Consider the following 115,343-nt stretch of genomic DNA (forward strand, 5'->3'; position numbering starts at 1 on the left):
ACAGCGTGCCCACCTCCATGGGGCAGGAAGACCATGTGTCCATGGGCAGTATCTCTGGCCGTAAACTCAACCAGATTTTGGGTAACCTGGAGAAAATCTTTGCCATTGAGCTGATGTATGCCGCCCAAGCCATTGATTTTCGCCGTCCCAACCGCTGCTCGGATATTATTGAGCAAAACCATGCTCTTATCCGCGAAAAAGTGGCCAAGCTGGAAGAGGACCGCCTGCTCAAGCCCGATATTGATGCCATTATTGCGCTGGTCAAGGCTCAGGCCTTTACCGTGAAGTAAGGGGGAGGATGACAAGCATGGAAACCAATATGACTTTTGCTGAACAAATCAAACAAGGGATCCCAGCCGAGCTGCCTTCGCCAAAGCCCTATCCGGCCGATGCCAACCGCGCTCCCAAGCGTAAAGACATTCTCACCGCCGCTGAAAAGCAGCTGGCGGTACGTAATGCATTGCGTTATTTCCCGGCCGAGTGGCATCAGGAACTGGCTGCGGAGTTTGCCAAAGAATTGAACGATTTTGGCCGCATTTACATGTACCGCTTCAAGCCGGAATACGCGATGAAGGCCCGCGCAATCTCTGAGTACCCTGCCAAATGCGAGCAGGCCGCCGCCATTATGCTGATGGTCGATAACAACCTCGACCCGGCCGTGGCTCAGCATCCAGAAGAGCTTATCACCTACGGTGGCAATGGCGCTGTGTTCCAGAACTGGGCGCAGTATCGCCTCACCATGAAGTACTTAAGCGAAATGGAAGCGGACCAGACCCTGCACCTCTACTCGGGCCACCCCATGGGATTGTTCCCATCGTCAGTGGATGCACCAAGGGTGGTGGTAACCAACGGCATGATGATCCCCAATTATTCCAAGCCCGATGACTGGGAGCGCTTCAACGCCCTTGGCGTAACCCAATACGGCCAGATGACGGCCGGCTCCTTTATGTACATCGGCCCCCAGGGCATAGTGCACGGCACTACCATCACCGTGATGAACGGTTTCCGTAAGGTGCTGGAAAAAGGCGATAGCCCTAAAGGCAAGATTTTCCTCACAGCCGGTCTTGGCGGCATGAGTGGTGCCCAGCCCAAGGCCGGTAACATCGCCGGATGTATTACCGTGTGCGCCGAGGTCAACCCCAAGGCCGCCACCAAGCGCCACGCTCAGGGTTGGGTGGATGAGCTTATCGATAACATGGATGCGCTGGTTGCCCGGGTTAAACAGGCCCAGGCCAATGAAGAAGTGGTGTCCATCGCCTTTATCGGTAACGTGGTCAACGTATGGGAAGCGTTCGATGAGCATGATATTTTTGTGCATCTGGGCTCGGATCAAACATCCCTGCACAACCCATGGTCCGGCGGCTACTACCCGGTGGATATCAGCTACGATGAGTCAAACCGCCTCATTCGTGAGGAGCCTGAGCTGTTTAAAACCAAGGTTCAGGCCACCCTCAAGCGCCATGCTGACGCCATTAATCGCCATACCGCCAAGGGCACTTACTTTTTTGACTACGGCAATGCCTTCCTGCTGGAAGCCTCCCGTGCCGGCGGCGATGTAATGGCCGAGAACGGCATCGACTTCAAGTACCCATCCTACGTGCAGGATATTCTGGGCCCTATGTGTTTCGATTACGGTTTTGGTCCGTTCCGCTGGGTGTGCACTTCAGGTAACAGCGCCGATCTTGACCGCACCGACGCCATTGCCGCCGAGGTGCTTGCACGGATTATGGCCGAGGCGCCAGCTGAAATTCAGCAGCAAATGCAGGACAACATTACCTGGATTAAAGACGCCAAACAAAACAAGCTGGTGGTGGGTTCACAGGCCCGTATCCTCTATGCCGACGCCGAAGGCCGCATGGAAATTGCCAAGGCCTTTAACGATGCCATTAGCCGGGGCGAAATCGGCCCGGTGGTCCTTGGCCGCGACCACCACGATGTGAGCGGTACCGACTCGCCATTCCGTGAAACCTCCAACATCTATGATGGCAGCCGCTTTACCGCCGATATGGCCATTCATAACGTGATTGGCGATAGCTTCCGCGGCGCCACCTGGGTATCCATCCACAATGGTGGTGGGGTAGGTTGGGGCGAAGTAATCAACGGTGGCTTTGGTATGCTGCTGGATGGAACAGAAGCTGCCGAGCGGCGCCTTAAGTCCATGCTGCTGTTTGATGTGAACAACGGCATTGCCCGTCGCAGCTGGGCCCGCAACGAAGAAGCCAACTTCGCCATCAAACGCGAAATGGCCCGCACGCCCAAGCTTAAGGTGACCCTGGCCAACAGTGTCGATGACGACATCATTAACGGACTTGAGTTCTAAGGCATCCGTTACGATAAAAACGCCCCTTGAGGGCGTTTTTTTATGTCACCAGACCGAGGTCTCAGATCTGATGGAAACAGGGTAATTGGCTATCATATTAATCAGTGCAACGAACTCAACATTAACGCTTGCGTAACGGCACACTTATTTGCAAAGATGTTGTAATTAATATGGAAATCACAGGTTATGGACGACGCAAACCCAGTCTCGGCCCTGCGGTAGCCATGCCAATTACCCAGCTACTGTTGTCAATTTATGCACTTACGCCAACCTATCAAGCGGGCTCACTGTTCCGGCATAGTGTTGTCCCAGCACGTGGGTGTATATTTGAGTTGTCTTGACGTCATTGTGGCCAAGCAATTCCTGCACAGTGCGAATGTCATAACCGGCCTGAAGTAAATGGGTGGCACAAATTCAGCCGGACTGAATTTGAACAGCTCCGCTGGCCCAAAGGTGAAAATACAGGGAAGTATTTTATAAAGGAGTGACGGAAAGTGTGACAAGTCACCCGCTTGTTGACCCCTGATTTAGCAACAGCAACCGCCAGTGCTTTACGCACAACACTCTGATGAAGATGATGCCGACATAACACCCCGGTAATGGGATGATGGCAGATTGCATGTGATGGGAAGATAAACATCCAGATAGATTTTCTAAACGCGTTGGGATATTTGCGCCCAAGTGCATAGGGCAGCGATGGCCCAAGGCCTTGTAGGTTATCTTTCTGTTGAAGGGCTGTGGCGCAGGTTATGTAAGATTGCAATGCCGTCGCACAATGTTGGCTGAGCAGTGTTTTGCGATCTTTACGGCCTTTACCGTCCCGCACTGTTAAAGACAGATGTTCCAGATCGACGTCCTGGACCCTGAGTCTGAGACATTCGGAGATCCGCAAGCCACTACCGTAAAGTATTTCGACAATCAGACGGCTACGTCCTTCCAGACAATTCAGGATACGCTTTACTTCATCAGCGGTCAGTACCACAGGCTGGAATCGCTGTTTGCTGGAGTAATGAAAACCAAGGCTGCCAAGTTCCTGATGCAAGTGCTTATGATAAAGGTAGACCAGCGCGTTTAACGCCGTCTTTTGGGTGTTTATTGCCACATTGCGTTGATTGGCGATAAAGGTCAAAAACTGTGCGACCTCTGCTTGTCCCATCTCAACTGGGTGCCTTTTGTGATGAAAGCGGATAAAGGCCTTTATCCAATACAGATAGGTCTTTCCTGTACTGATACTGTAACCACGCATCCGCATCTCTTCGCGAATGCCCTGCAGAAACGGACTTTGATAGGCCATGTCAAAAACCTGAAAACTGTATGTACGTACAGTGTTATTTCAAAACAGACGAATTCGACACTCCAAATGGTAAAAAATGTGCGCACTATTTCTGAAGCACTTTTTATAACATTAACAAATTCAGAAAGTTAAAAGCAGTGCGCGAAACAAATCGATTGCAAATCATGCGCATGCGCACTTTCCAACCAAGATGATTTTTGCTAAGTTAAAAATCGAATTTAAAAACAGCGTGTTGCGTGAGTTCTTGCCAAGTGGTCGGAGGGCGTTAGCGGCCGCGTAAGTGGCAAAAATGCAAACTATTTTGCATTTTTAGCGAGAGCCGAAGCGTTCTGCGCGCCACGCGGGGAGATTATGCGCAAGCGCACTATACAAATGTTAGTTGGGCAAGTGGAGTTCTAGTCATTGAACATCGCGATACTTAGGGTCTGTGGAAAATGTGAAGACTTGGAAAGGTTAAGGAAAAACTACAAGTTTGAAGTGTATAGCCAGTGGAAAAAGGGTGACCCAATATCTAAGACTAAAACCTTCGCTGAATCGGGTTTTAAGGTGTCGATTCCTGATGGTAGCTCGCCAGGTGACATGATAGAAATTTTGTCATCTCAACTATTGGATTTATCCGCTCAGAGAATTGATTTTAGAGATTATGACGTGACTGCTGAGATAGATATTGGGTTTGGTATTGGCGAAGAAAAGCAGTTTGTTGCTACATATGATTTGTCATTGGTGTTCCTTGAGTTGGCGGTTAAATGTGGAGTTTCGATTAGTCTATCTGGTTATCCCGTCGATGAAGAAGATGAAACCAACTAACAAGGCCAGCCAGCATCGCTCCCGTTGGTCGCTGGACCTCGTTACACTCGGCCGCTGCTGGCGGCGTTATGCTCTACGAGGAGTGATCCCTGAAAAACTATAATTATGATCCAGTGGTCACAGGTATTTTCGTTGGTATTGGTTCGCTCGTGATCTGGTATTTCTCATGCCTAGCGATTGATAAACAGCTTGTTCCTGGTAACTACGATTTTCTAGCCCGCTTTTTATCAACACTAACAGCAACATTTGTTGGTGCTTTCCTTGCGTTTAAATTTAATTCAAAACTTGATCAAAAGAAGCTGGAGCGAGAAAAAGTAGAATTTCTATATAACAAGATTCACGCATACTCTAGGGCCGCGAAACGATACCTTTGGAGTATCAAGAGAGAATCAGGCAAAACGATTAGGGATAACTCCCTAGCAGAAGAGGCAAGAGAGCTTATATATGAATGTGAATTATATAAGCATATGTATTTTGAGGATGTTCCTTTAAATCCTTCCTATCAATACGCCGAATTAGAACGCCTCGCTGGAGAGTGTGATAAGCATTGGAGCAAGGTAGATGAAGAGGATATTCAGTCAAAGCTAGATGCATGTAAATTGGTAGGTAATGAGGTTCAAAAATTCGAACAATCAATATCTCCAATCAATAAATGGTGCTTAGATGCAGCAAAGCACATCAATGAAAAATAGCATAACAAAGTAATCAAAGTCGCCTTCGGCTGGACGCGCTAACGCGCGCCCTTTATTGCGGCGTTATACCTAATAAACATGGAGTAAGTTGCTTTGAGAAGAATTCTAGCTACCGATCTCGGTATCTGGCCTGTGCTTCAAAATATGGAGAAGGTCTCAGACTCTATGCTCCAATCACAAGCATTTAGGAGCAACCTGGCAAACTATATTCTTCTTTATGACCAAATAGTTATTCCAACTGGAAATCTGCAGATTCTTCCTGTACTCAGAAATATTTTTGGAGAGTCAATTTTTGATGAGTTGATAAAGTCGAATATTATTGTGCTAGCAAGGTACAATAAATGGTTCTCGTATATTGGGAACGGGGGTGGTTTAAGATTTTTCGAGAGTTTTAGTGATCCTAATTCTGGAAAAACACCAAACCTATTTCACTCATACTTCGCCCCTCTTGATGAAGCAATTGATACAGCCATCAAAACTACAACTCCTCCGTCTTCATCAGACAGGGCATCTGTGCTCAAAAATTTGTTGATCGACAAAATATTACCCGTAGGTAATAAAATAGAAATGGATTCTTTTAGAGATGAAACCTATAAAGATATATTAGGAAGTCCATACCTAAGGAACTTTTTATCAATCAGAAATGAAGGAAGAAGTCTTGACGCATTAAAAGGAATAAATGCAAATCAAGTAAGAATATATTCACCTCATGCAATACCAGAAAAGGGAGAATCTCCAGAAATATGGTCTGTACTTCACGCTGCATTTGAGAATTTTGTCCTGGGGCTTAGTACTGATATAGATGTCGAGGAAATTGCAGGAGATGGAAATACTCTTGCTTTGATTAAGGCCAAAGGGCAGCGCGTTGGTCTTGACTTAGAAGGAAAAAATGCGTTCTCTAAAATACAAGAAATAAGTGGTATTCCTGACATTGGTGAGTTGTTTTCAAAAAACGAATTCACTCCAGAGCAGTTGTTGGACTTAAGAGAGTCGAAGCATAGTCAGGTATTTAGAGATTGGTTTAGTTCGGAAAATCCAAATGAGACATCGCAGCAAATTGTAGAGCGCTATGTGAGCTCTATTGGAAAACCAAGTATTATTGAAAAATTACCCATAAAGACATTACGTTTTGGTGTTACAACCGGCGCTGGCTTGTTAGACCCATTAACTGGAGCTATTAGTTCGGCTGTTGATAGCTTCTTACTTAGTAAGTGGTTTCCGGGAAAATCACCAAAATTATTTATAAAACACGCCAAGGCAGTCGCAATTAGATCAACGGCTAAATCTCCACGCATTCAAAAGCCTAAAATGACAGGTAGAGATAGAAATAGACCATGTTCATGCGGGAGCGGAAAAAAGTATAAAAAATGTTGTGGTCGTTAAACATAAGCCGGTATAACAATACGCTCGTGCGGGACGGCTTGCTTCGCTGCGCCGCCCCACAGCTTCGACGTTAGCGCATCCCAGAGTGTATTTGTTTCTCGCAGTGTTAAGTATCAATTTGTCAGAGGTGTTTGTGGTCTTCATGCTCTATTTTGCATCGGGTTTGCTGGTTGTTTTGGCATTGGCACACTCATACCTGGGTGAGCGATACATCCTGATCCGCTTATTTAAACGGGTTAATTTACACATGCTCTTTGGCAGTGATGATTTTACAAAAAGGACGCTGAGGTTTGCCTGGCACCTGACTTCAATCGCTTGATTGGGATTGGCCGGTATAGTGCTGGTGATGGCACAACCCGGGGTTGACAGGGCGCTTATTGGCCAGATCATCGCGGTTACCTTTGGGATCCATTACGTGATTGCCTTGATTGGGTCCAAGGGTAAGCACTTCTCCTGGATAGTGTTTGCGCTAATCACCCTGCTATTACTGTTACACTGACATGGACGCCTGCGAAGCCGCGCAAAAATCGGGTATTGAGCGAATATTCAACGCCGAATGAGAAACCGGCATCCAAGAGGATTGGCGCAGCGCCATTGGCAAAAATGACAATTGAAGAAAAGAGTTGAGATGCAGGTGATGGACGGTGTAACCCTGATGACCACAGCGCCGACCCCGGCGTCCCTGATAGCATTAAGACAACGGGTTGGCTGGACCAGTCCCGCAGTGAATGTGGTAGAGCAGAGTCTGGCAAATTCATTATTCATCGTTTGCGCCTATGATGGCGCCAGACTGGTGGGTACCGGCCGTATTGTGGGTGATGGCGCCATGTATTTTTATCTTCAGGACCTGCTGGTTGATCCTGAATATCAGCGACAGGGAATAGGTCGGCTGCTGATGGAAGAGATTGAGTCATTCCTGCGCCAAAGGGCGCAGCCCGGTGCCACCATTGGGTTGTTTGCTGCCCATGGCAAAGAGGATTTTTACCAAGCATTTGGGTATCAACGCAGGACAGGGCAAGTTCTGGGAATGGGCATGTGCAAATTTGTGTGATGAATCATGGTGCGTTCAAGGCAGAGATCGGCACTGTCCATTCAGGACCAAACAACAGTTGAATCTCAGCCATATCACCACTACCAGAGGTCGTTGCTGGACAAAGAAAAACGCCCCTGAAATGGGGCGTTTTTTTATTGGCATGGCAATATCCGGTTAGCCTTGTTTGGTGTCTGTCGGTGCAGGGCTATCGGCCTTTGGGGTGTCGGCGTCAGATACATCTGCGGGCTTATTGCTGGTCCCAGCTGTTGCTTCTTCGTCGCTTTTCACCTTGGGTGTGTTATCTGGCTTTTTGGGATCGCCAAACTGAGGCATTTTAAACTTGGCGCTGTACTTGAGTACGGCGATGTTTGAAAAAATGACCCCAATCACCAGCAATATGATGAGCCAGACTTCCAGATTTGACATGCCGGAGGCGTTCATCAGTCTACCTTCAGACGATTTTCACAGCGGCGGATATCCTCCGGTGTGTCCACTTCCGGTGAGTCGAAGGCGCTGATGGCGACTTTAATCCTGTGACCGTATTCCAGGGCACGCAGCTGCTCGAGCTTTTCCAGATCTTCCAGGCGTCCCAGCGGCAGGCTGTTGAAGGTGTGCACAAAACGGCGGGTGTAGGCATATACACCCAAATGTTTGTACACAGGGTATTCGCTCACGTCACGGCCAAAAGGAATGCAGGCGCGGGAGAAGTAGAGCGCATACATGTCGTTGTCGAACACCATCTTTACGTGCTTGGGATCGTCAAGCTCGGCCTTGTCGCTTATCTGGTAACCCAGGGTAGCCATTTCAAACTCGCCGGGATGGCGACGGAACAGCTCGACAATCTGCTCGATGGAGATAGGGTCAATCAGGGGTTGGTCGCCCTGGAGGTTAATCACCAAATCATCGTCGGCCAGCCCCAGCTGGGTGATGGCGTCTTCGATACGGTCGGTACCCGATGCAGCATCGGCACCTGTCATTACCACTTTGCCGCCAAAGGATTCAACGGCATCTTTAATACGTTCATCGTCCGTGGCCACGTAGATGGCATTTAATCCCTTCGCCAGTGCAGCACGTTCATAGACGTGCTGGATCATGGGTTTACCATTGATGGGAGCCAATGGCTTGCCGGGAAAACGGCTGGAGCCGTAGCGGGCAGGGATCAACAGGGTCACGTTCATCAAAAAATTCCTGGACTCTAACAAAGCGGGCTCCCGAAGGAGCCCGGAAACAAGACTAGATGCGACGGTACAGTTTGGTCAGCATCTCGTCGGTCACTTTTTCTTCCCAACCGTCGCCGTACACGTTGTGCCACAGTGGGCCGAGGCTCTTGGCCACTTTAACCATACGAGCAATGGTTTCATCTGGCAAATCTTTGCAGATGTCTTTTGGCAGGGTGATATTGTGTTTTTCCATCATGGTGCGGAATTCGGCCACACCCTCTGGGTAGAACTCTTCCAGCACGTTAAAGGCGATACAGTTGCCGATACCGTGGTGGTAGCCCAGCACGTAACCCAGGCCATAAGACAGGGCGTGACAGGCACCCACCTGGCTGTACGCGATGGACATGCCGCCCATGTATGAGGCCATCATCAGCTTGTCGTCTTTTTCTGGGTGGTCATCCAGGTACACTTGACGGCACAGCTCCAGTGATTTTTCACCGAAGGCCTTGGAATATTCGTTCAGGTAAGTGCCTTCCAGCGACTCGATGCAGTGGATGTAGCAATCCATCCCTGTGTAGAACCACTGATCAACAGGTACACCGGCAATCAGCTCGGGATCCATGATGATCTGGTCGAATACGGTGAAGTCTGAGTTAAGACCCAGCTTGCGCTCAGGGCCGCACAGTACCGCAGTACGTGAGGCTTCGGCACCGGTACCGGAAATGGTAGGAATACCAATGTGATGAACGGCAGCCACCTTAATCAGATCCCAGCCCTGGTACATGGCAGAGCCACCTGGGTTGGTCAGCATCAGGGATACGGCCTTGGCCAAATCCATGGTAGAACCGCCACCCAGACCCACTACGCTGACGGGCAGCTTGCTGTTGAAGGCCTGTACTTCCTCGGTGAGGGCATCAACCTGTTCGGTTGAAGGCTCATCGTCCACGTTTACCCAAATCAGCTTGTCTTGTGGCTTGACCGGAATACGGCTTTCCAGTGGTTTGCCCTGGTGCACGTCGTCCACCAGAAATACCACGAAATCGTCATCGTTCTTGCGCTCGGCGGCCAGTACTTCGTCGAGCTGGTTGAATGCGCCGCGACCGAAGATCATCTTAGGTACAGCTTTGAAATTTCTGAACTTCATTGCAAAAGACTCCCGTCTATTATTGGGCAAAGGCCTTCTTGATGTTGGCAATACGTTCCTGGATCTGTTCTTCAGTCCAGCTGAGCTTGATGAGCATGGAAATAGTACGGCTCATGATAGCGTCAGATTTGGGTACAGAAATCTGGGTGTAGTCAGGCTTGTCGGCCACCAGAGTGATGGGCAGGGCAGCCGGGGCACTCAGGTTGTGGATGTGGTCCCAGTTCTTCAGGTAGTGCCAGTTGTTCACATACCAGTAGAAGCAGCCATCAACACCGTTGGCCGCGAGGGCCTTGCTGATTTCCTGGGCGCGTGCTTCGGTGGGCAGCATAAATGACAGGAAGCCTGCGTTGTCGCCCTCTGGGTCTGGAATCACGCGGAAGCTGACTTCGGCAATCTCGGCCATGGCATCTTTAATCAGCTTTTTGTTTTTACGCTGAATGTCGAGGATGGTGTCGAGTTTGCGCAGCTGTGCCAGGCCCAGTGCGGCATTCATTTCGCTGATGCGGAAGTTCATGCCCATGATGGGGTGCTTCTCGGCGCCGCGGTCGTTACCGATATGGTCGTGGCCGTGATCAGAGAACATGTGGCTGTGGTTGTAGATGGTTTCGTCGTTGGTCACTACGGCGCCACCTTCACCACAGGAAATGGTTTTCACTGAGTCGAAAGAATAACAACCTACCTGACCAATGGTACCCAGTGCCTGGCCCTGATAGCTGCCGCCGATGGCCTGACAGGCATCTTCCATCAGAATAATGCCATGCTCATCACAGATGGCTTTGATTTCAGCCATGTGGCCCATGGAGCCACACATGTGCACAAAGTTAACGGCCTTGGTACGTGGGGTGATGGCAGCACGAATGCCTTCCGGTGACAGACACAGGGTCTCGTCGATTTCGGCAAATACAGGCACCGCACCCGCCATCATAATGGCTTCAACCGAGGCCACGAAGGTAAAGGGGGGCACAATCACTTCATCACCGGCACCAATGCCGGCTGCCATCAGCGCGGTAGTGAGGGCACTGGTACCGCTGGAGAGCAGGTGAGCGTGTTTGACATTCAGCTTCTCACATAAGAGCGCTTCAAAGTCGCGGCTTTTCCAACGGTCATTGCGCATGCCATCGAAGTTGTAACGGAAGGTAAAGCCGTGCTCCATAACATCTGCGACTTCCTGCTTTTCTTCAGGACCAAAAATTTCAAAACCGGGCATGGAAGTGATTCTCCTAAATTCTACACATGGCGCCTTTGGCGCAATGAAAAAACCTGAAGATTATACCTGTGTTGGCAAGGTGATAGCGATGGGGAGGGCGAAAAAAAACAAAAAAGGCAGCGCGCTGGCTGCCTGTGGATTTACTCAGCCTTATTGGCCAAGAAAGGTCTCCCGGTCGACGGTAACATCCAGGTCGGTGAGCAGTCCGTTGGTGATGCCATATATCCAACCGTGGATGGCGACTTCCTGACCGCGGGCCCAGGCTTCCTGGACTATGTTTGATTCGCTGACATTGGCCACCTGCTCAATCACATTGAGCTCGCACAGGCGGTCAAAGCGTGCCTGATCGTCAAGGTTTGTCAGCTCATCGTTGTGCAGGCGATGTATATCACGAAGATGACCCAGCCAGTTGTCGATAAGGCCAAGGCGAGCGCTGCCCATGGCGGCACGGACGCCGCCGCAGCCGTAATGGCCCACCACCATGATGTGTTTCACCTGCAGCACGTCCACTGCGTACTGAAGCACCGACAGACAGTTGAGGTCGGTGTGGATCACCATGTTGGCGATATTACGGTGAACAAAGACCTCTCCGGGCAGCAAGTCAATGATTTGATTGGAGGGAACTCGGCTATCGGAGCAACCAATCCACAGGTATTCGGGGTTTTGCTGCTTGGCCAGGGTTTCGAAAAAGCCCGGGTTTTCCTGCAGGATGCGCTGTGCCCATCGACGGTTATTGTCGAACAAGGGTTTGAGTAGTTTCATCTTGTCGTCGTAATTTGGCGAAATTCGGCGCTAGTGTATCAGGAAATTTTCCCGTGGCTGGTCAATCCATCTTAAAAAGCTGTGATCCAAACGAAAATACTGATAATCCAACAAAAACAGGCCCCATTTGGCGCCTGTTTTTCAGTCACTTAATTGCCTCAGAAGCGGGCGATTACCTTCACCGTGTCGTTCACGTTGGCGGCATCCACGAAGCCAATCATGTTGGGATTGGACGCCACCAGACTCAGCATTTCGGCATCATCGACCGATTTTGGCGGCTGGCCCTGACCGGAAAACACCAGTTTGGACCAATAGGCTTTGAGCTGGCTTTCTGATTTGCCAAGCACCTTGTCCACAAAGGCGGCTCTGGTGCTGCTGCCTTCCTTTAAATCCAGAGGGACAACGGGACCGCCGCCGGGAAAGGATTTGAGCTTACCAAGATAAATGCGGGAAATATCCCCAGAATCCATGGTCACGCCGTTGCTGGGATGCACCACAACCACGACCTCAGCCATGGCACTAACGGACAACATCAGGCTGGCACAGGCGCATAATGCAGAGAGTATTTTCATGATAGAGCCTCCTTAAAAGACCAGGTCTACGCCCATTAACAGTACCTGCCCATCGGTGGCCGGGCCTTTATCATTGGTAAAGTCGGTGTATTCCACCTTGAATGCCGCTGAGCTGTGAAAATCCCATCGCATGCCGAGGGTGTAGTAGTAGCTATCCTGCTGCTGGGTTTCCAGCGCCATTTGGGTCAGACCAATCAGAGGGGCTACTTGGGGCTGCGCCGCAGGCGGCAGGGCGTTATACACGGGCAGCATGGCATCCAGCGCTTCGTACTGGGGTTTGTTTTCATCCCAGCCGTAGGTGGCGTGCAGCGTAACGGCACCAAAGCGAATGCCACCGGACACAAAGGCGGAATCCTGCAGGGCGAAGGCGCTGGGGTCCAGGTCGAGGCGGGTGTACTCGGCGAGAATAAACCAGTTTCCGGGATCGTACTTACCATGAACGCCAATGATGGTGGCGGAGTCATCGATGGGCAATATGTCGTTTACGGTCTGCTCCGGGAACAGGCCGGTTGATTCCACTGCCGCAGCCAAGGCAAGTAAATCGGGGTACTCGTAGGTGAGATCTGACACATACCCCAGATTCAGGCCGTATTCGAAGTCTCCGGTGGTGAAATTGAGGTTAAGTATGTGCCCCTTGGCAGAAAAGGGGGCCGGAGTGATGTCGGTTCCGGACGGCACAAAATCCTCTTTGGAGGACGTGATGTACTTATAGGTAACACCTACGTCTGTGTCACCCCAGAGGGTAGAGTACACAAGGCCGATGCCTTCACCGCTGCTGAAAGGCAGCGAGTACACCCCCTGCGGCGGCATTATCCAGTGGTAGGCAAAGCCCACATCGATGTAGTCCGAATATTTGTAAAGGTTAAAGCGTTGTCTGCCTGCCATTAACATCAAGTTGTCTGTGATGTCGTAGGACAGGTAGGCCCATTCAAATTCGACATCATAGTCATCCCGGCCCCGGGACAACAACTGCGCCGTGGCGCGCAGGCCGCCACCCAGGTCGGCCGCCACCTGAACGGCAAACTTGGTATTTTGGTTGAAGTCGATTTCACTGTCATAGCCGAAGAGGGATTCGTCATCGTCCAGGCTGCTGCCGGCAACGATGGAGGCAAATCCATTGATTTGAATCTCTGCCCATGCGGCCGGGGTCGCCATCAGGGCAGCAATGGTCGCTGCGACTGTACTTATTCTCATGACTTAGGGTCCTTATGAGGGAAAGACAGTATTAAAGCTAGTAGAAAAGTTTGGGAATTCACGAATTTGTAACAAAAAAGGGCCCCGAAGGCCCTGATTTATCAGCAGGTTTGCTGAAGATCAATCCAAAGAGAAAATCACTTCAGCTGAGCCGTTAAAAAGCTCAGCAGTTTTTCATTAACAAACTGAGGATTTTCAAGGCAGGAAATGTGCCCGGCAGCCGGAATATGCACCAGGGTGCTGCCATCAATGGCTTCATGCATCAGGTAGCTTTCCAGTACACTGCGGGCCTTGTCTTCAACGCCCACCATCACCAGTACAGGAAGGGTCAACTGCTCAACATCATCCAGGGTATCGCGGCGACCAAACACCAGGCGGCCCATGCGTTCGATGTCGGCGATACACTCACCTTTGAGAGTGGCAAGGTGCGCGGCAAAATCGGCGGTATGGCGCGCATCCGGATTGTTTGAGAAAAACAACGGCACTATGGCATCTATCATGGGCGCCGGAATGCTGCCGGTGGCCTTGATGACATCCAGCATGCCAAAGTACTTGGCTCGGGTGATTTCAGGTTCAAAGCCGATAAAGCTGTCCATCATGACAAACGCCTGAACACGCGATGGGGCAAGCAGCACCAATTCGGCCCCCCACATGGCGCCTACACTGAGGCCAACAATGGAGAAGGTGTCGACATTGATGCTGTCCATCAGCGCCAGCATGTCTTGGGCAACCCCGGTGAGGCTATTAAGCCTTGCCGGCACAGGACCCGATTGACCGTGGCCATGCAGGTCTACCGCGATAACCCTGAAATCTTTGGCCAGCAGCGCCAGCTGCTCCTGCCACATCATACTGTCCCACAGATAGCTGTGACCGAGCAGCAGAACAGGCCCTGTGCCCATGTCGAGATAACTTAAGACAGTGTCCGGCAGAGTGAAGGTTTTGCGATATTGTTCAAAATCATTCATGACGTAAATCCAACTCGTCAAAGGTAAAAGAGGGCGCGGCAAAGTGTCTCACATAACGCTCTACCAAGGTGTCCAGTCGCAACAGCACTGTATCTTTAAGCGCCATATCACTGGCAGCAATCACGGACCTAAGCAGATTGGTATCAAACTGATTGATGGCAAATTGGGCAGCCGGGGCAAAGCTGATATGCCAGGGTTCGGGGCTGACGCCACTTTTGCCGGCCTGATAGGGCAGGAAGAAGCCAAACGCTTCACCACTCTCAATGAGCCAGTTCGCGAGGGCGTGGCAGGGGCCATCTTTGGCATATTCCCAGGCCTCCAGTTTGAGCGCATCCTTTTCTATCCGGGCGGCGTCAAACACATCCAGATCTGTTCCCCAGTGGTGACGTGAGCACCCCGGCAGCGCTGACCACAGCAGTATGGTGTCTATTAGCTTATCAGCATCCAGCGAGCTCCCATCAAGGGGCTGGCCTTTTGCATCCAGCAGCGGGCGTTTGCCCGTAGCCTTGGCATTCCAGATAGCCAGTTGGCGCTCGAAGGAGCGATAACCTGAGGTCACGGCAAGCTTAATGCCCGCCTTGGCAGCCTGATGCTGCATGGCCGCAAAGGCCTTTGCGGCGGCGGGGTGCATCATCACCCCGTCATGGCTCACGAGCGGTGGCTCGGCGGCACCGTAAATCCAGCTCAGTTGCACAGCAGCTTTTCCAGAATGCGCTGGTAGCAGCCGGTGAGCAGCTCAAGATCGCTTGCCTTCACGCACTCGTTCACCTTGTGAATGGTGGCATTGACCGGACCGAGCTCAATCACCTGAGCACCGGTGGGCGCGATAAAGCGGCCATCGGAGGTGCCGCCGGTGGTTTGCGGGTCGGTGTGGGTACCTGTTACCTCGAAAATTGCTTCCCGGGTGGCATCCAGCAGTGGGCCTTCTCCGGTGAGGAAAGGCAGGCCGTTAAACACCCAGTCGATGTCGTAATCGAGCCCATGGGCATCGAGAATACCCAGTACGCGGGCAATCAGGGTCTCAGCGGTCACTTCGGTGGAGTAACGGAAGTTGAACATCACCTTGAGTTCACCCGGGATCACATTGGATGCGCCCGTGCCGCCGTTGATGTTGGCAATCTGAAAACTGGTGGGCGGGAAGAATTCATTGCCCTTGTCCCACTCGATACGGGATAACTCTGCCAGGGCCGGTGCCGCCCTGTGGATTGGGTTATCGGCCAAATGGGGGTAGGCCACATGGCCCTGAATACCTTTGACTGTGAGGTTGCCAGTAAGGCTGCCCCGACGGCCGTTTTTCACCACATCCCCGAGAAGATGGGTGCTGGAAGGCTCGCCCACCAAGGCCCAGGTTATCTTTTCATGGCGTGCTTCAAGCGTTTCAACAACACGCACAGTGCCATTAATAAAGGGGCCTTCTTCATCGGAGGTGATAAGAAAGGCGATGGAGCCCTGATGGTCCGGGTGCTCGGCCACAAATCGCTCAGCGGCCACCACCATGGCGGCGAGTGAGCCTTTCATGTCGGCGGCGCCGCGGCCGTGGATATAACCGTCAATCACCACAGGATCGAATGGCGGGGTGTGCCACCGATTCAGATCGCCAACCGGCACCACATCAGTGTGGCCTGCAAAACAGAATACCGGACCCTCAGTGCCACGGCGGGCCCAGAGGTTGGTGGTGTCTTCAAATACCATGGGCTCGATGGTAAAGCCAATGGCGGCGAGACGTTTGGCCATCAGGTCCTGACAGCCTTCATCAAGCGGGGTGACAGACGGGCGTGAAATGAGCTCGCGCGTCAGTTCAATCACATCACTGTGGGTTTCTGGGCTACTCATTGGCCAAATACCTCGCTGTACAGCTTGTCGTTAAAGCCTGTGTACACGGTGTCGCCTTTTACCAGCACCGGCCTCTTGATGAGTGTGGGGTACTCCAGCATCAGCGCAATGGCCTTGGCTGTGTCTATGTCCTGCTTTTGCTCGTCAGTCAGTGCGCGAAAACTGGTGGATTTTTTATTGAGCAGCGGCTCAAATCCAATGCGTGCAACCCAGTCATTCAGCTGCTCGGCCGGTAGACCGTCAACACGAAAATCATGGAAAGGGACGTTATGGCCATTGGCTTCCAGCCACTTGCGGGCCTTTTTCACGGTGTCGCAATTTTTAATGCCAAAGAGTGTCACTGGGGCGCTCCATCTGCAAAAGGAAAGGGCCGCATTGTGGCATGGGGGATTACGCCCCTCAAGTGCCTCGCGACCCCTGTGAATGAATTTCAGATTTCGACGGTAAATATCACGTCTTTGCCGGCTTCGACCCGGCCCTGGGATTTCTCCAGGTACTTGATGTCTTCCATGTTCGCCAGCACCACGGGGGTAAGCAGGCTATCGGCGTGTTCGCGAAGGTATTCCAAATCGAACGCCAGTATGGGATCGCCAGCCTTCACCTGCTGGCCTTCTTCGGCGAGACGTTTAAAGCCGTTGCCCCTGAGTTCCACCGTGCCCACACCAAAGTGTACAAACAACTCCAGCCCCTGGGGGGACTCGATACTGAAGGCATGGTTGGTCTCGAAAATTTTGCCTATGGTGCCGTCAATGGGGGCGTAGATGGTGTCTCCCTCTGGGGCAATGGCTATGCCGTCACCGACGATTTTCTCGGCAAACACCACGTCGGGCACCTTCTCTATGGGATAAATCTCGCCGGAAACCGGCGCGAGTATGGCAATGCCACCTTCAATGGTTGGCGCCCCGGAAATCAGTCGCCGAATTCGGCTGAAAAATCCCATGACTGCGTACCCCTTGGTTTATAGGCTGATCTTGGCGTCAGCGAAAAATACATCATACTGAAACATTTAGCTTATTTATAGCTACTTATACAGGCATCGAGCTCGGATAATCTGTCAGCCATCAGGGCGCGTCCGGCAAGCTGGGTGCAGCGGTCAAACTCCTGACGGCAAATCGCGGCTTTGACTTCGAGCATGGCTCCCACATTGACGCTGAGCTCATCAAAGCCAAGGCCAATTAACAGCGGTACGAGGCGCGGATCGCTGCCCATTTCACCGCACAGCGATACCTTCACATCCTGACTGCGGGCACTTTGCAGCGTCATGCTGATTAGTCTGAGCACGGCGGGCGAGAGCGCCGGATAGTCCCTGGCAAGGCAAGGGTTGCCCCTGTCGGCAGCCATGGCATATTGGGTGAGGTCGTTGGTGCCTATGCTGACAAAGTCCAGCATGGGTAACATGGCTGGCAGATTGAGCACGGCTGCCGGGGTTTCCACCACTATGCCGAGGCTGATATCGCCAAACCCTTTTTCTTCATCGTCCAGTTCACGGCGACAGGTTTCCAGCAGAGCCAGCACGGCGTCCAGCTCTTCCACCTGATTAACCATGGGAAACATCAATCGCACATGGCCGTGATTGGCGGCTCTCAGCACGGCCCTTAACTGGGTTTTGAGGAGTTGCGGATTGGCGAGTGTATAGCGAATCCCCCTGAGACCCAGCGCAGGATTTTCTTCTTTAACCTGACACAGGCAGGGCAACTCTTTGTCTGCACCAATATCCAGGGTACGTATGGTCAATACCCGTCCTTCCAGCGCATGAATGGCATCAGAGTAGAGCTGGTACTGGGCACGCTCATCGGGGAGGGTGGCCGAGTGCATCAACATAAACTCGGTGCGAAGCAGCCCTATGCCGTCGGCGCCAAGGCCTGACACCTTGAGTACATCATTCAGGTTGCCGACGTTGGCGAGCAGACTTATCTCATGGCCATCCTGGGTCATGGCGGGTTTGTCGCGATACTGGTCGAGCTGCTCCCGCGCTAATCGGGCAGATGCTTCATGCTGGCGCAGCAGTTCGAGTGTTCCACCTTCAGGGTTACGATAGAGCGCGCCGGCATCACCGTCGATAGCCAGCTGGTCACCGTTGTTTATTCCCAGCTCGCTGTATGGGCAGCTTAGCAGTGCCGGAATGCCCGCGGCCCTTGCCAGAATGGCCGTGTGGCTGGTTAAACCGCCGGACTTGAGCACGATACCGGCGACGTTTTCCAGCGGCAGTACGGCAAACTCAGCCGGGCTGATATCGTCCGCCAGCAGTATGGTGGGCACCTTGAGCTTGCCGGGCTCTTGCCCGGGGTGCCCGAATACGGCCTGAATGAGGCGTTTGCCCAGGCTTCGGACATCTTCTGCACGCTGGGCCAGGTAAGGGTCGTCCAGTGCTTCCAGTTCACTCGCCTGATGCGCAAAAACACGTTCGATAGAGACGCAGGCCGAAAATTGCAGTTGGGTGATGGTGTCGGCAATGTGAGCGCGAAGATCCGGGTCGTCCAGATACAGGAGGTCGGCTTCCACCAGTGCATAGGCATCGCTCTGGCTATCCAGCGCCTGCAGGCTGGCGCTCAGCTGTTGCTTCAGTCTGGCCAATCCACCATCGAGGCGACTGAGCTGCTGGGGAATGCGCTTGATGGGCAGGATGCGGTAGTCAAGCGGCTTGTGTCCGGTATTGAAGTGGAGCGCTTCACCGAAGGTGACACCGGGTTTGATGGCTATTCCGTTAACCTGCATCATGCCTCCGGCTATCAGCTTAAAGTAACCAGGAGCGCCGAGACTCTTTCAACGGCGTCTTCGGCTTGGGGGCCCTGGGCAAATACCCGGACGTTTACCCCTTGATAAAGCCCAAGGGTCTGCAACTTAAACAGGCTCTTGGCGCTGGCTTGCTTGCCATTACATTCGACTATCACGTCACATTCAAAGGATTTGGCCTCTTTGACCAAGAGGGCGGCAGGGCGGGTATGGATCCCATGGGGTGCAGTGATGGTGACAGTTTTTTCGTACATGGCTTCGATTGTCTTACAAAGAATGGCGCTATTGTCCAACAAGGTGGCGAAAGGAGCAAGGCACTCAGTCGGCAGATTGGGGATGGTCGATAATCTGATAGCCGTTTTTCTTCAGCGCCGCGATCGCCAGCTCCCGTTTCTCTTTTTTGACCAGAATATAGTCGGTGTCAAAGGTGGATATGGCAAAAATGCTGATGTGGTTTTCAGCCAGAATACCCGATATGCGTGACAGAATACCTGTCATGGAAAACCCCAGCGGGCCCAGCACTTCGAGGCATATCCAATTGGTTTCGGCTTCCAGGCTGTCCAATTCGAGCTCTGAGGGCACTACCACAGAGAGCTCTTCCCGGGTTTTACCGATGAAAAACATCTCCTGCGCAAAAACAACCGCAGGCACCTGTGTATCCGGGCTGAAGCTGTGAATGCTGTAAAGTCTGGCGTGCAAGGCAAGGGTCAATCGCACCTGGGGTTCTCCGGATAGAGCCTGAAACGGCAGAATTTGTGCACGCTTGTGTGCATGGGTTAAGGCCTAGCCTAGCACAATTCGCCCGCATAAAAAGGGGGACCCTGTGGTCCCCCTTTTTATGTTTTCATTAACTGAATGCCACTATACCTTGAAATGCCCAAGGGCCTTGGCCAGTGCCCGGCTGATGGATTGCAGCGAGCCTGCGGCATGTCGATTACCTTCGTTGGACTCAACCGCCAGCTGCATTTGCTCTGAAATATTGCTGATGTTGCGATTGATTTCTTCGGTCACCAGCGACTGCTCTTCAGTCGCACTGGCAAGCTGAGTGTTGATGTCGTTAATGTGGGCGACCAGCGACAAGATGGCGTCCATGGAGGCGCCTGCCTGACGGGCCTGGCTCTGCAGCGATTCAGACAGTGTCTGATTGGCACTGTTGGAGGCGGTTACATCGCCGATACCGGCCTGAATTTCGCTGATAATTTTTTGAATTTCATTGGTGGACTGCTGGGTGCGGTTGGCGAGGGCACGCACTTCATCGGCCACAACCGCAAAACCGCGACCGTGGGCGCCGGCACGGGCCGCTTCAATAGCGGCATTGAGGGCGAGCAGGTTGGTCTGTTCGGCAATGGCGCGGATAACATCGAGAATGCTGCCAATCTGACCTGAGGCGGCGCCAAGTCGGGCCGTAGTCAGCTCTGCCGCCTTCAGCTTGTCTACCAGGGATTCAGTTTGCTTCAGCGTGCTGGTCATCAGCGACTGGCTCTCCTGAGCCTGTCCCTTTACCTTGGAAGCCGAATCGGCAGCCTGCTGGGTGTTGTGGGCCATTTCCTGGCTCGTGGCCAGCATTTGATGAATGGCGGCGGCAACGCTTTCAGTCTCCCGATGGATTTGTTCACTGCTGCGATTGGCGGTTTCAACCGCCTGACTCAGGGCCTGGGCATCATCGGTCAGTTCATCGCCCATGGGTTTGATGTCTTTAATTAACTTACCGATTTTTTCGGCGAAGCGATTAAAGGCCTTGGCAAGGTGAGCTACCTCATCTTTGCCTGCGGTGCTCAGTCTCGCTCCCAGATCCCCTTCGCCGTCGGCGATGTCTTCCAGCGCCTCAATGGCACGGTTAAGGGGCGAGGTAATAGAATGATTGAGCGCCATAAAGAGGGCAAACAGTGGTGTGGAAATCAACATCATAATGATGAGGGTATTCCAGATGGCGGTTTCCATGGCGGCATTGACATCGGCCACAAAGGCACCGGTGATGACAATCCACTGCCAGGGGGCAAATTGACGTGCTTCAGCCAACTGGGTGTCGGTTTTGCCTGTGTCCGGGTTAAGGGTCTCTACTGTGGCAACCGCTTTGCCCTTGGTGCGGGCTTCATTGACCAGATTCAGGATAGACTTGTCGCTGACACGGCTACCGATTTTCTGCGACTGGCCACCGGCAGCGAGGATCTGACCCTCAGCATCCACCACCATAAAGTAGCCACCATTGCCGTAATGAGCTGCATTGATAAGACTCGCCACTTCTGCCTTGGCATCTGCTTCGCTGATTTGACCCTGCTGCACCTGTTGCCTGTGCACCTCTACCAGCGACAGCACAGTATCCAACTGGCCATCATTTTGCAGCCATTTTTGCTGCTCAAGGTTGTTGTACTGTTCCTGGATATTAAAGGCCGCAAAGCAAAAGGTGCCAAGGGCTGCCAGCGCCAGCATCATGATAAGACGCTGTAAGATGGTGAATTTTCTGAGGAAGGCAATCATGGCCGTCTCCGTAATCTGTAGGGCAGGCAAGAGTCTATCAGATAGCTATGGTCAATCTGTGCGACCTTGGTGTAAATCCCGGGGTAAAAGTGTAAATCCGTGATCCTTGCCCGACTCTGTTACTGCCCTGTTTCAAAGACACCGGGCATCATCGCAGGACTAAGGTGTATAGTGGGAGATAAACCGCGCACGCGCCCGTTGCCGATAAAATAGACGCTTATCAGGTTAATCGTTTGTTTTGACTTTGATTTCAAGTGATTTTATGCGCAAGATTAACTAATTCAATCAAAAGGCGGATAAAGATGAGTGTTACTCAGATAGTTACCTCAGAAGACATATTGCTGAAACTCTGTCATTCGGTGTCCCATGTGTTGTCCCACACCAGTGGCAGCAGGGTCACACACGCGGCCATGGTGCAGAATATTTCCAGCACCCGTTTAAAGCCTGATCTGGGCTGCTTCTCCATTTTCGATGGTGGGTTTTCGGGATTGGTGGTGATCAATTTCTCGGCCGCTTCTGCCGTGGAAATCTATCGCCGTTATATGCTCAACATGGGCATGCCTGAAAGCGATTTGGCGTTCTCCCACAACTCCGATGAAGTCGGTAACGTGATGGGGGAACTTATGAACCAGATCCTGGGAGACTTTATCGGTAAGGTGTCCAAGGAGCTGCAAACCTCCATCAGTCAAAGTCAGCCGAAGATGCTGACCATCAACAAGGAAATCACCATCTCCATTGATGCCAATCTGGATGAACCAGTGATCCGCCGGGTGTCTTTTATGACCGAAAGCAACCACATCTTTTATCTTGAATTTGCCATGGACAAGACAGAGTTTGTCAAAACCCGGGAGTTTGAGCTGGACGAGGAGTTCGATCCGGATTTCCTGATTGAGCAGCACGGCAATACCAGGTCACCCTGGTCACAGATGGCTGGCAAGGGCATAGTGGCCGATGATGCTGATGATTTGCTCGATGAGCTGGGGATCTAAAGTCGCTTGCTATACAAGGAATTGCACTTGATTTACCATGAGCTTGCCGCTCTGTGTCGGGGCGGTGGCCAGTGGCCCGAGCAAATATAACAAGAGTCCTGTTATGGCGAGTAAAGCGACCTCTATCGATATTGCCTATCGGGCGGGTGTGTCCCAGTCCACTGTGTCCCGCGCCCTGAGGGACAGCCCCTTGGTGAGTCCGGAAACCAAGGAAAAAATCCGTGCCATTGCCCGCGAGCTTAACTACAAGGTAGATAAAAACGCCAGTAATCTGCGTACCCAAAACAGCCATACCCTGGCATTGCTGCTGTGTGAAGATCCCACCAACGACGACTCCCTGATTAATCCTTTCTTTTTGTCGATGCTGGGCTCTATTACCCGGGCTACTGCAAAACAGGGCTACGATTTGTTGGTGTCTTTTCAGCAGCTTTCCAGCGATTGGCACGCCGACTATGAAGACAGCAACAAAGCAGACGGTATTATTCTGCTTGGCTACGGTGACTTTGTGGACTATGAGCACAAGCTGGAGCGCTTGCTGGCCCAAAATACTCACTTTGTGATTTGGGGTGCTGAGCACAACAAGTCGACGGTGGCTTCTGTGGGCTGTGATAATCAGCAGGGCGGCTTAATAGCCACCGAACACCTACTTTCCCTTGGTCGCAAATCCGTGGCATTTTTGGGGGATGCCTCAAGCCACAGCCCTGAGTTTCGCGACCGCTACCTTGGCCATGTCAGGGCGCTTAAAGATGCGGGCCTTGTGGCCGATAAGCGCTGCCAGGTGGATGCCATCAGCACTGAAAGTGCCGGCTTTGATGCGGCCAACAAGCTTATTCGCAAGGGTGCCCAGTTTGATGCCATCTTTGCCGCCAGTGATTTGATTGCCATCGGGGCCATCAGGGCCCTGAAAGAAGCCGGGCTCAGGGTGCCCGAAGACGTGGCTGTGGTGGGCTACGATGATATTCCGGTGGCGAGCTTTGCCAATCCGCCACTGACTACCATCAAGCAAAACACCCAACTTGCCGGTGAAATGTTGGTGGAAAGCCTGCTCAAACTCATTCACGGCGAGGCTGTGCCACCACGGTTAATCCCGACCAGCCTGGTGGTGAGGAAATCCTGTGGCATTGACCTTGGCGATTAACGGCGCTGAATTATCGGCGCCAATACGCACGTCTGCTGCCGATAAACCCGTATTCTGAAAGTTTATCGAATAAGTTATCGCAATAAAAAAGGAGCCCGGAGGCTCCTTTTTTACTCTCAGCGGCAAGTGTCAGCCGTCTTTATTTTGTCTCAGATAACACTTTGTCTCAGGGGCTACTTTGTTTCAGGGGCTGGCTGCTTGGCGAAGGGGTAGTTATCCCAGACCTTGGCATCATGGACGGAGCGCACCAGTTTTACGTATTCGGCGTGGGTCCAGGCAAGGGGGGTCGCCGAGTTGGTACCATCACCCAAACGATAGCCAAAGCGGGTGGCGTCGCCCACACCGTCCCACACCTGTTCAGGCAGCATACCGCCGCCGTTGGCAAGGCTTTCCATTCCTGCCACGTAGGTATTAATCAGGCGGCGCTTATCGGCCTCACTGAGTGGTTGGCCACCCACTGTGGCTTTGGCAAGCTCATAATGACCGCGCTCGCCGGTAAAGAAGGGCCATACCCGTCCACGCTGATTGGCACTGTTGCTGCCGTTCTCGGCATAGTTGGCGCCTGTGACAGTATCTTCGCCGTAGCCGTCGTTACCGTAACGCCTGAAGCCGGGAAATGCCTGTCCCTGGGCCGTGGTGAAGTCATAACGGATGCGCAGATTGTCTTCCAGGGTCGTGTCGTCCACCAGAGCAAGGGTATTGAGGACGAGTGGATTGTCAGCGGTGCGCACGCCATAACGCACCAACTCCAGGAAGCCACCATCGAGGATCTGACGCTGATCCAGCCCCGGACGACCATTATTGTCGGCGAGCTTGGCGTCGGTATCCGGTGTGCCCTCGGGGGAAATCCGCAGAATATAGGGTTTGTCCGACAGCAGCCCTTTGTTTGTTACGGTACGAGCTTCGAGCTGCTCACTGTAGCGCGTGGCAGCAGCGAGGTATTTCTGCGCCCCTTCGCTGTCGCCTGCATGCTCGGCAAGGGCTGCTGCTGCCTGCAAACCGGTAATCACAGCCGCTATGGTAGAAGGTGAAAACCCGGCCTGTTCTTCCCAGCGTTCCTGTTGGGTACTGGGTGGGGTGATGGTACGCTCATTCCAGTCGAGTTTAATGTGACCGCCGCTGACCAAAAAGTCGGCCGCGCTCTTGAGCATCTCCTGATACCAGTGACGTGCCTCATCATCACTGAGCTCACCGGCTTGCCACAGCTTCCAGCCAAGCATAATCGGCATGGCAGTTTGGTCCAGCTGCACCGCAACCCATTCTATTTGCCCATCCACATGGGTCTTTTGCAGGAACCAACCGGGCGCACCTTCGTAGCCTTTGAGACCCGGGCCTGCCTGGATCTGTTTGAGGTACTCAAATGCGACCTTGGGGGTTTGGGTATCACCCAGGGCTAAAAACGCCATGGCGCACTGATAAAAATCCCTTGGCCAAACGGCCTTGTAACCAGTGCTTGGCGTGACCGCAGGTATGGTATCGCCCCAAGGGTTGGAGAGGGAGGCAATCAGCGCGCCTGCATGGGTTTTGTCTTCCTGTGCCTTGAGCACCATGGCACTCAGGTTAAGGAGGCGGCCATTGTCTGCCGTGGCATTACCCATGGCGCTGAGGGCTGGCAAGGACGCCAAATACTGGCGCCAGCCGGGGGTTGTGTCGTTGCCTCTGAAGTCCTGTGCCAGCGAATCAAAGCCGGCGGTAAGGGACGCCCTGGCGTTGGCCGTTGCTGCATCCGCACCCTGACCAAAGCCCAGTACTACATCAAACGTGAGGGTTTCACCCCTGGCCAGTGTTTTAAGCTCGCCGGTGAGGGCCACGTTCCCCACCTGGGGAGCCGCGGCATCGGCAAAGGTTTGGCTGTAGCCGGGTAGGGGATGCCCGGCCTTAATGGCCTCGACGCCACTGGATACCCCTTCAAAGCCCACCTGACGGCGCACGAAATCGATACTGATCTCCAGACTCAAGGCGCTGGAAGCGTCTGCCTTATCGGTAACAACAAAACCGGTGTCAGACAGATACGCCAGGTCATCGGCGCCACCATTATCGATGTGCGGATCGGCATACAGGAAGGGGGTAATGCCATCTTCGAGGGCTTCAATGCTGACCCTCATGATAAGAGAATCCCGATGGGGATCTGTGACTATCTTTTTCTCGATGCGGTATTTTTGCTCTTTATCGGTACTGGTGAGCAGCAGTGCCAGGGACTCCGGAAGCCCTTTATCATCCAGGTGCAGATAGTCCTGGTGATGGTTGGCATCTTTGGCTTCAAAATCAATAAAATCCTCGCCCTTAATGATAAAGGACAGCTCACGAAGCTGAGCATTGTGAATCAGACCATACATGGTTTCGGTCAGCACGCCGTTGGCCACCGAATACCACACCCGGCTCACCGGATTCTCGACGGTACTCACATAAGCACCGTCCACATAGGGTTCGTAACTGGTACCTATTCCGGTTTTGCCTGCGAAGGCCCACAAGGGCGTGTTGCCGGGCGCGCCCGGGGCAATTTTCACCATCGCCTTATCCGGAGTGGTTTCCTGGGGTGCAGGGGCCTTTTGGCAGGCAGACACACCAAGCGCGGCTGCTATGGCAAGGCTGAGGGCACGAAGCGAAGAAGAATGGGTCACTGGCACGAAAGCGTCTCCCTGATAATTAGACCTGGGCAGCGGCATTGCTGCGCCCGGGTTCCTGCTCTCTGGCAGGGACGAATAGTACTGACAGGGCGGCCAATATCATGGCGCTGCCACCGAGGATCAAAGCGTATATGGGTTCATTGCCAAACAGGCTCTTGAGAATAAAACCAAGCACTGTGGCGGCCACCAGCTGGGGGATCACAATGAAAAAGTTGAAGATCCCCATGTATACACCGAGCTTGTTGCCCGGCAGGCTGGTGGAGAGTATGGCATAGGGCACAGACAGGATAGAGGCCCATGCAAAACCAACCCCTATCATGGGTATCCACAGCAGAGCAGGATCGGCAATCAGGTAAAAGCTCATCAGCCCAATCCCGCCAAGGCACAAATTCATGATGTGAGCGCCCTTAAGGCCCAGTAGCATACACTGCAGCGGGATCACCATGGCAGCCAGTGCCGCAAAGCCGTTGTATGAGGCAAAGAGCACACCAACCCAGTCGGCGCCGTCATTGTAGGCTTTGGAGAGCACATCACTGCTGTGATAGTGATACGAGGTCACCGCCGCCGTGGTGTAAATCCACATGGCAAAGAGCGCAAACCAGGAGAAAAACTGCACCAGCGCCAGACGCTTCATGGCATGGGGCATGTGGAAGAGGTCGTCTACCACTTCAAATACCATTCCAAGCTTGCCGCTGCGCTTGCCCGCCGCGCTTAAACGCTGGGCGCAGTACCATTGCAGCGGGCCAAAGGCGAATACACCAAGACCAAGCAGATACAGTTGTTTATCCAGATCGGCGGCAAAGGTTGCTGCTGTGATGGCAAGGCCCAGAGTGCTCCATACCAGAGCGCCTTTGCGGTAAGCCTCTGGCGTACGACCATGGTGGCGTTCAAACCCGGATTGCTCGTGCCCCTTAAAGCGGCTGAGTTCTTCCGGGCTGTATTCGCGGCTGCTGATAATGGTCCAGCCAACGGCTGCAAGCAGCACAACACCGCCAAGATAAAAGGAGTAACGCACGGTGTCGGCAATTTGTCCTTCAGGCGCGATATTGGAGACACCGGCAAAATTAGACAGCAGATAAGGCAGCGCGGAGGCCACCACGGCGCCTATGCCGATAAAAAAGCTCTGCATGGCAAAACCTTTTGCCCGCTGTGACTCCGGCAATTTATCGCCTACGAAGGCGCGAAATGGCTCCATGGCGATATTGATAGAGGCATCCATTATCCACAGCATACCCGCTGCCACCCACAGATAGGGCGAGTGGGGCATGATAAACAGCGCCAGTGTGGTCAGCACAGCGCCAATCAGAAAGTAGGGGCGACGACGGCCAAAACGATTCCAGGTGTTGTCGGACAGATAGCCCACGATGGGCTGTACCAGGAGACCGGTGAGGGGGCCCGCTATCCACAGGATGGGGATATCATCGATGCTGGCGCCCAGGGTCTGAAAAATACGGCTGACGTTGGCATTTTGCAGTGCAAAGCCAAACTGGATACCGAGGAAGCCGAAACACATGTTGAAAATCTGCCAGAATGACAGTGGCGGCTTATCTTTGAGTGGGGATGTGTGGGAAGTCATAGGTGTCCTGTCGTGGGTGCTTTGACCGCAATGAACTCGCGGCAGCCCTTTTATTATCGGATACAAAAAATCAGCGGCGAGAGCCTCCCTCAGACGCTCGCCGCCCAAGACCTGTTCCCACTTCGTGGAAGCGAAGCCGGGCGAGGTACTCCAAAGCCGGAAGGTCCATTCTTCCGTAACGACCCAGCCCCCGAAGGGGCTCATAATCAGCGCATTCATCCTAAACGGCGTACAGGATAAGTGACAACTACTTACATACGTATTCATCCCCGCTGAATAACCTGCGCGCAACATGCTTTAGCCCTGGTGGCTCTGTGTTACCGACTGAAATAGTTGCCATTTTTGTTATTGGGCTTGTGTGTGAATCTCTGGGTGTTAAGCTGCTGTTAGCATTAACAAACGGAGCCCAAATTGTACATTCCCGCGCCCATGAGTCTCACCGATGCTGAGGCTGTGAGTTTAATCGATAGCCATCCCTTTGCCTTGCTTATCTCCAATCAGCAGAGGCTGGTGGCAAGCCATTTGCCACTGGTGTTTGACAGTGACAGACGCAGGATTATTGGGCATATGGCGAGGGCCAACGGCCAATGGCGTGCCCTGGATGGCCAATCTGTGCTGGCGGTGTTTTCTGGCCCTCATGCCTACATAAGCCCCCGTTGGTATCAGGCAAAACCCGCTGTACCGACCTGGAACTACAGTGCGGCCCATGTGTATGGCACCTTTAACTTGCTTGACGAAAAAGAGGATGATGGTGGCGTTGAGGCCGTACTCAAGCACACCATCGCCCGATTTGAACCTGAGTTATGGGATGACGAGACCCTGATGCCCAAAGACTATGTTGGCAAACTGAGCAAGGCGATAGTCGCGTTTGAGATTGTGGTCGAACGCATCGAGGCCAAGGCCAAACTGGGCCAGCATCGCAAGATGGGCGATCAAGAGGGTGTTTCGGCGGCGCTCAAGTCTTCCGAACGGCTCGATGACATGGCCCTTTACCGTGAAATGCAGCGGATGGGACTGGGGCTGGGCACGGATAGCCAGACTGAACAAGTGGACCAAAGCAGAGAAAAGTAGCCCACAGAGCGGCTGAGCGGTAGAAGCAGAGTAGAGCGGGGATGGCTGAGCAAATCATTGAAAGCTCCGCCGAGTCAGCTTAAGTCTGGGCCCGGGAACGTTACGCTCCCGGGCCCAGACGTTTTTGGCGTCATTATAATGGCAAAATTAAATGGGTTTTCATTACCAAATGGAACCCTTATTCCACCAGACTGACGCGCACTCCCCAGGGGGCAAGCTCGGTGTGCTGATTTGCCGGAATACTGAGGATTGGCTCCAGCGCTTTCCCGTTCACTGCCTCAAGGGCTACCGCTATATCGGCGAAGTTTGCCGTGACCAGATACTGCCCCCGGCGAAACGTGAATACGGGCCCTGTGGATGGCAAAATCTTAAGCTCACCGGCCGACTTGATGGTGCCGGCCAGAGCCAGCATGGCACTGTAGGCCTGCCTGAGTTCGCGCTCGTTGGGCAAACTGGCAACACCCAGTTGTGCATCCTGCTGCGCCGCTCCGGCAGCTTCCTCGCTGCCCTCTTTCGTGTCTGGCCTTTTCAGATAACGGGCCATGGCCGGTGCACTGACGTAATCGAATATGCTGGTGCGGCTGGGTTTGCCAAAACCGCCGGTTTCGCTGCCGTCCTCACCCAGGCTTTGGCCGAAATAGAGCAGAAAAGGCCCTTCGGTGGCATACAGGGAGACCGCCAGTGACGGCAAGGCCCGCTCAGCCCTGCCCAAAAACTCCGGGCTGGCGATACGCTGTTCGTCGTGGTTTTCCAAAAAGTGCAGCATATGGGGCGCGATATCGCGGATTTCGGTTAATCGCTCACCGATTTGGGCCGTATCCACGGCATCTGGATTGGCTATGCCTTGCTGGCTGACGGCCTTGAGACTGTCGTACAGGCCAACTTTGTCGTAGAGCAAGTCCAGTTTTCCCAGGCCGATAAAGTCCCGGTAACGGCCGGGCTCGTACACCTCGGCAATGAGCAGCGCGTCAGGATTAACGACCTTGATATCGCTGGCAAGAAAACTCCAGAAGGACAAAGGCACCATTTCCGCCATATCAAAGCGGAATCCATCGACGCCCAGGCTCAACCAAAATCGGCTGATTTCCCGAATTTTGTACCAGGTATCGGGCAGGTTGTGCTGCGTGGACCAAAAGGCCTGATGATGCTCTATAGGGGCAAAGGCCAGCGCCGCAGGCACCTCAGGGAACTCATGTTTGCCATCCGGTGTCACCCCGTAATTGAGCTTAACCGTTTCATACCAGTCAGACGCATCGGGTTTGGGGCTGGTGGCACCATTGCCGGTCCATTTGGCGGGAGACTCCTGAAAATGGCCATCCTGTGCGGCATTCACCTTATCAAGACTTGCCGAAGGAGGTCGGTTTGTCTCGTCGGGCACCTTAAAGTCGGCCCCCGGCACATAGTAGAAGTGATTGCTTTTGGCGTAGGCCTTTTGGGTGTCGTCCCCGGCACCCAGATTTTGAATGCCCGCAGGCGCCGACAGGGATTGGTAATGACGCGCCACATGGTTGGGCACTATGTCGATTATGACCTTAAGCCCCGCCTTGTGGGTGCGTGCTATCAGCTGTTTAAATTCCTCCAGTCGTTTTTCGGGGTTGAGTGCCAGGTCGGGATTCACATTGTAATAATCTCGGATGGCGTAGGGGGAGCCCGCCAGCCCCTTGACCACATCGGCATCATCCCGGGGAATGCCATAGGTACTGTAGTCAGTCACGGAGGCATGATGCAAGACACCCGTGTACCACACATGACTTACCCCCAGGTGTTTAAGGTCAGCCAGCACCACCTCATCGATATCGGCAAATTTACCGCTGCCATTTTCCTCTATGCTGCCCCAGGGGGTGTTGGTGAGGTTTTGATTGCCAAAGACCCGGGGCAAGAGCTGATACACCAGAGGCGAGGGTGTGGACGCCTGCTGTTTCATCGTTACCGCGTCAGCGGATGTTATCTGGGTTGTTGACATATCCGTGTTGCTATTGTGTGGCACGTTGCAGCCGAGCAGGGCTGTCAGGCTGGTCAGGGCCAGCAGGGAAATGCGGCGAGAAGAAACAAATGCCATGGGGATTAAAACTCCAGCAGGGTAACGGGGGATGACACAGTGAGTGTGGCCGGTAATGAAAAATGCCTGTTATCGAGCACACTCTTTACGTCCGTGTTCAGGGGCAGGAAATCGGTGAAGTGCCCCATATCCAGACTCACAGAATCTTTGTTTTTATTAAAGATAACCATCAGATTTTTGGCGTCAGGGTTATCATCTGGTGCTTGTCTCAGCTGCACATAAAGGCCACTTTGTGGCACAAAATGAACCAGTTTGCCCCTGTGCACCGCATCACTGGTTTTACGAAAATGCAGCAATGCACGGATAAACTCAAAGGCCGTTTTTGAGTCGCCCGCCATGGCATCTATGTCTGACTTACTGAATCCGGCCTTGCCGAAGCCGGGCATATCCGCCCGCACGGCGCCGTCGTTGCGCCCCTCAACAGGACTTTGCATGGCAAATTCAGTGCCATAGAAAATCTGCGGCACCCGGTTTGACAAGAGCACGTAGGCAAGCGCGAGCTTGAACTTGTTCATATCGCGCCCAAGCAGGCTGTAGAGGCGGTTGGTGTCGTGGTTGCCTTCAAACAGCACCAGATTTTGGGCATGGGGATAGAGCATATCGTTGGCAAGGGCCTCATAGAGGCGGATAAGGCCTGTGCCCCAGCGCTCTTCCTCATTGACTGCCTGCAATAAGACTTCATAGAGGGGAAAGTCCATCAGTCCCGGCAGAGACGTTTGATATCCATCGGGATTTTGCTTTGCCCGCTGCCAATACGACACTACCGCAGGATTGCCGCTCCATTCTTCCCCCACCATGTTGAAATGGGGATATTCCGCCATGATGGCCTCGGAAAACGCCTTGAGGAAGTGCTTATCTGAGTAAGACCAGGTGTCGATTCTCAGACCCGACAGCCCCGCGTATTCAATCCACCAAAGGTTATTTTGAATCAGGTAAGTGGCAAGGTGGGGATTACGCTGATTGAGGTCCGGCATGCTGTCCACAAACCAGCCGTCGGTAAAGGCGGCCGCATCTTTGGGCGCGGCGTAAGGGTCCTGAACCGCCGTGCGTCTGTGGCTGGTGTGCATTGACCGGGGATTGACCCAGTCATTAAACGGCAGATCCTGCATCCAGGGATGTCCCGAACCCATGTGATTGAGTACTACATCCATGATGACGCCAAGGCCTCTATCGGCTGCTTTTCTGACCAATGCCTGATATTGCGCATTGCTGCCGAAGCGGGCATCGATTTGATAAAAATCTGTGATGGCGTAGCCATGATAGGAATAGGCCGGCTGACGATTTTCCAGCAGTGGATTTAGCCAAAGCTGGGTCACTCCAAGGTCGTTAAGATAATCGAGCCTGTGCTCAATACCGGCCAGATCGCCACCGTGGCGGGCGTTGTCGCGACTGTTGCCAGGTTCGCTGTAGACCGGGTTACTGGGCTTGTCGTCAAAACCGGGCAGATTGTCATTCGCTTTATCGCCATTGGCAAAACGGTCGGGGGTGATGAGATACATCACGTCCCTGTTGCCGTACCCCTGACGTTCCTTGCTACCGGGGGCTCTTGCTTTAAGCTCGTATGGGATTGTCAGGTCAGTTGCCGGATTGATTGTGCTTGCGGGGCGGCTTAGCACCAGAGTGAGGATGCCGGTACTGGCGGTCGAGAGGTCGAGCTTCACAAACAGGTAGTTGGGGCTGTCGCCGGGAATGATCTCCAGCAGTTTTGCGCCAAGGGCATTTTCAAGCCTCAGGGTACTGTGTGCGACTCCTTCACCTGTGATCATCAATTCAAGCTGAGGGTTTTCCATCCCAACCCACCAGTTCAGGGGCTCGACCTTCACTTGCTCGACTTTCACTGAGCTTGACGTAACCCCATGGCCGGAATGCGGCGCCTGACTGAGGCTGAGGGGATTGAGTGTATTGCTGTTTAAGGCGTTTTCGTGCCCCTGCATGGGCACACAGAGGGCGGCAGTGGATGTGGCCGCACTTAAGCCGATAAACACCGTCAGGCACAGGCGCCGGGCGACGCGACTGTGGATGGCAGCGCCCTGCGCGCTTAATGTGAGTTGCTCCATTGCAACCTCCTGTTGACCGGAAAACAAATAAAAAGACCTGCCCTGGGGCAGGTCTTTTCAGGGTGCCGCTTTCAAAAAGCTGCTTACATTGAGTAGCTCATACCCAGGAAGTACTGGCGACCAAAGGACTGGATGGTCCCTGTCTGATACTCCTCACCGAAGTAAGTCTTGTTGGGCTCGTCGGTCAGGTTATTGATCTGGAACAGGAACTTAAGGCCGTTATCCAGAGCGTAAGACGCCTGATAGTCGAAGATGGTTTCGGCATCGAAGAAGGCCAGCTGGGTTTCAACCGCAACCTGCTCAGACACATAACCACTGCGATAACGCATGCTCAAACGGGTATCGAAACCGTCCAGGGTGTAGAAGAGTGTGGTGTTAACCACGTGCTCAGACAAACCTGGCAGCGGAATATCCAGAGATGAGCCGCTCAAATCGGTGGTGAACTGCACTTCACTGTCAGAGTAAGAGTAGCTGCCGGTGAAGCCCAGACCACTCAAAGGATCGGGCAGGAAGTCAAATACCTGGGTGTAAGCCAGCTCAACGCCGCGGATGTAGCCACCCTTGTCGTTGTTGATGGCGGTTTGGTATTGGCCTTCGTCTTTCACCACCGGGAACTCAACACCATTGTCGATAATGGTATCGGGCACCAGGAAACCGGCTGCTTCGAAATCGAATGGCTGTATGGTGAAGTTGTTAATGAAAGACTTGATGTCTTTGTAGAACAGGGCTACGACCACGGCGCCTTCGCTGTCTTCAAAGTAGTGCTCGTAAGACAGGTCAAACTGATCGGCGTAGAAGGGATCCAGCAGTGGGCTGGTGTTGCCCCATGCGTTGTACTTCTTGTAGCCGGGAGTGGCGGCATCGTCATACCAGCTGCCCATGCCTGACTTCAGCTTATCGATAGGCGGGCGTGCCATCACGGAGGCGGCGGCAAAACGCAGCTGATCGTTATCGGTCAGGTGGAAGTTCAGGTTCAATGAGGGCAGGTAGTCGGTGTAAGTCTTACCCACTTCGTTGCGGATATAATCTGTGCTCACCACGCCTTTTTCGTCGGTGATGGCTTCACCCAGACCAAAGCCCACCTGCTGCAGACCGGTACTGGACTGATCGGTATGCACTACGCGAAGGCCCAGATTACCAGTCACTTTCACGTCGGCCAGATCAAACTCCAGATTGGCCTGCACATAACCGGCGAGTACATCTTCGTTTACCGCACCGCTTTGGATCATGGTCCAGTTATTGGACCAGTTGGCGGTAGGGGCAAAAGGATCCTGACCTGTGGCAGCAAGCTGTGCATTCACCAGATCAACGGCCTTGTCGAAGTCGATGGCAAGGAAGCTTGGGTAACCGGCGAGTTCACCGCCAAAGTTAACCACGCTGGTCATGTCGTCGGTCAGACGCAGTACGGGTTGGTTGGCCGGATTGTGGCCAAACTCGAAACCGTAACCTGCCTGTGAACGTTGGGCGTTGAATTCGCGCTCAGAGTAACGCACACCAAACTCAACTGAAGAGACAAAAGCGGTATCCAGCTGATAGTTGAAGTCCAGCTTGTACGCAATCAGATCGTTTTGCTGGTTGTAGGGCCACATGCCCACTTCTTTCAGGCCCAGGGTACTCAGGTCGGTGTAGTCGTTGGTGACCGAGATGGAGGCTGGGTTCAGATCGTTCAGCTGATAGCTGATGGACTCGGCGGCGCGGATTTCATTGTCGATATCCTGATACACAACGGCACGGGTACCACCGTTCACAAACTCGCCATCGGCCTTGGAGTAACTGATATCGGCTGAAACGGTCAGGGCATCGCCGTTGTTCCACTCTACGTTGAAAGAGCCAGAGGTCAGCTCTGAATACTTGGAGTCGTTATCGTTCACCACAAACAGGGCAAAGTTATCTGTGCCATCGGTGCTCACGGTGCCGCCAATCATGGAGCCATTTTTAATGTTGGCGTTGGTGATGGTGCCGTTTTGCAGTGACTTCACCCGGAAACCGCGGGCAAAGTTTTCTGAATCGAACTGTGAGTGGAACAAATCACCTTTGAAAGACCAGTTATCATTGGGGCGCCAGTGAATGGCAGCCATGTAACCGTCGCGGGTGTCTTCGCCACCTTTTTGCTGCATTTCAAAGCCTTCGCTGATGGACTCAACCACGCCATCACCGTTGACATCTTTCTTGGCATCGTTGAAGCGCAAACCGATAAACTGGCTGGCAACAAAAGGCTGGTACAGGTGCGCGTAACCCAGGGCAACACCCAGGGTTTCTTCCAGGAACTTGCCCTGATAAGAGAAGCTTAAGCGATTGCCGTACTCGTTGGCATCGGCAACTTCATCGGCGCGATCGTTAAAGGCACCGCGGGCATTAAAGGTAAAGTTTTGCTCTTTTGCAGCGCGCAGTGGATCGGCTGTTTTCAGCTCAACGGTACCGGCCACGCCACCTTCAATCAGGGATGCCTTGGGTGACTTGTAAACAGCGGCCTGGCTGATGAGCTCAGAAGGATACTGGTCAAATTCGATAGCACGCTTGCTGCCGGTGGTGACCTGCTCGCGGCCATTCAGGGTGGCAAACACAAAGTCACCATCCAAACCACGAATGTTCAGGCCGCTGGCCTGGCCGCCGGTACGCACGGCAGTGATGCCGGGCAAGCGGGTGAGGGCGTCGGCGATGGACTGATCGGGCAGGGCGCCCAAATCGTCGGCAGAGATGGATTCAGAGACTGTATCGCCAAAACGTTTTTCGTTGAGCGACTTGATCACGCTGGTGCGAAAGCCCTTTACGGTGATCACTTCGATATTGGCAGCGTCTTCTTTGTTTACATCTTTTTCTTCAGAAGGTTCGGCTGCCAGTACCTGCATACTGAAACCGGCAGCGAGCAACGCCACGGTCAGCAGGTTTGGTTTAAATTGCATCATTCATCTTTCCCCTTTGGTCGCGGCCCATGTCGTGCCCGCGAGCTTGCTTGGATGTTGGGACAACAGTCATTGCTTATTAATGTTATTGGGCATTCATGCACTTAAATTACTGCATAAGGCTGCTTTTATGACCAACATGTTGCACAACGGTGACGATACTACTCCCGCCCTTTCTTCCTGCTCAACCGAGTGCATACGTATTCAAAGCCGTGTCAGAGGCGAAAATGACCCCGGATGAGGGAAGCAGTACGGCAATTGTCAGTCAGTTTTTGATGCTTAAGTGTATGAAAAAATATAAGTATATGGATAAGGCTCACGCAACAGGTGGTGCTTCATTTTGTGCATACGTATGCAGCTCTATTGAAGGCCCTTTTGCTTGTCACGTATCCTCCATGCAACATCCAGCATCTTGGCTGTACTTACGCATTGGCAACAAAACGCCAACAGCCAGGGGCGTTACAAAGCCGGAAAACACGGCCTAAATGACCTGAATTGAGGGACAACAATGAGCATTCATCCCTGGTGGCGCGGCGCTGCCATCTATCAGATTTACCCGCGCAGTCTTAAGGACAGTAACGGCGATGGTATTGGCGATCTGCAAGGGATCATCGAGCGTCTGGACTATATTGCCAGCCTCAATGTGGATGCGATTTGGATCTCGCCCTTCTTCCGCTCTCCCATGAAGGACTTTGGTTACGATATCAGTGACTATCTTGATGTGGACCCCATGTTTGGCACCATGGACGACTTTGATGAGCTTATTGCCAAGGCCCATTCTCTGGGGTTGAAGGTGGTTATCGATCAGGTACTCAGCCACACTTCCGACGAACATGCCTGGTTTGCCGAGAGCCGCCAGAGCCGCGACAATCCAAAGGCCGACTGGTATGTGTGGGCCGATCCCCGAGAAGACGGTACCCCTCCCAACAATTGGCTGGCGATATTCGGTGGCTGCGCCTGGGAATGGGAGCCAAGACGCCAGCAGTATTACCTGCACAATTTTTTGAAGAGCCAGCCGGATCTTAACTTTCACTGTGAAGCCGTTCGTCAGGCGGTGCTCAATAACGTAGAGTTCTGGCTCAAAAAGGGCGTGGATGGTTTCCGGCTCGATGCCATTACTTTTTGTTTCCACGATAAGGCGCTTCGTGACAACCCGGCGAAACCGGCCGATAAGCGCCAGGGCCGAGGTTTTTCTGAAGACAACCCCTACGCCTATCAGTATCACTGGTACAACAACGAACGTCCCGAAACCCTTGGTTTTATCGAAGATTTAAGAGCGCTGATTGATCGCTACCCGGGTGCCGTGACCCTCGGTGAAGTCTCAAGCGAAGACTCCCTTGCCACCATGGCCGAATACACCCGGGGCGATAACCGCCTGCACATGGCCTACAGCTTTGAGCTTTTAACCAAGGACTACAGCGCTGGGTATATCCGCAGCACAGTTGAAGCACTCGAAGGTGCCATCGGTGACGGCTGGCCGTGCTGGGCCATAGGCAACCACGATGTGGAGCGGGTCATCAGTCGATGGGGGCAGGGTAAGGGCACACCTCAAATGGCCAAGATGCTGTCGGCCATGCTGGGATGCCTGCGGGGCAGCCTGTGCGTGTATCAGGGCGAAGAGTTGGGGCTTACCGAAGCCGACATCCCCTTTGATGCGCTGCAGGACCCCTTTGGTATCGCATTCTGGCCTAACTTTAAAGGCCGCGATGGCTGTCGTACCCCCATGCCCTGGCAAGCCGAAGGCGAATACATGGGATTCGGTGCGACAGCCTCTGGTGCCATGCCCTGGTTACCGCTGCCAGAAGAACATCGTGCACTGAACGTTGCCGCCCAGAGTGCGAACCCGGACTCGGTGCTCAATCAGTTCAGCCGCTTTATGGCATGGCGCCGCACTCAGCCGGCTTTGGTAACTGGTGAAATTAAATTTATTGATAGCAAAGAGCCCGTTCTGGCGTTTGAACGTGTGAGCTCTGATAAAAAAGTGCTTTGTGTGTTCAATTTATCTGATAAGCCGCAAACGATGACTGTTCCTGGCAGTGAGCCATGGAAGCTCCTTGAAGGCCATGGGCTTGAAGGTGGTAGTCTGGACGGCGCTGGCACTGTTCGCCTTGCACCCCACGGGGCTCTGTTACTGGGCAACTAAATCCGAGAGAGTGGGATTGGCCTGTAAGACATTGGGTTCGGTGTCATTTGTGGAAGTTTGGTTTAGCTTTGTGTGCAACCGATTAGAGTACAGTTGGGCGCACCAAAGCTGATAATCTGGGTCACCATTGCCCAGGTCACCATTGCCGGCGTTAAGCAAGTGCCGCCCGCCCATACCAGGGGGAAAAGCCAGCAGCGCCTTGCATATGGGCCCGACGTGAAATACATGGGGTAAGCTTAGCTGTAGACCTCGACCATAAAATATTGAAATAACGATAATAATCAAGGAGAAAACTATGGCTTCCGGCGTACCTGTCACTGCCCGGCATGAAGGCGCATCCGAGGGGGGACGTTACGGCTTTGCGCTGACCTCACTCACCACATTGTTTTTTATGTGGGGTTTTATTACCTGTCTTAACGACATCCTTATTCCGCATCTGAAAGCCGTCTTCAGCCTGAACTATGCCCAGGCGATGTTAATTCAGTTTTGTTTCTTTGGTGCCTATTTTCTGGTGTCGGTACCGGCCGGTGTCCTGGTAAAACGCCTCGGCTACCAAAAGGGCATAGTGGTTGGCTTGTTAACTGCGGCGCTGGGCTGTGGTCTCTTTTATCCGGCGGCGGTATCGGCCACGTACGGCGTGTTTTTGGGGGCACTCTTTGTGCTTGCCAGCGGCATTACCGTGCTGCAGGTGGCGGCCAATCCCTATGTGACGGCGCTGGGACCGGTGCAAACAGCCTCAAGCCGTCTGACCCTGACCCAGGCGTTTAACTCCCTGGGTACCACCATAGCCCCGGCCTTTGGCTCTGTGCTTATCCTGTCGGTGGCCGTTGGCGCCTCTGCCGAGGCCGAAGCCGATGCGGTCAAGCTGCCCTATCTGCTGCTGTGTGGCATGTTGATTGTGCTGGCGGTGGTGTTTGCACTGCTGAAATTGCCCCATATCCATGACCAGGAAGATGAGGTGGCCGCGACTGGCCAGAGCGCGCTTGCCCATCGCCATCTGGTGCTCGGCGCCATAGGCATATTCGTTTATGTGGGCGGTGAAGTGGCCATTGGCAGCTTTTTGGTGAACTTTTTGGGTGAATCCCATGTGGCGGGCATGGCCGAGGCCGATGCAGCCCATTACATCGCCTTTTACTGGGGCGGTGCCATGGTGGGGCGTTTTATCGGTGCGGCCGTGATGCAAAAAGTGGATGCCGGCAAGGTGCTGGGCTTCAATGCCACCATGGCGGCCCTGCTGGTACTGGTTGCCATGAACAGCAGCGGCGCCCTGGCCATGTGGGCGATTCTGGCGGTGGGGCTGTTCAACTCCATTATGTTTCCGACCATCTTCAGTCTGGCGCTGAAAAACCTGGGCCCGGCGACAGCCCAGGGCTCGGGTATTCTGTGTCTGGCGATTGTGGGCGGCGCCCTGGTGCCGCTGTTGCAGGGGCTTCTGGCTGATTCTGTCGGCTTGTCTGCCTCATTCATTCTGCCGGTGCTCTGCTATGGCTACATCCTCTTTTATGGCCTGAAAGGCTGTAAGCCTGTAGCCGCCAAGGCTTGAATACCAGCACCTGTCGCCAGACATGAATGGCGACAGCGACAATAATGTCTGATAAAAGGCGCCGTCAGGGCGCTTTTTTATTGGCTGAATACACAGGGGGTTCTCTGAAAATAGCGATGAGGCGTGATTCTGGGCCGATAGACAATTAACGCCATGCTTTATCGCACGGGTGCTTAAACCGCCTGAATAGATCCCCTGGATGAACAACAGACATCCCCAATAGGCTATCGATAAGACAGCCATCCTGACAATCGGCTATCTTATTCCACCATTGCCCGGCGTTCTTCCTTGCGAAGGGGCGCAATACCTCCTATGATCCCGCAGTTTTTTCAATGCCGGATAGCCACCATGCTCGCATCGCCTTTGTCACCGTCTTCTGCCGAATTGGTTCTTGGGATCCTCAATCAGGTTCTTATGGAAGGCTCGCCCCTGGACAGGGCCTACTCACGTCATTTTTCGGGTCTGAAACTCGAAAGTGAAGAGCAGGCCAGAATCGCGACGGTGACCGGTGAGCTTATCCGGCGTTTGAATCTTTTCTGTTTCCTTGCTGACACCACCCCGGAGCGCATCGAGCGCGAAGGGAGCCGGGTACTGAATGCCTGGCACAGATTCCATGGTTTGCCCATTCCGCGTCTCAGATACACCCTGGATATTGAAGAGGCGGTCTTTGCTGAGCGCCTCGAGCGGGCCAAGGCAGAGCCACTGTTGTGGGACGGTTGCCCCGACTGGCTGGATAAACTCGGACAGGCAGAGCTGGGTGATACCTGGGCGGCAGAGCGAGCAGCTCTTTCTTTGGCCCCCAAGCGCTACTTGCGCACCAATGGCCTTAAGTGTACGCGCGATGAACTGGCAACGCGCCTGGCCGCCGAAGGGGTGCAGACGGTCCCCGTTGACGGTGTAGAGTCTGCACTGGAGGTGACGTCCAACGCCGCGCTCTTTCGTACCAAGGCCTTTGCCGATGGCTGGTTTGAGCAGCAGGATGCAGGATCACAGCTGGTTGCCGCAGCGCTGGATGTGAAACCCGGGATGCGGGTGATTGATGCCTGTGCCGGCGCCGGTGGTAAAACACTGCATCTGGCCGCTGCCATGACAGGTAAGGGCAGGCTGCTTGCCATGGACGTTGAGCAGTGGAAGCTGGATAACCTCAAAGAGCGGGCCCGCCGCGCAGGCGCGCACAATGTCGAGACCCGTCTGATTGCAGGCAGCAAAACCATCAAACGTTTGAAGCTGTCTGCTGACAGACTGCTGCTGGACGTGCCCTGCTCCGGTCTTGGGGTGCTCAAGCGTAATCCCGATGCCAAGTGGCGTGATACCGAAGAGCGTTTGCCGGTGCTGATGGAGCTGCAGGCCCATATTCTTGGCAGTTACAGCCGCATGGTGAAGGTGGGAGGCATTTTGGTGTATGCAACCTGCTCGATAATGCCCTGTGAAAACCGCGGTCAGGTTGATGCATTTTTGGCGGCCAACCCCAACTTCCGCTTGCTGGAAGATGAGAATATTACCCCGGCCACGTCAGGATTCGATGGTTTCTATCTGGCCAAATTGGAACGCATCGCCGAATAAACGGCACTGAGCGGCGTATGCGCATTCTGCCTGTGTCCACCGTGACACCAAGGAGGGCAGAATGCCTACGCAGATGTTACTGACGCCTGTGTTGGTTGCGTTGTTATTCCCCCGCGCCGTTATTCTCGCTTCGCTGCTATTCTCGCTGCGCTGCTATTCCCCCTGCAGGGTGGCCATAATGCGCCGCTCACCGCCACAGTTACGGTGCTCGCCAAGGTAGATGCCCTGCCAGGTGCCGAGGGCCAGTCGTCCTTTGCTGATAGGCAGCATCAGACTGGTTCCCAGCAAACTGGATTTAATGTGCGCCGGCATATCGTCAGGCCCTTCATAGTCGTGGCGATACCAGGGCTCATTCTCCCTTACTGTCCGATTGAAGAAGCTTTCAAAGTCCTGTCTTACCGTGGGGTCGGCATTTTCATTGAGGCTCAGTGATGCAGAGGTATGCAACAGCTGCAGATGCAGTAATCCCACACTGACATCGGCAAGCTCTGGCAGCTGGGCGGTTATTTCTTCTGTGACCAAATGAAATCCGCGGCTCTTGGGGCCAAGGCTGAAGCTTTTTTGAAACCACATAAGACATCTCCTTTTTTGAACCCGCAGTGTATGAAAGCGCTCTGAGCCATGCAAGCGCTGCCTTGGGATGAGCTTTGGGGTAGAATAGACACATTGCAAGATTGAGGAGAATCCCATGGCCAGAGCCTGTGCCAGACATATTTTGGTTAAAACCCGAGAAGAAGCCGAAAAGCTTAAAGCCCGTATCGACAAGGGAGAGGACTTTGGCAAACTGGCCAAGCAGTATTCCCTTTGCCCATCCAAGCGTCGCAGTGGTGACCTGGGCGAGTTTGGCCCGGGGCAGATGGTTAAAGCCTTTGACGATGTGGTATTCAAAAAGCCGATACTGGAAGTCCATGGCCCGGTAAAAACCCGCTTTGGTTTCCACCTTATCCAAACCATCTACCGCAACTGAAGTTGGCTAACACCCTCGACGATCCCGATTATTACCTCAGACACTTCAGCGTTTTGCTGAATGGTCTTGGTCGCTATCGGGATCTGTTGTCTGAGAATGAACTCAAGCTTCAAGATTGTCCAAATACGCTGCCTTCAGGCGCTCTGAGGCTGCTGGTGCGGTTACTGAGCCGTCGCGGCGGTTATTTTCGTATCAGCAAGCTGAGTTACCCAGACATCCCAGAATTGGCCCAGGCCTGTGCTGAGCTTGAGCAGCAGGGGTTTATCACCCTTGGCGAGTCACCCGAGCCGGGCATACTATCATCCCTTATTACCCGTAATGAGCTTGCAGCGGCTATTTCAAAGCTGCAACCTGTCGGTATAGAAGAGGATGTGGATACCAGGGCGAGCGCTAAGCACCCTCATGATTCACCGCCGCTCAAAACCGCAACCAAACAGCAACTCATTGCCCATGCTGACACCACGTTACTGGCAGATGGCACCACACTTTGGACAGGCATAGCGAGGCAGTTCAGAGATGATGTACTCCGGCTCGATGCTACAGCTGCCTACGACACCTTAAGGCTGTTGTATTTTGGTAACGCCTGGCAGCAATCGGACGAGTTTGTTGTTACTGAGCTCGGTTATCGCCGCTACGAGGACTATCGGCTGGATGAAGCCAACCGACGATTTGATACCCGCCATGAAGTCGAGCTCGCCTTGTTGTGTGCCGATGTAGCCCAAGCGTTGGAAGACACAAGACAGCTGCCTTTGGCCACACTGGAAGACCTGGTTGAGGTGCTCAAAAGCCAGCTGTCTTCATGTGTGAGCCTGGAATTTTCAGCTGAACCCAAGCCTCAATTTTTGTGTGATACCGGCAGGCAAGGGCGCAAACTGGGTCATCTGCTCAGCCGTATCGCCAGAGAGTATGAACGCAGGGACTTAACCGAGCAGGCGCTGTTCCTGTATCAAGGCCTTGAGCTTGTCCCCGCCCGTGAGCGGCGGGTGCGCTGTCTGGAGGCCCTCGGCCGTTACCAGGAGGCCTTTCATGGGGCGAAGGCACTCTTTGAATCGCCTCTGGCCGACGAGGAGTACCACGCCAGCCTGCGCATGTTGCCAAGACTCGCCAAAAAAGCGGGGTTACGTTGGCATAATCTTGCCCCCTTGAGCCTGTCTGAACAAAAACTGGAATTGGCCGCTAAGCCTGGGGTTGAGTATGCCGCTCTCAAACACTTTGATGCTCAGGGCATAGCGGGTTGGCACCTCGAAAACGCGTTCAGCTGTGGCCTTTTCGGTTTGGCGTTGTGGGATATCCTGTTTGCGCCGGTAAAAGGGGCGTTTGATCATCCCTTTCAGACCGCGCCATCGGACATGTATCAGCCGGAGTTCAGTCAGCGGCGCCAGGCCATGCTGGATGAGCGCTTGTTTGCGCTTAATCAGGGTGATCTTTCCATGCTTAGCCGTCATTTTCACCGTAAGCACGGCATTGCCAATGACTGGGTGAATTGGACGTTGTGGAGCGAAACCCTGTTAACCTCTTTGCTGCCGTATCTCACAGGCCCCTTTGTGGCGTCCTTGGTAGAGAGGTTATTGCAGGACCTGCGTGCCAGACGCAGTGGTTTTCCTGATTTGGTATTGATTCGGGATGGACAACTTGCCTTTGTCGAAGTTAAAGGACCCGGAGATCGCCTTGCCGATCATCAAAAGGATTGGCTGAGCTGGCTTGGCAACAAAGAGATGGCAAGTGAGGTTCTCTGGGTTACGTGGCGTACTGAGCAAGCGACCGATGAGGAAGCGAAAGATGTCATTGGAGCAACACGTCCCTAGTGGACTTTTTGGAAGGCTTGGATCGCGCCAGGAATAAAGCTTGTCCTATACAATGGCATGCTCAACTATTTGTTACCCAGCCCGGTATCCAAGGCATCTATCGCCGTATCTGAGTCGGTTACTGTGTCTTTTATGGGGATGTCTTCGGCGTCAAAAGTCTCTTCGAATACACACACCTGATCTCGTCCTGAACGCTTGGCGCGATACAGGGCAGCATCTGCCCGGTCAAACCAGGGCGGAATATGTTCGCCCGCGATCCGCTGGGCGATACCGATGGAACAGGTAATGGTGCTGCCGGGCACCACATCGACACAGCGCAATGCCGCCTGAAACCGCCCGGCGGTTGTCTTGGCAAGATTGAGCGCAGTCTCATTGAATGCAGAGGGTTCTGTCAGGTTAAACAGCACCAGAAACTCTTCACCACCAAAGCGGTAGGCGGTCGCCACATCCGGCAGCAGGGCATCCAATAGCTTTCCCAACGATGTCAGCACCTTATCACCCATCTGATGACCATGTACATCGTTGATCCTTTTAAAATGGTCTACATCCAGCAGCATGAGTATGGCCTGAGTTGCCGGGGCGAGCGCAGCCAGATCCAACTCCAGTTTGCTTCGATTAAACAAACCCGTAAGAGGATCGCGCTGGGCGATTTGCACCAAAGAGTCGTGCTGTTTCGCAAGGATGAAAGCGAAAACTGCGCCAAAAATGATGCAATTGACCGAGGCGACGGCGAAGCGGGCTATCACATCGTTAGCCTCGACCTGCGCGCCGCAGATGAGGCACAGCGCGGTAAATGCACTCGAGAGCATCAGCGCTGCCCGGATATTAAACAGAAAAAAATAAATGAAGATGGCGGGAAAGATAAAAATCATCCCGGCGTAGCCAATTTCAAGGCAGGTGGCTGCGATACCAATGGACACCAACAGCAGGGTTACCATACGGTTCACCGGGCTTGCCTGACCACGGAGTTCTTTTACAAATGACAGGGTGAGTGGGATGAGTGACAGGCCGTAAATAAACACCATGGGCCAGTGTCCGAGGGACACACGATAGGCGCAGTAAAGCACCAGGGTTGCCATGGCCACGAGATGAAACAGCAGCGCTGCGCGTTTGGGAACCTGCCAGACCAGTTGCACCCTGAGTTACCCGATTGACGTCTTGATTGAGGTTACTATACGAAAGGATGACCTGAATTGCTTCTGATTTTTGCGGGATGGTAGAGTAACGAACTGGTAAAGCTTCGTAAGAAAGCGAAATATATTGAATTATTGTGGTGCGATGGCTTTAGTGTGGAGGCGGAACAACCGAGGTGCGCCGATAAAGGGGCGACTGTCGCCCCACGCAGCAGACCCATTCACACGTGAATGTCAGTAAGCTTCTGTCCGGTCGGTTCCAGTGAGTTCAAGCTGTAAAAGCAACATATCTTCACCACCGATTACCCGGGTGAAGGGACTCTGACACTTTGGACACAACACCCTGTGGCCATCTGCCTCGCCCTGGTAACCGCATTCATTGCAATCGAGCCTCAGGGGTTCTATTTCCATGTCCAGACTGGCGTTGGCGCAGCGACCATCCAGCTTAAAGGTATCAAAAGCCGTGGCAAGCAGGGCGGGCTCGACACCACTCAGGGCGCCAATGCGAATACTGACCCGACTTATCCCAGTTGCCCCGACGCTGCGGGCATGTTGCTCGCAGCTGTCGAGCAGCGCCTGGACGATGGAAAATTCATGCATCAGCAAATCCTTGGCAGTAATTCACCGGCGGGCAGGTCGAGGTACCTGTTACTGCCCCATGGGGTGTGCAGTATCACTCGCCCGGCCGGGCTTTCACCGACGCGGCCTATGATGACCGCATTCTCGCAATGGCCAAAGCGCTTGAGGACCTCCAGTGCACCGTCAGCCTGCGCGGCAGGCAGCGCCATGACGAAGGTGCCTTCATTGGCGAGATCTGTGGCCTCAAAGCCGTAGAGTTCACACAGGCCTTTTACTTCATCGCTCACAGGAACGGCAGCCTCGTCGACTTCAATCATCACATCAGAGGCAGCGGCCCACTCATTCAGTACGGCGGAAAGTCCGCCCCGGGTAGCGTCGCGCATGGCATGGATATCGAACGGATGCACCAAGAGCTGCTCAACTGCGCCCCAGAGGGTGGCACAGTCGCTCACAAGGCCGGACTCCAGCTCCAGTCCTTCCCGCGCCATCAGGATGGCCGCCCCGTGGCGTCCTATGTCGCCGGACACCAGAATCGCATCACCGGGCATCAGGCGTTTGGCTGACAAGCCCGGTTTCACAATACGGCCCACCCCTGTGGTGTTTAAAAAGAGACCATCGGCACAGCCTTTGGGAACCACCTTGGTATCGCCGCAGACGATTTTAGCACCGCACTTTTTCAGCTCGCTGGCCATGGAGGCCACTATGGTTTCGAGTGATGCCATGGGGAAGCCTTCTTCAATGATTACCCCAAGGCTTAAATACTGGGGCTCGGCGCCCATCATGGCCAAATCATTGACCGTACCGGCAATGGCCAGCTTGCCTATGTCGCCCCCGGCAAAAAACAGCGGTGATACGGTGAAAGAGTCTGTGGTAAAGGCGGTGGGGCCCTGCAGGTTCAGCAGCGCGGCATCTTCTTCATTTCTCAGGATGCAATTATCAAAGGCCTTGAAAAACAGGTTACGAATGAGTTTATTCATTTCCAGGCCGCCGCCACCGTGGGCAAGCTGAATACTGTTAGTCGACATGCTGGACTCCATGGTAGCGGTAATAGGCATTGCAGGCGCCTTCTGAGCTGACCATGCAACTGCCAAGGGGCGTTTGGGGCGTGCAGCCACGGCCAAAGACTTTGCAGTCCATGGGGTTGGCAAGACCACGCAGAATGTCACCACACTGGCAGGCCTTGTGATCGTCGATTTCCTGAACGGGTAAACGCCCGCCAAAATGGATTTCGGCATCCCTGTGGGCGTACTTGCCTTTGAGTTTCAGGGCTGACTGGGGAATGGGCCCCAGACCGCGCCAGCGGAAGCTGTCACGCACTTCAAAGTACTCGTCCACCAACGCCTGGGCGGTCAGGTTACCTTCCTCAGACACCGCGCGGCTGTACTGCACGTCAACCACGGATTCGGTGAGATTTTTAAGCTCCACCAATCGCAAAATGGATTCCATCACATCCACGGGTTCAAAACCGCTGACCACCACAGGGGTATGGTGCACGTCTGCCGCCCGGCGATAGATTTTGGCGCCACTTATCACGCTCACATGGGCAGGGCCGATAAAGGCATTCACCTTGGTGGCAGGCTCGGCCATCACCGCATCGATGGCAGGGGGCACCAGCACATGATTGATATGAAACAGCAGGTTGGGCAGGGCGGCGTGCTCGGCTTGCTGAAGCAGCACTGCGGTCATGGGAGTGGAGGTTTCAAAACCAATGGCGAAAAACACCACTGTCTTGTCGGGATTGTCTCTGGCGATGGCAAGCGCATCCAGGGGATCGTACAGGGGGCGCACATCAGCGCCACTGGCTCTGGCCTGTGCCAGGCTGCCTTTTGAGCCGGGGACTCTGATCATGTCGCCCAGGGTCAGCAGTATGACATCGTCCATCTTAGCCAGGGCGATGGCCTGATCGATGCGTTCTTTGGGCATCACACAAACAGGGCAGCCGGGACCATGGATAAATTTCACATTGTCCGGTATCAGGCCGAGCAGGCCGTATTTCATGATGGTGTGGGTATGGCCACCGCACACCTCCATGATGTACAGCGGCTCAGAGAGATTTTGGGCCGCGCTGTTTATCCGTGCGGCCAGCGCCCGAATGGTCCCTGCATCACGAAACCCTTCATAAAGGGACTTCAGTTTTAGTGATGAATCAGGTTCATTGATGGCTTGATTGGGCATGGTTTTCTGCCTCCAGCTTTTCTACAATTTCCTTATAAAGCTTAAGACTCTCCAGAGCATCTTCTTTGTCAATTTTATTCATCGCAAAGCCGATGTGGATCAACACATAGTCACCGATTTGGATTTCATCGCTGAGTAAATGACGACTGACTTTTCGCCGTACCCCCAGGGTATCGACGGTAATGGCCTGCTCATCGTCATGCAGTGCCACCACTTCAGAAGGGACAGAAAGGCACATAACTCAATTTCCCCCAACGTCGGCATGATAGCGGCTGCTGTGGTCCTGCTTTAACCAGGTTGCGAGCCTGTCCATGCCGCGACCATCCTTGACAGACAATTCAATCACTTCACACTGGGGATTGAGCGCTCTGAGGCTCTCTTTGGCGCTCTCAATACTGAAGTCAAAGTAGGGCGTGAGATCGGACTTGGTAATAAGAACCAGATCCGCGCGGCGGAACATCACCGGGTATTTTGCAATTTTGTCGTCACCCTCAGGCACGGATAAGAGCACGATATTGCGATGGGTACCCACATCATAGCTAGCCGGGCACACCAGATTGCCCACGTTTTCGATAAAGGCGATGGAGCCTTCATCCAGAGTAAGACGGTGCAGGGCACCATGGACCATAAAGGCGTCCAAATGGCAGGCGCTGCCGGTTTGAATTTGCACCGCCTGGATACCTTTCGCCAGCAGGCGATCGGCATCTTTTGAGGTCTCAAGATCGCCCTCAATCACGCCGTAGGTCAGTCCCAGATATTCATGCAAGCACTCCAGCAAGGTGGTTTTACCGCTGCCGGGACTGCTCATCAGGTTATAGGCGCTTATCTGATGGGCTTCGAAATGACCGCGGTTGTGAGCCGCTTCCACGTCATTCTTATCCAGAATCTTATGGATAACTGACAGCGTTTTGGCGTCGTTCAGTTGGGGATTGGTGGTGAGCTCATGATGTTCATGAGCGTGCTGATGGGTATCTTGCATCCCGAATCGCGGTAATGAGCAGCCACAGTCCTGGCACATGTAGGGAGTCTCCTTGAGCTATTTGGCACAATTCTGATACAGCTGATTAACGAAAGGTTTGATGTGGGTCAGCATTTCGGAATGACGGGACAATCTGGCGCACTTATTGACCAAAACTGTGAACTGCGTACCAAAGTTGGCCGAGGGCGATACCACCATCATTTACCGGGACCTGCCCCCATGGCAGCAGCTTAAGCCCTTGTTGTGAAAGCCTCTGGGCAGTGGCATTGGCGAGAGTGCGGCTTTGGAACACGCCGCCGCTCAGTGCCACGGGCAAATTGGGATAATGACGCGCTTTCTCGGCGATGGCATCGGCGATGGCATTGATAAAAGCGTTCGCCAGGCATTCTGGGGAGGTATCCAACGTGTCCATCTGCTCCAGCATAGACACCAGCAGCGCTGCACCGTCCCACTGGCCCTGTTTATCTTCCAGAACCAGAGTGGGGATGGGGCCGGTTGCCCGGGCGGCAAAGGCTTCCAGTAACATGCCTGCCTGGCCTTCAAACTCGACTCGTTGGCAGATACCCAGCAAGGCGGCGGCCGCATCAAAGAGCCTTCCCATGGATGAGCTTTGCAAGGTGCCGGGACGCCCTATGACTTTGAGGTGGTTGTTCAGCATGGGCTGACTTAAATGGGCAAAACAGGGAAGTCCCTGAAGCTGTGAGGCCGAAAGATGACCCGCGAGCAGGCTTAACAGCACCCGCCAGGGTTCGCTGCTGGCCTTGTCCCCGCCGGGCAGGGCAAAGGGCATCAGTCCTCCGAGACGCTCGAAGTGGGTTGCGCTGCACAGCAGCACTTCGCCGCCCCACAGGCTCATATCGTCACCGAGACCCGTGCCATCAAAACTGAATCCCAGAACGGGTTCGCTGCGGGAATTGGCCGCCATCACCGACAATATGTGGGCAAAATGGTGCTGCACAGTGAGCAGTTCAATGGCGCGATCGCCACTTTGGGCATAGCGCCGGGCAAAGCGGCTCGGGGCATAATCCGGGTGATGGTCGGCTACCACGCAGCCAGGCTCTACCTGATAGAGGCGCTTAAAACTCTCCAGTGTTCGAATAAAATAATCTTCGGCCTCAATACTGAAGAGATCGCCGATATGGGGGCTTAAGAAGAGGTTATGGCCAAGGCCAAATCCCAGGGTATTTTTTTGCTGAGGCCCCACCGCCATCAGATGGGACTTGCTGGGTTTAGGGCTGAGCATTGCCAGCGGCGCATAGCCTCTGGCGAGACGGATAACCTGGAGCTGTCCGGCACACCATTGGACCACGCTGTCATCACACCCCGATACGATGGGGCGATCGTGGTCGAGAATAAAGTCCACCACGCCTGCGAGTTTTTGGTGGATATCTACAGCCGCTATGATGATTGGCTCACCACTGCGGTTGGCGCTGGTGGCGACCAGCGGGCGGTCAACACTGTCCAGCAGCAAGGCATGCAGTGGTGTGTAGGGTAAAAAAAGTCCAATCCGGTCGATGCCGGGTGCCACCGAGGCGGCAAGTTCGCGGTGCTGGGTATCTTTTGGCACTGCGCGATGCTGCTCAGCCGCTTTTTTCATAATGACGATGGGGCGCTCCCGGGAAGAGAGCAGTTGCCATTCCTCCTGTGCGCCATCGGCGAAGCTTCTGGCCATGGCAATATCTTTGACCATGACTGCGAGGGGCTTAGCCGGGCGAACTTTACGCGTTCGCAGGCTGCTTACGGCCTCCTCATGGGTGGCATCACACACCAGATGAAAGCCGCCAAGCCCTTTGATAGCGAATATGGCGCCCTGTTTTAACAGTCGCGCACACTCATCCAGACAGAACTCTGCATCGCTGCTGATAAGGCTGCCGTCCGGACCGGTGAGACTGAGCTTGGGCCCGCAGTTTGGACAACTCACCGGCTGGGCGTGATAGCGTCGGTCCAGCGGATTTTTATACTCGGCTTCACACTGAGCGCACATGGCAAAGTGCGCCATCGAGGTGTGTTTTCTGTCGTAGGGCAAGGCTTTTATCAGGGTGTAGCGGGGGCCGCAGTTGGTGCAGTTGGTAAAGGGGTAGCGGTAGTGCCTGTCGCTTGGGTTGCGGATATCAGCCAGGCAGTCCGGACACATGCTTTTATCCGGTGATACCACAACCTGAGCCTCGCCGCCGGCCTGGCTTTCTTCAATCACGAAGCGCGTTTCGTCAAGATCAGAACCGTCATCGGCTATCAGGGTGAAACCGTCTATCCGCGCCAGTGGCGGCGGGGCACTGCGCAGCTTTTCAATGAAGTCATCGACTTTATGCTGGGCACCCATCAAACGAATAAAGACGCCTTCAGCATCGTTACGGATACTGCCGCCAAGCCCGAGCTCGTGGGCGAGGCGAAATACATGGGGCCGAAACCCAACCCCCTGAACTATGCCGGTGATGTGAAGGCTTATCTTTACACTCATGGGTTACCGTATTGCCTTATTTTTCGATGTCAGTCTTTAAGCGAATGCGTTTCCCGTCCAAGGGCGCCAAAACGTCTGGGAGTTTCAGTATACAGGCTGCCAAGGGCAAAAAGACTGCCATCCAGGTCCAGCTCCGGTGCGGTAAGCAAGGGAAAGTTTTTCCCCAGTCTTAACCAAACACGTTTGGCGAGCACAGGATTGGCAAGCTCACTGCCACTGAGATACACCTGCTTTACTCCTACATTCAAGTCCAGATGTTCAATCCAATTGGCCAGATAGTCGGCAAGGGAGTCCATCATGGCAAACGCAAGTTTGGGGGCATCCGTATCGCCGGCAAGACGGAAGCTCATCAGGGTACCCAGGGTTTTACACCAGTTGAAGGAACGCACGGCCTCACCCCGGATCAGCGGGTAATCGATGCGGGGCGCACTTTGACCACGAAACTTTTGTGCTTCAGCCACCAGGGCATCGGCAAGGTATTCTACAGAAGGTTTTTCTTTATTGAGTCCCAGCCCCAGAATGCAGGCACCCAATGCCCAGACCCCCTGCAAGTTACCGCGCTCTGCAGTGGGCGACAGGATAAGGTCAAGCATACAGAGGCACTCCTGAGGATAGAGGCTCTTGAATTTTTCCAGCACCTGTCGCTGAGGGCTTTCCATCAGCAGACGGTAAATCTCATAGCCGTTTTCTGGCAACGGCGTTTGGGTAAAGAAGATTTCCTCTTTCCCGTTACCGTCGACAGTGGCAATCTCCAACGGACCTTTTCCCCCCAGATACAAGCTGGCGTGATGGGCGAGGCTCTTGTTAGTGGCTTGCAGCTGACCTCGTAAGGCGAGCAGAGCCGGCGACTTCACACTGGCAAAACCCGTGGGAGTAATGCGAATTGTACCCTTATGGGTATGGGCCAGATAGCCAGCTGCACTGGCTTGATTTTGCAGCGGCATACCGGATAAACCGAGACTTCTTGGCCCTGGTTCACAAATAACCTGCCAGCGGCCATCGACGGCGCAGATATCCGTGGGATTGTCTTTGTTTACATAAAGCCAATCGATGCCTTTTACCCGTAAAAGTTCACACAGCACCAGTTCGATTCGACTCTGTGCAAAGCGCACTCTATAACTTGGTGCTTTAAGGCGTGGATGCTCACTGGTGGGCAGTAGCCGTAGGCGGGGTTTTTCGATGCTGGACAGTGCCAGAACGTCAGCGTCGGAAACCGCCAGGTGGCTGCTCAGGGTATTGGGATTGGTAAATAACACACTGCTGCCAGCGGTATAGCCCGACAGCTGATAGGTTTTGCCGTCAAGGGCCAGACTGCCATCGGCTATCAGGCTGGCTGCAAGCTGTTTGAGTTCATCCAGCGTTGGCGCCGCCGCTGGCAGTTGCTGCTCTCCGTGACAATGGGGACAGCTCAGGGAAACCAGTCCGAACTCGGGGCTTTGGTTGTCGCCGAGTCTTGGAAAACAGTGGCCACAAAACGGCAGACTGTATTCATAGTCAGCTGTGCCAAAACGCGCTTCATTTCCCAATGGATCGGGCTCTGATAGTGATTCAATTGCTTCTTGTGTCAAGGCTTTCACCCTGGCGTCCAACAAAAAGCATGACAGGGGAAACTTGGTGGCGAGTTCGTCGGCAAAGGCTTCGAGGTGGGACTGCTGGCCGCTTGCCAACAACTGATAGCACCAGTGGTCGGCCTCAGCTTTGTCGACAGTCGACTCTGGCTCCTTGATCCGGGCGCTAAGCTCAACATTGGGCGCGCCTTGGTTTACCAGTGCAGCCAGAGTTTGATGATAAAAGGGCACGGCCCGGGATGTGACAAATTCAAAACTAATGGTTTTCATCCACTGATACCTCGCGGGTGATCCCGTCTTGGTAAAAACTGGTAATGGGTTTATTGGCGATGCGTTCAGACTGGAAACCCAATTGCTTCAGGTGGTTAATCAGCGCCTGTTCCATTACCGGAATAGCGCTGCCAAGTGCCTCGGTAAGTCCCAGATGCATGGGTTCCAGCACGGTAGGGGTGACACCCAGTACAAAGGTTTTCGGCCGGTCGCCCAGCATCTCCATCATGGTGAGTGTTTGCAGCATTTCGACTTCGTGGGCGCTGCCTTGCCAGTCAATTTCAGCGGGCGCTGCATCAAAATCAAAAAAATAGACTTCGCCGGGTGAAACCCCGGGAGCGTTGACCGTATCACACACAATCAAATGGTCGTATTTGGCAATAATGGGAGTCAGGCCCTGGGCCAGAGTACCGCCATCGAGAATATCAAGGGAGTGGAGCGGGTGGGTAAAGCGATAATTTTCAGATATATAATTGACAAAGTGTACGCCTACGCCTTCGTCGGCGAAGAGTATATTGCCAATGCCGAGTAGCAGGACTTTCATCCTTTGTCCTCCAATTGCCTCGCAACGAGGGCTGCACCGAAATTGTTACAAAGGCGCCGGGTAATAGTCGGGATAGCAATGCCTGCGGGGGTAAGGTGCGCCATACCGCCGGTTTCCCTTGTGGTATGGCGCAAAGTCATCATTACGCGGATTAATGCTTGTGGTAGTCATATCCGGAGACGATGGAGTCTACCGAGTTGTGCTTAAAGCGAATGCCAGTCCACACAGCCATGTAAACGTGGATGACCACGAATACAATAAATACCCAGGTAAAGTAATGATGCCACAGCCGCACTTCGGCAAGGCCACCCATCCAGGCGGTCAGGGTGCTCGCCATGCCCCAGAGCATGCCACCCATGCCTTCATGATAAACATTGGCATACAGTATCAGCCCTGTGACACAGATTGCGCCGGCAATCACCGAAATCGCAAAGTAGGTCACAAATTGCAGTGGTCCATACACCCCCGCCTTGTTCAGCTTACCCATCCAGAGGTAGGACTTAAGTTGGGTAATCCAGCTGTTGATGCTGAGCACGTCGCGGATGGATCGCCGCTCAATATCGTGCTTACTGAAAAAGAACAGATAAGCGCGGGCCAGGGTCACGGCGCACAGCACAAAGCCGAACACCAGGTGACCAAACCGTACCCAGCCCTGAACCAGTACATCGCTGGAGTCAGGTGCCACCAAAAATGGCCAGGCAAGGTAGAAACCTGTGATAACCAGGATCAAAATCGCCAGCGCCCTTAGCCAGTGGAAGAGTCGGATAGCGGCAGTGAAGATAAACTCCCGCTGGTACCCTCCGGTATGCACCTCGTGCTTCGTGTCATGCTTGCCGCCCGCAGGCGGCGTATTAACTTGGGTGTTCATACTGCCTCCTTAGAGCCCGTTTGGTGACACCTTGAACTCTGACAGGCTTGCACCCTTGAAGTCCATTACGTGTACCGAGCAAGCCATGCAGGGGTCGAAGGAGTGGATGATGCGGATGACCTCCAGCGGTTTGGTGGGGTCCTCAAGCTTTAAGCCAATCAGCGATGCCTCATAAGGGCCTATCTTGCCGTTGGCATCCTTGGGACCCGCATTCCAGGTGGTGGGCACCACAGCCTGATAGTTTTCGACTTTACCGCCCTTGATGCGGATCCAGTGACTCAGCATACCGCGAGGCGCTTCAATCATGGCGTGACCAACGTACTCTTTGTTGGCATCGATTTCAGGCTTCACATAGGTGGCTTCGTCTGACTGAATGTTGGTCAGCAGAGCATCGAAGGTACGCAGACCTTCATCGGCCACTATCACGGTTTGCAGCATGCGCGCCGCAGTGCGGCCAAGAGTGGTGAACAACGCTTCCACAGGCAGGCCAGTGCGGGCGAGAAGACCGTTAACGGCATCCACGACCACCTTGTTGCCACGGGCGTAACTGACCAGCAGGCTGGAGAGTGGACCCACTTCCACAGGCTCGCCGTTATAGCGTGGCGACTTCACCCAGGAGTACTTGCCGTCACCATCGAGGGTAGGCAGTTTGCCGTACACGGTGTCACGCTCCACAAAGCCCGTATAGTTAGGCACTGTAGTGCCATCATAGGGGTGCTGGGCGTTGTCGGCACTGTACCAGGCGTGGGTGACGTCTTCGGCAATCAAATCCGGGTTGATGTCGCTGACACCGGCCAGGTCACCGTTCATTATCACGCCGCCGTTAAACATGTACTCGCCATCGGCTAGGACGAAGTCATCTGTGGCCAGGAAGTTTTTCACGTTCACGCCGCCAAGCACTGAAGGCTCAGTACCGAAGGCTTCAGCAGCCATGACAATATCGGCCTGATAAGCACGTTTGATAAAGTCGGTCACATAGGCATGTTTTTGCTTCCATTCCTGCAGACGGGCAGGGCTTAACATGTCACGTACTGAGGTCACGCCGCCCACCACCAGAGATTGTGGGTGAGGCTGCTTACCACCAAAGATGGCGAGCATTTCAGCCGCCACGCGCTGCACTTCCAGCGCTTTGAGGTAGTGGGACAGGGCAATCAGGTTTTGCTCGGGGGTAAACTTATAGGTGCCATTGCCCCAGTAGGCATTGGCGAAGGGGCCAAGCTGGCCTTTTTCCACAAAGCCTTTCACCCGCTCCTGCACGGCGCGAAGCTCACCTTCACCGGCCGCGATAGGCTTATCGGTGTACTTGAGCGCCACCTGAGCGGCCTTGGCTGGGTCGGCACTGAGTGCAGACACCACATCCACCCAATCGAGACCATGGAGGTGATAGAAGTGCACTATATGGTCGTGCATATAGAGCGACGTTTGCATCAGTGAACGCAGGTACTTGGCGTTGAGTGGAATTTTTACCCCGAGGGCGTTTTCCACCGCTTCTGTACCACAGCGATAGTGGGAATAGGTACACACACCGCAAATACGCTGCACAATCAGGCCCACGTCCATGGGCGTACGGCCCTTAAGGATAACCTCAATGCCGCGCCACAGGGTGGAAGAGGACCAGGCGTTCTGAATCACATTGTTCTCATCTACCTCGACCTCGACGCGCAAATGGCCCTCGATACGGGTGATGGGATCGATAACAACACGTTGGCTCATGATTTAGTCCTCTTTGGCTTGCGCAAATACACTGGCAACGGCATGGGCGCCGATACCGACAACAGTGGCACCGAGAATGACGGCGCCTATGGTGTCGGCCGTGGCATCAAGCCCGTGCAGCAGTTGCCGGCCAAGTGGCTTCTCAAAGTCGGCCATGTCGTCCCAGAAGTTTGGCTCAGAGCAGCCCATACAGCCGTGGCCCGCGAGTACCGGCCAGCTGGTATGATGATTGAAGCGTTCTGTGGGGCAGTTGTTGTAGGTGTAAGGGCCTTTACAGCCAACCTTGTAGAGGCAGTAGCCTTCTTTGGCGCCGTGATCGCCAAACTCTTCAACAAACTCACCGGCATCAAAGCGGCCACGACGTTCACAGTTATCGTGTACCCGGGCGCCATAGGCCCACTTGGGACGATTAAACATATCCAGTGCCGGCAGCTTGCCGAACATGATGAAATACATCAGGGTGCCAACAATATTTTTCTCACTCGGTGGACAGCCGCCCAGGTTAATCACAGGCTTGCTGACAACTTCGTGTACCCCTTTGGCCCCGGTGGGGTTGGGGTAGGCAGCCTGAACGCCGCCGAAGGAGGCGCAGGTACCCACGGATACAATGGCTGCCGCGCCATCGGCCGCATGCTTGATGATTTCAAGCCCGGTGTGACCTTTACAACCCACGGTCAGGAAAGCACCGTTATTGGCGGTGGGGACGGCGCCTTCCACTGCCAGCAGATAATTGCCTTTGTAGGTTTCCAGGGCGTGTTCGAGGTTTTCCTCGGCTTGCCAACCGGCAGCGGCCATCAGAGTCTCGTGGTATTCGAGGCTGATATGGTCGAAGATTAGGGAGTCGAGATTTGGCGTGTCGGCGCGTACCAGCGACTCAGAGCAGCCGGTACATTCGGCCATGTGCAGCCAAATCAGTGGCACGCGGTCTGCCAGTTCGGCCGCTTCGGCCACCAGGGTAGAGAAGGGCAACGGCAGCGCCAGCATGGCGGTAACCGAGGCGCTCCACTTCATAAAATCACGACGGGTAATGCCATGTTGAGCCATCTTGTCAAAGATGGTCTCCTCATGGCGCCTTGGCAGGGAACGCAGCGTTTCAAGTCGCTGCTTTCCTTGCTCGTAGAGGGCTGCATGTGTATCCATGGTGACGACCTTTTTTTGTTTTTAAGTTGTAAACATGCTTTTGGCATGCACGACATTTCAGGAAAAGTGTAGGAAGGGGGCTTCGTCATCATATTGATACACGTCAAGCTTTTACCTAACGTGTGCTGATACAGAGCTTTGACATCTTGGTAACATGAGGTGTGTCATGCTTTTGATTTTTGAGTGAGTCAAAATGTCGCACTTTGGCGGCATTTTGCCGCGCCATATCTCGGGATTTCGTGAGCAACCGGGGGGCTTCCCGGATGCTCACGAAATCCTTAAGCTAATGAAAACACAATAACCTACCCTCGTAGTCTACAGTAGAGCCGCTTATGAACCTTGTTATGCCTGCCAACCGATTGCCAACGACGCTGAGTCTATTTCTCTGTGCCGCCCTGTTATTTCTTGGCTTGCCGTTCAGCAGCTATGCCACGCCGAGTCTTGAACACAGTATTGTGGATGAGAGTGGCACGGCATTTAGCCTGAGTGACTATCGCGGCAAGGTCGTGTATGTGGATTTTTGGGCGTCCTGGTGTGGGCCATGCCGAAAGTCCTTCCCCTGGATGAATGAGATGCACCGCCGCTATCAGGAAAAGGGGCTTGCGGTGATAGCCATCAACCTGGATACCGACAGTCAGGATGCCAAACCGTTTCTGGATGACCTTAAACCTCAGTTCATCATTGGCTATGACAGCCAAGGCGAGGTAGCAAGGCGCTTTGACTTGCTGGGGATGCCTTCGAGTTTTGTATTTGACCGTTCGGGTAAACTCGTCGCGACCCACGTGGGCTTTTTCACCGAGAAGGCGGCTGAATATGAAGCCGAACTTGTGACTTTATTGGAGCAGCCAGAATGAAGCGTCAAACCATGGCACGCATGCTTGCTGCCTTAACCCTGATGCTGCTGGCAGGTTGCACGGCGCTGCAGCCATGGGAAAAGGGCGAGTTTGCCCGGGAAGATATGCAGCTTGGCGCCGAGGCATTGGATTTGTCGTTGGATGACCATGTGTATTTCAGTAAAGAAGGTGCCAGCGGTGGCAGGAGCTTTGGCGGAGGCGGCTGCGGATGCAATTAGTGTCGACATCGCCAGATGACGGGTGTGTGGCTGAGCCAGCAGGGCAAACGCGTCTTTGCCAATCCGGTATTGCGGCGGCGGTCTGCCTCTCAAGCCTTGCCATGATAGGCTTTGATGCGGCTGCCACCGAAACGCCAGCGATTAACTCGGCTGAAGCGGTAAAGCAGGCGTCTCATAGCGAAGATGACAGTCTGCTCACCCGGTTAATCGACGGCTGGGAAATCGATGCGGCGCTGTTGTGGTACCGCGAAGATGCCCGGGTGCAGGCCATAGAGGGGGTGGTGTCCGGCGTGAAGGCACTCTCCGACAGCGAATCGATTAACGCCAAAATTGTGCTCGACAGTTTATCAGGTGCTTCTGCGTCAGGCGCAGTCGCGCAGCAGTGGGCTCAAACCTTTACAAGGCCTTCCGGCAAGGGCGAATATCAGGTAGCAGCAGGCGAAACCCCGCTGGATGACACCTTTCAGGATACCCGGCTATCTCTCTCCGGTGGCTGGCAGAAGACGCTGGATAGCGCCACTAAGGTTAATGCCGCCGTCTATGGCTCCAAAGAGTTCGACTATTTATCACTTGGTATAAATGGCGGCATAGATTGGGGCTTTTTTAAGGACAACACTACCTTAAGCCTCTCCGGCGCGCTTGGTTACGACTTGTTTGATGCCGTCGGCGGCAGGCCTGTGCCCTTAAGTACGATGGCCATCCGTAAAGACTTTGCCAATGACGAGGCTTTCTGGCAGGCATTTGATTTAAGCCGTCAGCAGGGCGTGGGCGATAAGCGTATTGCTGAAATGATGCTTGGTGTGACCCAAATACTGACCAAATCCACCTTGGTGCAATTTAACTATGGCCTTGGTTATTCCAGTGGCTATTTGAATGACCCCTATAAGCTGGTGTCTGTGTTGGATACCGACGGCAACGCCAGCCATTACCTCTATGAATCCCGGCCTGACAGCCGATTAAAGCAAAGCGCATTTGTGCTCGGTAAAACAGCATTCAAGCGCGGCGTGGCAGAGTACTCTTACCGCTATACCCACGATGATTGGGGCCTGGACTCCCACACCGTAGAAGGTCGCTATCGCCACTATTTCAGCACCAAAACGGGGCCTTATCTGCAGTTTCATTTGCGGGGCTATCGCCAGCAGGGCGTGGATTTCTTTACGCCTTATCTTTTGCAGGGCGAGGTTGTCTCACCGCATATCAGCGCCGATTACCGCATCGGTGACATGGACACCTGGACGATAGGGCTAAAAACCGGCTGGCGCCTTAAAGATGGCGATGAGATTGCGCTTCGCCTCGAGTATTATCGCCAGCTCCCAAGTGGTGAGGTATCCAGCCTTGAAGGACTGCAGGGGCTTGATGTGTACCCTGAGCTTAATGCCGCCATGTTGCAGCTTAACTACTCGTGGCGTTAAGTATTATGTCGTGGAATTAAGTCTTATGGCAGGCAGCAAAGCGATTACTAGGCGGATACACTTCAGCGCCATGGCGAGTGACTGTGAACTGCTGTTTATCGGCGCCAGTGACGCACAGGCCAACACCTTTGCCGAACTTGCCATCGCCGAAGTGCGGCGCATCGAAGCCAAGTTCAGCCGCTATAGACCCGAGAGCGAGCTTAGTCGCATCAACGGTCTCGCTGGCAGCCACATCCCCATTGATCCCGAGACTGATGGGCTGCTTAAATTCGCTGCCGACTGCTTCAGGCTTTCAGGCGGGCTTTTTGATGTCACCACAGCACCACTGCAACAGCTGTGGCGGTTTGGCTTTAAACATCATGGCCTTAACAATGAGTGTTTCCCGCAAGAGGCGCAGATAAAGGCGGCACTCGACCACATTGGCTTTGAACGGTTGGGGATCGAAAACAATTCCCTCTGGCTTCCCGCTGGCATGAGCCTCGATTTTGGGGGGATTGCCAAAGAGTATGCTGCCGACAGAGCGCTGCTTTTGATAGAACGCCAGGCCCGGGACCGCGGACTTGATGTTGCTGTGCTGGTAAACCTTGGCGGTGATATAGCCGCAAGCCGATACCCCTGGCAGATTGGGGTTGAAGGGGTCCATGCCAAATGTGACTCTGATCTGCTCAAGGCAGAAGCTTCGGGTCTTATCGCGTTCCCCGGTGGCGGCCTTGCAACCAGCGGTGATACCAAGCGCTTTGTGCTGGTGGACGGTAAGCGTGTTGGCCATATCCTGTCACCCAAAACCGGTTATCCGGTGCCGGATTCGCCGCGTTCTGTCACGGTACTGGCGCCCAGTGCGTCGGCCGCGGGAATGTTGTCTACCATGGCCATGCTAAAGGGCGAGGGTGCTGAGGATTTTTTAAGGGGCGAAGGCCTTGTTTATCTGGTGCAGCGCTGAGTGTGATTGTTGGGGAGCAGGAAACATAAATAGAAAAGCCGCCCATAAGGCGGCTTTATCATTTTTTCGCTAATTGCTTGTACGCTATTAGAAGTTAGCGCTGCGTGGTGCACGTGGGAATGGGATCACATCACGGATGTTACCCACACCGGTCACGTAAGAGACCAGACGCTCGAAGCCCAGACCGAAACCGGCATGTGGCACTGTGCCATAACGGCGCAGATCACGGTACCACCAGTAGTCTTCTTTCGACAGGTTCATCTCTTCGAGGCGGGCATCCAGTACGTCCAGTCGCTCTTCACGCTGGGAGCCACCGATGATTTCACCGATGCCGGGTGCCAGTACATCCATGGCCGCGACTGTCTTGCCATCTTCGTTGAGGCGCATGTAGAAGGCTTTGATGTCTTTTGGATAGTTCTTCACTACCACAGGGGCTTTGAAGTGCTCTTCGGCCAGATAACGCTCGTGCTCAGACTGCAGATCGATACCCCACTCAACGGGATATTCGAAGGTCTTACCGCAGTTTTGCAGGATTTCAACGGCGTCGGTGTAATCAACCTGGGCAAAGTCGCTGCTCACAAAACTTTGCAGACGATCGATAACACTGCCATCTACACGCTCGGCGAAGAACTTCATATCGTCCATGCGCTCTTGCAGTACGGCATTGAAGCAGTACTTGAGCATGGATTCCGCCAGACCGGCGATATCGTTCAGATCGGCAAAGGCCACTTCCGGCTCCACCATCCAGAATTCCGCCAGGTGACGGCTGGTGTTGGAGTTTTCGGCGCGGAAGGTTGGGCCGAAGGTGTAGATTTTTGACAGGGCACAGGCGTAAGTTTCGCCGTTCAGCTGACCCGATACGGTCAGGAAGGCTTCTTTACCGAAAAAGTCCTGGTCGTAATCTACTTTGCCAGCGTCGGTACGTGGCAGGTTTTCCATGTCCAGAGTGGAGACGCGGAACATCTCACCGGCGCCTTCACAGTCGGAGGCGGTGATGATGGGAGTGGATACCCAAATAAAACCATTCTCGTGGTAGAAGCGGTGAATGGCCTGAGACAGACAGTTACGCACACGGGCCACGGCACCAATGATGTTGGTACGTGGACGCAGGTGAGCCACGTCGCGCAGGTGCTCGATTGAGTGGCGCTTGGCAGCCATGGGGTAAGTGTCCGGATCGTCTACCCAGCCGGTCACTTTCACGGCAGTGGCCTGAAGTTCGAATGCCTGGCCTGAGCCGGGAGACTCCACCAGATTACCGGTCATTTCCACAGAGCAGCCAGCGGTCAGCTTCAGCACTTCGTCATTATAATTGGACAGAGCATTGGGCACTACGCCCTGAATGGCATCGAAACAGGAGCCGTCATAGACGGCGAGGAAGGAGATCCCTGCCTTGGAATCCCGACGGGTACGAACCCAACCGCGTACCGTGATCTCGGTACCGGGGGCGAAATCACCCTTAAATACGGATGCGATAGATGCAATGCTCATTGCTGCGCTTATCTCCAACGAAACATGTAATATAAAATCAAAAAGGAGGTTTATATTACCTTTCCGGTGGCTTTTCTCAAGCTGAAAAAGGTATGCTGCGGAATATATTCACAATCTTGTGGAGCCGGGTTGCACAAATGGAGGTGAGCCATGAGTAAACTGCGTATTTTCCAGTTACTGCTGGCGGGTTTGTCCATTTTGGGATGGGCGCTGGCGATATGGGCTTTGATGCTGTTTCACGAAGCAAGACCTGATCGTGCTGTAGGTTATTTCCTGTCAAAAGGTGCAACCGTAAGGTTATTCTGGGAGCCGTCGCTCACCCTGCGTCTGGAGCAGGTCATCTGGATAGTGTGCGGTGTGAGTCTGGTGAGCCTGCTGTTTAATGTCTATGTTGCGCAGCACAGCCGCATGGGTTACTGGTTTAATATTCCTTTGTTGTTACTCTCTTCATTGGCCGCAGGCCTTTATATGAGTTTTTGGGTGTAGTGCATTTTCGGCGCATACATCCGAGTGCTCACGCTCCACTGACTCAGTCCAATCGCGTTTTATTCCCGCAGGATGTTAAATGGCGCCACCGTCTTTCAGGTGACGGCAGAGTAAATCTATCATTGCTGCAGTGGCGCCCCAAATAAGGCGTCCTTCCCAGGGGATAAATACCACATGGTAGCTATGTCCCTGGCGCTGAAATTGCCTAATGTGTCTGTGTTTGTCCTGCATAAAAAAGTGCAGTGGCACCCGAAAACACTCAGCGACTTCACCGGGATCGATTTTTATCTCAAATGGGTCTTTCACAAGTGCCAGCACCGGGGTGATTTCAAAGCCGGTGAAGGTTCTGTGGGTGGGGAACTGGCCCAAGAGCTCTAAATTCTCACTTCGCAGGCCGATTTCTTCTTCGGCTTCCCTGAACGCCGTATGTGTGGGGCTAAGATCGCTTGGCTCTACTTTTCCGCCGGGAAAACTCACCTGACCGGGATGGGCTTTAAGGTGGGTGGGGCGGGTGGTGAGTATGAGCTGAAGTTCACCGTTCAGCTCTTCAAGCGCCATCAGTACTGCCGCTTCTCTTACCCTGGATTTCAGCGGGGCCGACACTATGGCATGACGAAGTGGCTGCAATGAAAAGTGCAACCTGAGTTTGTCAACACTAATGGCATCGGCGCCGTTAAAGGGCATAAACAATTATTCCTGTTCCAGTATCGGTAGAATACGGCTGATCTTGTCGAAGGTTTCCTGATACTCGCTGTCGGCAATTGAGTCGGCCACCACGCCCCCACCGGCCCAGCAGTACAGTTTGCCATCGACAGCCGCCAGGGTGCGTATGGTGATGCTGGTATCCATATTACCGTGCTGGCTGATATAACCGATGGAGCCACAGTAAATGCTGCGCCGGGATGGCTCAAGCTCTTCAATAATTTCCATGGCGCGGATTTTGGGGGCGCCGGTAATAGAGCCGCCCGGGAAGGCTGCTCTCAATAAATCAAAGGCATCTTTGTTTTCGGCAAGTTGCGCGGTTACTGTACTGACCAAATGATGCACGGCAGGGAAGCTTTCCACTTCAAAAAGCTTGGGCACCCGAACACTCCCCGGGCTTGCTACCCGGCCAATATCATTTCGCAGCAGATCCACAATCATCAGGTTTTCGGCCCTGTCTTTGGGCGAGGCTTTCAGCAAAATGGCATTGGTTTTATCGGCGTCCGGGTCGGGCAATCTTGGCAAGGTGCCCTTGATAGGCTTGGTTTCCACCTGTCTGCCGTCAAGTTTGATAAACCGTTCCGGCGAGATGGACAAAATGGCGCCTTCTTCAAGCCGGACAAAGGCAGAGAAGGGCGCCACATTGGCAGAACGCAGTTTGAGGTAGGCCTGCCACTCGCTTCCCTGATAATCAGCGCTGAACCTTTGGGTCAGGTTTATCTGATAGCAGTCACCACTCGCCAAATAAGATTGCACCTGATTGAATTTTTGCTGGTACTGGTCTCGGGTGATTTGGGGGGTAAACTCCGTCAGCAGCGAGAAGCTGGTGTTAGACTCCGCCCCGGCTTGGGCAAAGTCGCGCTGCTGCTCAAGCCATGCCAGTGTCTCGTTTAATGCGTCATCACCGAGATAATGTACCAGTTGCCATGAATCAGATTGATAGCTTCGCATAAGCGCCCAGTCGTAAAAGCCAATACAGGCTAATGGCAGATTAATATCGTCCAGAGCCGTACTGGGTAGTCGCTCAATGCGCCTGCCTAAATCATAGTTAAAACTGCCTAATGCGCCACCGGCGAAGGGGAGTGATGTATTTTTTTGAACGCTGAATAGTGCATGCTGGACCGATTGCAACTGTGAAAAAGGGCACTCAGAGGTGTCCAGTCTCAGTGTGTTGCCTGCATAGGTGAGTTCGGAGTGGCTCTCGTACACTTTTAACGTAGCGACAGGGGCTGCCACCAAAATGTCCCAGTGGGCGTCCATGTGCGGTGCATCGGCCGAGTCAAGCAGCATTGACCATGGCTGACTGGCCAATGGGGTAAAAATGTCGCTGGTGGATGCGGTCCAATCGAGGGTTTTTACGGCGAGCTGTGCATGATTTATACGAGTGGGCAGGGGTGGAAACATCGATTAACCTTATTCAACTTGTGATGTAGCCCAAAGATTTGCAACAGAGTATCATATTGGCCGAAAAAGGATTAACCAAAACAACAGGCCTCGTCCCACGGGCGCTGGGTCTTCCCTATAAATAGAGCTGTCAACAAAGCTGAGAGAGTCGGAGCATAACGTGTCAGAGAATCACTCGCCGGTCGTGATCAAGCAGGCCGATTTTATTGAAAGTGTTGCGGATGCACTGCAATACATCTCCTACTACCACCCTAAAGATTTTATCGATGCCATGGCTGAGGCCTACGAGCGTGAACAGAGCGCCGCCGCCAAAGACGCTATCGCTCAAATTCTGATTAACTCCCGCATGTCGGCCGAGGGCAAGCGTCCTCTGTGCCAGGACACCGGCATCGTGACCTGCTTTGTGAAAGTGGGCATGGGTGTACAGTGGGACAAAACCGACATGACAGTGCAGCAGATGGTGGATGAAGGCGTTCGCCGCGCTTACACCAACCCGGATAACCCGCTGCGCGCCTCCATCGTTGCCGACCCTGCGGGCGCCCGTAAAAACACCAAGGACAACACGCCTTCCGTGGTGCATATCGACATGGTGCCAGGTAACCATGTGGAAGTGGCCATTGCGGCCAAGGGCGGCGGCAGCGAGAACAAATCCAAGATGGTGATGCTGAACCCATCCGACGATATCGCCGCCTGGGTTGAAAAGACGCTGCCAACCATGGGCGCTGGCTGGTGTCCTCCCGGTATGCTGGGCATAGGTATTGGTGGTACCGCCGAGAAAGCCGCCGTGATGGCTAAAGAAGCCCTGATGGAAAGCATTGATATCCATGAGCTTATGGCCAAAGGCGCTGAAACTGCAGAAGAAAAACTGCGTCTGGATATTTTTGAGCGTGCCAACGGTCTGGGGATTGGTGCCCAGGGCCTTGGCGGTTTGACCACAGTACTGGATGTGAAAATCAAATCCGCGCCTACCCACGCCGCCTCCAAGCCAGTAGTGATGATCCCCAACTGCGCCGCGACCCGTCACGTGCACTTCCACCTGGATGGTACAGGTCCTGCCGACCTGTCTCCGCCAAGCCTCAGTGACTGGCCGGAAATTACCTGGGAAGTGGGTGAGAGCGTGCGCCGCGTCAACCTGGACACAGTGACTCAGGCTGACATCGAAACCTGGAAGAGCGGCGATACCCTGCTGCTGTCCGGTAAGATGCTCACCGGCCGTGACGCAGCCCACAAGCGTATTCAAACCCTGATTGAATCAGGCGAAGGCCTGCCGGAAGGTGTGGATTTCACCGGCAAGTTCATCTACTACGTGGGCCCGGTTGATCCGGTAGGCGATGAAGTGGTGGGTCCTGCGGGCCCAACCACGGCAACCCGCATGGATAAATTTACCGATCTGATGTTGGATAAGACCGGCCTGATGGGCATGATTGGTAAGGCCGAACGGGGTCCTGCCACCGTAGAGTCTATCAAGCAGCACAAGGCGGTTTACCTGATGGCCGTTGGCGGCGCAGCCTACCTGGTGTCCAAAGCCATTAAACACGCCCGTGTGGTGGCCTTTGAAGATTTGGGTATGGAAGCCATCTACGAGTTTGACGTGCAGGATATGCCTGTGACCGTGGCAGTGGACACTCAGGGTGTAAACGCCCACGAGACAGGTCCGGCCATCTGGAAAGTGAACATCCAGAACGCCAAGGCGTAATAGCGTTGAATTTTGATACAAATCCATAATTGAAAAGGGCCCAGACACACTTGTCCGGGCCCTTGTCTTTGGATTAAGGTGTCTTTTTTGCCGGGATGGCACTTTCTCTGTCCGGTTCGCCGGAAACCATAAACCATAACAAACAATAAACAGCATTGCGGACAACATCCATGAAGAAATTAAGCGCTATTGCACTGTCGCTGGCTCTGGCCGGTGTATCCGGTGCCGCGTTCGCCTCGGGCGCCGAGCCGTTTTCGGTTCAGCATCTGGTGAATCTCAATAAAATGCATTCAGAAACCCTGTCACCCGATGGCAGCAAACTGGTGTATGGCCTCAAAGAAATCAATGAGGATGGCAGCAGCGAGTCCAACCTGTTCCTGTTGGATTTGACCAATCCCAAGGCAGCACCCCTGCAACTGACCAGCGCCAAGGGCACTGAGCATGATGTGGTATTTGCCGCCGATGGCAAGTCTATCCTGTTTCTGGCAAGCCGCGATGGCACCAGTCAGCTGTACCGTCTGCCGCTAGACGGTGGCGAAGCCGTAAAAGTATCTGATTTGCCACTGGATATTAATGGCATCAAGCTGTCGCCAGACGGCAACAAGCTGGCCATGACCTTAAGGGTGTTTCCTGAGTGTGACACTCTGGAGTGTTCAAAAGACAAGTTTGACGCCGAGGCCAAGCGTAAGAGTAATGGCCGCGAATACAGCCAGCTGATGGTCCGACACTGGGATACCTGGCATGACCATGCCCGTAACCACCTGTTTGTGGCCGACATCAACGGCAATACTCTGGGTACGCCGGTGAATGTGACCCAAGGGCTGGATACCGAAGTGCCGCCCAAGCCATTTTCCGGCATGGAAGAAGTCGCCTTTACCGCCGATAGCCAGCATCTGGTATACAGCGCCAAGGCACCGTCCAAAGATCAGGCGTGGACCACCAATTACGATTTATGGAAAGTGAGCGTAAAGGGCGGCAAGACAGAAAACCTGACCGCCAACAACATCGCCTGGGATGCCCAGCCTGTCTTCAGCAGTGATGGTGCCTACATGGCTTATCTCGCCATGAAGCGACCCGGTTTTGAAGCCGATCGCTACGCCATCATGCTGCGGGATCTGAAAACCGGTCAGGAAAAGGAAGTCGCGCCTCTGTGGGACAGAAGTCCTTCATCCATTCAGTTTGCCGATGATAACCGCACCCTGTATGTGACTGCACAGGACGTGGGTCAGGTGTCTGTTTTTGAAGTAAACACCCAGTTTGGCGATGTGCGTTCCATCTATAATGATGGCAGCAATAGCCTCGTTGGTATCGCTGGTGACAAGCTGGTGCTTAATCACCGCAGTTTGGTTGAGCCCGGCGATCTCTACACCATCGGCAAAGACGGCGATCGTCTGACCCGCCTGACCGAAGTGAATAAAGACAAGCTGGCCAAAATTAAATTCGGTGAGTTCCAGCAGTTCTCGTTTAAGGGCTGGAACAACGAAACCGTACACGGTTACTGGATAAAGCCTGCCAACTACAAAGAAGGCAAAAAGTACCCAGTGGCCTATCTGGTGCACGGCGGTCCTCAGGGATCGTTCGGTAACAGTTTCAGCCACCGCTGGAATGCCCAGCTGTGGGCCGGTGCCGGTTACGGTGTGGTGATGGTGGACTTCCATGGCTCTACCGGTTATGGCCAGGCCTTTACCGATTCCATTTCCCAGGATTGGGGTGGCAAGCCGCTGGAAGATTTGCAAAAAGGCCTCGCAGCCGTTGGCAGTCAGCAGAAGTGGCTGGATGTAAACAACGCCTGTGCCCTCGGCGGCTCGTATGGCGGCTACATGATGAACTGGATCCAGGGTAACTGGAACGACGGCTTCAAGTGTCTGGTGAACCACGCGGGTCTGTTTGACATGCGCTCTATGTACCATGTGACTGAAGAGCTGTGGTTCCCGGAGTACGAGTTTGGTGGCACCTACCAGAAGAACCGCGATCTGTACGAGAAATTCAACCCGGTCAACTATGTTGAAAACTGGAAAACCCCTATGTTGGTTATCCACGGTGAGAAGGACTTCCGCGTACCCTACGATCAGGGTCTGGCAGCGTTCAGCTACATGCAGCGCAACGATATTCCATCAGAGCTGCTGATTTTCCCTGAGGAGAATCACTGGATCCTGAATCCTGACAACCTGCAGCAGTGGTATGCCAAGGTGCTGGGCTGGATGGACCGTTGGACCGCTAAATAATCCAAACCCCTTGTAATACAAATAAAAGCCGGGCAATCACCCGGCTTTTATTTTAAGAAAACTTCAGTATAGTGTCGCTTTTCTTCTTTTAAATGGATTTAGCGAGGAGCGCCATTATGGCCATGAAGACCATCAACTATCAGGACGCCAGAGCCTTAATGCAACCCGGAGACGTCATTGCCTTTGGTGGCCGGGCACCTTTCTCTATGTTGACCAAATTTATGACCCGCTCCAACGTGTCCCACGTCGGGGTCATTTTACAAACCCGGGTGGTAGAAGATGATTCCGGGCGTTTCTTCAATCAAATCATAGAATCTACCGAGCTGAACGGATTTACCGGGGTACAAATCAATCGTTTCAGCGACCGTTTGAATTACGAAGGGGATATTTGGTGGCTGCCATTGTGTCCCGAACTCAGAGCGTCCCGTTTCAATCAAAACCGCTTTTATGACTTTCTGTTTAATCAGGCAAAGGTACGTAAGCAGTTCGATTTGTCTCAGGCACTGATGTCGGCTTTCGACATTTTTGACAGCATTAAGGGCCCGGGCTTCAACGAGCGTGACTACAGTCGTTTCTTTTGCTCTGAACTGGTGGCCGCAGCATTCGAAGAGGCGGGGCTTTCCGGTACCGTGAATGCCAGTGAAGTGACACCCATTGATTTGTGCCGCTGGCGAATTTACACCGACCACTATTATCTGCTGAAGGGCGACGGTGAACCTGAGATTTCCCGCTTTAACAGCAGTTGTCCCTCTGAGTGGAACTGTGCTTAGCTGACAAAGGGTTAGCCAAACAGGGGCGCAGGATTGATCATGAAATCCTGCGTCGAATCGCTTATTCCAAAAAGTTATAAATATATAATTACAAAGTCTTCGCCGTAATAGGGTAAGCTCAACATTGTTTGTGCTTTTTTTTGCCGTTCTGATATCTTTCGCGCTTAGCGGGCAACGATATTTTTGACATTAATTTTGGCATAAATTACATCGTCGCCTAAGCTATAAACACTCTTGTTTTCAACACTTTTCGGGTCATTCTCCCTATGGTTCGTTCTCCTCGCACCGCCAGTATCAAACCCAAGGCCGTGGCAGCCTTGCTGCTTGGCATGTCTGCTCTTTCCCCCATGCATCTCTTCGGCGCTGAGCCAGAGCAGGTGCAAACGGTAAAGCCTGCCGTTAAAGCGGAAATGCCGCCAAAGCCAACCAAGCCAACTCAGGTGCGTTTTGCCAAAACCGGTAATTTTGATGCGGATACCGTTGTGCGCATCGCAAGACAGCTTGCAGCCAAACCCTATGTGGCTTTGAGCGATCCGCTCCCGCCTGGACTGGCTAACATCAGCTATGATGAGTACCGCGATATTCGCTTCAAGCCAGAGCAGGCCATTTGGAAGCAGGACGGGTTGCCCTATCAGATGCAACTCTTCCACCGTGGGTTCTATTTTCAGGATTTGATTGAAATCGCCATCGTCGAAGGCAAAAAGTCGACTCACCTGTCTTATGACCCGTCACTCTTCAGTGCCGGTGAAGTCATTCGTGAAAAGCTGCCCAATGAAGACATTGGTTACAGTGGTTTGCGGGTACATTATCCGCTGAACAGCAGCGAGTATTTTGATGAGCTCTTTGTGTTCCAGGGCGCCAGTTACTTCCGCGCCCTCGGTAAAGGCAATGCCTACGGCCTGTCTGCCCGTGGCCTTGCCATTAAAACCGCCGATCCGGCCGGTGAAGAATTCCCGGTCTTTCGCGCGTTTTGGATAGAAAAGCCCAATAACGAAACTAACCTCATTGTGGTTCATGCGCTGCTGGATAGCCCCAGCGTGGCCGGTGCATATCGTTTCTCCATCCGTCCCGGTGACAACACCCGTATGGATGTGGAAGCCGTGCTCTTCCCACGGGTAGAGCTTGCCAAAGTGGGTTTGGCCCCGAGCACCAGCATGTACATGCATTCTCCCAATGGCCGCCATCTCACAGACGATTTTCGCCCAGCGGTGCATGACTCAGACGGCCTGTTGATGATCAACGGCCGGGGTGAGCGTTTGTGGCGTCCGCTGGCAAATCCAAAGGATCTGCAGGTAAGTGCCTTTATGGATAACTCCCCACAGGGCTTTGGTTTGCTGCAGCGTGAGCGCAACTATGTGAACTACCAGGATCTGGAAGCCAACTATGAGCGTCGTCCAAGCCTTTGGGTTGAGCCCGTGGGTAACTGGGGTGCCGGTGCCGTGGTTCTGACTGAAATCCCGACTCAGTCTGAAATTCACGACAACATTGTGGCCTTCTGGAAGCCTCGTCAGCCACTTGCGGCCGGCAGCGAGTACCGCTTTGCTTACCATCTGTCCTGGGGTGCCAATCCTGTGCCAGTGGATAACAGCATTATCGTAAGCCGCAGTGCCAGTGGCCGTGCCGACATTGCCAAGCCAACGCCAAAACGCCTGTTCGTGGTGGATTATGAGGTGAAAGGCGAGAAGCCCGCCAAGTTGCCCACGCCCAAGGTGGAAACCTCCGCAGGCGTTGTCAGCAATGTGGTTATCCGCGAAAACCCCAAATCAAAAGGCTATCGTTTGTCGTTTGAGTTTGACCCGGGTGAAACCAAACTGGCTGAGTTTCGTGCCGAGCTTAAGTTTGACGAACCCCGCAGCGTAGAAACCTGGCTGTACCGTTGGACGCTCTGAGACAGGTATGACACACAAGTTGCTTGAAACTCCGTCTCCGGCCCTGGCCGGAGACACTGCCATGCCGCCGGAGCGTCCGGCGGATATGCCCACCCAGTCGCTTAAATCCCTGAGCGAAGGCTTTCCCCGCACACCCGTATCACCTTCCGGTGTTAAGTCCAGCGCTCTGAAGCGCTGGTCTGTGGTGGGCTCAGCACTCCTGTTGTCTGCATTTGCTATTTATGAAATGCGCGGGGTGTTTATGCTCGGAGGCCTGACGCCATTGGAATACCTGGTGTTGGTACTCTTTGCCATCAACTTCTGTTGGATTGCCCTGGCATTTTGCGCAGGGATTGCCGGGATGATTTCTATCATTCGTGGTAAAAAGTCCGCAGTCGAAGAGGTGGAGCTCAATACCCGCACCGCGATCCTGATGCCCACCTACAACGAATCCCCAGACCGGGTATTCGCCGCAGTGGAAACCATGGCACTGGCACTTGCAGATACGCCGGATGGTCATGCCTTTGATTGGTTTATTCTCAGTGACACCACAGATCCTGAGGTGGCATTGGCCGAAGAGCACGCCTTTTGGCTGCTTCGTGAAGCCACCGCAGGTAAGGCGCGGGTGTATTATCGTCGTCGCCGTAAAAACGTTGCCCGCAAGGCCGGTAACGTGGCGGACTTCTGTCGGCGCTGGGGCAGCAGTTACGACCATTTGTTGGTGTTGGATGCCGACAGTGTGATGGAAACCTCCACCATAGTGTCGCTGGCAAGACGGATGCAGGCCGATCCGGATGCAGGTCTGATCCAGACCATTCCTGCACTTATCAAGGGCACAACCCTGATGGCGCGGGTACAGCAGTTTGCGGCCCGTTTTTATGGCCCAGTGATCGGCACTGGCTTGGCGTGGTGGGTACAAAAAGAAGGTAACTTCTGGGGGCACAACGCCATTATCCGCACCGAAGCCTTTATGAAGGCTGCCGGTTTGCCCCATTTGTCCGGTAAGCCTCCCTTCGGCGGCCATATACTGAGCCATGACTTTGTGGAAGCCGCGCTTATCCGCCGCGCCGGGTGGAGCGTGAAAATTGCTGCCGATCTCTATGGCTCCTACGAGGAGTGCCCGCCGTCGATTATTGACATGGCAGTGCGCGACCGTCGCTGGTGTCAGGGCAACCTGCAGCATACCCGTGTCCTGCCCGCAAAAGGCCTGCATTGGGTCAGCCGCATGCACCTGGTCACGGGGATCATGTCTTATCTGTCATCGCCATTCTGGCTGATGCTGATCCTCTCGGGTTTGTTGCTGGCGCTGCAGGCGCACTACATACGCCCTGAGTACTTCTCGGATCAGTTCTCGCTGTATCCCACTTGGCCAGTGATGGACTCCGACAGGGCATTGCGCCTCTTCTACATCACTATGGGTGTACTCTTTGGTCCTAAAATCTTCGGGTTGTTGCTGTTGGTGTTTGACAACAAAACCTGTAAGGCATTGGGCGGCAGACTGCGCATCGCGCTGAGCACCATTACCGAAGTCATACTCTCGGCCATGATTGCGCCCATTATGATGTTTATTCATTGTGGCGCCGTGCTCTCCATCCTCTTTGGCCGCGACAGTGGTTGGTCGCCCCAGCGCCGCGACGATGGCAGTCTTCCCTGGAAAGACCTGATCTATCGCCACCGCTGGCACATGATTGCAGGATTGCTGCTGGGTTATGCCGCGGTACTCGACTCATTAACCTTGCTGGCGTGGATGTCACCGGCCCTGGTAGGACTCTGGCTTGCCGTCCCCTTATCTGCCGTCACGGCATCTGGCCCCATCGGGCAATGGTTCAAGGACAGAAAAATTCTGGCCACCCCGGAAGAGGTGAATGAACCTGCCATAGTGGCAGCAGCAACAGCGCGGCGTGAATACTATGCCGAAGCCCTGGGTGAAAGCTGGAATGTGCCTATGCTGCTGGCGAATCCCGATATGATGGCGCTGCACATGAGCATTATGGATAAGTTGCCCACCCATGTGCCCGGTAGCCCCATTGAGCCCCTTGAGGCGATTGCACGGGTTAAGGTGCACGAAGCCCAGTGTCAAACGAGTTTGCTGGCGCTCTTAAGCCGTCAGGAGCTTGGCTATGTGCTGGGTAATCCCTTGCTGATGAAACACATGCAGCACTTGCCAGAAGCTTATGCCGATGACGATCTCGTGACTATCTGCTGATCCAGAAATGGTCGAATGAAAAAGCCCGGCGGTTGCCGGGCTTTTTTGTGTTAAGGGGCGGTGTCACCCTTTATGCATCAGAGACTGTCCTGATAGGCACGTCCATGGAAGCTATCGATAAGCAGCTGTTTCAGCTCGCTAATCAGTGGGTAGCGCGGGTTGGCGCCGGTGCACTGATCGTCAAAGGCATCTTCGGCCAACTCATCAAGCTTGGCCATAAAGTCGGCTTCATTTACCCCTGCGTCCTTGATAGACACCGGAATACCGATGGCGGCTTTAAGCTCCTCAATCTTGGCGATAAGCGCCTCTACCTTGGCTTCATCATTGTTGCCGGCAAGGCCTAAGTGGCTGGCAATGGCGGCATAACGGCACAGGGCCTTGGGTCTGTCGTACTGGCTGAACGCCGCCTGTTTGGTGGGCAGGTCAGTGGCATTGAAGCGAATGACGTTGCTGATAAGGAGCGCATTGGCAAGGCCATGGGGCAGGTGAAACTCAGCGCCCAATTTGTGAGCCATTGAGTGGCAAATGCCTAAGAAGGCGTTGGCAAAAGCGATACCGGCAATGGTGGCGCCATTGTGCACTTTTTCCCGTGCCAGCGGCGCCTGCGCGCCCCTGGCGTAGCTGTCTGGCAGATACTTAAACAGTAAATCCAGTGCCTGCAGTGCCTGGCCGTCGCTGTATTCGTTGGCCATCACGCTGACATAGGCTTCCAGTGCGTGGGTAATGGCATCGATACCGCCGAAAGCGGTGAGCGACTTGGGCATATCCATTACCAGATTGGGGTCGACAATGGCCATGTTGGGGGTCAGTTCATAGTCGGCAATGGGGTATTTGGCACCGGTTTGCTCGTCGGTCACCACCGCAAAAGGCGTGACTTCAGAGCCAGTACCTGAGGTGGTGGGAATGGCCACCATCATTGCCTTGGCACCAAGTTTGGGGAACTTGTAGATACGCTTACGGATATCCATAAAGCGCAGCGCCAGGTCGGCAAAGTCCACATCGGGATGCTCGTACATTACCCAAATGATCTTGGCCGCATCCATGGGCGAACCACCACCCAGAGCCACTATCACATCAGGTTGGAAGCTGGTTGCCACTTTGGCTCCGGCGCGAACCACCGCTAAGGTTGGGTCGGCTTCCACTTCGTAAAAGACCTCGGTTTCCAGGCCCTGTGACTTCAGAATTCGGATGGTTTCATCGCAATAGCCGTTGTTGAACAGAAACTTGTCGGTCACGATAAGCGCACGCTTCTTGCCACTCAGCTCTTCGAGGGCAATCGGCAGGCTGCCACGGCGGAAGTAGATGGACGAAGGAAGCTTGTGCCACAGCATATTTTCGGCCCTCTTGGCGACGGTTTTCTTGTTGATAAGATGGCTTGGACCTACGTTTTCAGAAATCGAGTTACCGCCCCAGGAGCCGCAGCCCAGAGTCAATGAAGGCGCCAGCTTGAAGTTGTATAAATCGCCTATGCCGCCCTGAGAGGCCGGGGTGTTAATCAGAATACGGGCGGTCTTCATCCGGTAGCCGAAGGATTTGACCCGCTCGTCCTGGGTATCCTGATCGGTATACAGGCCTGAGGTGTGACCAATACCGCCAAGAGCAACCAGGGCTTCGGCCTTGTCCAGCGCCTCTTCAAAGTTGGCGGCGCGGTACATGCCAAGCAGCGGTGAGAGTTTCTCGTGGGCGAAGGCCTCTTTCTCATCGATGTCGGTGACTTCACCAATCAGCACCTTGGTGTGGGCAGGCACCTTGATATTGGCCATGGCGGCAATGGTGGCGGCGCTTTGACCCACGATATCGGCATTGAGGCCACCGTCTTTGAGGATGACTTTTTGCAGCGCGGCGTTTTCTTTCTTGCTGAGCAGATAGCCGCCGTGGCTCGAGAAGCGCTCTTTTACCGCATCGTAAACCGCATCCACCACCACAACCGCTTGCTCGGAGGCACACACCACGCCGTTATCGAAGGTCTTGGACATCAAAATTGAGCTTACAGCACGTTTGATGTCAGCGGTCTCATCAATCACGATGGGGGTGTTGCCGGCGCCAACGCCAATCGCGGGTTTGCCGGAGGAGTAGGCCGCTTTCACCATGCCGGGGCCGCCGGTGGCGAGAATAAGGTTAATCTTCTCGTGGGTCATCAACTGGTTGGACAGCGCCACCGAAGGCTCATCAATCCAGCCAATAATGTCTTTCGGGGCACCTGCTGCAATGGCTGCATCCAGTACGATGCGGGCGGCAGTGGTAGTTGAAACCTTGGCCCTTGGGTGAGGCGAGAAGATAATGCCGTTGCGGGTCTTTAAGCTTATCAGCGCTTTAAAGATAGCGGTGGAGGTCGGGTTGGTGGTGGGCACAATGCCGCAGATGATCCCAACCGGCTCGGCGATGGTGATAGTGCCGAAGGTGGCGTCTTCGGCCAGAATGCCGCAGGTCTTTTCGTCTTTGTATTTGTTGTAAATGTACTCGGAGGCGAAATGGTTTTTAATGACCTTATCTTCAACAACCCCCATGCGGGTTTCTTCAGCGGCCATTTTGGCCAGACGAATGCGTGCATCAGCAGCGGCGAGGGCGGCGGCGCGGAAAATCCTGTCCACTTGCTCTTGGCTGTAAGAAGCAAATTGGGCCTGTGCCTTGGCGACGCGCGCGACCAGTTCGTTGAGTTCCTGAGTGTTGGTGACTGTCATAATGAAGTTCCCGTAAAAAGAATGTTTAGCAAAAACTGAATTTAGCTAAAGATTCTTGCCTGTGACTGAAAATTACACCTATATAGGTATGGCGACCGTGATCTGTGACGCAAAGCTGGGTGGTTCTGAAATAAAACAACAGAAATAGCTACACTTTGATGACAATTTGCACGAATTGAATTTCAGCGATATTCATAAGGGATTTTTATGCGAACTTGTGACAATACGCAGAAAATCTCATTTTTCGGTATTTGCGGGTTAGGGTAGAGTAATCAACTGCTTCAATATGGCGTTAATTATCAGCTTATGGCCTTACTGGCCGCGGAGAACCCTGGGTGGACGTAACGGTTTATATAAAATTTTTTCTGGGATTGGTGGCTATCATCAACCCCATAGGTCTGCTGCCGGTGTTTGTGAGCCTCACAAGCCATCAGACTGAGGCCGAACGTAACCACACGGGTAAAATCGCCAATCTGGCGGTTGTGATAATTCTGTTGGTGACCATAGTAGCGGGTCAGCACATCCTTAATATGTTCTCTATCTCGCTGTCGGCGTTTCGCATTGCCGGTGGCACCCTGATTGCCATCATCGCGCTGTCGATGCTCCAGGGTAAGCTGGGTGAGGTGAAACGTAACCAGGAAGAAGACAGAGAGTCGTCCGCGATGGAATCGGTGGCCGTGGTGCCGCTGGCGCTGCCCTTGATGGCAGGCCCTGGCGCCATCAGCTCGGTGATAGTGTTTGCCGCAGAGCACAACAGTCTGATTGATTTGGCTGGCATGTTTGTCACCGTACTTATTTTTGGTGCGCTGAGCTTCGGGCTGTTTCGGATGGCATCTGCCATCTACCGGGTTTTGGGTAAAACCGGCATTAACGTTATCACCCGTCTGATGGGGCTCTTGATGCTTTCTATCGGTATTGAGGTGATGGCGGCAGGTTTCAAGGGATTGTTTCCCAACTTATTAGGTTAATAAACAACCCGATCACCAAAATAGTGGTTAGTCAGAACTCTGTAGTGAAAAGCCCCGCATCAAGTGCGGGGCTTTTTTGTGGGTTGGGTTAAATCTTTTCAATATCTGGAAGATTAAAAATCCTGACCCAGATCGCTCAGGCCGCCAAGGCGGGGGCTGAAAAGTTGATGGTGCATACGAATGGCAAATTCATCGGTCATTCCTGATATATAATCGGCAATTACCCGCATGGCATTCTCACCATTGTCGGACGCTTCGCGCCAGCGCCCCTGGGTATTGAGTGGCAGTAGCCGCTCTGGATCCGACGCAAAGGCTTCAAACAGTTGCATCACCATTTGCTGCCCCTTGTACTCGAGCATTTGTACTTCGGGTTTTCTCACCACATAACGCCACACAAAACGCTTGAGTGCATTCAGCGCCAGAGCAAACTCCTCTTCCAGTACTGCATTGTGGCGCAGCAGCGGCTCGTCAAAGCGCTCATCCTCCACCATGGCAATGGCAGTGACAAATCCGTTTACCAGGGTGCCGATGGCATCTTTACGAAGATGATGCTCAGGGGCGAATAGGTGTGCATCTATGGCGCCAAGTTCGCCCTTTATCCAGCTGTCACCGCTCTCTTTAAGCAGTGGCGCAACACCATCGAGCCACTGCTCCCGGCTGACAATGCCCATCACTATGGCATCTTCCAGATCGTGCACCGCATAGGCGATATCGTCGGCGAGCTCCATGATGGTGGCATCCAGCGACTTGAAAAGTGTGCGGCCGTGGCGACGACCTTCTGCCGGTGTAAATTGGCTGAACAGCGCCCTGTCTGACCGAGACAGTGGCGAAAGTACCCAATTGAGCATATCGGCATCTTCGCCGAATACGGCTTTTATGGGCGGCCAGTCGGCGGGGCGCAGCTGCCGATAATGGGCAACTTCAACATGGGGCGCGCTGGATTTAAGTTCGGCGGCAAGTTGTGGGTACTTCAAAATGCCAAGCAGAGTGCGCCGGCACAGATTCATCCCAAAGCCGGGCGTGTAGGGTTCAAGCTTGGTGAGGATACGAAAAGTCTGACCATTACCTTCAAAGCCGCCGTGGTCGCGCATCATGTAATTGAGCGCGACCTCTCCGCCGTGGCCGAAGGGCGGATGACCTATATCGTGGGCAAGACACAGGGATTCAATCAGGCTCATGGAGTCAATCAGCGACTCTTTATCCGGATGTTTGCGCTTAAGCTGGGCGGCAATGCCGGTGCCGATTTGCGACACTTCCAACGAGTGGGTGAGGCGGGTGCGGTAAAAGTCGTTCATCCCTACGCCAAGTACCTGGGTCTTGGCCTGCAAACGCCGGAAGGCGGCACTGTGCAGCACTCGGGCACGGTCACGCTGAAATGGACTTCTATGGTCGTTGCGTCTGTGTTTTTCTTCGCCGTGGCGGCGCTCATGCCATGGATTGTACATCTAGGCTCCTCAGAGCATACGGTTTATCTCGTCCAGATCCAGTTTGAAGCTGGGCACATAACAATCGATAAAATACTTCACCGCTGGATTGGGATTGGCCTGGAGCATGGCTTCCAATCTTGTGCGGGCGGTGTTGAACTCGCGGTTCCCCGCTTTGAGCTCCTCCAGGCACTTAAGATACGCACACAGCGTATCAGCCGATTTTACCAGCTGCTTTATTTCTTCATCCGCGTCATCGGCAATCAGCAATGGGCGATAGTCTTCTTTAAACTCTTGTGGAACCATTTCGAGTAGCCTTTCCTCGGCAATGGCTTCGATTTTTTTGTATTCGAACTCAATGTCTTTATTGAAGTACTTCACAGGAGTAGGTAAATCGCCCGTCAGCACCTCTGAGGCATCGTGAAAAATAGCCAGAGTGGCGGCCTTGTAGGCATCCACCTGCATACCAAACTGCCGATTGGCAATGACCGCCAGGCCGTGGGCCACCATGGCCACCTGCAAGGAGTGTTCTTGCACATTTTCGGAGCGAACATTAAACATAAGTGGCCAGCGCTGAATAAGCTTGAGACGGGCAAGATGGGCAAAAAGGTGACTCATAATGGTTTCCCTGCTGTGCAAAAGGTGGCGCACAGTATGCGCGAAATGAACTGGGATAAGCTCACTTTACAGCAACTTAATGAAGAATGTCACATGAACAAGCGAACTGCATAAACACAGACGCCGACATGGCTGTCGGCGTCTGTTTTCTGTCTCAGGCGTAATAGGATGCGGCTGGGTTACTGGCGATAGTTTTCCAAAAACTCACCAAAGGCGCCCAGCGCCTTTTCCAGATCTTCCTTGTGGGGTAAAAATACCACCCGCAAATGATCCGGCTCCGGCCAGTTAAAGGCACTGCCCTGGACCAGCAGAATTTTCTTTTCCTTTAACAAATCCAGCACCAATCGCTCGTCGTCACGCAGGTTAAATCGCTTGGGATCCAATTTGGGGAAGGCATACAGCGCACCCTTGGGCTTTTTACAGCTGACCCCGGGGATCGCATTGAGGTACTCGTAGCAGGTGTCGCGCTGCACACTTAACCGGCCTTTAGGCAAAATTAGCTCGTTAATACTCTGGTAGCCACCGAGCGCAGTTTGCACCGCATGTTGGTTGGGCACGTTTGCACACAGCCGCATGGAGGCCAGCATATCCAGACCTTCGATATAGCTTTTGGCGGCTTTAAGGTTGCCTGAGAGCATCATCCAACCGACACGGAATCCGGCTGCGCGATAGGCCTTGGACAGGCCATTAAAGGTCACAGTAAGAATGTCATCGGACAGACCGGCAGCCGGGATGTGCACAGCGTCGTCGTAGAGGATTTTATCGTAAATCTCATCGGCAAAGAGGATTAGGGAATGCTGGCGACAAAGCTCAATAATCTCGAGTAAAAGTTCACGGCTGTATACCGCACCGGTTGGATTGTTGGGATTGATTATCACAATCGCCCGAGTGCGTGGGCTGATTTTGGCTTTGATATCATCGAGACAGGGAAACCAATCGGATTCTTCATCACAGCGATAGTGTACCGCTTTGCCGCCGGCGAGGTTGGCCGCAGCGGTCCAAAGTGGGTAATCGGGGGACGGGATAAGCACTTCATCATCACCGTTTAGAAGCCCCTGCAATGCCATCACAATCAATTCAGAGACACCGTTACCTATATACACATCTTCAATATCAACGCCAAAAATACCCTGGGACTGATAATGCTGCACTATGGCTTTTCGGGCAGAAAACAGCCCCTTGGACTCACAATAGCCCTGGGCGCTGGGGAGATTCAAAATGACATCACGGACGATTTCTTCCGGTGCTTCGAAACCAAAGGGGGCCGGGTTGCCAATATTCAGTTTGAGGATCCTGTGGCCTTCGTCTTCCAGACGACGGGCTTCCTTGTGCACCGGACCACGAATATCGTAGCAAACGGTGTCTAATTTATTGGACTTAATGATAGGACGCATCCTGTACCTCTGGACCCTATTATGTTGGAAAAATATGGCGTGCTTGCAGAGGCTCACAATAACCAAGTTCAAGACAACATAAAAGAGAATAAACCTCAAAAATATAAAATAAATTCAGTAATAAACACTGAGAAAGTCATTATTAAATTAGTCAAATAAGAATTAAATGCTGTAATGGTGGGTTGTGTGAGTGTTGCATGCCTGCGTAGAGGTATCGCAGCGCAGACACTGCCACAGTGGAGCCATTTGGCAGCACTCCGAAGCTGATCAATCAATCTTTAAGCCAAAATCAAAAAAGCCTGCAAAAAATACGCATGCTTATTCGATAATTCACGGCGAAATTGCGTGGATATCATTTAAATTAACTTACTGATAATTAATTAATAAAATGCAGTAAATAGTGTGTGGTCAAAAAAGAAGCGCTTTGAATGGAATTTCTGGTTGACTGGTCGGACGATGCACATTATTTTCTGCCCGATGTTTTTACCCAGGCACGAACAATAGCGGCAGCTGTAACCTGACCGACTGGCGGTATGCCCATAATAAAGCAGAAAATTCGGTGCCCAGGAGAGCATGAGGTCCTTCGGGTGCCGGCACCCACAAACTTTGCCCTCGTTGGGCCCTGATAGAGGACCTGTTTGCATGTCTGAGCCGACAGCGATAAGTCTGATCCCACCCTTTGTGGTGTTGGCGCTGGCCATTTGGTTGCGTCGTCCAATCCTTGCCCTGATCATCGGCGCCGTCGCCGGTTTGCTCCTGCTTGACCCATCATCTGTGCTCGGTAACTTTGCCGATGCCTCTTTGAAGGTGATGCAGGATGAAACCATCGGCTGGTTGATTTTGGTGTGTGGCAGCTTCGGAGCCCTGATTGCCCTGCTGGTGCGTACAGGCGGTGCACTGGCTTTCGGTCGTAAAGCGATTTTAATGGCGAAAGGCCGGAAGTCGTCTTTATTCATGACCTTTGTGCTGGGCTTGGTGATCTTTATCGACGATTACCTTAACGCGCTTACCGTGGGTGAAACCATGAAGCGCGTGACCGATAAATTTAAAGTATCCCGTGAGATGCTGGCTTATGTTGTGGACTCCACCGCTGCGCCCGTGTGCGTGCTGGTGCCACTGTCCACATGGGCTGTGTTTTTTGGAGGTCTTCTGGTAGACAACGGTGTGGCCGCCGAGGGTGAAGCCATCAGCGTCTATATGTCGGCCATTCCTTATATGCTGTATGCCTGGTTGGCCGTTATCATGGTGCTGCTGGTTGTTGTCGGCGTGGTACCTGCCATCGGCCCGATGAAGAAGGCCGAACTGGCTGCGGCCCAGGGCGAGCCTGCCAAAGCGCAGGTTGACTGGGAAGAAGTGCACACCTCTGACGAATACGCTGTTAAAGCCATCGAAGACGAGTTCGAGCATGCCGACAAGCACGGCAAGCTGCACAACTTTTTGGTTCCATTGGGCCTGCTGGTTGCTTTCACCGTGTATTTCGATATTGACGTCTGGAAAGGTCTGCTGGCGACTCTGGCAGTGACTCTGCCTTACTATGCCGTACAGAAGCTGATGCCAATGTCTGAAATGATGGATCAGATGATTGACGGTTTTAAGAGCATGTTGCCGGCAATTGGTACCGTTGTTGCCGCCTTTATCTTTAAGGATGTGTGCGATCAGTTGCTGCTGCCTCAGTATGTAATCGATACCTTAAGTCCGTATATGACAGCCAAGATGCTGCCGGCGATTGTGTTCCTGGCCATGGCGGTACTGGCGTTTGCCACCGGTTCCAGCTGGGGTATTTTTGCGGTGACCATCCCGATTGTGATGCCACTGGCCAATGCCGTTGGCGCTGATACCGCGCTGGTGATAGGCGCGCTCCTCTCCGCTTCCTCTTTTGGTAGTCAGGCTTGTTTCTACTCAGATTCAACGGTTCTTGCCGCGCAGGGCTCTGGCTGTAATCTGGTGAGCCACGCGGTTACACAGCTGCCTTATGCCCTGATTGCTGCTGCTTTGGCCTTTGTGGGCTTTATCCTGCTGGCCTAATCGCTGCTGCGATTAACCTGAATAGAAACACCCGGCTTGCCGGGTGTTTTTTTATGCCTGGCTAATTCACATGCAATCTATCCGACTTTTGAATTGATGCCCGCCATCTGTTGGGAGAGGTATTACATCAGCTTTTTAAAGCGCTGCAGTAAGCGCTATTTTCCTGCTCTGCCGCTCGACCAATCAGCTTTGGGCGTAAAGCCTGCCAGGAGAGCATGAGAAAAAAAGAGAGGCATCCAGCGCACCTAGTGTAAGGGTTGGCATACAGGTGTGCAGGCATCTAACACATTCGGCCCTTAGGGGGAGAATGTCAGCTGAATGGAGTGCGTCCGGTAATTTGGATTTCAGGCAACAAAAAAGCCAGCACGGGGCTGGCTTTTAACTCATAGAAGGGCGATTAGTTTACGCGCTTCTTGAATTCACCGGTACGGGTGTCGATTTCGATTTTGTCGCCTTCTTTAACGAAGTCAGCAACCATCAGTTCGATGTCGCTGCCAACCAGTTTGGCAGGCTTCATTACTTTACCGGAAGTGTCACCACGGGCAGCTGGCTCAGTGTAGCCAACTTCACGGATGATGGTGGTTGGCATTTCAACAGAAATGGCCTTGCCTTCGTAGAAGGTTACCTGGCAGGTTTCTTCCATGCCATCAACGATGTACTTGGCAGCGTCACCCACGTTTTCTGCTTCAACGTCGTACTGGTTGTACTCGGAATCCATGAATACGTACATTGGATCAGCGAAGTAAGAGTAGGTGCAATCCAGACGCTCCAGAACGATAACGTCCATCTTGTCTTCACCCTTGAAGGTGGTCTCGGTAGAAGAGTCGATCAGCAGGTTTTTCAGCTTCATCTTAACGATGGCAGCGTTACGGCCTGAACGGGTGGTTTCAGTCTTCTGAACAACCCATGGGCTGTCGTTAAACATGATCACGTTACCGGGACGGATTTCATGAGCAGTTTTCATTACTAATTTCCTATATCTTGGACGTTTAACTTTAAGGCGCTATCTTAACGATTTTTTGACGAATTGCACTAGCCTGGTTGCCAGATCTGTCGTCTTAAGTGCATCGATTGGCCATTGTTTGGCGTGTGCCAACAAAGGCAAAGCGAAAGATTCGATATTTTGCCAGTGCTGCTGCACGGCATCCGCCTGTTGCTGATTGAACGCAAGGTTCAAGTTTTTCCAGCAATCTGCAATCTCAGGTGCCAGATTATCGCAGTAAAGGCGCATAAAAGCTTCTAATTTTACCAGGTGGTAGTCTTCTTCCTGCTGGTAAATGTGCCAAATAAAGGGACGGCCCGCCCATTGTGCCCGTAAAAAGGAGTCTTCGCCCCGTATGATGTTAAAATCGGCGCTCCAAAGCAGGCGATCATAGCCGGTTTGATCTGTCATCGGCAGTATGTGGATGGTAAGAGCACCCTGACAAAACTGCTCACCAGCTGCGATATCGGCAGGGGCTTTGGGCAGATACGATGCCAAACTGTTCAGGCTGCGTCCCTTGGGCACCAGCAGATGCACTGGGCTCGATGAGGCTTGCCAACGGGCACAGAGGCCCTCCAGTGCCAGGGTTTCATAGCTGAAGAGACTGACGATCTTGTCATCCGCTTTGATGCCACTCAGCCCCAGGCTTCTAAAAAGAGTGAGCTTGTTGGCACTGTCGGCCTGCCAGGCATCCCTTTCATCAAAGAGAGACTTTTCGCAAATCAGACCACCGCTCGCGGCAGAAAAACCGGGCATATAAAAGTATTTGTTGATGCCGCCGCTTTGTAATGAGGGCAGCCCATGGCAACCGTCGACCCAGTCTTCTGCGCTCAGGTACTCAAGATTGAGCCAAAGCGGTGGTGTGGGCGCGCATTTTGCTATGGCCTTGACCTCGTCAGGTAATTCACAGGCGAAGGCTTCAATCAGCACGGCGCCTGGGGTGTAATCGATGTTCAGCGGCATATTCCACTGATTGATGGTGACGCCTTCGAGGGTTTGCGAGCCAAGGGTTGGGTTAAGCGTGGGCAATATATGCGCAAAGCTTTTGAGGTCATCCACCCAAAGCACTATGGGCAGCTGATATTCCCGTGCCAATTGTTTTGAGAGGCGCCAGGTAACGCCAATATCACCGTAGTTATCGACAACGGCACAAAAGATGTCCCAGTGGCTGGATTTAGGACTGGTCATAGACGCTTGAGACCCGAATTCGGTTGGCGCGGAAATGAAAAAAGCGGCGTAAACGCCGCCTTTTCAAACTTCAAGAAATCAGTCTGCCAACTCGGCCAGACACATTTCTTCGTAAATCTGTTTTACCCACTGATCAACGCGCTCTTCGGTGAGTTCGGGCTGACGGTCTTCATCAATACCCAGACCCACAAAGTGGTCGTCATCGACCAGCGCTTTGGAGGCTTCGAAGTTATAACCGGCAGTAGGCCAGTGACCAACGATAATGCCACCACGGGTTTCGACGATGTCACGTACCATGCCCATGGCATCGAGGAAGTATTCGGCATAATCTTCCTGATCGCCGCAACCGAAAATGGCTACCAGCTTGTCGGTAAAGTCGATTTGCTCAAGCTCAGGGAAAAAGTCGTCCCAATCGCACTGCGCTTCACCGTAGTACCAGGTTGGGATCCCGAACAGCAGCAGGTCAAAGTCGGCGATCTGCTCCTTGGTGCTCTTGGCGATGTCTTTGACATCCACCATCTGCTTACCCAGTTTTTTCTGGATCATCTTGGCGACAGCTTCGGTGTTGCCTGTGTCACTGCCGAAAAAAAGACCTACAGTAGCCATTGTCTTTCCTTTAAATATCAGTTGCGTTTACGCGGCATCCACAAAAGTTTGACTCAATCGTCAAACGATTGCTTAAGTATGCATTCGATTAATTGGCTGCGGCTGATGTTACTGGCCAGCGCCTTTTCGTTCAAGGCGTCGTACAAATCTTGTGACACCTTTAACTCTATTCGCTTTAGGCCCTTTGCCTTATCCCGTTGGATCTGGTTACGCTTGTTAACCCTCAGTTGCGTTTCCCGGGGAAGGGGATTGCTTCTGGGACGTCCACGGCGTTTTTCATCGGCAAAGAGATCGATTGTTGTTCTGTCTGCTGCTTCTTTTGCCATTTTGTCATTAGCCTATACCGGCGCCTTCCCAAGTCATTTGAATAATGCCCTTGGCGATAAAGCCTGCACACCCTAAAAACAGCACCAACCACACGATATAACGGCCAAACTTGGGCACGTTGCCCTGTTTCAGCACGTCATGGATTGCCATGCCAATGAAGAAGAATATGGCAGCGAAAAACAGGTTTAATCCCAGGGTTTCTATCTGCTGCATATACTCGGCTAACATCAGCGCTGACTCCGGCGTTGCTTGGCGTAGGGGTAAAACCCGGCCTTGAAAAAGAGGCGCGAATATATCACATCATATTAGCGTCTGCTATAGCCTTTACCCGTGTAACTCAGGGTGTTGGCTGTCCAGAAAATTTTTCACCAGTCGGTTAAAGATGCCGGGCTTCTGTGCGTGTAACCAGTGACCGGCTCCACCAATGGACTTAAGCTGCACATTCGGAAACTGGCTGAGGATGGCGTCTTTATGTTCAGCGGTGACATAGTCTGACTCATCACCGCGAATAAAGAGTGTCGGACCATCATAAGCGCCGTTATTGAATGGCCAACCGATAATGCCCTCATAGGAGGCTATCAGGCCGTCCAGATTCATCCGCCAACTGAAACCAGACTCCGCCCGGCGAAAGCTTTTCAGCAAAAACTGTGCTGTCGCCTCATCCACACCCCTTGCCAAAAGGTGATTCAAGGCCTCTTTCCGCTCGACGCTGCCATCAAGGGGCAGCGAGGTGAGGGCAGCAAACACTCGTTGATGACGGGGGGCATAGGGTACGGGCGCGATATCGGCGGCAACCACGGACGCGACTCTGTCAGGATGCAGAAGCGCCGTTGCGAGCACAATTTTACCGCCCATGGAATGACCAATGAGATGTGCTTTGGTTGCGCCCAGTTCATCCAGCAATGAAACCAGACTCTGGGCCAGGCTTGGGTAATCCATCGTATCCCAGTGGGGACTCTGACCGTGATTGGGCACATCGATACGAGTAACGCGATATTCGCTCTCCAGGGTCTGCGCCAGTCCCTTTAGATTATCCAGATCGCCAAAAAGACCGTGAACCAGAACCACGTCTTCCCCTACACCCTGGGTCTGATAGTTAAGCTGCGCTGACATGTAAATCCTGCCCGTTGATTGGGATTAACACCTAAAGGCGGCAATTTTGCCCCCAAGCCCGGGCGCAGGCAAGAAAAGTGACCATTAAGTCCCGTGTGCGCTTAAAAAACACTCGCTTGTTCGCTCCTTGGCTTCGTAATCATCATCTCGGCCACGGTTTTCATTTTAGAGCGCTTTATCAATCTGTTGGACTGGCTTACACTGGGCTTTCTTCGGCGAAGCGGCATGCTTTGCGTGCCTGATAAGACAAAAGGAAAGCATTGGTGATGAAATATATCGAAGTGGACGAAGAGCTCTATCGTTACATAGCCGGCAAGACTGAACGTATCGGTGAGAGTGCATCGGATATTTTACGGCGTTTGCTGGGACTCTCTGTCGCCGAAGTCTCTGAAGTGGCGCCTGTCGATATCAGTGAGCCAGGCATGGAGCATGAGCCGGTGCAGGTGCGTGAGGCTGAACCTGAGCCAGTACCAGAAGTGGAAGTTGCTGCTCAGACCGAGATTGATTTTTCAGACTTGCTTAGTGAAGCGGGTCTGGCAGCGCAAAAAGGCGCCGTAGGCCGTTTTCTCTATGCTCTGGAATGTTTGCACCAGGCTGCGCCTTCGCGTTTTGAACAGGTGCTGCAAATTCAGGGACGCGATCGTCTCTACTTTGCCACATCCAAAGAGGCCCTGCTCAAAGCAAGCCAGTCGGCCAATCCCAAAGAAATTGGCTCAAGCGGTTTTTGGGTAACCACTAACAATAATACCGCCAAAAAGCGCACCATACTTGAAGAAGCCCTGGTGCAACTGGGTTGCGATCCGGTTCGTGCCAAATCCCTGGGTGAGCTGGCGCTCGCCTGAAACGACACTATTAACCATCCACGATAAGGAATTCCGTCTTGGCTATCCATGACCGCGCAGGCAAGCAAGCACAGCAAGGGGATTTGGTTAATATCCCCAAACTGATGAGCCACTATTATCGACTCTTGCCGGATGCAAGCGATCCCGCTCAGAAAGTCAGTTTCGGTACCTCCGGCCATCGCGGCTGTGCATTTCACCGAAGTTTTAACGAGCAGCATATCCTTGCCATTGCCCAGGCGGTGGTCGACTGGCGTACCCAGGCTGACATTACAGGTCCCCTTTACCTTGGCATGGACACCCATGCGCTGTCCCAGGCGGCGTATTTGTCTGTGATTGAAGTGCTGATTGCCAACAAGGTTCAGGTGTTGGCCCAGCGGGATGACGCATACACACCAACACCCGTGGTCAGTCAGGCAATTGTGGCTGCCAATCGTCATCAAACTGGTGAAGACGCATTGCTCAGTGACGGTATCATCATCACGCCGTCACATAACCCACCTCAGGACGGGGGTATCAAGTACAATCCGCCCCATGGTGGGCCGGCGGAAGGGGATATCACTTCCTGGATTGAAACCCGTGCCAATCACTATCTCGCCCACGGCCTGGATGGTGTTCGTCGGGTTAATTACGGTATCGCCTCTGGTCTTTCGCTGCTTAAACATGTAGACCTGATTTCGCCTTATGTTCAAAGCCTTGCTGAAGTCATTGACATGGCCGCGATTGCTAAAGCCGGTGTGCGTATGGGGGTCGACCCTCTGGGCGGTAGCGGCATCCATTACTGGCAGCCTATCGCCGAGCATTATGGGCTCAATATCGAGGTGGTAAATCAGGCAATTGATCCGACCTTCGATTTTATGCCATTGGATAAAGACGGAAAAATCCGCATGGACTGCTCGTCGCCCTATGCCATGGCAGGACTATTGGTACATAAAGATGAGTTTGATATCTGTGTCGGTAACGACCCGGATTATGACCGCCACGGTATTGTTTGCCCCGGTAGTGGCCTGATGGATCCCAACCATTATCTTGCAGTGGCTATCGATTATCTGCTCGGCCACAGGCCAAACTGGGCCAAGACGTTGGCGGTTGGCAAAACCCTGGTATCCAGTGCCCTGATAGACAAGGTCTGCATGGCCCATGGGGTTCCCCTGATGGAAGTACCCGTGGGCTTTAAGTGGTTTGTTGATGGCCTCGCTGATAGCAGTGTGTGTTTTGGCGGTGAAGAAAGCGCCGGGGCGGCTTTCCTTAAAATGGATGGCAGCACCTGGTGCACCGATAAAGACGGCTTTATTCTGGCGCTGCTGGCGGCAGAAATTCTCGCGGTTACCGGTAAAACCCCTGCCGAGCGCTACGAAGAGCTGGTTGCCGAACATGGTCGCAGTTTTTATAAACGTATCGATAGCCCACTTAATCCCAAAATGAAAGCCAAGTTCGGTGCGCTGAATGCGCAAACCCTTGGCGCGACTTCTGTCGCAGGCGATGCCATTACCGCAGTGCTGACCAAGGCGCCCGGCAACGGTGCTGCCATTGGTGGCATCAAGGTGTGTACCGATAAAGGCTGGTTCGCCGCGCGTCCATCCGGTACTGAGCCCTTGTTTAAGCTCTATGCCGAAAGCTTTGTCAGTGAGGCGCACCTTGGCGAGTTGATTTCCGATGCGCAAAGTTTGTTGGGTACTGCGCTTAAGGCTATCAAGCTGTCACAGTTTGATATGAAGGTATAAAAAACGCGCCGTTGGGCGCGTTTTTTATTGGATAACGACTTGTTTCATCGGCTTGCGGTATCAATACTCGATGTGGCAACTGGGCAGGTTGTTTTTATCGATGTAGTTCTGGTGATATTCCTCAGCAACGTGGAAGGTCTGCAGCGGTACAATTTCAGTGACTATATGACGGGTTCCCCAGCGGCCAGAGCGGGCAAGGGCGAGCTTCGACGCTTCAGCCTGTTCCTTTTGTGTCTTGTCGTGGAAAAAGATGGTGCTGCGATACTGGGTACCTATATCGCCGCCCTGCTGGTTGAGGCTGGTAGGGTTATGGTTTTTCCAAAACACCTGCAGCAAATCATCAAAGCTTACCTGGCTTGGGTCAAATTCCACCTGCACCACTTCGGCATGGCCTGTGATGCCTTTTTTGACATCTTCATAGCGGGAGTACTTGTCGTTTCCGCCCATGTACCCGCAGGTGGCGTTGATAACGCCGGGGATCTGCCTGAAAAAATACTCTACACCCCAAAAACAGCCGGCGCCGAAAGTGGCAAATGATGAATTGGATTGTGACATGGAAACCTCTATGGATGTCTGGACGGCTAAATTGTGATAAAACTTACGTGGAAATGCAAGAGGGTGACAGCGGTTTGTTATCCGCTCCCGTGTATCCATGACTAAATGATTGAGATCAGGCTCAAACAGCTGTGATAGTATTGGCACAAAAAACTGCATGGCCAAAAGGATTGTCGCCCATCGGATGTGTGACTACTCTGGTCAACAGGCAGTTCTCAGCGAGCATAGCCTCAGAGAAAGGAGACCCAAGTGCTTAACCTACTGCAAGGCTGCAAAGATTTTTTGCATCTTACCCTGTCCAATCCCGAACACCTTGACCCCATCGCCCCTCAACCTCTGTACGGACACACCTTGGTCAGCCTCTGGGATACAGGCGTGTTGGTATTCGAGCCTGTCGATGGCAACAGCCATAAAGACATAGTGCTATCAAGCGGCGTGCATGGAAATGAAACCGCGCCTATTGAACTCTGTAATGGCCTTATTCAGGATGTGCTGGAAGGACGTTTACAGGTCAAAGAGCGGGTATTGTTCCTCATTGGTAACCCTGCTGCCATCAACAATGGCACCCGTATCGTAGATGAAAACATGAACCGCCTTTTCAGCGGTGAGCACAGCCGTGGGCCCGGACTCAGTAACCCCGAGCGGGTGCGGGCTAAAAAGCTTGAAACCTATGTCACCCGTTTCTTTGAAAAAGGTGCGGAAAAAGGTGAGGGCAGGCAGCGTATTCATTACGATTTACACACGGCCATCCGCGGCTCTAAGCATGAAAAGTTTGCTATCTACCCTTACCGCCCCGGCCGCGCCTTCAGCGGTGAGCAAATCATGTTCCTTGCGGCGAGTGGCGTTGATACCGTGCTCTTTCACCACGAACCGACCACGACCTTCAGTTATTTCTCCTCCGAGTTGTTCCGTGCCGACGCCTTTACCATAGAACTTGGCAAGGTCTACCCCATGGGGCAGAACGACATGAGTAAGTTCGCCAATACCCGGGAGATGTTCAAGCGCCTGATTTGCGCTGAGCCACTGGAGCTTGCACCTTTTGATGAAACCCAGGTGAACCTCTATCAGGTGTGCAGGGTTATCAATAAGGAAGTCGATGACTTTGAATTTACCTTCAGCACTGATGTCGAAAACTTCAGCGCTTTCCCGCGTGGCCACGTGATAGCACGTCAGGGCGGCAAGGATATTCTTGTCGAGCAGGAAGCCGAGGCGGTGGTGTTCCCCAACGCCAAGGTACCCGTGGGGCAGCGCACCGTCATCATGCTGGTTCCCGCGGTAAATCCTCACGTGGAATAGGGCTGTAAAGCAATTAATACATGCAGGCGGGGGAAACTTGTCTCCCTTCATAGTGTAATGATTGTCAGGTAGTTTACGTTAACGTAATGTTCATCCCGCGTTTTACATACAGGTCTGCCGTGGGTGGGCCTCAATGATAACAAGAGCAGAATATGAGCAACGCATCAACAAACCAAGAGACAGTGCACAAAGTCTCCTTCCTCGACAGGGAGTCGCTGCACATCCCCATTCTCAAGATCCTTCAGGCAGACGGCACTCCCTACGAGCAAGCCGTTCTGCCTCAAATCGATGAAGCCCTCGCCCAGCGCATCTACGACGCCTGCGTGTTTACCCGTGTGCTGGATGAGCGCATGTTGGGCGCACAGCGCCAGGGCCGTATCAGTTTTTACATGACCTGTACCGGTGAAGAAGCGGCCATCCTCGGCAGCGTTGCGGCGCTGGATGAGAAAGACGTTATTCTGGCCCAGTACCGTGAGCACGCCGCGCTGCGTTATCGCGGTTTCACCACCGAGCAGTTTATGAACCAGATGTTCAGTAACGAAAAAGACCTCGGTAAGGGCCGCCAGATGCCCATTCACTACGGCACCGCAGCGCTGCATTATCAAACCATTTCATCGCCACTGGGTACCCAAATCCCACAGGCGACTGGCGTGGGTTACAGCCTGAAGATGAAGGGCGAGCGTAATGTGGCTATTTGCTACTTTGGTGAAGGCGCCGCATCTGAAGGTGATTTCCACGCCGGCATGAACATGGCTGCTGTGCTCAAGTCTCCGGTAATTTTCTTCTGCCGCAACAACGGCTATGCCATTTCCACCCCCACCGAAGAGCAGTTTGCCGGTAACGGCATTGCCAGCCGCGGTGTGGGCTATGGCATGCATACTATCCGCGTAGATGGCAACGATATGCTGGCGGTACTCGCCGCTACCCAGCAGGCCCGCGCCTATGCACTGGAGCATAACGCGCCTGTGCTGATTGAAGCCATGACCTACCGTCTTGGTGCTCACTCAACCTCGGACGATCCTTCCGGCTATCGCTCCAAGGAAGAAGAGGCCAAGTGGCGCGAGCACGATCCGGTGAAACGCTTCAAGCTGTGGATGATTAATAAAGGTTGGCTCGCCGAAGCCAACGATGAAGCCCTGTATGAGCGCTACCGGGAAGAAGTCTTGGCCGCTGTGAAAGTGGCTGAGAAGATCCCGGCGCCCCGCATCGATGAGATCATTGAGGATGTTTACGATGAGCCAACGCCGCTGCTGAAAAAGCAGCTGGAGTCACTGAAGGCTCACGTGAAGAAGTATCCGCAAGCTTATCCAAAAACTGCAGGGAGACTCTAAGCCGTGGCTGAAATGAATATGTTGCAAGCCATCAACAGTGCCCTGCGCATTGCGATGGAAAAAGACCCGACCATGTTAGTGTTCGGGGAAGACGTGGGCCATTTTGGTGGCGTGTTTCGCGCGACCTCCGGCCTGCAGGATACCTTTGGCAGGGGCCGCTGCTTTAACACCCCGCTGACAGAGCAGGGCATTGCCGGTTTTGCCAATGGTCTGGCCTCTAACGGCACCACTGCTGTGGCCGAAATTCAGTTCGCCGACTACATCTTCCCGGCATTCGACCAGATTGTAAACGAGAGTGCCAAGTTCCGTTATCGCTCAGGTAACGAGTTCAATGTGGGCGGCCTGGTGTATCGCACCCCTTATGGGGGCGGTATCGCCGGTGGTCACTATCACTCTCAGTCGCCTGAAGCGTATTTCACCCAGACCCCGGGGCTCAAGGTGGTTGTACCCCGTAACGCACATCAGGCCAAGGGCCTGCTGCTGGCATCGATTCGCGACAAAAATCCTGTGGTGTTCTTCGAGCCCAAGCGTCTGTACCGTGCCAGTGTTGGCGAAGTGCCTGAAGGTGATTACGAGCTGCCACTGGGTAAGGCCGAAGTGGTGAAAGAGGGCAAAGACATCACACTGCTCGCTTGGGGCGCGCAGATGGAAATCGTCGAAAAAGCTGCCGAAATGGCCGAAAAAGAAGGCATTTCCTGTGAAATCATCGACCTTCGCACCCTGTCACCCTGGGATGTGGACACAGTGGCCGAGTCGGTGAAAAAGACCGGCCGTTTGCTCATTAACCACGAAGCGCCGCTCACCGGTGGCTTTGCCGGCGAAATCGCGGCGACCATTCAGGAAGAGTGCTTCCTGTATCTGGAGTCGCCCATCGCCCGGGTTTGTGGTTTGGATACCCCGTATCCGCTTATCCACGAAAAAGAATACATGCCGGATGCGCTCAAGACATTTGAAGCCATCAAGGCCAGCGTCAACTTCTAGGAGTCCGGTATGATTAAAGATTTTATTTTGCCGGACATCGGTGAAGGTGTGGTCGAGTGCGAATTGGTCGAATGGCTGGTGAAAGAAGGCGACCATATTGCTGAAGATCAGCCGATTTGTGACGTCATGACCGACAAAGCCCTGGTACAAATTCCGGCCCCGTTTGCCGGTGTAGTCAGCAAGCTTTATTACGCCAAGGGTGAAATTGCCAAAGTGCATGCACCCTTGTATGCCGTTGAAATGGAAGGTGAGGGCACCGATGCGTCAGCCGCTCCCGCCGAAGCCAATGCCCAAGCTGCGCACGATTCCGTACCCGTTGCCGCTCCTGTGGCCGTTGCCGGTAAGCAGGTGGAAGATTTCTTGCTGCCCGATATTGGTGAAGGCATTGTGGAATGCGAACTGGTGGAGTGGCTGGTAAACGAAGGCGATACGGTTGAAGAAGATCAGCCCATTGCCGACGTGATGACCGACAAGGCGTTGGTACAAATTCCCGCCCTGAAAGCGGGCAAAATAGTCACTCTGCATTATCGCAAAGGACAACTCGCCAAGGTGCATGCGCCGCTGTATGCCATCGAGGTGGACGCAGAGCATCCGGTAGTCCCTCCTGCCGCAGCGCCAGCAGCCGCAGCCAACCAGGCCGAGCGCGTTGCTCCGTCTACCGCTGCTGTTAATGGAAATGGCAAGGCGCTGGCAAGCCCCGCGGTGCGCCGCATGGCCCGCAGTCTGGATGTGGATTTGTCGCTGGTACCCGGCAGCGGTAAGCATGGCCGTGTGTATAAAGAGGATATAGAGCAATACCTGAAGGGTGGCGCTGCACCAGCCCCTGTTGCCCAGACTGCGGCTCCTCAAGCCGCAGTAACTCAATCTGCGCCTGTGCTGCCTGCTGCCGATGACAGGGTTGAGCCCATTCGCGGCGTGAAAGCGGCGATGGCGCGTCAGATGATGGACTCTGTGTCCAGCATCCCGCACTTTACCTACTGTGAAGAAATTGACCTGACTGAACTCGTTGCCCTGCGCGAGCGCATGAAGGCCAAGTACAGCAGTGATGATGTCAAGCTGACCATGATGCCGTTCTTCATGAAGTCGTTGTCGCTGGCTCTTACCGAGTTCCCCGTGGTGAATAGTCAGGTGAATGCCGATTGCACTGAGCTGACCTACAAGGCCAGCCATAACATTGGTATGGCGGTGGACTCCAAGGTGGGTCTGCTGGTACCTAACGTGAAGGATGTGCAGAGCAAGTCGATTCTGGATGTGGCCCGTGAAATCACCCGCCTTACCGACGCTGCCCGCAGTGGTCGTGTCAGTCCGGCGGACCTTAAAGGCGGTACCATCTCCATCTCCAACATTGGCGCTCTGGGCGGCACTGTGGCTACGCCTATTATCAACAAGCCTGAGGTGGCCATTGTGGCACTGGGTAAGCTGCAGACTCTGCCGCGCTTTGGCGCCGATGGCAGCGTTCAGGCCCGCAAGATAATGCAGGTAAGCTGGAGTGGCGATCACCGGGTGATTGATGGCGGCACCATTGCCCGCTTCTGTAATCTGTGGAAGCAATATCTTGAGCAGCCAGAAGACATGCTGCTCGCCATGCGCTGATAGCAAACAACTCTTCTTCAAAGGACGCCTGTGGCGTCCTTTGTTTTTTCGTATCGCTTGATTCGGCCGTACTCGACGCCCCCGGGCGAAAACACCTTAATCTTTTGGTCGGGTTTTCGTATAATGCGCCAAAGTTGTGTGATGTTGGAATTACCATGAGTCAGCAAGCCCCCATTCTGGAACCTATTCAGTATCCATTTCCTGCCAAGCCTATTCCGCTGTCGGATGTGCAAAAGCTGGAATACAAAGAAAAAATCAAGGCGCTTCTAAAAGCTCGGGACGCCGTGCTGGTTGCCCATTACTACACAGATCCTGAAATTCAGGCGCTGGCCGAAGAAACCGGCGGCTGTGTATCTGATTCGCTGGAAATGGCCCGCTTTGGTCGCGATCACCCCGCCAAGACGCTTATCGTCGCCGGTGTGAAATTCATGGGTGAAACCGCCAAAATCTTAAGCCCGGAAAAAACCGTGCTGATGCCAACGCTGGAAGCCACCTGTTCGTTGGATGTGGGTTGCCCCATCGAGACCTTCAGCGCCTTTTGCGATGCTCACCCAGACCACACTGTAGTGGTGTACGCCAACACCTCTGCGGCGGTAAAGGCCCGTGCTGATTGGGTAGTCACTTCCAGCATTGCCCTCGAAATCGTTGAGCACCTGGACAGCGAAGGCAAGAAAATCATCTGGGGACCGGACAGACACCTTGGCAGCTACATCGCCAAACAAACCGGTGCAGAGATGCTGCTGTGGCAGGGCGAGTGTATCGTTCATGATGAATTCAAAGCCAAGGCATTGCGGGAGCTTAAACTACAGTATCCCGATGCCGCTGTGCTGGTGCATCCAGAATCCCCCGCCAGCGTGGTGGAAATGGCCGATGCCGTAGGCTCGACCAGCCAGCTTATCAAGGCCGCGCAAACCTTGCCAAACGAGACCTTTATCGTGGCCACTGATAAGGGCATCTTCTATAAGATGCAGCAGGCGGCTCCGGGCAAGACATTGATTGAAGCTCCAACCGGTGGCAACGGCGCCACCTGTAAGAGTTGTGCCCATTGCCCCTGGATGGCCATGAATGGCCTGAAAGCCATTGAAGCAGCGCTCAGTGCTGACGATGCCAGTAGACATGAGATTTTCGTTGATGACGCACTGCGCGAAAGAGCAAAACTGCCGCTGGATCGTATGCTGGACTTTGCCAAAACCCTCAATATGCAGGTGAAGGGCAACGCCTGATAGTCACAGTGCCAGGCTGAAACATGATCCACTCCACAAAAACCGCTTCGGCGGTTTTTTTACAGCCAATCCAAGACCAATTAGGTATATGCCAACTACACTTACCCTTTTAGAATCCATAAAGCCCTTGCTACAGGCGCGTCTTTATTAGTTTAAAGGGAATCACTATGAACATGCGATGGATTGCCAACCTCAGTATGAAACTCAAACTTATGCTGGTATTCATGCCACCTCTGTTGGGCTTTCTCATCTTTGGCGGCATTTTGCTGGACGACAAAATAGATGAGTCAAACTCTCTCCAAAATGTACAGCAATTAACAGAACTTGCTGTCATCAACAGCGCTCTGGTGCATGAGCTGCAAAAAGAGCGCGGCATGAGCGCAGGCTTTTTGGGCTCCAAGGGCCAGAGTTTTAAGGCTCAGTTGCCTTCACAACGTAGTTTGACCGATGAGAAATTGCGCACTTTCACCCAATACGTGAAGGGAAAGCAGTTCGCCAGCCATGTGCAGGATGAGGTGCAGGGGGCGGCAGCTGAACTGAGCAGACTGGCAAGCATGCGTGGTCAGGTGGATGGCCTGAGCATTTCAGTGGCAGACGAAGTCGCCTATTACACAGGCCTTAATAAGCGCCTGCTCGGTATAGTCGATGACATAGTTCATGAAGGCGCAGATAAGAAAATCGCCGTGGCGTCTGCTGCCTTCAGTGCTTATCTGCAAATGAAAGAGCGTGCCGGGATAGAAAGAGCAGTGCTTTCCTCTACTTTTGGCAACGACGGTTTCAAACCCGGAGTGTATACCCGAGCCGTGAGATTGATGTCAGAACAGGATACCTACGCAGAGCGTTTCGATGCGCTCGCTTCAGACGAGTGGCGCCGCGAATGGCAACGGACGTTGCAGAGTCCTGAAATTGCCGAAGTGAGCCGTTATCGAGAACTGGCTTTAAGTCAGGACAATCAAGCCATCGCCAAAACCTCTCCCGAAGATTGGTTTAAGGCATCAACTGGGCGGATTAACTTGCTCTACAGTGTTGAAAATGTGCTGGCAAAGAGTCTTGATGAACTCACCGATGCCCGTCTTCAGACTGCCAATTGGCATATGATGCTGATGATGTCTGCGCTTGCGGTTGTTTTGTTCCTCGTGGCGATGATGGGGCTATCGGTCATGGGGTATCTCAATCGCTCCGTGGTCCATATAGAAAATCAGATGCGTCGAGCCCGTGAAGAGTTCGATTTATCGACCCGAATCACGCTGGACAGCACCGACGAATTGGGGAGCCTTGGCAATGCTTTTAACGGCATGATGAATGATTTTGAGGCCGTTATACACCAGGTTAAAACCAACAGTCTGAAAGTAACAGATGCGGTTAAACGCATGGAATCCCACTCCAATCAGATGCGCCATGATGTAGCACAGGGCCACTCAGAGGCCGAACAGGTGGCATCCGCCATGACTGAAATGAGCGCTACAGTGAGCCAGATTGCATCCAACGCAGTGGAAGCCGCATCCGCATCCGGCAAAGCCAATCAGGAAGCCCGCACCGGTAATAAAGAAGTCGGTAACACAGGAAAAACAATAAGCGCGCTTGCATCAGAAATCGATGCCGCAGCGATTGCCATTACCAAGCTGGATACCGATATTCAGGGTATTGTGAGTGTACTCGAGGTAATAAGCGGCATTGCGGAGCAAACCAATTTGCTGGCTCTCAACGCCGCTATTGAGGCGGCAAGGGCAGGGGAAATGGGTCGTGGTTTTGCTGTTGTGGCTGACGAAGTTCGCTCGCTTGCACAGCGAGCTCAATCGTCCACTACGGATATTCGCACCATGACAGAGCGGCTTAAGGAGGGGGCCAGGGTTGCGGTGGATGCCATGTCTCGCGGCCAAACTCAGGCTCAGGCCAGTGTCCAGGAAGTCAATCATGCCGGTGAAGAGCTCAGACGTATTGTGGACTATGTGAGTGTCATTGACAGTATGAACGAGCAGATTGCAGCGGCAACTCACGAGCAAAGTGCTGTTGCTGAAGAAGTGAATCGCAATGCGCTCAGGATCAGTGAAATCTATCAAAACACCCATCAGGTCGCCGATGAGTTGGGGCGTATCAATGACGATTTGCTGAGTGCGGTTGATGCCATGGGTAAAGAAGTCAGCAAATTTTCCTTAAGTCGTGGCTGATTGGCAATCGCGGGAATTAGAAAAATTTACGCTGCTTAAAATAGGTAAAAACTGCTGGCAAAAAGCGGGTTTGAACCCGCTTTTTTGTTATTTTGCGTTCAAGCCTGCAGATGCGTGTGTGTTTGGTAACGAGTTAGGTCCCGGAAATCAGCCACGGAGACAGATCTCATCGCCCGGGAAAAGCCTTTGATACTCTGATAAATAACCAAAATGATCGTTATCTCACCGCTTTGCTCAGCAAGTATGCAAACGAGAAAATTTATTGGCTTTTTGCTTGACCCATTCGGGGCATTTGCGTAAAGTACCGCTCCGTCGACAGGGGAAAGCGAAAAGCTGACTGACGATAACAATTTGGTGAGGTGTCCGAGTGGCCGAAGGAGCACGCCTGGAAAGTGTGTATACGGAAACGTATCGAGGGTTCGACTCCCTCCCTCACCGCCACATTTAAAGAACGGGAATCAGTAACTTACTGGTTCCCGTTTTTGCTTTGGGGCGTTTTGGGGGCAAATGCGTCTTGAAATGCTTTGGGGCAGATGCGTTTAAAAAGTTAATTAGCTTTTCCCGATATGGCCCCACGCCTTCTTAATCAACGTCCTTTGGCTCCTTTTTCCAATTTTCAGCCAACGATCGTCTCTCAGCTGGTTTTCTCCTGTTTCAGGCCACTTATACCGTTTTTTGTAAATCTCGCCTGTGCCCGTATCAATTGGTCAACTCGAACCATGTTCTAGATGGTAAAGAACATCGCCAGTTAATAGCCATTTTCATCCAGCCCCTGTACATGGCTTTGACGAAGCCAAACTGATATTTAACTATCGAAATTGGATGCTCAACTTTTGCCCGGATACTCGTCTTCAGGCATTTGTAATGGATGGTTAGCTTGTTCTTGCGCCGGTGTTTCTTCAATAAATTAATCCAGCCGGGACTCTCGGAGATAGTTGGAAAATCTCACCAAGAGATAGGTGCTAATCTCGGGGGAAGGTCACTCACTTGCACCCCATAGGGTTTTATGCAAAGTTTCTACTACTAATGGTATAGCTTTAAATAATTTGAACGATGCCAGTGTCCACCGCGTAGTATGCGTGTTGGACACTTAAATACGTTGTTATACAGGCAGCATCAAAGCGCATTATCCAATAGCACTTACTTAGGGGTACAGGGAATGACACTGCGACAACATTACCGCCATGCACTGGTCTTTTCGGCACTCACCATCGGCCTGCTTGGCTGCGAACAGGCGCCGGTTGAAGTCAAAGCAACCGGCGACATCTCTCGGCCAGCCATGATAGTGACATTGCAGCCGCAGGGCATATCGCAAACCCAGTTTACCGGCGTTGTCCGCAGCGCTGAGCGGGCGGAGCTGGCCTTTAAACAGTCGGGCAAGCTTGCCAGCATGACGGTGCAGGAAGGTGATAAGGTCAGCCGGGGGCAAACACTGGCCACTCTGGATGATGCGGAGCTGAAAACCGCGCTCAATTCTGCCAATGTTGAATTTAAGCAGGCGCAAACCGATTTTGACCGTGGCAATAAAATTTTCTCGACCAGTCAGGCTATCTCGCGCAGCGATTTGGATCAGCTTAAAGTTAAGCGCGATCTGGCCGCCAACAAGGTTGCCAAGGCGCAGCAGGATTTGGCCAACGCCAGTCTCAACGCCCCCTTTGATGGCACAGTGGCACAAAAGCTGGTGAATAACTTTGCCACGGTGCAGCCCAATCAGCCGGTTTACGTTGTGCACAATCCTGCCAATCTGGAAGTGATGATCAATGTGCCCGGCAAACTGTTTCTTGAGCCCAATGCCGGTCAGCGGGCGGTGGCAGAAATCGAAGGCCTGGCCGGGCAGCGTTTTGGCCTGACCTATCGCTACTACGCCGCCGATGCCGACCCGGTATCGCAAACCTATCAGGTCGTGCTGGGCTTTGATGACCCAAGCGCCGCCAATCTGTTGCCGGGCATGAGCGCCAAGGTGTATCCGGTGATGGACAGCGCCGCGCAAAACCAGCATCTGCTGGTGCCTGTGGATGCGGTGGTGCCTTCAAATACCGGCAGCCAGTTTGTCTGGTTGGTGAATGCCGACAGCAGTGTTGCCAAGCGCAGCATCCGTGTTGGCAATATTTTGGGTAACCAAATTCAGGTGACCGAGGGTTTAAGCCCGGGTGATAAAATTGTCGTGGCAGGCGTTCACGCCCTGGCAGAAGGAATGAAGGTTCACCCAATGCAGTCGGGGGAGTCTAACTGATGGATATCGCCCGTTATTCGATTGCCAAACGCACCAGCGTTTGGGTGATCATCTGTTTGCTGCTGCTTGGGGGCTACCTTAGCTACCAACAACTGGGGCGCTTTGAAGACCCTGAATTTGTCATCCGTCAGGCGGTGGTGATCACCCCTTATCCCGGCGCCACCGCCAAAGAGGTGGCCGACGAAGTCACCGATGTGATTGAGTCGGCGGTACAGGCGCTTCAGGAAGTGAAAGAAGTTAAGTCGGTCTCCAAGCAGGGCATGTCGGAAGTGACGGTTGAAATCGACCTGCAGTTTGCCCGCTCCAAGGGGGAGCTCGATCAGGTGTGGGATAAGCTGAGGCGAAAAATCGGCGATGCCCAACGGCAACTGCCCAAGGGGGCAGGGCCTGCGATAGTTAACGACGACTTTTCTGACGTTTACGCCCTGTTTTATGCCGTCACGGGTCCGGGTTACAGCGATAAGCAGCTGTATGACTATGTCGACTTTCTGAGTAAAGAGCTGGCTTTGGTGGACGGAGTGGCCAAAACCGCCATCATGGCCAATCGCCAGGAAGAAATTTATCTCGAGTTCTCGGCTGAGCGCCTCGCTGCCCTTGGCATGAATGCCCAGCAAATCTTCTCGGTATTGCAAAAGCAGAATCTGGTGACTGTGGCGGGTGAGCTGCCTGCTGGCAATATGCGCCTGCCGGTGATCCCTCAATCAGCGGTTAGCAGCCTGGATGCACTCAAAAACCTGCCCCTTGGTCTTGGCAATCAGGGCCAGATCCTGCGCCTCAGTGATGTGGCCAATGTGGTGCGCGGCTATAAAGAGCCCATGAGCCTGATGATGACCTACAACGGCGAAAGCGCCATCGGGCTGGGTATTTCCAACATCAGCGGCGGCAACGTGGTCAACATGGGCGACGCGGTCAAGGCGCGGCTGGCCGAGCTTGAAAATCAGCGCCCCATCGGCATGGAGCTGAATGTCGTCTCCATGCAATCCGATTCGGTCAAAGCCTCGGTGGCCAACTTTGTCGACAATCTCATCGCCGCCGTGGTGATTGTGTTTGTGGTACTGCTGCTGTTTATGGGGGTGCGCTCCGGGGTGATTATCGGCTTTGTGCTGCTGCTTACCGTGTCTGGCACCCTGATTATCATGCTGATGGACGACATTGCCATGCAGCGCATTTCCCTTGGCGCGCTCATCATCGCTCTGGGGATGCTGGTGGATAACGCCATCGTAGTGACCGACGGCGTGCTGGTAAAACTGCAGCAGGGGGAAGAGCGTGAAAAAGCCATCAGCGAGGTGGTTAATGCCACCGTATGGCCGCTGCTTGGTGGCACTGTGGTGGGCATTCTGGCGTTCAGCGCCATTGGCCTGTCGCCCAGCGACATGGGCGAATATGCCGGTTCGCTGTTTTGGGTCATCCTCTATTCGATGCTGCTGAGCTGGGTGTTTTCGGTCACCATTACTCCGCTGCTGTGCCATCAATTTTTGCAGGTTAAACAACAAGCTGCTGGTCAGAGCGAGGGCAAGGTACTCGGCGCCTATCGCTCCATGCTGATGTGGGTACTTGGCAACCGCATCCTGACCGGACTGGGGTTGATTGGCCTGCTGGCGCTGGCACTGTTTGGCATGCGTCTGGTTCCTCCGGGCTTTATGCCCGAATCACAGCGGCCGCAGTTTGTGGTGGATGTGTATTTACCTCAGGGTACTGACATCAACTACACCCATACCGTGGTTGGCCGTATCAGCGATGAGGTGGCCAAAGAGGCGGCTGTGACCGGCATTACCAGCTTTACTGGCGGCGGCGGTCTTCGATTTATGCTGACTTACTCCCCCGAGCCGCGTAACCCGGCCTATGGCCAGCTGCTGATAGATGTGGATGATTATCAGAACATTGCGGCATTGGTGGTAAAGCTGCAGCAGCAACTCTCTGAAAACTATCCCGATGCCTCCATCAAGGTGTGGAAGTTTATGCTTGGCCGCGGCGGCGGTAAGAAAATCGAGGCGGGTTTCAGTGGCCCAGACCCAAGGGTACTGCGTGAACTGGCCGAGCAGGCCAAGGCGCTGATGTTGCAAAATCCTCAGCTGATTGCGGTGCAGGATGACTGGCGCCAGCAGGTGCCTGTGCTGGTGCCCAAATACGATCAGGCGGTGGTGCAGCAACTGGGGCTGACCAGTGTGGAGCTGAATCAGGCGCTGACACAAATGCTCAGTGGTACTACGATTGGCTCCTACCGCGAAGGAGATGACCTCATTCCGCTGGTGGTGCGCGCGCCCGAGAGTGAACGCCGCTTTGAGCGTGCCATTGAAAGCCTACAGGTTTACAGCCCGGTTGCCGGTCGTCAGGTACCGCTCAGTGAAATGACCAGCGACATCGCCGTAGAGTGGCAGGATGCCATTGTTCGCCGCATCGATCGCCAGCCCACCATTCTGGTGCAGGCCGATCCCGCGCCGGGCGTGCTCACTAACGAAGCGTTTAACAGAGTTCGCCCTGAGATTGAAGCCATTGCGCTGCCACCGGGTTATCGGCTTACCTGGTATGGTGAGTACAAGGCCTCCAACGATGCCAACGAAGGCTTGGCCTCGTCAGCGCCGTTTGGCTTTGCCGCGATGATCTTGGCCGTGGTGTTTATGTTCAATGCGCTCAGGCAGCCGCTGGTTATCTGGCTCACTGTGCCCTTGGCCGTGATAGGCGTGGTGGTGGGGCTGGTACTGTTTAACACCGCGTTTGAGTTTATGGCCATTCTCGGCTTTTTGAGCCTGATTGGCATGATGGTGAAAAACGCGATTGTGTTGGTGGATCAGGCCGACAGCGATATCCGCGCCGGCGCTGCGCCACTGGACGGGTTAGTGCAGGCCTCGGTCAGCCGTGCCCGCCCTGTGGTGCTCGGTGCCCTGACCACCATACTCGGGGTTGCGCCGCTGATTATGGATCCGTTCTTCAAGAGCATGGCGGTGACCATTATGTTTGGTCTGCTGTTTGCCACCGCCCTGACATTGATTGTGATCCCGCTGCTGTACGCCGCCCTGCTGCGGGTACCGGCACCCACGCGCTGAAGCAACCCAGCAGTGTGCTGGCAATTTTTGTAATATAAAGAGGGTGATTAAACCCTCTTTTTTTCTGAATTTCGACCCGTATTGCACCTCTGCTTGCTTTACAAGTAGTACCTGTCTGTTTGGCTGGGGGATGTTTGTACACGTTTAATCAAGATGTGCCGCCCCTTTACTGAGTTCAGAAGACATAGTGTTGGTATGGCATATGGTCATGTTTACGTTGAAATTGTTCGAATGATTAGCCTTCAGTAGTAGGCTCTGGCTTGTGGTCAGTGATGAGAAAGCGTTGTAGCGATGGCGCAAAGTAATGCTTACAGTAATGCCTTTAAATTTTATATTTAATTTAAAATCAATTAATTGAGTGGATAAGTCTTATTCCTCCCTCCCACATTTAATGAACTGGAATCAGTAACTTACTGGTTCCCTTTTTTGCTTTGGGTACGTTTGAGGATCAAATCAGCACTTTCTGGCAGCTTTTATCCGCTCAGGATTTGGTATTCCGTTCAGACAAGCGCAAAATTCGTAACAAGAAATGTACTGACTTAAATTCACGGCAATTTAATGGTTTACTTAGGGACTTTATTCATCAAAGTCCCTTAGAAGGACTGAAAGGAATGCGCTGTGAAAAAAACTACGTTAGCCCTCGCCATTTCACTGGCCGCACTGTCTCTTGGCGCCTGCACAGATAGCACCACCTCAAGTGGTCATGTACAACATGCCACTGCCAGTAGTGTCACAAGCCAACAGACTCAATCTTTTGCCTCCTTCAGTGAAGCCTTTATCGATTCCCTCTGGCAAGTGGCTCCGACCTGGGCACTCTACAGCGGTTATCACAAATACGATGGCATCTTGGAAGTAGCCGATGAGGCCCAGCGTGCCAAAACCCTCGCGTTTGTTAATTCCCAGCGTGAGATGCTACAGGCCTTCAACACAAAAAATCTCTCCACCAGTGAGTTGATTGATTACCGCCTGATTGAAAATCTGCTCAATAGCGTCGAGTGGGAACAAACCCGTTTTCGTGCCTGGCAGTGGGATCCTTCCGGTTACAATGTGGCAGGTGGCTTTGCACAAATCATCAATGAAGATTTTGCGCCGTTGGATGAACGTTTGCGCTCTGTGGTATCTCGTCTTGAGAATGTACCCGCCTACTATGAAGCGGCGAGAAAAAATATCAAAAATCCGACGCTGGAACACACCGAGCTTGCATTGCTGCAGAATCAGGGTGCGTTCTCTGTTTTTAACGATGAGCTTATTGCAAAAGTGGAGAGTTCTGGCCTTACGGATGCCGAGAAAACACTGTTTAAACAGCGTTTTGATGCCGCAATTTCAGCGATAAATGAGCATATCATTTGGCTCGAAACCCTGAGCAATAACCTCAAGGTCAATGGTGCCCGTGATTTTCGTATTGGCGAAGCACTTTACGAAGAAAAATTTGCCCTGGATATACAGTCGGGTATGACGGCCAAGGCGCTTTACAATAAAGCCAGCGCCGATATGGTGCGGGTGCATGCTGAAATGGCCAGGATCACCAAGGAGATTTGGAGCAAGTACTTCACTGAGACAATGCCCGACGACTCAAAGGTCGCGACGCGAATGCTGATTGATAAGCTGTCGGCAAAGCACGTGAAGCGTGAAGACTTTGTGAATGAGGTGAGGGCGCAAATCCCAGAGCTGGTTAAATTCGTCAATGATAAACAGCTTATTACGCTCGACCCCAATAAACCACTGGTGGTACGCGAGACACCGGAATACATGCGTGGCTACGCCGGCGCCTCTATCAGTGCCCCCGGACCTTATGACAAAGGGGGCAATACCTATTACAACGTGACTCCGCTGGATGGGATGTCGGACGAATCTGCCGAGTCATATTTGCGTGAATACAATCACTGGATTTTGCAGGTGCTCAATATCCACGAGGCGATTCCGGGCCACTACACGCAATTGGTGTATTCCAACGAGTCCCCCAGTCTGATTAAGAGCCTGTTTGGCAATGGCGCTATGGTAGAGGGCTGGGCGGTATACACAGAGCGGATGATGCTGGAAGAGGGATATGGCAACTTTGAACCTGAAATGTGGCTGATGTATTACAAGTGGAACCTGCGGGTGATTGCCAACACCATTTTGGATTACAGTATTCAGGTCAAGGGCATGACACAGGAAGAGGCCATGACGCTGATGATGGAAGAGGCCTTCCAACAAGAGGCTGAAGCGGCGGGCAAATGGCGCCGGGCGACCCTAAGCCAGGTGCAGCTGACCAGCTATTACGCCGGGTATCGGGAAATCTACGACTTCAGAGAAGAGCTCAAAGCCAAATCTCCCGAGAGTTTTGATTTGAAAGCATTCCATGAGCGTTTCCTGAGCTTTGGCAGTGCGCCGGTCAAATATATCCGAGAGTTAATGGTGAACTAACCAGCATCTTTACAAACAGAAGGGTCGCATCGCGGCCCTTTTTGTTGTGAAGAAAAAGCGATATATAACATAGCGCTAACATTCAGAACCAAGGTCACATAACAGTGGCAAATCTACTTGGCTGAGGCTTAATATCATGCTAATGTGAATAACAACCGTTCGCATTTAGATTTGAATCGTGAATAAAATACTCTTGGTCGAAGACGACAATGGATTTCGGGAGCTGCTAACCGAGGCTCTCGAGCGGGAAGGTTTGTGTGTATCTGTTGCCACCGATGGCTTTGAAGCCCTTACTTTGATGGAAAAGGATACGCCAGAACTTATTCTTCTGGATCTGATGATGCCGGGAATGGACGGATTTTCCATGTTAATGCAACGGAGAAACCAGTTACCCGTGATTGTGATATCCGCACTCGACAGCGAAGAAGAGCGAATTCGTGGATATCAGTTGGGCGCCGATGATTTTTTGACCAAGCCATTCAGCATCAAAGAGTTAATCGTACGCATCCAGGCGCTGGCCCGAAGGCTGAAACGCCAGGATGTACCGACACACAAAGAAGCAGACACCCACATTCACTTTGATGAAACACGCTACACAATCGGTATTGGCGACCGGCAAGTCATGCTTACCCAAACCGAGTTTAAATTGTTTCGCTACTTGTTTGAACGAAAGGGGCAGGTCGTGACCAAGGCCGAACTGCAACGTAGTGTGCTGCAGAAAGAGTTTGGCCGTTTTGACCGTAACCTTGATATGCATATCAGTAATACCCGCCGTAAGCTTGCACAAACCAAGTTGCCGCGCAGCATGATAAATACGGTTCGTGGTCAGGGGTACAGCTTCGCCTGTTGTTAGTAAGAATTGGCCGCAACGCATTCAAGAACGGTTGCTTTTAGGGTATTCTAGGGCATCTTTCAGGCTCGGTATCGCCGGGCATGTATCCTACACACAGAGCAGGAACAGCAGATGCGGATCAGCGCCAATTTTGACGGTGGCAACATTCAGGTTGTCAGCCTTGACGATCATAACGACATTCAACTGGCGATTCGTCCAGACGAAGGTGGCGAGTTCTATCAGTGGTTTAACTTTCGGATGGAAGGCGAAGTCGGAAATCATTTCCGTCTGAATATCATTAACGCCGCTGCGGCATCCTATCCGAAAGGTTGGGACGAGTATCAGGCAGTGGGCAGCTACGATCGCCAGAATTGGTTCCGTTTACCCACGCAATTTCAGGATGGCAAACTCACCATTGATGTCTCCCTGGATTGCAGCAGTATCCAAATTGCCTATTTCGCCCCATACAGCTACGAACGTCATTTAGATTTACTCGCCGCAGTGCAAATGCATCCTTTGGTCGACCTTGAACATCTGGGGCTTACTCTGGATGGTCGTGACATGACCCTGGTTAAAGTGGGTGATGGCGACAGCAACAAGCGCAATATCTGGATCACCGCCCGTCAACATCCCGGTGAAACCATGGCAGAGTGGTTGGTGGAAGGCTTGCTAAACCGCTTGCTCGACCGTGAAAACGCCACCGCCAAGGCGCTGCTGGATAAAGCCAACTTTTACATTGTCCCCAATATGAACCCTGATGGCAGCGTGCGTGGCCATCTGCGTACCAATGCCAAAGGCGTAAACCTGAACCGTGAATGGCAAGCCCCATCCCTTGAGCGCAGCCCTGAAGTTTTTTATGTGGTTAATCGCATGAAAGAAACCGGCGTTGACCTTTTCTATGACGTCCACGGTGATGAAGGTTTGCCCTATGTCTTTGTAGCTGGCGCAGAAGGCGTACCTTGCTGGGATGCTCGTCTGGCCGATTTGCAACAGCAATTCACCGATGTGCTGAGCCTTGCCAGTGCCGATTTCCAAACTGAATTTGGTTATGCCAAAGATGCGCCGGGCAAAGCCAATCTGACGGTGGCGTCCAACTGGGTAGCCCAGACATTCAATTGCCTGTCCAACACCCTGGAAATGCCGTTTAAAGACAACGCCAATCTTCAGGATCCCTTTGTGGGTTGGTCCCCTGAACGCAGTCAGCAATTGGGTGAGGCGTCACTCATAGCCATGCTGGCGGTTGTAGACAAGCTGAGATAATTCTTATGGCGTTAGTGCAATGTCCTGTCTGCAATAAACGGATCTCGAGTAAGGCGCCCCAGTGTCCACACTGCAGCACCTCATCAGCAGGTGACAATGAGTCGGCGCTGAGGATTGCGCAGATCAAAAAGTCGCAGCGCCTGATGAACCAGAGTTTCATCACCATGACCCTGTTTATCGGTGGCGTAGTGGTGCTGTTTTGGGGCGGAGAAGAGCCCGAAGGTGTGCGTCTGACGGCCGGTGCAGTGCTATTGACCCTGGGGTTTGTTGGCTATCTGGTCACCCGAGTCCAGATGGTGATAAATAAGCGGAAAAGTGTATGAAAGACTTGAATCAGCTGATTGATGAGATGCCATTGGAAGTATACGAGCGCATGCGTTCGGCCGTTGAGCTTGGCAAATGGGAAGATGGCAGTGTACTGACCGAAGCCCAGCGTGAAAATGCCATGCAGGTCGTGATGCTGTACCAGGCCCGGATGCTTGACCAGGACGAACATTTCACCATCGCCCGCGGTGGCAGCATCAATGAGCTCTCCAAAAGCGAGTTGAAACGTCGTATGGCTTCGGATTTCGGTGGTGAAACCATCGCGACCTTCAGTAACGATGAAATCTGATCTGCTCAGTGAGCGGTAAAGCTAAAAAAGCCGGTCTGAGACCGGCTTTTTTGTTTAATCGCTGGTGAGTTCACCCACCAGATTGGTTTGCATGGCAGCTTTTATGTCTGCCGGCGGCAGATTTTTAGACAGCAGGAAATGCAATTTGGCGAGACAGGCTTCGATGGTCATGTCGGCGCCACTGATAACACCGGCGCGGGCGAGGGCGTTACCGGTTGCGTAGCCGCCCATATTCACTTTCCCCTGGAAACACTGCGTCAGGTTCACCAGTACCACACCCCGTTCGTCTGCTTCTTTGAGTGTGTTAAGCAGTGCTGGATCCTGAGGCGCGTTGCCTACGCCAAAGGTCAGTAAAATCAGCGCTTTCACCGGCTGCTGCAGGACGTTGATGAAGATATCGGTAGAGATACCCGGGTACAGTGTCACCACACCCACAGGTTGCGGTGAAATACAGGCAACCTCCAGCTGTCCAGTGGCTTCACGGGTGATTTTGCCGGCCTTCAGGTTAATGGTGATCCCCGCTTCGAGCAGCAAGGGGAAGTTTGGCGAGGCGAAGGCATCAAATCCATCGGCATGTGCCTTGGTGGTGCGATTGCCGCGAAATAGCTTGTTATTGAAAAATAAACACACTTCGGCAACCGGATAACGGGCGGCAATATACAGGGCATTCAGCAGGTTGGTTTGCCCGTCTGAGCGAAGCTGGGCGAGGGGGATTTGCGAGCCGGTGACTATCACTGGCTTACCCAACCCCTGCAGCATAAAGGACAGCGCTGACGCAGTGTAGGCCATGGTGTCTGTGCCATGGAGGATGACAAAGCCATCGTACTTGCCATAGTTGTTGCGAATATCATCGGCAATCATCTGCCAATGTGCCGGCGACATGTTGGATGAATCAATCAGCGGGTCATACTCGTGGATCACAAACTCCGGCATTTCTTCGTGATAGAACTCCGGCATGGATTGGACACACTGGGTCAAAAATCCTGCAACGGGCGCAAAGCCATTGGCGGTTTTCTGCATACCGATGGTACCGCCGGTGTAGGCGACATAAATGGAGGGCTTTTTCATGGGTGAGGTGACTGCTGTTTGATTTTGACCGAATTATAAGGATCCCTTCGCCTAAACGAAACCTCAGGGGCTAATTCAGTTAAAAATTCACTGATAAAGTAAGACAGCCAAAGAAAAACCCGGCATGAGCCGGGCTTTTACTGTTCAGCGCTGACTTATTGCAGCTATTGCAGCTGGCAATATTCGCAGTAGAGGTATACCCCCTTGGGGTCGTCAAAGCGGGCGATTTCCTGCAACGTCCTGGTCCAAACACGCAGCAAGGATTGCACCACGTCACTCTGTTGTGTCTGCTGTGGCAGCCAGGCCGACACAGAGGCAAACATTTCCTGAATAAACAGCTCTTCTGGCGACATCTGCTGTTCAATCAACTGAATGTCAAAGGTCGCCATGCCAGCAAGTTCGGCTGCTTTGGCCAGTGCCTGAGGCATATCACCAATCTCGTCTACCAGGCCAAGTTCCAGCGCCTTTTTACCGCTCCACACGCGACCCTGAGCGATGGCATCGACCTGTTCCAGCGTCATGTCGCGTTCGTTGGCGACCAGAGTGATAAATTCCTTGTAACCGCGCTCGATATTGCGCTGAATGGCCGATTCAAGCTTGGGTGACAACGGACGGAAGGGTGAGTGTGCGGCCCATTCACTGGTGGCGACCCCGTCGGCATGCACACCAATGGCTGCCAATGAGTCTTCAAAAGTGGTCATCAAGCCAAAGATACCAATGGAGCCTGTAAGCGTCGTGGGCGTGGCATAAATGTAATCGGCGCTGGCTGAAATCCAGTAACCCCCGGAGGCCGCCATACTGCCCATGCTCACCACTACAGGTTTACCCGCTGCCTTGAGTGCCAGAAGCTCCTGGCGTATTTCTTCTGAGGCAAAGGCACTTCCGCCGGGGCTGTCTACACGTAACACCAAGGCCTTGATGGAATCATCAAAACGGGCATCACGAATTAACTGGGATGTACTCTTGCCACCGATGTCGCCAGGCGCCTGGAAACCGTTGAGTATGGTGCCTTTGGCAACGATAACGCCCACGCTGTCTACCGGCATAAACTGTGGCTGAGGTTTCACCAGTTTATGGTACTCGTGGAAACCCACCTGACGGAAGCTGTGCTCTTCTTTGTCTTCGCCAACGAGTTCAACCATGGCGGAGCGAAACGCCTCGTCACTCATCAGGGCGTCTACCCAACCCTGCTTAACAGCAAGCGCAGCGCTGTCACCGTCGTTGGCGTCCAAGCGAGCAAGATAAGTGTCCGCATCCAATACCAGTTCACCGGTTTCGATGCCGCGGTTTTTCGCAACCGTGTCGGCATAGCTACCCCAGAGATCGTCAATCAAGAGTTGGGTGGCTTCTTTTGCCGCCGGTGACATATCGTCGCGGATATAAGGTTCAACCGCTGACTTATAGGTACCTACGCGGAAGACGTGGGTGTTAACCTTAAGTTTCTCCAGAGCCGACTTGAAATAGAGGTTATATGCGGCGTAACCGTCGATAAAGACTTCACCACGGGGATTGAGGTAAATCTCATCTGCATAACTTGCGAGGAAATACTGACTGCGGCTGTACCAATCGCCGATAGCCACGACCTTTTTACCTGTCTCACGAAAACCGTTCAGAGCCTCGCCCACAGCGGTGAGTTTACTGATCCCGGCGCGCATATTGCCAAGATCGAGCACGATAGCGCCGATGCGTTCGTCATGGGTCGCGTTTTCGATGACATAAAGCACGTCTGAAAGCAGGACTTCAGTGTCTTCGCTGTTTTGATTGCCCTGACGCATAAGTTGGGTTAGCGGATCGACACGCCTGGCCTGATCAACCAGATTGCCGGATAGGTCCAACACCAAGGCACTGCCGGATTCAATACGCAGCTCATCTTCTGTGCTTAAAGCGACGATACCAACAATCAACACCAGAATAAGAATTGGAAAAAATACAATATTAATTATCAGCTTACGAACGAAATTTATCGTATTCCAGATAAGAAGCAGGGTGTTTTTTGTTGTCAGGGGTTTTTTGGCCATTCAGCACTCCTATAGTTGACGCTGGGCATATGCTACCGCAAATAACTCATTGCGGCGAAATGCAATTGTAAAGGTTTTTAACATTCAGTGGGCTGGACGGTTGAGCTTATACTCGACACAGGATATGCTGACTTGGATCACATGTTTTAAAAGGGTGTTTGAATGTCGTTTCCGCACTTGTTGAAGCCATTGGATTTAGGCTTTACCCAGCTTAAAAACCGCGTACTCATGGGCTCTATGCACACAGGGCTAGAAGAAGAAAAGGGCGGCTTTGAAAAGCTGGCTGCATTTTATCGGGAGCGTGCTGCCGGTGGCGTAGGTCTGATAGTGACCGGGGGTATTTCCCCTAATTTACGTGGCAGATTAGCGCCCCATGCCTCTCAGCTGAGTTTTCCCTGGCAGGTGAAACGCCACCGTATTGTCACTGACGCTGTGCATGGCGCAGGTGGCAAAATCTGTATGCAAATTTTGCATGCGGGCCGCTACGGTTATCATCCGTTTTCCCTGGCACCCAGTGCGCTTAAAGCCCCCATTACGCCTTTTAAGCCCAGTGCCATGTCGGCTCGGCAAATTCGCAGCACCATCAAGGATTACGCCACCAGTGCCAAACTGGCACGTAAGGCAGGCTACGATGGTGTGGAAGTCATGGGCTCTGAAGGCTATCTCATCAATCAGTTTATCTGCTCACGCACCAATAAACGTCAGGATGAATGGGGCGGCAGTTTTGAAAACCGCAGCCGTTTCCCGTTGGAGATAGTGCGTGCCATTCGCGCTGCGGTAGGATCTGATTTTATTATTATCTTTCGCCTCTCGATGCTGGATTTGGTGGAAGAAGGCTCCAGCTGGGATGAAGTGGTGGCACTAGCCAAAGGGCTCGAAGAAGCGGGCGTTACCATTATTAATACCGGCATTGGCTGGCATGAAGCCCGGATCCCAACCATTGCCACCAGTGTGCCCAGAGGCGCCTTTGCCTGGGTGACTGAGCGTTTGAAGCAGGAAGTGCACATTCCACTCATTGCGACCAACAGGATTAATACGCCGGAAATTGCTGAGCAAATTCTCGCATCCGGTCAGGCTGATATGGTGTCAATGGCAAGACCATTCCTGGCCGACCCTGACTTTGTCAATAAAGCGGCCGCAGGGCAGAGTGAGCTGATTAATACCTGTATTGGCTGTAATCAGGCGTGTCTAGACCATACCTTCAAGATGAAGCGCGCAACCTGTTTGGTTAACCCAAGGGCCTGTTACGAAACCGAGATTAACTTCCCCAAAACCTCGCAGCCCAAAAAGATAGCCGTGATGGGGGCAGGGCCGGCGGGAATGGCGTTTTCCATATACGCAGCCAGCCGCGGCCATAATGTGGTGTTGTTTGAAGCCAAAGGGGAAGTGGGGGGCCAATTCAACCTTGCCCGTAAAATTCCCGGTAAGGAAGAGTTTGACGAAACCATCCGCTATTTCAATAACCAGATGCGGCAAACCGGGGTTGAGCTAAGGCTTAACACCCGTCTCGATGCCTCAGTGCTTAATGATGAAGATTTTGATGAGGTAGTTATCGCCGCGGGTGTGGTTCCCCGTGCAGTAAAACTGCCGGGCTTCGATTCGCCCCGGGTGGTCAATTATCAACAGGTGCTGAATGGTGAAGTAAGGGTAGGACAGAAAGTGGCCTTGATTGGGGCCGGAGGTATTGGCTTTGATATGGCACATTACCTGGGTGAAAAAGACTCAACTACGCTCGATCCCAAACGTTGGCGTGACCAATGGGGCATAGACGATGCCTACGAAGCCCGCGGCGGCCTCAAGGCGCCAATAAAAGAACCGGCCGAGCGCACCATTTACCTGCTTCAGCGTAAAACCACGCCCATGGGCAAGGGACTTGGGAAGACCACGGGCTGGATCCACCGCACCGTGGCCAAGATGCATGGGGTTGTTCAGATGAACGGCGTCAGTTATGAGTCCTTCGATGAGCAAGGGTTACATATTCGTGTGAATGAAGAGACCAAGGTACTCGATGTGAATACAGTCATACTCTGCGCCGGTCAGGAATCCAATCGGTCTCTGGTGGCCGAAATGGAAGCCACAGGTAAGCCTGTTCATTTGATTGGTGGTGTGGATGTAGCGGCAGAGCTCGATGCCAAACGGGCCATTCGCCAGGGCGCAGAGCTCGCGATGCGCATCTAAACCTAATCGACGTGGTAAATTGCCCCGACAGCTTTTGACGTGGGTTAATTGTTACTCACCGGTCATCAATATACATACACTTGATATTTAAACCTTGAAAGCCCGCATTAAGCGGGCTTTCTTTTATCTGGACTATCTAACCAACGGATGTACAAAATGTGGTACATGTTTAAGTCGGTGCTAGCATTATCAGGATATGTATGCACATACCATCCAATCAAAACAGGAAGTTATCCATGGAATTGCAAAAGACACGCCTCGTCAAAGCGAGCTTCTACCTTTCACTCTCGGTGGCAGTAGCGATTACCCTCAATCTGGCGACACCGCTAGTAGCGCAGGCGGAATACGATGATGTGCTTGCAGCCAAAGTGGGGGCAGATGAGTACGGTATGAAGTCCTATGTGATGGCGTTTTTAAAGAAAGGTCCTAACCGCAGCGGCACAGACGAAGAGCGGGCAAGGCTGCAACGGGCACACCTGGATAATATCGGCCGTTTGGCAAAGGAAGGAAAGTTGGTACTGGCTGGCCCTTTTTTACATGATGGTGAGCTGCGCGGCATCTATCTTTTTGATGTCAAAACCGTGGAAGAAGCCAGGGAACTTACAGAAAGCGATCCGGCCGTAAAAGCGGGTAGTCTGGTGATGGAGCTGGTACCTTGGTATGGTTCGGCCGCTATTACTCAGCTACCTGAATTACATGAGAAGTTTGCTAAAAAGCCAATCTGAGTCAGTCGACCAAAACGGCCTTGGCTCTGGCATTGAGAGCCTGAGGATGCACGACAGTATCAGCGCCCTTGGGGCTGAGCGCCAAATTTAAATCCGATTCAGGTACGCAGCAGCAGGGCAGGCATTCGTCAGCAGAAAGCGCTGCCAGTGGCTCGGTAAAATACGTCACTGAGCCACTGAGTACCTTGGTTTTACAGGCACCGCAAAAGCCGCTTC

At 53.2% G+C, this 115,343-nt stretch carries 95 protein-coding genes, 1 tRNA gene and 2 pseudogenes (2 of these 98 only partly in view); 45 read left to right on the top strand and 53 right to left on the bottom strand.

What is annotated here, in order from left to right:
• Together hutH and SAMA_RS08525 are read left to right on the top strand one after the other, a co-directional pair.
• Window positions 1-290: the 3' portion of a histidine ammonia-lyase gene (gene hutH / locus SAMA_RS08520; protein ID WP_011759746.1), read on the top strand. 1,204 nt of this gene lie to the left of the window's left edge; the window shows 290 of its 1,494 coding nt (coding positions 1,205-1,494); its start codon lies off the left edge, out of view; it ends in the stop codon at window positions 288-290.
• A gap of 17 nt (window positions 291-307) precedes the next feature.
• Complete coding sequence (locus tag SAMA_RS08525) at window positions 308-2,320, top strand: urocanate hydratase (protein ID WP_011759747.1); 2,013 nt, start codon at window positions 308-310, stop codon at window positions 2,318-2,320.
• A gap of 261 nt (window positions 2,321-2,581) precedes the next feature.
• Here the strand turns inward: SAMA_RS08525 and SAMA_RS19385 are convergent.
• Window positions 2,582-3,614: pseudogene (locus tag SAMA_RS19385) on the bottom strand (integron integrase).
• A gap of 402 nt (window positions 3,615-4,016) precedes the next feature.
• On the opposite strand from SAMA_RS19385, the gene SAMA_RS08535 reads away from it, so the two are divergent.
• The 5 genes from SAMA_RS08535 to SAMA_RS08555 all read left to right on the top strand — a co-directional run bounded on the left by SAMA_RS08535 (window position 4,017) and on the right by SAMA_RS08555 (window position 7,547).
• Window positions 4,017-4,421, top strand: coding sequence for a hypothetical protein (locus SAMA_RS08535; protein WP_011759749.1), 405 nt, complete (start codon window positions 4,017-4,019; stop codon window positions 4,419-4,421).
• Between the two features lie 113 nt (window positions 4,422-4,534).
• A complete protein-coding gene (locus SAMA_RS08540) occupies window positions 4,535-5,113 on the top strand; it encodes a hypothetical protein (protein WP_041409752.1) in 579 nt (192 codons plus the stop codon).
• A 93-nt stretch (window positions 5,114-5,206) separates the two neighbouring features.
• On the top strand, window positions 5,207-6,496 hold the full coding sequence (locus SAMA_RS08545) for an SEC-C metal-binding domain-containing protein (protein ID WP_011759750.1): 1,290 nt from the start codon (window positions 5,207-5,209) through the stop codon (window positions 6,494-6,496).
• Between the two features lie 325 nt (window positions 6,497-6,821).
• Window positions 6,822-6,995 (top strand): hypothetical protein, encoded by a 174-nt coding sequence (locus tag SAMA_RS19755; RefSeq protein ID WP_232280526.1) that lies wholly within the window; start codon window positions 6,822-6,824, stop codon window positions 6,993-6,995.
• A 129-nt stretch (window positions 6,996-7,124) separates the two neighbouring features.
• Complete coding sequence (locus SAMA_RS08555; protein WP_011759751.1) at window positions 7,125-7,547, top strand: GNAT family N-acetyltransferase; 423 nt, start codon at window positions 7,125-7,127, stop codon at window positions 7,545-7,547.
• 156 nt (window positions 7,548-7,703) lie between these two features.
• On the opposite strand, the gene SAMA_RS08560 is transcribed toward SAMA_RS08555, so the two are convergent.
• From SAMA_RS08560 to SAMA_RS08635, 16 genes are all read right to left on the bottom strand, one after another.
• Window positions 7,704-7,955, bottom strand: coding sequence for a DUF2897 family protein (locus tag SAMA_RS08560; protein ID WP_041410286.1), 252 nt, complete (start codon window positions 7,953-7,955; stop codon window positions 7,704-7,706).
• Window positions 7,956-7,969: 14 nt separating this feature from the next.
• Window positions 7,970-8,707 (bottom strand): 8-amino-3,8-dideoxy-manno-octulosonate cytidylyltransferase KdsB, encoded by a 738-nt coding sequence (kdsB, locus tag SAMA_RS08565; RefSeq protein ID WP_011759753.1) that lies wholly within the window; start codon window positions 8,705-8,707, stop codon window positions 7,970-7,972.
• 55 nt (window positions 8,708-8,762) lie between these two features.
• A complete protein-coding gene (kdnB, locus tag SAMA_RS08570; RefSeq protein ID WP_011759754.1) occupies window positions 8,763-9,833 on the bottom strand; it encodes a 3-deoxy-alpha-D-manno-octulosonate 8-oxidase KdnB in 1,071 nt (356 codons plus the stop codon).
• Between the two features lie 19 nt (window positions 9,834-9,852).
• Window positions 9,853-11,040, bottom strand: a complete 1,188-nt coding sequence (gene kdnA / locus SAMA_RS08575; protein ID WP_011759755.1) for an 8-amino-3,8-dideoxy-alpha-D-manno-octulosonate transaminase KdnA — start codon at window positions 11,038-11,040, stop codon at window positions 9,853-9,855.
• Window positions 11,041-11,190: 150 nt separating this feature from the next.
• A complete protein-coding gene (gene can / locus SAMA_RS08580; protein ID WP_011759756.1) occupies window positions 11,191-11,802 on the bottom strand; it encodes a carbonate dehydratase in 612 nt (203 codons plus the stop codon).
• Window positions 11,803-11,960: 158 nt separating this feature from the next.
• Window positions 11,961-12,374 carry a type 2 periplasmic-binding domain-containing protein gene (locus tag SAMA_RS08585; protein ID WP_011759757.1) on the bottom strand — a complete coding sequence of 138 codons (414 nt, stop codon included), beginning with the start codon at window positions 12,372-12,374 and terminating at the stop codon, window positions 11,961-11,963.
• A gap of 12 nt (window positions 12,375-12,386) precedes the next feature.
• Window positions 12,387-13,568, bottom strand: coding sequence for a porin (locus tag SAMA_RS08590; protein WP_011759758.1), 1,182 nt, complete (start codon window positions 13,566-13,568; stop codon window positions 12,387-12,389).
• A gap of 137 nt (window positions 13,569-13,705) precedes the next feature.
• Complete coding sequence (locus SAMA_RS08595; protein WP_011759759.1) at window positions 13,706-14,533, bottom strand: alpha/beta fold hydrolase; 828 nt, start codon at window positions 14,531-14,533, stop codon at window positions 13,706-13,708.
• Window positions 14,526-15,227, bottom strand: coding sequence for a M15 family metallopeptidase (locus tag SAMA_RS08600; protein ID WP_232280527.1), 702 nt, complete (start codon window positions 15,225-15,227; stop codon window positions 14,526-14,528). Before SAMA_RS08600 ends, SAMA_RS08595 begins: the two co-directional genes overlap by 8 nt.
• Complete coding sequence (gene dapE / locus SAMA_RS08605; protein ID WP_011759761.1) at window positions 15,218-16,366, bottom strand: succinyl-diaminopimelate desuccinylase; 1,149 nt, start codon at window positions 16,364-16,366, stop codon at window positions 15,218-15,220. Before dapE ends, SAMA_RS08600 begins: the two co-directional genes overlap by 10 nt.
• Entirely contained in the window at window positions 16,363-16,707 is a 345-nt protein-coding gene (locus SAMA_RS08610; protein WP_011759762.1) for an ArsC family reductase, read from the bottom strand. The genes dapE and SAMA_RS08610 overlap by 4 nt, the downstream gene beginning before the upstream one ends.
• Before the next feature lie 89 nt (window positions 16,708-16,796).
• The gene (gene crr / locus SAMA_RS08615; RefSeq protein ID WP_011759763.1) at window positions 16,797-17,306 is read right to left on the bottom strand and encodes a PTS glucose transporter subunit IIA; all 510 of its coding nucleotides are present in this window, start codon (window positions 17,304-17,306) and stop codon (window positions 16,797-16,799) included.
• A gap of 71 nt (window positions 17,307-17,377) precedes the next feature.
• Window positions 17,378-19,081: a phosphoenolpyruvate--protein phosphotransferase gene (gene ptsP / locus SAMA_RS08620; protein WP_011759764.1), complete on the bottom strand. Its 1,704-nt coding sequence runs from the start codon at window positions 19,079-19,081 to the stop codon at window positions 17,378-17,380.
• Window positions 19,082-19,095: 14 nt separating this feature from the next.
• Window positions 19,096-19,353, bottom strand: a complete 258-nt coding sequence (locus tag SAMA_RS08625) for an HPr family phosphocarrier protein (RefSeq protein ID WP_011759765.1) — start codon at window positions 19,351-19,353, stop codon at window positions 19,096-19,098.
• A 64-nt stretch (window positions 19,354-19,417) separates the two neighbouring features.
• Window positions 19,418-19,816 (bottom strand): ACT domain-containing protein, encoded by a 399-nt coding sequence (locus SAMA_RS08630; RefSeq protein WP_011759766.1) that lies wholly within the window; start codon window positions 19,814-19,816, stop codon window positions 19,418-19,420.
• A 144-nt stretch (window positions 19,817-19,960) separates the two neighbouring features.
• Complete coding sequence (locus SAMA_RS08635; RefSeq protein ID WP_011759767.1) at window positions 19,961-21,577, bottom strand: methyl-accepting chemotaxis protein; 1,617 nt, start codon at window positions 21,575-21,577, stop codon at window positions 19,961-19,963.
• A gap of 302 nt (window positions 21,578-21,879) precedes the next feature.
• On the opposite strand from SAMA_RS08635, the gene SAMA_RS08640 reads away from it, so the two are divergent.
• Both SAMA_RS08640 and SAMA_RS08645 read left to right on the top strand, forming a co-directional pair.
• Entirely contained in the window at window positions 21,880-22,566 is a 687-nt protein-coding gene (locus SAMA_RS08640) for a DUF3334 family protein (protein WP_011759768.1), read from the top strand.
• A gap of 103 nt (window positions 22,567-22,669) precedes the next feature.
• Window positions 22,670-23,704 (top strand): LacI family DNA-binding transcriptional regulator, encoded by a 1,035-nt coding sequence (locus tag SAMA_RS08645; protein ID WP_041410289.1) that lies wholly within the window; start codon window positions 22,670-22,672, stop codon window positions 23,702-23,704.
• 173 nt (window positions 23,705-23,877) lie between these two features.
• On the opposite strand, the gene SAMA_RS08650 is transcribed toward SAMA_RS08645, so the two are convergent.
• Together SAMA_RS08650 and SAMA_RS08655 are read right to left on the bottom strand one after the other, a co-directional pair.
• Window positions 23,878-26,370, bottom strand: a complete 2,493-nt coding sequence (locus SAMA_RS08650) for a glycoside hydrolase family 15 protein (RefSeq protein WP_049757871.1) — start codon at window positions 26,368-26,370, stop codon at window positions 23,878-23,880.
• Window positions 26,351-27,907 (bottom strand): MFS transporter, encoded by a 1,557-nt coding sequence (locus SAMA_RS08655; protein WP_011759771.1) that lies wholly within the window; start codon window positions 27,905-27,907, stop codon window positions 26,351-26,353. The genes SAMA_RS08650 and SAMA_RS08655 overlap by 20 nt, the downstream gene beginning before the upstream one ends.
• 411 nt (window positions 27,908-28,318) lie before the next feature.
• Here SAMA_RS08655 and SAMA_RS08660 point away from each other — a divergent pair, with 411 nt between their 5' ends.
• Complete coding sequence (locus SAMA_RS08660; RefSeq protein WP_011759772.1) at window positions 28,319-28,978, top strand: FMN-binding negative transcriptional regulator; 660 nt, start codon at window positions 28,319-28,321, stop codon at window positions 28,976-28,978.
• A gap of 178 nt (window positions 28,979-29,156) precedes the next feature.
• On the opposite strand, the gene SAMA_RS08665 is transcribed toward SAMA_RS08660, so the two are convergent.
• From SAMA_RS08665 to SAMA_RS08675, 3 genes are all read right to left on the bottom strand, one after another.
• Window positions 29,157-31,037, bottom strand: a complete 1,881-nt coding sequence (locus tag SAMA_RS08665) for an alpha-amylase family protein (protein ID WP_011759773.1) — start codon at window positions 31,035-31,037, stop codon at window positions 29,157-29,159.
• A 5-nt stretch (window positions 31,038-31,042) separates the two neighbouring features.
• A complete protein-coding gene (locus SAMA_RS08670; protein WP_011759774.1) occupies window positions 31,043-33,094 on the bottom strand; it encodes a glycoside hydrolase family 13 protein in 2,052 nt (683 codons plus the stop codon).
• Between the two features lie 83 nt (window positions 33,095-33,177).
• Complete coding sequence (locus SAMA_RS08675; RefSeq protein ID WP_011759775.1) at window positions 33,178-36,000, bottom strand: TonB-dependent receptor; 2,823 nt, start codon at window positions 35,998-36,000, stop codon at window positions 33,178-33,180.
• Between the two features lie 505 nt (window positions 36,001-36,505).
• Here SAMA_RS08675 and SAMA_RS08680 point away from each other — a divergent pair.
• The 3 genes from SAMA_RS08680 to SAMA_RS08690 all read left to right on the top strand — a co-directional run bounded on the left by SAMA_RS08680 (window position 36,506) and on the right by SAMA_RS08690 (window position 41,246).
• On the top strand, window positions 36,506-38,140 hold the full coding sequence (locus tag SAMA_RS08680; protein WP_011759776.1) for an alpha-glucosidase family protein: 1,635 nt from the start codon (window positions 36,506-36,508) through the stop codon (window positions 38,138-38,140).
• 295 nt (window positions 38,141-38,435) lie between these two features.
• Window positions 38,436-39,683: a sugar MFS transporter gene (locus SAMA_RS08685; protein ID WP_011759777.1), complete on the top strand. Its 1,248-nt coding sequence runs from the start codon at window positions 38,436-38,438 to the stop codon at window positions 39,681-39,683.
• Between the two features lie 348 nt (window positions 39,684-40,031).
• Window positions 40,032-41,246 carry an RsmB/NOP family class I SAM-dependent RNA methyltransferase gene (locus SAMA_RS08690; RefSeq protein WP_041410295.1) on the top strand — a complete coding sequence of 405 codons (1,215 nt, stop codon included), beginning with the start codon at window positions 40,032-40,034 and terminating at the stop codon, window positions 41,244-41,246.
• 153 nt (window positions 41,247-41,399) lie between these two features.
• Here SAMA_RS08690 and SAMA_RS08695 read toward each other — a convergent pair whose 3' ends face one another.
• A complete protein-coding gene (locus SAMA_RS08695; protein WP_011759779.1) occupies window positions 41,400-41,819 on the bottom strand; it encodes a secondary thiamine-phosphate synthase enzyme YjbQ in 420 nt (139 codons plus the stop codon).
• Between the two features lie 115 nt (window positions 41,820-41,934).
• Between SAMA_RS08695 and SAMA_RS08700 the strand changes: the two genes are divergently transcribed.
• Together SAMA_RS08700 and SAMA_RS08705 are read left to right on the top strand one after the other, a co-directional pair.
• On the top strand, window positions 41,935-42,213 hold the full coding sequence (locus SAMA_RS08700) for a peptidylprolyl isomerase (RefSeq protein WP_011759780.1): 279 nt from the start codon (window positions 41,935-41,937) through the stop codon (window positions 42,211-42,213).
• A gap of 2 nt (window positions 42,214-42,215) precedes the next feature.
• Window positions 42,216-44,018, top strand: coding sequence for a VRR-NUC domain-containing protein (locus SAMA_RS08705; protein ID WP_011759781.1), 1,803 nt, complete (start codon window positions 42,216-42,218; stop codon window positions 44,016-44,018).
• A 65-nt stretch (window positions 44,019-44,083) separates the two neighbouring features.
• On the opposite strand, the gene SAMA_RS08710 is transcribed toward SAMA_RS08705, so the two are convergent.
• The 12 genes from SAMA_RS08710 to hyaA form a co-directional block, all read right to left on the bottom strand.
• Window positions 44,084-45,154, bottom strand: a complete 1,071-nt coding sequence (locus SAMA_RS08710) for a GGDEF domain-containing protein (protein ID WP_011759782.1) — start codon at window positions 45,152-45,154, stop codon at window positions 44,084-44,086.
• A gap of 231 nt (window positions 45,155-45,385) precedes the next feature.
• The gene (locus tag SAMA_RS08715; protein WP_011759783.1) at window positions 45,386-45,751 is read right to left on the bottom strand and encodes a hydrogenase maturation nickel metallochaperone HypA/HybF; all 366 of its coding nucleotides are present in this window, start codon (window positions 45,749-45,751) and stop codon (window positions 45,386-45,388) included.
• Window positions 45,751-46,755: a hydrogenase expression/formation protein HypE gene (gene hypE / locus SAMA_RS08720; RefSeq protein ID WP_011759784.1), complete on the bottom strand. Its 1,005-nt coding sequence runs from the start codon at window positions 46,753-46,755 to the stop codon at window positions 45,751-45,753. The genes SAMA_RS08715 and hypE overlap by 1 nt, the downstream gene beginning before the upstream one ends.
• Complete coding sequence (hypD, locus tag SAMA_RS08725; protein WP_011759785.1) at window positions 46,745-47,905, bottom strand: hydrogenase formation protein HypD; 1,161 nt, start codon at window positions 47,903-47,905, stop codon at window positions 46,745-46,747. Before hypD ends, hypE begins: the two co-directional genes overlap by 11 nt.
• Window positions 47,883-48,143 carry a HypC/HybG/HupF family hydrogenase formation chaperone gene (locus SAMA_RS08730; protein WP_011759786.1) on the bottom strand — a complete coding sequence of 87 codons (261 nt, stop codon included), beginning with the start codon at window positions 48,141-48,143 and terminating at the stop codon, window positions 47,883-47,885. The genes hypD and SAMA_RS08730 overlap by 23 nt, the downstream gene beginning before the upstream one ends.
• Before the next feature lie 3 nt (window positions 48,144-48,146).
• On the bottom strand, window positions 48,147-48,923 hold the full coding sequence (hypB, locus tag SAMA_RS08735; RefSeq protein ID WP_011759787.1) for a hydrogenase nickel incorporation protein HypB: 777 nt from the start codon (window positions 48,921-48,923) through the stop codon (window positions 48,147-48,149).
• 103 nt (window positions 48,924-49,026) lie between these two features.
• Window positions 49,027-51,342, bottom strand: a complete 2,316-nt coding sequence (gene hypF, locus SAMA_RS08740; protein ID WP_011759788.1) for a carbamoyltransferase HypF — start codon at window positions 51,340-51,342, stop codon at window positions 49,027-49,029.
• A gap of 29 nt (window positions 51,343-51,371) precedes the next feature.
• On the bottom strand, window positions 51,372-53,180 hold the full coding sequence (locus SAMA_RS08745) for a hypothetical protein (protein WP_011759789.1): 1,809 nt from the start codon (window positions 53,178-53,180) through the stop codon (window positions 51,372-51,374).
• A complete protein-coding gene (locus SAMA_RS08750) occupies window positions 53,167-53,724 on the bottom strand; it encodes a HyaD/HybD family hydrogenase maturation endopeptidase (RefSeq protein ID WP_011759790.1) in 558 nt (185 codons plus the stop codon). The genes SAMA_RS08745 and SAMA_RS08750 overlap by 14 nt, the downstream gene beginning before the upstream one ends.
• Window positions 53,725-53,875: 151 nt before the next feature.
• Window positions 53,876-54,592, bottom strand: coding sequence for a Ni/Fe-hydrogenase, b-type cytochrome subunit (gene cybH / locus SAMA_RS08755; protein ID WP_011759791.1), 717 nt, complete (start codon window positions 54,590-54,592; stop codon window positions 53,876-53,878).
• Between the two features lie 9 nt (window positions 54,593-54,601).
• Window positions 54,602-56,305 carry a nickel-dependent hydrogenase large subunit gene (gene hyaB / locus SAMA_RS08760; protein WP_011759792.1) on the bottom strand — a complete coding sequence of 568 codons (1,704 nt, stop codon included), beginning with the start codon at window positions 56,303-56,305 and terminating at the stop codon, window positions 54,602-54,604.
• Between the two features lie 3 nt (window positions 56,306-56,308).
• Window positions 56,309-57,445 (bottom strand): nickel-dependent hydrogenase small subunit, encoded by a 1,137-nt coding sequence (hyaA, locus tag SAMA_RS08765; protein WP_011759793.1) that lies wholly within the window; start codon window positions 57,443-57,445, stop codon window positions 56,309-56,311.
• Window positions 57,446-57,777: 332 nt separating this feature from the next.
• Between hyaA and SAMA_RS08770 the strand changes: the two genes are divergently transcribed.
• The 4 genes from SAMA_RS08770 to SAMA_RS08785 are packed head-to-tail and all read left to right on the top strand — an operon-like array spanning window position 57,778 to window position 60,869.
• Window positions 57,778-58,299, top strand: a complete 522-nt coding sequence (locus SAMA_RS08770) for a TlpA disulfide reductase family protein (RefSeq protein WP_011759794.1) — start codon at window positions 57,778-57,780, stop codon at window positions 58,297-58,299.
• Window positions 58,296-58,517, top strand: coding sequence for a DUF4266 domain-containing protein (locus tag SAMA_RS08775; RefSeq protein ID WP_011759795.1), 222 nt, complete (start codon window positions 58,296-58,298; stop codon window positions 58,515-58,517). The genes SAMA_RS08770 and SAMA_RS08775 overlap by 4 nt, the downstream gene beginning before the upstream one ends.
• Before the next feature lie 26 nt (window positions 58,518-58,543).
• Window positions 58,544-59,929: a DUF3570 domain-containing protein gene (locus SAMA_RS08780; RefSeq protein ID WP_232280528.1), complete on the top strand. Its 1,386-nt coding sequence runs from the start codon at window positions 58,544-58,546 to the stop codon at window positions 59,927-59,929.
• A 25-nt stretch (window positions 59,930-59,954) separates the two neighbouring features.
• A complete protein-coding gene (locus SAMA_RS08785; RefSeq protein ID WP_011759797.1) occupies window positions 59,955-60,869 on the top strand; it encodes an FAD:protein FMN transferase in 915 nt (304 codons plus the stop codon).
• A gap of 87 nt (window positions 60,870-60,956) precedes the next feature.
• Here SAMA_RS08785 and asnS read toward each other — a convergent pair whose 3' ends face one another.
• Window positions 60,957-62,357, bottom strand: coding sequence for an asparagine--tRNA ligase (gene asnS / locus SAMA_RS08790; protein WP_011759798.1), 1,401 nt, complete (start codon window positions 62,355-62,357; stop codon window positions 60,957-60,959).
• Between the two features lie 150 nt (window positions 62,358-62,507).
• Between asnS and SAMA_RS08795 the strand changes: the two genes are divergently transcribed.
• A complete protein-coding gene (locus SAMA_RS08795) occupies window positions 62,508-62,843 on the top strand; it encodes a hypothetical protein (protein WP_011759799.1) in 336 nt (111 codons plus the stop codon).
• Window positions 62,844-62,918: 75 nt separating this feature from the next.
• Here the strand turns inward: SAMA_RS08795 and SAMA_RS08800 are convergent, their stop codons facing one another.
• Both SAMA_RS08800 and pabB read right to left on the bottom strand, forming a co-directional pair.
• A complete protein-coding gene (locus tag SAMA_RS08800) occupies window positions 62,919-63,527 on the bottom strand; it encodes an NUDIX hydrolase (RefSeq protein ID WP_011759800.1) in 609 nt (202 codons plus the stop codon).
• A 6-nt stretch (window positions 63,528-63,533) separates the two neighbouring features.
• Window positions 63,534-64,949, bottom strand: a complete 1,416-nt coding sequence (gene pabB, locus SAMA_RS08805) for an aminodeoxychorismate synthase component I (RefSeq protein WP_011759801.1) — start codon at window positions 64,947-64,949, stop codon at window positions 63,534-63,536.
• A 160-nt stretch (window positions 64,950-65,109) separates the two neighbouring features.
• Here pabB and SAMA_RS08810 point away from each other — a divergent pair, with 160 nt between their 5' ends.
• The 5 genes from SAMA_RS08810 (at window position 65,110) to mdoH (ending at window position 73,714) form a co-directional block, all read left to right on the top strand.
• Window positions 65,110-66,645 (top strand): fumarate hydratase, encoded by a 1,536-nt coding sequence (locus SAMA_RS08810; protein WP_011759802.1) that lies wholly within the window; start codon window positions 65,110-65,112, stop codon window positions 66,643-66,645.
• 170 nt (window positions 66,646-66,815) lie between these two features.
• A complete protein-coding gene (locus SAMA_RS08815) occupies window positions 66,816-68,870 on the top strand; it encodes a dipeptidyl-peptidase 5 (RefSeq protein WP_011759803.1) in 2,055 nt (684 codons plus the stop codon).
• Window positions 68,871-68,986: 116 nt separating this feature from the next.
• On the top strand, window positions 68,987-69,640 hold the full coding sequence (locus SAMA_RS08820; RefSeq protein ID WP_049757874.1) for a hypothetical protein: 654 nt from the start codon (window positions 68,987-68,989) through the stop codon (window positions 69,638-69,640).
• 266 nt (window positions 69,641-69,906) lie between these two features.
• Complete coding sequence (locus SAMA_RS08825) at window positions 69,907-71,529, top strand: glucan biosynthesis protein G (RefSeq protein WP_011759805.1); 1,623 nt, start codon at window positions 69,907-69,909, stop codon at window positions 71,527-71,529.
• Between the two features lie 7 nt (window positions 71,530-71,536).
• Window positions 71,537-73,714 carry a glucans biosynthesis glucosyltransferase MdoH gene (gene mdoH / locus SAMA_RS08830; protein ID WP_083766406.1) on the top strand — a complete coding sequence of 726 codons (2,178 nt, stop codon included), beginning with the start codon at window positions 71,537-71,539 and terminating at the stop codon, window positions 73,712-73,714.
• Between the two features lie 77 nt (window positions 73,715-73,791).
• On the opposite strand, the gene adhE is transcribed toward mdoH, so the two are convergent.
• A complete protein-coding gene (gene adhE / locus SAMA_RS08835; RefSeq protein WP_011759807.1) occupies window positions 73,792-76,395 on the bottom strand; it encodes a bifunctional acetaldehyde-CoA/alcohol dehydrogenase in 2,604 nt (867 codons plus the stop codon).
• A gap of 335 nt (window positions 76,396-76,730) precedes the next feature.
• On the opposite strand from adhE, the gene SAMA_RS08840 reads away from it, so the two are divergent.
• The gene (locus SAMA_RS08840) at window positions 76,731-77,363 is read left to right on the top strand and encodes a YchE family NAAT transporter (protein ID WP_011759808.1); all 633 of its coding nucleotides are present in this window, start codon (window positions 76,731-76,733) and stop codon (window positions 77,361-77,363) included.
• Window positions 77,364-77,476: 113 nt separating this feature from the next.
• Here SAMA_RS08840 and SAMA_RS08845 read toward each other — a convergent pair whose 3' ends face one another.
• From SAMA_RS08845 to SAMA_RS08855, 3 genes are all read right to left on the bottom strand, one after another.
• The gene (locus tag SAMA_RS08845) at window positions 77,477-78,808 is read right to left on the bottom strand and encodes an anti-phage deoxyguanosine triphosphatase (protein WP_011759809.1); all 1,332 of its coding nucleotides are present in this window, start codon (window positions 78,806-78,808) and stop codon (window positions 77,477-77,479) included.
• A 9-nt stretch (window positions 78,809-78,817) separates the two neighbouring features.
• Window positions 78,818-79,405 carry a 5'-deoxynucleotidase gene (gene yfbR, locus SAMA_RS08850; protein WP_011759810.1) on the bottom strand — a complete coding sequence of 196 codons (588 nt, stop codon included), beginning with the start codon at window positions 79,403-79,405 and terminating at the stop codon, window positions 78,818-78,820.
• A gap of 179 nt (window positions 79,406-79,584) precedes the next feature.
• The gene (locus tag SAMA_RS08855) at window positions 79,585-80,799 is read right to left on the bottom strand and encodes a pyridoxal phosphate-dependent aminotransferase (RefSeq protein WP_011759811.1); all 1,215 of its coding nucleotides are present in this window, start codon (window positions 80,797-80,799) and stop codon (window positions 79,585-79,587) included.
• A gap of 642 nt (window positions 80,800-81,441) precedes the next feature.
• On the opposite strand from SAMA_RS08855, the gene SAMA_RS08860 reads away from it, so the two are divergent.
• The gene (locus tag SAMA_RS08860) at window positions 81,442-82,824 is read left to right on the top strand and encodes a Na+/H+ antiporter NhaC family protein (protein ID WP_011759812.1); all 1,383 of its coding nucleotides are present in this window, start codon (window positions 81,442-81,444) and stop codon (window positions 82,822-82,824) included.
• 397 nt (window positions 82,825-83,221) lie between these two features.
• Here SAMA_RS08860 and efp read toward each other — a convergent pair whose 3' ends face one another.
• The 6 genes from efp to SAMA_RS08890 all read right to left on the bottom strand — a co-directional run bounded on the left by efp (window position 83,222) and on the right by SAMA_RS08890 (window position 87,040).
• On the bottom strand, window positions 83,222-83,788 hold the full coding sequence (gene efp, locus SAMA_RS08865) for an elongation factor P (protein WP_011759813.1): 567 nt from the start codon (window positions 83,786-83,788) through the stop codon (window positions 83,222-83,224).
• Window positions 83,789-83,827: 39 nt separating this feature from the next.
• Window positions 83,828-84,994 (bottom strand): elongation factor P maturation arginine rhamnosyltransferase EarP, encoded by a 1,167-nt coding sequence (earP, locus tag SAMA_RS08870; RefSeq protein WP_011759814.1) that lies wholly within the window; start codon window positions 84,992-84,994, stop codon window positions 83,828-83,830.
• Window positions 84,995-85,072: 78 nt separating this feature from the next.
• Complete coding sequence (gene fldA / locus SAMA_RS08875) at window positions 85,073-85,600, bottom strand: flavodoxin FldA (RefSeq protein WP_011759815.1); 528 nt, start codon at window positions 85,598-85,600, stop codon at window positions 85,073-85,075.
• A 53-nt stretch (window positions 85,601-85,653) separates the two neighbouring features.
• A complete protein-coding gene (gene ybfE, locus SAMA_RS08880; protein WP_011759816.1) occupies window positions 85,654-85,926 on the bottom strand; it encodes a LexA regulated protein in 273 nt (90 codons plus the stop codon).
• A gap of 7 nt (window positions 85,927-85,933) precedes the next feature.
• The gene (locus SAMA_RS08885) at window positions 85,934-86,155 is read right to left on the bottom strand and encodes a DUF2788 domain-containing protein (RefSeq protein ID WP_011759817.1); all 222 of its coding nucleotides are present in this window, start codon (window positions 86,153-86,155) and stop codon (window positions 85,934-85,936) included.
• Between the two features lie 96 nt (window positions 86,156-86,251).
• Window positions 86,252-87,040, bottom strand: coding sequence for an alpha/beta fold hydrolase (locus tag SAMA_RS08890; RefSeq protein ID WP_011759818.1), 789 nt, complete (start codon window positions 87,038-87,040; stop codon window positions 86,252-86,254).
• A gap of 266 nt (window positions 87,041-87,306) precedes the next feature.
• On the opposite strand from SAMA_RS08890, the gene seqA reads away from it, so the two are divergent.
• Together seqA and pgm are read left to right on the top strand one after the other, a co-directional pair.
• On the top strand, window positions 87,307-87,882 hold the full coding sequence (gene seqA, locus SAMA_RS08895; protein WP_011759819.1) for a replication initiation negative regulator SeqA: 576 nt from the start codon (window positions 87,307-87,309) through the stop codon (window positions 87,880-87,882).
• 38 nt (window positions 87,883-87,920) lie between these two features.
• Window positions 87,921-89,603 (top strand): phosphoglucomutase (alpha-D-glucose-1,6-bisphosphate-dependent), encoded by a 1,683-nt coding sequence (gene pgm, locus SAMA_RS08900; RefSeq protein WP_011759820.1) that lies wholly within the window; start codon window positions 87,921-87,923, stop codon window positions 89,601-89,603.
• Between the two features lie 60 nt (window positions 89,604-89,663).
• On the opposite strand, the gene msrA is transcribed toward pgm, so the two are convergent.
• Complete coding sequence (gene msrA / locus SAMA_RS08905) at window positions 89,664-90,158, bottom strand: peptide-methionine (S)-S-oxide reductase MsrA (protein WP_011759821.1); 495 nt, start codon at window positions 90,156-90,158, stop codon at window positions 89,664-89,666.
• 249 nt (window positions 90,159-90,407) lie between these two features.
• Here msrA and astE point away from each other — a divergent pair, with 249 nt between their 5' ends.
• From astE to SAMA_RS08940, 7 genes are all read left to right on the top strand, one after another.
• On the top strand, window positions 90,408-91,454 hold the full coding sequence (gene astE, locus SAMA_RS08910; protein ID WP_011759822.1) for a succinylglutamate desuccinylase: 1,047 nt from the start codon (window positions 90,408-90,410) through the stop codon (window positions 91,452-91,454).
• A 152-nt stretch (window positions 91,455-91,606) separates the two neighbouring features.
• The gene (locus tag SAMA_RS08915) at window positions 91,607-92,785 is read left to right on the top strand and encodes a thiamine pyrophosphate-dependent dehydrogenase E1 component subunit alpha (RefSeq protein ID WP_011759823.1); all 1,179 of its coding nucleotides are present in this window, start codon (window positions 91,607-91,609) and stop codon (window positions 92,783-92,785) included.
• A 3-nt stretch (window positions 92,786-92,788) separates the two neighbouring features.
• Complete coding sequence (locus SAMA_RS08920; protein ID WP_011759824.1) at window positions 92,789-93,766, top strand: alpha-ketoacid dehydrogenase subunit beta; 978 nt, start codon at window positions 92,789-92,791, stop codon at window positions 93,764-93,766.
• Between the two features lie 9 nt (window positions 93,767-93,775).
• Window positions 93,776-95,359: a dihydrolipoyllysine-residue acetyltransferase gene (locus tag SAMA_RS08925; RefSeq protein WP_011759825.1), complete on the top strand. Its 1,584-nt coding sequence runs from the start codon at window positions 93,776-93,778 to the stop codon at window positions 95,357-95,359.
• A gap of 155 nt (window positions 95,360-95,514) precedes the next feature.
• Complete coding sequence (gene nadA / locus SAMA_RS08930; protein ID WP_011759826.1) at window positions 95,515-96,582, top strand: quinolinate synthase NadA; 1,068 nt, start codon at window positions 95,515-95,517, stop codon at window positions 96,580-96,582.
• A 167-nt stretch (window positions 96,583-96,749) separates the two neighbouring features.
• Window positions 96,750-98,750, top strand: coding sequence for a methyl-accepting chemotaxis protein (locus tag SAMA_RS08935; RefSeq protein WP_011759827.1), 2,001 nt, complete (start codon window positions 96,750-96,752; stop codon window positions 98,748-98,750).
• A 353-nt stretch (window positions 98,751-99,103) separates the two neighbouring features.
• Window positions 99,104-99,191: transfer RNA gene (locus SAMA_RS08940), tRNA-Ser, on the top strand.
• Between the two features lie 283 nt (window positions 99,192-99,474).
• Here the strand turns inward: SAMA_RS08940 and SAMA_RS19760 are convergent.
• A pseudogene (locus SAMA_RS19760) lies at window positions 99,475-99,683 on the bottom strand (IS5/IS1182 family transposase); the annotation flags it as partial.
• Window positions 99,684-99,909: 226 nt separating this feature from the next.
• On the opposite strand from SAMA_RS19760, the gene SAMA_RS08945 reads away from it, so the two are divergent.
• From SAMA_RS08945 to SAMA_RS08975, 7 genes are all read left to right on the top strand, one after another.
• Entirely contained in the window at window positions 99,910-100,983 is a 1,074-nt protein-coding gene (locus SAMA_RS08945) for an efflux RND transporter periplasmic adaptor subunit (protein ID WP_011759828.1), read from the top strand.
• Window positions 100,983-104,027: an efflux RND transporter permease subunit gene (locus SAMA_RS08950; protein ID WP_011759829.1), complete on the top strand. Its 3,045-nt coding sequence runs from the start codon at window positions 100,983-100,985 to the stop codon at window positions 104,025-104,027. Before SAMA_RS08945 ends, SAMA_RS08950 begins: the two co-directional genes overlap by 1 nt.
• A 618-nt stretch (window positions 104,028-104,645) precedes the next feature.
• The gene (locus SAMA_RS08955) at window positions 104,646-106,433 is read left to right on the top strand and encodes a DUF885 domain-containing protein (RefSeq protein WP_011759830.1); all 1,788 of its coding nucleotides are present in this window, start codon (window positions 104,646-104,648) and stop codon (window positions 106,431-106,433) included.
• Between the two features lie 178 nt (window positions 106,434-106,611).
• Entirely contained in the window at window positions 106,612-107,286 is a 675-nt protein-coding gene (locus tag SAMA_RS08960) for a response regulator transcription factor (protein WP_011759831.1), read from the top strand.
• A 111-nt stretch (window positions 107,287-107,397) separates the two neighbouring features.
• Window positions 107,398-108,525 carry a M14 family metallopeptidase gene (locus SAMA_RS08965; protein ID WP_011759832.1) on the top strand — a complete coding sequence of 376 codons (1,128 nt, stop codon included), beginning with the start codon at window positions 107,398-107,400 and terminating at the stop codon, window positions 108,523-108,525.
• A gap of 5 nt (window positions 108,526-108,530) precedes the next feature.
• Window positions 108,531-108,848, top strand: coding sequence for a hypothetical protein (locus tag SAMA_RS08970; RefSeq protein WP_011759833.1), 318 nt, complete (start codon window positions 108,531-108,533; stop codon window positions 108,846-108,848).
• A complete protein-coding gene (locus tag SAMA_RS08975; RefSeq protein WP_011759834.1) occupies window positions 108,845-109,138 on the top strand; it encodes a YeaC family protein in 294 nt (97 codons plus the stop codon). Before SAMA_RS08970 ends, SAMA_RS08975 begins: the two co-directional genes overlap by 4 nt.
• 54 nt (window positions 109,139-109,192) lie before the next feature.
• Here SAMA_RS08975 and ansA read toward each other — a convergent pair whose 3' ends face one another.
• Together ansA and sppA are read right to left on the bottom strand one after the other, a co-directional pair.
• Window positions 109,193-110,206 carry an asparaginase gene (gene ansA / locus SAMA_RS08980; protein WP_011759835.1) on the bottom strand — a complete coding sequence of 338 codons (1,014 nt, stop codon included), beginning with the start codon at window positions 110,204-110,206 and terminating at the stop codon, window positions 109,193-109,195.
• Between the two features lie 164 nt (window positions 110,207-110,370).
• Window positions 110,371-112,224, bottom strand: a complete 1,854-nt coding sequence (gene sppA, locus SAMA_RS08985) for a signal peptide peptidase SppA (RefSeq protein ID WP_011759836.1) — start codon at window positions 112,222-112,224, stop codon at window positions 110,371-110,373.
• Window positions 112,225-112,386: 162 nt separating this feature from the next.
• On the opposite strand from sppA, the gene SAMA_RS08990 reads away from it, so the two are divergent.
• Entirely contained in the window at window positions 112,387-114,402 is a 2,016-nt protein-coding gene (locus tag SAMA_RS08990) for an NADPH-dependent 2,4-dienoyl-CoA reductase (protein WP_011759837.1), read from the top strand.
• 236 nt (window positions 114,403-114,638) lie between these two features.
• Window positions 114,639-115,127: a YciI family protein gene (locus SAMA_RS08995; RefSeq protein ID WP_041409758.1), complete on the top strand. Its 489-nt coding sequence runs from the start codon at window positions 114,639-114,641 to the stop codon at window positions 115,125-115,127.
• 1 nt (window position 115,128) lies between these two features.
• On the opposite strand, the gene yfaE is transcribed toward SAMA_RS08995, so the two are convergent.
• Window positions 115,129-115,343, bottom strand: partial view of a class I ribonucleotide reductase maintenance protein YfaE gene (yfaE, locus tag SAMA_RS09000; RefSeq protein ID WP_011759839.1) — the 3' portion only. It continues 139 nt past the right edge of the window; only the last 215 of its 354 coding nucleotides appear in the window; its start codon lies off the right edge, out of view; the stop codon is at window positions 115,129-115,131.

It is taken from the genome of Shewanella amazonensis SB2B, assembly GCF_000015245.1.
Classification (GTDB): Bacteria; Pseudomonadota; Gammaproteobacteria; order Enterobacterales; family Shewanellaceae; genus Shewanella; species Shewanella amazonensis.

Coding starts and splice junctions, on each gene's coding strand:
- SAMA_RS08525 (WP_011759747.1), top strand. CDS start 308: ATGGAAACCAATATGACTTTTGCTGAACAAATCAAACAAGGGATCCCA.
- SAMA_RS08555 (WP_011759751.1), top strand. CDS start 7,125: ATGCAGGTGATGGACGGTGTAACCCTGATGACCACAGCGCCGACCCCG.
- SAMA_RS08560 (WP_041410286.1), bottom strand. CDS start 7,955: ATGTCAAATCTGGAAGTCTGGCTCATCATATTGCTGGTGATTGGGGTC.
- kdsB (WP_011759753.1), bottom strand. CDS start 8,707: ATGAACGTGACCCTGTTGATCCCTGCCCGCTACGGCTCCAGCCGTTTT.
- kdnB (WP_011759754.1), bottom strand. CDS start 9,833: ATGAAGTTCAGAAATTTCAAAGCTGTACCTAAGATGATCTTCGGTCGC.
- kdnA (WP_011759755.1), bottom strand. CDS start 11,040: ATGCCCGGTTTTGAAATTTTTGGTCCTGAAGAAAAGCAGGAAGTCGCA.
- can (WP_011759756.1), bottom strand. CDS start 11,802: ATGAAACTACTCAAACCCTTGTTCGACAATAACCGTCGATGGGCACAG.
- SAMA_RS08585 (WP_011759757.1), bottom strand. CDS start 12,374: ATGAAAATACTCTCTGCATTATGCGCCTGTGCCAGCCTGATGTTGTCC.
- SAMA_RS08590 (WP_011759758.1), bottom strand. CDS start 13,568: ATGAGAATAAGTACAGTCGCAGCGACCATTGCTGCCCTGATGGCGACC.
- SAMA_RS08595 (WP_011759759.1), bottom strand. CDS start 14,533: ATGAATGATTTTGAACAATATCGCAAAACCTTCACTCTGCCGGACACT.
- dapE (WP_011759761.1), bottom strand. CDS start 16,366: ATGAGTAGCCCAGAAACCCACAGTGATGTGATTGAACTGACGCGCGAG.
- crr (WP_011759763.1), bottom strand. CDS start 17,306: ATGGGATTTTTCAGCCGAATTCGGCGACTGATTTCCGGGGCGCCAACC.
- ptsP (WP_011759764.1), bottom strand. CDS start 19,081: ATGCAGGTTAACGGAATAGCCATCAAACCCGGTGTCACCTTCGGTGAA.
- SAMA_RS08625 (WP_011759765.1), bottom strand. CDS start 19,353: ATGTACGAAAAAACTGTCACCATCACTGCACCCCATGGGATCCATACC.
- SAMA_RS08635 (WP_011759767.1), bottom strand. CDS start 21,577: ATGATTGCCTTCCTCAGAAAATTCACCATCTTACAGCGTCTTATCATG.
- SAMA_RS08640 (WP_011759768.1), top strand. CDS start 21,880: ATGAGTGTTACTCAGATAGTTACCTCAGAAGACATATTGCTGAAACTC.
- SAMA_RS08645 (WP_041410289.1), top strand. CDS start 22,670: ATGGCGAGTAAAGCGACCTCTATCGATATTGCCTATCGGGCGGGTGTG.
- SAMA_RS08650 (WP_049757871.1), bottom strand. CDS start 26,370: ATGCCGCTGCCCAGGTCTAATTATCAGGGAGACGCTTTCGTGCCAGTG.
- SAMA_RS08655 (WP_011759771.1), bottom strand. CDS start 27,907: ATGACTTCCCACACATCCCCACTCAAAGATAAGCCGCCACTGTCATTC.
- SAMA_RS08665 (WP_011759773.1), bottom strand. CDS start 31,037: ATGGCATTTGTTTCTTCTCGCCGCATTTCCCTGCTGGCCCTGACCAGC.
- SAMA_RS08670 (WP_011759774.1), bottom strand. CDS start 33,094: ATGGAGCAACTCACATTAAGCGCGCAGGGCGCTGCCATCCACAGTCGC.
- SAMA_RS08675 (WP_011759775.1), bottom strand. CDS start 36,000: ATGATGCAATTTAAACCAAACCTGCTGACCGTGGCGTTGCTCGCTGCC.
- SAMA_RS08680 (WP_011759776.1), top strand. CDS start 36,506: ATGAGCATTCATCCCTGGTGGCGCGGCGCTGCCATCTATCAGATTTAC.
- SAMA_RS08685 (WP_011759777.1), top strand. CDS start 38,436: ATGGCTTCCGGCGTACCTGTCACTGCCCGGCATGAAGGCGCATCCGAG.
- SAMA_RS08690 (WP_041410295.1), top strand. CDS start 40,032: ATGCTCGCATCGCCTTTGTCACCGTCTTCTGCCGAATTGGTTCTTGGG.
- SAMA_RS08695 (WP_011759779.1), bottom strand. CDS start 41,819: ATGTGGTTTCAAAAAAGCTTCAGCCTTGGCCCCAAGAGCCGCGGATTT.
- SAMA_RS08700 (WP_011759780.1), top strand. CDS start 41,935: ATGGCCAGAGCCTGTGCCAGACATATTTTGGTTAAAACCCGAGAAGAA.
- SAMA_RS08715 (WP_011759783.1), bottom strand. CDS start 45,751: ATGCATGAATTTTCCATCGTCCAGGCGCTGCTCGACAGCTGCGAGCAA.
- hypE (WP_011759784.1), bottom strand. CDS start 46,755: ATGTCGACTAACAGTATTCAGCTTGCCCACGGTGGCGGCGGCCTGGAA.
- hypD (WP_011759785.1), bottom strand. CDS start 47,905: ATGCCCAATCAAGCCATCAATGAACCTGATTCATCACTAAAACTGAAG.
- SAMA_RS08730 (WP_011759786.1), bottom strand. CDS start 48,143: ATGTGCCTTTCTGTCCCTTCTGAAGTGGTGGCACTGCATGACGATGAG.
- hypB (WP_011759787.1), bottom strand. CDS start 48,923: ATGTGCCAGGACTGTGGCTGCTCATTACCGCGATTCGGGATGCAAGAT.
- hypF (WP_011759788.1), bottom strand. CDS start 51,342: ATGAGTGTAAAGATAAGCCTTCACATCACCGGCATAGTTCAGGGGGTT.
- SAMA_RS08745 (WP_011759789.1), bottom strand. CDS start 53,180: ATGAAAACCATTAGTTTTGAATTTGTCACATCCCGGGCCGTGCCCTTT.
- SAMA_RS08750 (WP_011759790.1), bottom strand. CDS start 53,724: ATGAAAGTCCTGCTACTCGGCATTGGCAATATACTCTTCGCCGACGAA.
- cybH (WP_011759791.1), bottom strand. CDS start 54,592: ATGAACACCCAAGTTAATACGCCGCCTGCGGGCGGCAAGCATGACACG.
- hyaB (WP_011759792.1), bottom strand. CDS start 56,305: ATGAGCCAACGTGTTGTTATCGATCCCATCACCCGTATCGAGGGCCAT.
- hyaA (WP_011759793.1), bottom strand. CDS start 57,445: ATGGATACACATGCAGCCCTCTACGAGCAAGGAAAGCAGCGACTTGAA.
- SAMA_RS08770 (WP_011759794.1), top strand. CDS start 57,778: ATGAACCTTGTTATGCCTGCCAACCGATTGCCAACGACGCTGAGTCTA.
- SAMA_RS08775 (WP_011759795.1), top strand. CDS start 58,296: ATGAAGCGTCAAACCATGGCACGCATGCTTGCTGCCTTAACCCTGATG.
- SAMA_RS08785 (WP_011759797.1), top strand. CDS start 59,955: ATGGCAGGCAGCAAAGCGATTACTAGGCGGATACACTTCAGCGCCATG.
- asnS (WP_011759798.1), bottom strand. CDS start 62,357: ATGAGCATTGCATCTATCGCATCCGTATTTAAGGGTGATTTCGCCCCC.
- SAMA_RS08795 (WP_011759799.1), top strand. CDS start 62,508: ATGAGTAAACTGCGTATTTTCCAGTTACTGCTGGCGGGTTTGTCCATT.
- SAMA_RS08800 (WP_011759800.1), bottom strand. CDS start 63,527: ATGCCCTTTAACGGCGCCGATGCCATTAGTGTTGACAAACTCAGGTTG.
- pabB (WP_011759801.1), bottom strand. CDS start 64,949: ATGTTTCCACCCCTGCCCACTCGTATAAATCATGCACAGCTCGCCGTA.
- SAMA_RS08815 (WP_011759803.1), top strand. CDS start 66,816: ATGAAGAAATTAAGCGCTATTGCACTGTCGCTGGCTCTGGCCGGTGTA.
- SAMA_RS08820 (WP_049757874.1), top strand. CDS start 68,987: ATGGCCATGAAGACCATCAACTATCAGGACGCCAGAGCCTTAATGCAA.
- SAMA_RS08825 (WP_011759805.1), top strand. CDS start 69,907: ATGGTTCGTTCTCCTCGCACCGCCAGTATCAAACCCAAGGCCGTGGCA.
- mdoH (WP_083766406.1), top strand. CDS start 71,537: ATGACACACAAGTTGCTTGAAACTCCGTCTCCGGCCCTGGCCGGAGAC.
- adhE (WP_011759807.1), bottom strand. CDS start 76,395: ATGACAGTCACCAACACTCAGGAACTCAACGAACTGGTCGCGCGCGTC.
- SAMA_RS08845 (WP_011759809.1), bottom strand. CDS start 78,808: ATGTACAATCCATGGCATGAGCGCCGCCACGGCGAAGAAAAACACAGA.
- yfbR (WP_011759810.1), bottom strand. CDS start 79,405: ATGAGTCACCTTTTTGCCCATCTTGCCCGTCTCAAGCTTATTCAGCGC.
- SAMA_RS08855 (WP_011759811.1), bottom strand. CDS start 80,799: ATGCGTCCTATCATTAAGTCCAATAAATTAGACACCGTTTGCTACGAT.
- SAMA_RS08860 (WP_011759812.1), top strand. CDS start 81,442: ATGTCTGAGCCGACAGCGATAAGTCTGATCCCACCCTTTGTGGTGTTG.
- efp (WP_011759813.1), bottom strand. CDS start 83,788: ATGAAAACTGCTCATGAAATCCGTCCCGGTAACGTGATCATGTTTAAC.
- earP (WP_011759814.1), bottom strand. CDS start 84,994: ATGACCAGTCCTAAATCCAGCCACTGGGACATCTTTTGTGCCGTTGTC.
- fldA (WP_011759815.1), bottom strand. CDS start 85,600: ATGGCTACTGTAGGTCTTTTTTTCGGCAGTGACACAGGCAACACCGAA.
- ybfE (WP_011759816.1), bottom strand. CDS start 85,926: ATGGCAAAAGAAGCAGCAGACAGAACAACAATCGATCTCTTTGCCGAT.
- SAMA_RS08885 (WP_011759817.1), bottom strand. CDS start 86,155: ATGTTAGCCGAGTATATGCAGCAGATAGAAACCCTGGGATTAAACCTG.
- SAMA_RS08890 (WP_011759818.1), bottom strand. CDS start 87,040: ATGTCAGCGCAGCTTAACTATCAGACCCAGGGTGTAGGGGAAGACGTG.
- seqA (WP_011759819.1), top strand. CDS start 87,307: ATGAAATATATCGAAGTGGACGAAGAGCTCTATCGTTACATAGCCGGC.
- msrA (WP_011759821.1), bottom strand. CDS start 90,158: ATGTCACAATCCAATTCATCATTTGCCACTTTCGGCGCCGGCTGTTTT.
- SAMA_RS08915 (WP_011759823.1), top strand. CDS start 91,607: ATGAGCAACGCATCAACAAACCAAGAGACAGTGCACAAAGTCTCCTTC.
- SAMA_RS08925 (WP_011759825.1), top strand. CDS start 93,776: ATGATTAAAGATTTTATTTTGCCGGACATCGGTGAAGGTGTGGTCGAG.
- nadA (WP_011759826.1), top strand. CDS start 95,515: ATGAGTCAGCAAGCCCCCATTCTGGAACCTATTCAGTATCCATTTCCT.
- SAMA_RS08935 (WP_011759827.1), top strand. CDS start 96,750: ATGAACATGCGATGGATTGCCAACCTCAGTATGAAACTCAAACTTATG.
- SAMA_RS08945 (WP_011759828.1), top strand. CDS start 99,910: ATGACACTGCGACAACATTACCGCCATGCACTGGTCTTTTCGGCACTC.
- SAMA_RS08950 (WP_011759829.1), top strand. CDS start 100,983: ATGGATATCGCCCGTTATTCGATTGCCAAACGCACCAGCGTTTGGGTG.
- SAMA_RS08965 (WP_011759832.1), top strand. CDS start 107,398: ATGCGGATCAGCGCCAATTTTGACGGTGGCAACATTCAGGTTGTCAGC.
- SAMA_RS08970 (WP_011759833.1), top strand. CDS start 108,531: ATGGCGTTAGTGCAATGTCCTGTCTGCAATAAACGGATCTCGAGTAAG.
- SAMA_RS08975 (WP_011759834.1), top strand. CDS start 108,845: ATGAAAGACTTGAATCAGCTGATTGATGAGATGCCATTGGAAGTATAC.
- ansA (WP_011759835.1), bottom strand. CDS start 110,206: ATGAAAAAGCCCTCCATTTATGTCGCCTACACCGGCGGTACCATCGGT.
- sppA (WP_011759836.1), bottom strand. CDS start 112,224: ATGGCCAAAAAACCCCTGACAACAAAAAACACCCTGCTTCTTATCTGG.
- SAMA_RS08990 (WP_011759837.1), top strand. CDS start 112,387: ATGTCGTTTCCGCACTTGTTGAAGCCATTGGATTTAGGCTTTACCCAG.
- SAMA_RS08995 (WP_041409758.1), top strand. CDS start 114,639: ATGGAATTGCAAAAGACACGCCTCGTCAAAGCGAGCTTCTACCTTTCA.